The 92,554-nt window shown below is 67.1% G+C and carries 91 protein-coding genes, 2 tRNA genes, 1 other RNA gene and 1 pseudogene (1 of these 95 only partly in view); 48 read left to right on the top strand and 47 right to left on the bottom strand.

The features are described 5' to 3' along the window. Nucleotides 1–162: 162 nt before the first annotated feature. Nucleotides 163–1,227, bottom strand: a complete 1,065-nt coding sequence (locus G154_RS07485; RefSeq protein ID WP_023986411.1) for a low specificity L-threonine aldolase — start codon at nucleotides 1,225–1,227, stop codon at nucleotides 163–165. Nucleotides 1,228–1,285: 58 nt separating this feature from the next. On the opposite strand from G154_RS07485, the gene G154_RS07480 reads away from it, so the two are divergent. From G154_RS07480 to ligD, 3 genes are all read left to right on the top strand, one after another. Next, nucleotides 1,286–2,440, top strand: coding sequence for an acyl-CoA dehydrogenase family protein (locus G154_RS07480; protein WP_023986410.1), 1,155 nt, complete (start codon nucleotides 1,286–1,288; stop codon nucleotides 2,438–2,440). A 74-nt stretch (nucleotides 2,441–2,514) separates the two neighbouring features. Further along, nucleotides 2,515–3,567 (top strand): ATP-dependent DNA ligase, encoded by a 1,053-nt coding sequence (locus G154_RS07475; protein WP_023986409.1) that lies wholly within the window; start codon nucleotides 2,515–2,517, stop codon nucleotides 3,565–3,567. Beyond that, nucleotides 3,567–4,619: a non-homologous end-joining DNA ligase gene (gene ligD / locus G154_RS07470; protein ID WP_023986408.1), complete on the top strand. Its 1,053-nt coding sequence runs from the start codon at nucleotides 3,567–3,569 to the stop codon at nucleotides 4,617–4,619. Before G154_RS07475 ends, ligD begins: the two co-directional genes overlap by 1 nt. Here ligD and G154_RS07465 read toward each other — a convergent pair. From G154_RS07465 to G154_RS07450, 4 genes are all read right to left on the bottom strand, one after another. Beyond that, complete coding sequence (locus G154_RS07465; protein ID WP_131701329.1) at nucleotides 4,616–4,879, bottom strand: hypothetical protein; 264 nt, start codon at nucleotides 4,877–4,879, stop codon at nucleotides 4,616–4,618. The two genes, ligD and G154_RS07465, sit on opposite strands and share 4 nt — an antisense overlap. A gap of 689 nt (nucleotides 4,880–5,568) precedes the next feature. Continuing rightward, entirely contained in the window at nucleotides 5,569–6,591 is a 1,023-nt protein-coding gene (locus tag G154_RS07460; protein WP_023986407.1) for a S1C family serine protease, read from the bottom strand. A gap of 79 nt (nucleotides 6,592–6,670) precedes the next feature. Beyond that, on the bottom strand, nucleotides 6,671–7,423 hold the full coding sequence (locus G154_RS07455) for a hypothetical protein (RefSeq protein WP_019513645.1): 753 nt from the start codon (nucleotides 7,421–7,423) through the stop codon (nucleotides 6,671–6,673). A gap of 84 nt (nucleotides 7,424–7,507) precedes the next feature. Further along, a tRNA-Ser gene (locus G154_RS07450) sits at nucleotides 7,508–7,593 on the bottom strand. Between the two features lie 81 nt (nucleotides 7,594–7,674). On the opposite strand from G154_RS07450, the gene ffs reads away from it, so the two are divergent. The 3 genes from ffs to G154_RS07440 all read left to right on the top strand — a co-directional run bounded on the left by ffs (nucleotide 7,675) and on the right by G154_RS07440 (nucleotide 11,089). Continuing rightward, an RNA gene (ffs, locus tag G154_RS25875) (signal recognition particle sRNA small type) lies at nucleotides 7,675–7,769 on the top strand. 58 nt (nucleotides 7,770–7,827) lie between these two features. Then, a complete protein-coding gene (locus G154_RS07445; protein ID WP_019513644.1) occupies nucleotides 7,828–9,114 on the top strand; it encodes an aminotransferase class I/II-fold pyridoxal phosphate-dependent enzyme in 1,287 nt (428 codons plus the stop codon). Between the two features lie 28 nt (nucleotides 9,115–9,142). Next, nucleotides 9,143–11,089: a DNA polymerase III subunits gamma/tau gene (locus tag G154_RS07440; protein ID WP_019513643.1), complete on the top strand. Its 1,947-nt coding sequence runs from the start codon at nucleotides 9,143–9,145 to the stop codon at nucleotides 11,087–11,089. 12 nt (nucleotides 11,090–11,101) lie between these two features. On the opposite strand, the gene G154_RS07435 is transcribed toward G154_RS07440, so the two are convergent. Beyond that, nucleotides 11,102–12,409: a class I SAM-dependent methyltransferase gene (locus tag G154_RS07435; protein WP_019513642.1), complete on the bottom strand. Its 1,308-nt coding sequence runs from the start codon at nucleotides 12,407–12,409 to the stop codon at nucleotides 11,102–11,104. Next, nucleotides 12,406–13,776, bottom strand: a complete 1,371-nt coding sequence (locus G154_RS07430; RefSeq protein ID WP_023986406.1) for an FAD-binding oxidoreductase — start codon at nucleotides 13,774–13,776, stop codon at nucleotides 12,406–12,408. Before G154_RS07430 ends, G154_RS07435 begins: the two co-directional genes overlap by 4 nt. A 70-nt stretch (nucleotides 13,777–13,846) precedes the next feature. On the opposite strand from G154_RS07430, the gene G154_RS07425 reads away from it, so the two are divergent. Continuing rightward, nucleotides 13,847–14,284, top strand: a complete 438-nt coding sequence (locus G154_RS07425) for an SRPBCC family protein (RefSeq protein WP_019513640.1) — start codon at nucleotides 13,847–13,849, stop codon at nucleotides 14,282–14,284. Here G154_RS07425 and G154_RS07420 read toward each other — a convergent pair. Then, complete coding sequence (locus G154_RS07420; protein WP_019513639.1) at nucleotides 14,281–15,015, bottom strand: Rv3717 family N-acetylmuramoyl-L-alanine amidase; 735 nt, start codon at nucleotides 15,013–15,015, stop codon at nucleotides 14,281–14,283. The two genes, G154_RS07425 and G154_RS07420, sit on opposite strands and share 4 nt — an antisense overlap. A 141-nt stretch (nucleotides 15,016–15,156) precedes the next feature. Here G154_RS07420 and G154_RS07415 point away from each other — a divergent pair. Then, a pseudogene (locus G154_RS07415) lies at nucleotides 15,157–15,459 on the top strand (YbaB/EbfC family nucleoid-associated protein); the annotation flags it as partial. Nucleotides 15,460–15,503: 44 nt separating this feature from the next. Beyond that, nucleotides 15,504–16,115 (top strand): recombination mediator RecR, encoded by a 612-nt coding sequence (recR, locus tag G154_RS07410; RefSeq protein WP_019513637.1) that lies wholly within the window; start codon nucleotides 15,504–15,506, stop codon nucleotides 16,113–16,115. Between the two features lie 3 nt (nucleotides 16,116–16,118). Here the strand turns inward: recR and G154_RS07405 are convergent, their stop codons facing one another. After that, the gene (locus tag G154_RS07405; RefSeq protein ID WP_019513636.1) at nucleotides 16,119–16,823 is read right to left on the bottom strand and encodes a type 1 glutamine amidotransferase; all 705 of its coding nucleotides are present in this window, start codon (nucleotides 16,821–16,823) and stop codon (nucleotides 16,119–16,121) included. Continuing rightward, on the bottom strand, nucleotides 16,820–18,076 hold the full coding sequence (locus G154_RS07400; RefSeq protein ID WP_045546568.1) for a Mur ligase family protein: 1,257 nt from the start codon (nucleotides 18,074–18,076) through the stop codon (nucleotides 16,820–16,822). Before G154_RS07400 ends, G154_RS07405 begins: the two co-directional genes overlap by 4 nt. A 73-nt stretch (nucleotides 18,077–18,149) precedes the next feature. On the opposite strand from G154_RS07400, the gene G154_RS07395 reads away from it, so the two are divergent. Beyond that, a complete protein-coding gene (locus G154_RS07395; protein ID WP_023986403.1) occupies nucleotides 18,150–19,139 on the top strand; it encodes a DEDDh family exonuclease in 990 nt (329 codons plus the stop codon). On the opposite strand, the gene leuA is transcribed toward G154_RS07395, so the two are convergent. Continuing rightward, nucleotides 19,121–20,953: a 2-isopropylmalate synthase gene (leuA, locus tag G154_RS07390; RefSeq protein WP_019513633.1), complete on the bottom strand. Its 1,833-nt coding sequence runs from the start codon at nucleotides 20,951–20,953 to the stop codon at nucleotides 19,121–19,123. The two genes, G154_RS07395 and leuA, sit on opposite strands and share 19 nt — an antisense overlap. A gap of 234 nt (nucleotides 20,954–21,187) precedes the next feature. On the opposite strand from leuA, the gene G154_RS07385 reads away from it, so the two are divergent. The 7 genes from G154_RS07385 (at nucleotide 21,188) to G154_RS07355 (ending at nucleotide 27,400) form a co-directional block, all read left to right on the top strand. Further along, nucleotides 21,188–21,976 carry a WXG100 family type VII secretion target gene (locus G154_RS07385; RefSeq protein WP_023986402.1) on the top strand — a complete coding sequence of 263 codons (789 nt, stop codon included), beginning with the start codon at nucleotides 21,188–21,190 and terminating at the stop codon, nucleotides 21,974–21,976. Next, nucleotides 21,976–22,266: a WXG100 family type VII secretion target gene (locus G154_RS07380; protein WP_019510687.1), complete on the top strand. Its 291-nt coding sequence runs from the start codon at nucleotides 21,976–21,978 to the stop codon at nucleotides 22,264–22,266. The genes G154_RS07385 and G154_RS07380 overlap by 1 nt, the downstream gene beginning before the upstream one ends. Before the next feature lie 4 nt (nucleotides 22,267–22,270). Next, entirely contained in the window at nucleotides 22,271–25,099 is a 2,829-nt protein-coding gene (locus G154_RS25475) for a hypothetical protein (protein WP_019510688.1), read from the top strand. A gap of 11 nt (nucleotides 25,100–25,110) precedes the next feature. Next, the gene (locus G154_RS07370; RefSeq protein ID WP_234713112.1) at nucleotides 25,111–25,509 is read left to right on the top strand and encodes a hypothetical protein; all 399 of its coding nucleotides are present in this window, start codon (nucleotides 25,111–25,113) and stop codon (nucleotides 25,507–25,509) included. Beyond that, a complete protein-coding gene (locus G154_RS07365; protein ID WP_019510690.1) occupies nucleotides 25,502–26,320 on the top strand; it encodes a hypothetical protein in 819 nt (272 codons plus the stop codon). Before G154_RS07370 ends, G154_RS07365 begins: the two co-directional genes overlap by 8 nt. Nucleotides 26,321–26,362: 42 nt before the next feature. After that, nucleotides 26,363–26,782 (top strand): hypothetical protein, encoded by a 420-nt coding sequence (locus tag G154_RS07360; RefSeq protein ID WP_019510691.1) that lies wholly within the window; start codon nucleotides 26,363–26,365, stop codon nucleotides 26,780–26,782. Between the two features lie 105 nt (nucleotides 26,783–26,887). Beyond that, complete coding sequence (locus G154_RS07355) at nucleotides 26,888–27,400, top strand: hypothetical protein (RefSeq protein WP_131701327.1); 513 nt, start codon at nucleotides 26,888–26,890, stop codon at nucleotides 27,398–27,400. Nucleotides 27,401–27,485: 85 nt separating this feature from the next. Here the strand turns inward: G154_RS07355 and G154_RS07350 are convergent, their stop codons facing one another. The 7 genes from G154_RS07350 to G154_RS07320 form a co-directional block, all read right to left on the bottom strand. After that, a complete protein-coding gene (locus G154_RS07350) occupies nucleotides 27,486–28,133 on the bottom strand; it encodes an XRE family transcriptional regulator (RefSeq protein ID WP_019510693.1) in 648 nt (215 codons plus the stop codon). Nucleotides 28,134–28,150: 17 nt separating this feature from the next. Continuing rightward, complete coding sequence (locus tag G154_RS07345) at nucleotides 28,151–29,347, bottom strand: FAD-binding oxidoreductase (protein ID WP_019510694.1); 1,197 nt, start codon at nucleotides 29,345–29,347, stop codon at nucleotides 28,151–28,153. After that, nucleotides 29,344–30,639: an FMN-binding glutamate synthase family protein gene (locus tag G154_RS07340; RefSeq protein ID WP_019510695.1), complete on the bottom strand. Its 1,296-nt coding sequence runs from the start codon at nucleotides 30,637–30,639 to the stop codon at nucleotides 29,344–29,346. The genes G154_RS07345 and G154_RS07340 overlap by 4 nt, the downstream gene beginning before the upstream one ends. Continuing rightward, nucleotides 30,639–31,334 (bottom strand): protein glxC, encoded by a 696-nt coding sequence (locus G154_RS07335; protein WP_019510696.1) that lies wholly within the window; start codon nucleotides 31,332–31,334, stop codon nucleotides 30,639–30,641. Before G154_RS07335 ends, G154_RS07340 begins: the two co-directional genes overlap by 1 nt. After that, the gene (locus G154_RS07330; protein WP_023986400.1) at nucleotides 31,322–32,191 is read right to left on the bottom strand and encodes a glutamine amidotransferase; all 870 of its coding nucleotides are present in this window, start codon (nucleotides 32,189–32,191) and stop codon (nucleotides 31,322–31,324) included. Before G154_RS07330 ends, G154_RS07335 begins: the two co-directional genes overlap by 13 nt. Nucleotides 32,192–32,211: 20 nt before the next feature. After that, a complete protein-coding gene (gene glnT / locus G154_RS07325; RefSeq protein WP_019510698.1) occupies nucleotides 32,212–33,516 on the bottom strand; it encodes a type III glutamate--ammonia ligase in 1,305 nt (434 codons plus the stop codon). A gap of 128 nt (nucleotides 33,517–33,644) precedes the next feature. Beyond that, nucleotides 33,645–34,898 carry an ammonium transporter gene (locus G154_RS07320; RefSeq protein ID WP_019510699.1) on the bottom strand — a complete coding sequence of 418 codons (1,254 nt, stop codon included), beginning with the start codon at nucleotides 34,896–34,898 and terminating at the stop codon, nucleotides 33,645–33,647. 203 nt (nucleotides 34,899–35,101) lie between these two features. On the opposite strand from G154_RS07320, the gene G154_RS07315 reads away from it, so the two are divergent. The 12 genes from G154_RS07315 (at nucleotide 35,102) to egtE (ending at nucleotide 47,840) form a co-directional block, all read left to right on the top strand. Continuing rightward, nucleotides 35,102–36,367 (top strand): aspartate kinase, encoded by a 1,266-nt coding sequence (locus G154_RS07315; RefSeq protein ID WP_019510700.1) that lies wholly within the window; start codon nucleotides 35,102–35,104, stop codon nucleotides 36,365–36,367. A gap of 2 nt (nucleotides 36,368–36,369) precedes the next feature. Further along, entirely contained in the window at nucleotides 36,370–37,413 is a 1,044-nt protein-coding gene (locus G154_RS07310) for an aspartate-semialdehyde dehydrogenase (protein WP_192817329.1), read from the top strand. A gap of 23 nt (nucleotides 37,414–37,436) precedes the next feature. After that, on the top strand, nucleotides 37,437–38,504 hold the full coding sequence (locus tag G154_RS07305; RefSeq protein ID WP_234713111.1) for a DUF4185 domain-containing protein: 1,068 nt from the start codon (nucleotides 37,437–37,439) through the stop codon (nucleotides 38,502–38,504). Nucleotides 38,505–38,552: 48 nt separating this feature from the next. Next, the gene (gene treS / locus G154_RS07300; RefSeq protein ID WP_019510703.1) at nucleotides 38,553–40,793 is read left to right on the top strand and encodes a maltose alpha-D-glucosyltransferase; all 2,241 of its coding nucleotides are present in this window, start codon (nucleotides 38,553–38,555) and stop codon (nucleotides 40,791–40,793) included. 45 nt (nucleotides 40,794–40,838) lie between these two features. Continuing rightward, nucleotides 40,839–41,261 carry a hypothetical protein gene (locus G154_RS07295; protein ID WP_019510704.1) on the top strand — a complete coding sequence of 141 codons (423 nt, stop codon included), beginning with the start codon at nucleotides 40,839–40,841 and terminating at the stop codon, nucleotides 41,259–41,261. A gap of 63 nt (nucleotides 41,262–41,324) precedes the next feature. Continuing rightward, the gene (locus G154_RS07290) at nucleotides 41,325–41,849 is read left to right on the top strand and encodes a hypothetical protein (protein ID WP_031601725.1); all 525 of its coding nucleotides are present in this window, start codon (nucleotides 41,325–41,327) and stop codon (nucleotides 41,847–41,849) included. Between the two features lie 48 nt (nucleotides 41,850–41,897). After that, nucleotides 41,898–42,533 (top strand): sensor domain-containing protein, encoded by a 636-nt coding sequence (locus G154_RS07285; RefSeq protein ID WP_234713114.1) that lies wholly within the window; start codon nucleotides 41,898–41,900, stop codon nucleotides 42,531–42,533. 83 nt (nucleotides 42,534–42,616) lie between these two features. Next, nucleotides 42,617–43,867: an ergothioneine biosynthesis glutamate--cysteine ligase EgtA gene (egtA, locus tag G154_RS07280; RefSeq protein ID WP_019510707.1), complete on the top strand. Its 1,251-nt coding sequence runs from the start codon at nucleotides 42,617–42,619 to the stop codon at nucleotides 43,865–43,867. Beyond that, nucleotides 43,864–45,144, top strand: coding sequence for an ergothioneine biosynthesis protein EgtB (egtB, locus tag G154_RS07275; RefSeq protein WP_019510708.1), 1,281 nt, complete (start codon nucleotides 43,864–43,866; stop codon nucleotides 45,142–45,144). Before egtA ends, egtB begins: the two co-directional genes overlap by 4 nt. Then, complete coding sequence (gene egtC / locus G154_RS07270; protein WP_023986398.1) at nucleotides 45,137–45,826, top strand: ergothioneine biosynthesis protein EgtC; 690 nt, start codon at nucleotides 45,137–45,139, stop codon at nucleotides 45,824–45,826. The genes egtB and egtC overlap by 8 nt, the downstream gene beginning before the upstream one ends. Then, a complete protein-coding gene (gene egtD / locus G154_RS07265; RefSeq protein WP_019510710.1) occupies nucleotides 45,823–46,761 on the top strand; it encodes an L-histidine N(alpha)-methyltransferase in 939 nt (312 codons plus the stop codon). Before egtC ends, egtD begins: the two co-directional genes overlap by 4 nt. Beyond that, nucleotides 46,758–47,840 carry an ergothioneine biosynthesis PLP-dependent enzyme EgtE gene (egtE, locus tag G154_RS07260; RefSeq protein WP_019510711.1) on the top strand — a complete coding sequence of 361 codons (1,083 nt, stop codon included), beginning with the start codon at nucleotides 46,758–46,760 and terminating at the stop codon, nucleotides 47,838–47,840. Before egtD ends, egtE begins: the two co-directional genes overlap by 4 nt. Here egtE and G154_RS07255 read toward each other — a convergent pair. Further along, entirely contained in the window at nucleotides 47,830–48,459 is a 630-nt protein-coding gene (locus G154_RS07255) for a helix-turn-helix domain-containing protein (protein WP_019510712.1), read from the bottom strand. The two genes, egtE and G154_RS07255, sit on opposite strands and share 11 nt — an antisense overlap. Nucleotides 48,460–48,512: 53 nt before the next feature. On the opposite strand from G154_RS07255, the gene G154_RS07250 reads away from it, so the two are divergent. From G154_RS07250 to G154_RS07215, 8 genes are all read left to right on the top strand, one after another. Next, nucleotides 48,513–49,397 (top strand): alpha/beta fold hydrolase, encoded by an 885-nt coding sequence (locus tag G154_RS07250; protein WP_019510713.1) that lies wholly within the window; start codon nucleotides 48,513–48,515, stop codon nucleotides 49,395–49,397. Between the two features lie 157 nt (nucleotides 49,398–49,554). Then, nucleotides 49,555–50,988: an HNH endonuclease signature motif containing protein gene (locus G154_RS07245; protein ID WP_019510714.1), complete on the top strand. Its 1,434-nt coding sequence runs from the start codon at nucleotides 49,555–49,557 to the stop codon at nucleotides 50,986–50,988. A 142-nt stretch (nucleotides 50,989–51,130) separates the two neighbouring features. After that, nucleotides 51,131–52,402, top strand: a complete 1,272-nt coding sequence (gene mdo / locus G154_RS07240) for an NDMA-dependent methanol dehydrogenase (RefSeq protein WP_019510715.1) — start codon at nucleotides 51,131–51,133, stop codon at nucleotides 52,400–52,402. A gap of 123 nt (nucleotides 52,403–52,525) precedes the next feature. Next, the gene (locus G154_RS07235; protein ID WP_023986396.1) at nucleotides 52,526–53,467 is read left to right on the top strand and encodes a MoxR family ATPase; all 942 of its coding nucleotides are present in this window, start codon (nucleotides 52,526–52,528) and stop codon (nucleotides 53,465–53,467) included. Next, nucleotides 53,464–54,957 (top strand): VWA domain-containing protein, encoded by a 1,494-nt coding sequence (locus tag G154_RS07230; protein ID WP_019510717.1) that lies wholly within the window; start codon nucleotides 53,464–53,466, stop codon nucleotides 54,955–54,957. Before G154_RS07235 ends, G154_RS07230 begins: the two co-directional genes overlap by 4 nt. 153 nt (nucleotides 54,958–55,110) lie before the next feature. Continuing rightward, nucleotides 55,111–56,307, top strand: a complete 1,197-nt coding sequence (locus G154_RS07225) for an iron-containing alcohol dehydrogenase (protein ID WP_036479223.1) — start codon at nucleotides 55,111–55,113, stop codon at nucleotides 56,305–56,307. 164 nt (nucleotides 56,308–56,471) lie between these two features. Continuing rightward, nucleotides 56,472–57,623 carry a sensor histidine kinase gene (locus G154_RS07220; protein WP_155944843.1) on the top strand — a complete coding sequence of 384 codons (1,152 nt, stop codon included), beginning with the start codon at nucleotides 56,472–56,474 and terminating at the stop codon, nucleotides 57,621–57,623. Further along, entirely contained in the window at nucleotides 57,620–58,267 is a 648-nt protein-coding gene (locus tag G154_RS07215; RefSeq protein WP_031601722.1) for a response regulator transcription factor, read from the top strand. The genes G154_RS07220 and G154_RS07215 overlap by 4 nt, the downstream gene beginning before the upstream one ends. Here G154_RS07215 and mftM read toward each other — a convergent pair. The 6 genes from mftM to G154_RS07185 all read right to left on the bottom strand — a co-directional run bounded on the left by mftM (nucleotide 58,264) and on the right by G154_RS07185 (nucleotide 63,518). Continuing rightward, nucleotides 58,264–59,154 carry a mycofactocin oligosaccharide methyltransferase MftM gene (gene mftM, locus G154_RS07210; protein ID WP_023986393.1) on the bottom strand — a complete coding sequence of 297 codons (891 nt, stop codon included), beginning with the start codon at nucleotides 59,152–59,154 and terminating at the stop codon, nucleotides 58,264–58,266. The two genes, G154_RS07215 and mftM, sit on opposite strands and share 4 nt — an antisense overlap. Nucleotides 59,155–59,268: 114 nt before the next feature. Beyond that, nucleotides 59,269–60,762 (bottom strand): hypothetical protein, encoded by a 1,494-nt coding sequence (locus tag G154_RS07205; RefSeq protein WP_019510722.1) that lies wholly within the window; start codon nucleotides 60,760–60,762, stop codon nucleotides 59,269–59,271. Between the two features lie 9 nt (nucleotides 60,763–60,771). Next, nucleotides 60,772–61,518 (bottom strand): class I SAM-dependent methyltransferase, encoded by a 747-nt coding sequence (locus G154_RS07200; protein WP_031601721.1) that lies wholly within the window; start codon nucleotides 61,516–61,518, stop codon nucleotides 60,772–60,774. Next, nucleotides 61,503–62,180: a hypothetical protein gene (locus tag G154_RS07195; protein WP_019510724.1), complete on the bottom strand. Its 678-nt coding sequence runs from the start codon at nucleotides 62,178–62,180 to the stop codon at nucleotides 61,503–61,505. Before G154_RS07195 ends, G154_RS07200 begins: the two co-directional genes overlap by 16 nt. Before the next feature lie 20 nt (nucleotides 62,181–62,200). Then, nucleotides 62,201–62,917 carry a PadR family transcriptional regulator gene (locus tag G154_RS07190; protein WP_019510725.1) on the bottom strand — a complete coding sequence of 239 codons (717 nt, stop codon included), beginning with the start codon at nucleotides 62,915–62,917 and terminating at the stop codon, nucleotides 62,201–62,203. A 64-nt stretch (nucleotides 62,918–62,981) separates the two neighbouring features. Continuing rightward, nucleotides 62,982–63,518 (bottom strand): PadR family transcriptional regulator, encoded by a 537-nt coding sequence (locus tag G154_RS07185; RefSeq protein WP_023986391.1) that lies wholly within the window; start codon nucleotides 63,516–63,518, stop codon nucleotides 62,982–62,984. 65 nt (nucleotides 63,519–63,583) lie between these two features. Here G154_RS07185 and G154_RS07180 point away from each other — a divergent pair, with 65 nt between their 5' ends. After that, nucleotides 63,584–64,897, top strand: a complete 1,314-nt coding sequence (locus G154_RS07180) for a carotenoid oxygenase family protein (protein WP_023986390.1) — start codon at nucleotides 63,584–63,586, stop codon at nucleotides 64,895–64,897. A gap of 21 nt (nucleotides 64,898–64,918) precedes the next feature. Here the strand turns inward: G154_RS07180 and lfrA are convergent, their stop codons facing one another. The 3 genes from lfrA to G154_RS07165 all read right to left on the bottom strand — a co-directional run bounded on the left by lfrA (nucleotide 64,919) and on the right by G154_RS07165 (nucleotide 67,953). Then, nucleotides 64,919–66,457, bottom strand: coding sequence for an efflux MFS transporter LfrA (gene lfrA / locus G154_RS07175; RefSeq protein WP_019510728.1), 1,539 nt, complete (start codon nucleotides 66,455–66,457; stop codon nucleotides 64,919–64,921). A gap of 10 nt (nucleotides 66,458–66,467) precedes the next feature. Then, entirely contained in the window at nucleotides 66,468–67,037 is a 570-nt protein-coding gene (locus G154_RS07170; RefSeq protein WP_019510729.1) for a TetR/AcrR family transcriptional regulator, read from the bottom strand. A gap of 64 nt (nucleotides 67,038–67,101) precedes the next feature. Then, nucleotides 67,102–67,953: an RDD family protein gene (locus G154_RS07165; RefSeq protein WP_019510730.1), complete on the bottom strand. Its 852-nt coding sequence runs from the start codon at nucleotides 67,951–67,953 to the stop codon at nucleotides 67,102–67,104. A gap of 27 nt (nucleotides 67,954–67,980) precedes the next feature. Here G154_RS07165 and G154_RS07160 point away from each other — a divergent pair, with 27 nt between their 5' ends. Continuing rightward, entirely contained in the window at nucleotides 67,981–68,973 is a 993-nt protein-coding gene (locus G154_RS07160; RefSeq protein WP_019510731.1) for a stage II sporulation protein M, read from the top strand. Here the strand turns inward: G154_RS07160 and G154_RS07155 are convergent. The 10 genes from G154_RS07155 to G154_RS07110 all read right to left on the bottom strand — a co-directional run bounded on the left by G154_RS07155 (nucleotide 68,970) and on the right by G154_RS07110 (nucleotide 77,810). Next, the gene (locus tag G154_RS07155; RefSeq protein WP_019510732.1) at nucleotides 68,970–70,292 is read right to left on the bottom strand and encodes a DUF58 domain-containing protein; all 1,323 of its coding nucleotides are present in this window, start codon (nucleotides 70,290–70,292) and stop codon (nucleotides 68,970–68,972) included. The two genes, G154_RS07160 and G154_RS07155, sit on opposite strands and share 4 nt — an antisense overlap. Next, entirely contained in the window at nucleotides 70,292–71,245 is a 954-nt protein-coding gene (locus tag G154_RS07150) for a MoxR family ATPase (RefSeq protein WP_019510733.1), read from the bottom strand. Before G154_RS07150 ends, G154_RS07155 begins: the two co-directional genes overlap by 1 nt. Then, nucleotides 71,242–72,354, bottom strand: coding sequence for a DUF4350 domain-containing protein (locus tag G154_RS07145; RefSeq protein WP_019510734.1), 1,113 nt, complete (start codon nucleotides 72,352–72,354; stop codon nucleotides 71,242–71,244). Before G154_RS07145 ends, G154_RS07150 begins: the two co-directional genes overlap by 4 nt. Beyond that, nucleotides 72,351–72,950 carry a DUF4129 domain-containing protein gene (locus G154_RS07140; protein WP_019510735.1) on the bottom strand — a complete coding sequence of 200 codons (600 nt, stop codon included), beginning with the start codon at nucleotides 72,948–72,950 and terminating at the stop codon, nucleotides 72,351–72,353. Before G154_RS07140 ends, G154_RS07145 begins: the two co-directional genes overlap by 4 nt. 4 nt (nucleotides 72,951–72,954) lie before the next feature. Further along, a complete protein-coding gene (locus G154_RS07135; RefSeq protein ID WP_019510736.1) occupies nucleotides 72,955–73,995 on the bottom strand; it encodes a hypothetical protein in 1,041 nt (346 codons plus the stop codon). A 32-nt stretch (nucleotides 73,996–74,027) separates the two neighbouring features. Then, a complete protein-coding gene (locus G154_RS07130) occupies nucleotides 74,028–74,243 on the bottom strand; it encodes a three-helix bundle dimerization domain-containing protein (protein WP_019510737.1) in 216 nt (71 codons plus the stop codon). Nucleotides 74,244–74,303: 60 nt separating this feature from the next. Continuing rightward, nucleotides 74,304–75,095, bottom strand: a complete 792-nt coding sequence (locus G154_RS07125) for an acyl-CoA thioesterase II (RefSeq protein WP_019510738.1) — start codon at nucleotides 75,093–75,095, stop codon at nucleotides 74,304–74,306. 61 nt (nucleotides 75,096–75,156) lie between these two features. Continuing rightward, nucleotides 75,157–76,635 carry an amino acid permease gene (locus tag G154_RS07120; protein ID WP_019510739.1) on the bottom strand — a complete coding sequence of 493 codons (1,479 nt, stop codon included), beginning with the start codon at nucleotides 76,633–76,635 and terminating at the stop codon, nucleotides 75,157–75,159. A 111-nt stretch (nucleotides 76,636–76,746) separates the two neighbouring features. Next, nucleotides 76,747–77,631 (bottom strand): serine/threonine-protein kinase, encoded by an 885-nt coding sequence (locus G154_RS07115; protein ID WP_019510740.1) that lies wholly within the window; start codon nucleotides 77,629–77,631, stop codon nucleotides 76,747–76,749. A 105-nt stretch (nucleotides 77,632–77,736) separates the two neighbouring features. Continuing rightward, nucleotides 77,737–77,810, bottom strand: a tRNA-Pro gene (locus G154_RS07110). A gap of 199 nt (nucleotides 77,811–78,009) precedes the next feature. Here G154_RS07110 and G154_RS26345 point away from each other — a divergent pair. Then, complete coding sequence (locus G154_RS26345; RefSeq protein ID WP_036479215.1) at nucleotides 78,010–78,213, top strand: hypothetical protein; 204 nt, start codon at nucleotides 78,010–78,012, stop codon at nucleotides 78,211–78,213. Here G154_RS26345 and G154_RS07100 read toward each other — a convergent pair. From G154_RS07100 to ponA2, 3 genes are read right to left on the bottom strand one after another with little or no spacing between them, the layout of a single operon-like run. Next, nucleotides 78,117–79,193: a PLP-dependent cysteine synthase family protein gene (locus G154_RS07100; RefSeq protein WP_019510741.1), complete on the bottom strand. Its 1,077-nt coding sequence runs from the start codon at nucleotides 79,191–79,193 to the stop codon at nucleotides 78,117–78,119. The two genes, G154_RS26345 and G154_RS07100, sit on opposite strands and share 97 nt — an antisense overlap. After that, nucleotides 79,190–80,137, bottom strand: a complete 948-nt coding sequence (locus G154_RS07095; RefSeq protein WP_019510742.1) for a metallophosphoesterase — start codon at nucleotides 80,135–80,137, stop codon at nucleotides 79,190–79,192. Before G154_RS07095 ends, G154_RS07100 begins: the two co-directional genes overlap by 4 nt. Before the next feature lie 21 nt (nucleotides 80,138–80,158). Next, nucleotides 80,159–82,603 (bottom strand): transglycosylase/D,D-transpeptidase PonA2, encoded by a 2,445-nt coding sequence (gene ponA2, locus G154_RS07090; RefSeq protein ID WP_019510743.1) that lies wholly within the window; start codon nucleotides 82,601–82,603, stop codon nucleotides 80,159–80,161. A gap of 309 nt (nucleotides 82,604–82,912) precedes the next feature. Here ponA2 and G154_RS07085 point away from each other — a divergent pair, with 309 nt between their 5' ends. After that, entirely contained in the window at nucleotides 82,913–83,182 is a 270-nt protein-coding gene (locus G154_RS07085) for a WhiB family transcriptional regulator (RefSeq protein ID WP_157837291.1), read from the top strand. 24 nt (nucleotides 83,183–83,206) lie between these two features. Here G154_RS07085 and G154_RS07080 read toward each other — a convergent pair whose 3' ends face one another. Continuing rightward, nucleotides 83,207–84,328, bottom strand: coding sequence for an ArsA family ATPase (locus G154_RS07080; protein ID WP_019510745.1), 1,122 nt, complete (start codon nucleotides 84,326–84,328; stop codon nucleotides 83,207–83,209). 33 nt (nucleotides 84,329–84,361) lie between these two features. Continuing rightward, entirely contained in the window at nucleotides 84,362–85,399 is a 1,038-nt protein-coding gene (locus G154_RS07075; protein ID WP_019510746.1) for an ArsA family ATPase, read from the bottom strand. A gap of 48 nt (nucleotides 85,400–85,447) precedes the next feature. On the opposite strand from G154_RS07075, the gene G154_RS07070 reads away from it, so the two are divergent. Genes G154_RS07070 through G154_RS07060 form a run of 3 tightly spaced genes read left to right on the top strand, consistent with a single transcriptional unit; the run spans nucleotide 85,448 to nucleotide 86,904 of the window. After that, nucleotides 85,448–85,609 carry a DUF4177 domain-containing protein gene (locus tag G154_RS07070; protein WP_023986385.1) on the top strand — a complete coding sequence of 54 codons (162 nt, stop codon included), beginning with the start codon at nucleotides 85,448–85,450 and terminating at the stop codon, nucleotides 85,607–85,609. After that, entirely contained in the window at nucleotides 85,606–86,061 is a 456-nt protein-coding gene (locus tag G154_RS07065) for a RidA family protein (RefSeq protein ID WP_019510748.1), read from the top strand. Before G154_RS07070 ends, G154_RS07065 begins: the two co-directional genes overlap by 4 nt. Before the next feature lie 60 nt (nucleotides 86,062–86,121). Then, on the top strand, nucleotides 86,122–86,904 hold the full coding sequence (locus G154_RS07060; RefSeq protein WP_019510749.1) for an MBL fold metallo-hydrolase: 783 nt from the start codon (nucleotides 86,122–86,124) through the stop codon (nucleotides 86,902–86,904). A gap of 57 nt (nucleotides 86,905–86,961) precedes the next feature. On the opposite strand, the gene crp is transcribed toward G154_RS07060, so the two are convergent. Continuing rightward, on the bottom strand, nucleotides 86,962–87,636 hold the full coding sequence (gene crp / locus G154_RS07055) for a cAMP-activated global transcriptional regulator CRP (RefSeq protein WP_019510750.1): 675 nt from the start codon (nucleotides 87,634–87,636) through the stop codon (nucleotides 86,962–86,964). A gap of 104 nt (nucleotides 87,637–87,740) precedes the next feature. Next, nucleotides 87,741–87,980: a hypothetical protein gene (locus G154_RS07050; protein WP_019510751.1), complete on the bottom strand. Its 240-nt coding sequence runs from the start codon at nucleotides 87,978–87,980 to the stop codon at nucleotides 87,741–87,743. Between the two features lie 189 nt (nucleotides 87,981–88,169). Here G154_RS07050 and nth point away from each other — a divergent pair, with 189 nt between their 5' ends. From nth to marP, 4 genes are read left to right on the top strand one after another with little or no spacing between them, the layout of a single operon-like run. Continuing rightward, the gene (gene nth, locus G154_RS07045) at nucleotides 88,170–88,850 is read left to right on the top strand and encodes an endonuclease III (RefSeq protein ID WP_162269061.1); all 681 of its coding nucleotides are present in this window, start codon (nucleotides 88,170–88,172) and stop codon (nucleotides 88,848–88,850) included. Further along, entirely contained in the window at nucleotides 88,847–89,503 is a 657-nt protein-coding gene (locus tag G154_RS07040; RefSeq protein ID WP_019510753.1) for a TlpA disulfide reductase family protein, read from the top strand. Before nth ends, G154_RS07040 begins: the two co-directional genes overlap by 4 nt. After that, a complete protein-coding gene (locus G154_RS07035) occupies nucleotides 89,496–90,308 on the top strand; it encodes a CoA pyrophosphatase (protein ID WP_019510754.1) in 813 nt (270 codons plus the stop codon). The genes G154_RS07040 and G154_RS07035 overlap by 8 nt, the downstream gene beginning before the upstream one ends. Further along, nucleotides 90,305–91,495, top strand: a complete 1,191-nt coding sequence (gene marP, locus G154_RS07030) for an acid resistance serine protease MarP (RefSeq protein ID WP_019510755.1) — start codon at nucleotides 90,305–90,307, stop codon at nucleotides 91,493–91,495. The genes G154_RS07035 and marP overlap by 4 nt, the downstream gene beginning before the upstream one ends. Here marP and G154_RS07025 read toward each other — a convergent pair. Beyond that, nucleotides 91,483–92,439 (bottom strand): alpha/beta fold hydrolase, encoded by a 957-nt coding sequence (locus G154_RS07025; RefSeq protein ID WP_023986384.1) that lies wholly within the window; start codon nucleotides 92,437–92,439, stop codon nucleotides 91,483–91,485. The two genes, marP and G154_RS07025, sit on opposite strands and share 13 nt — an antisense overlap. Before the next feature lie 13 nt (nucleotides 92,440–92,452). Next, nucleotides 92,453–92,554, bottom strand: the end of a protein-coding gene (locus G154_RS07020) for a phage holin family protein (RefSeq protein ID WP_019510757.1). The gene runs 402 nt beyond the window's last position; 102 of the gene's 504 nt are visible here — the last part of the coding sequence; the start codon falls outside the window, past its right edge; its stop codon occupies nucleotides 92,453–92,455.

Genomic DNA, 92,554 nt, shown 5'->3' with positions numbered 1-92,554 from the left:
CCACCCCTGGTTCATCCCACCCCACACACCAGAAGCACCCGAGCCGGCACACCTGCGCTCCCACACCCGGCGCACCATGACCGACCTACCCGCGGCCGCATAACCCGAAGCCCCAGCGCACCTTGACAACTGAACAGAGAAGCCGCGTCCTGGCGGCGGAACCTAGCCCCGCCGCAACTCCGCACGGATGATGTCGACAAAGTTGTCGACATCATCGGTGGTGTTGTCCCAGGCGGTCATCCAGCGCACCTCGCCGCGGGCCCGGTCCCAGTCGTAGAAACGCACCCGGTCGCGAATGCGGTCGGCGGCGTCGTTCGGGATCGTGGCGAAGATCGCGTTGGCCTCGGTGGCCTGGGTGAAGGTGAGTCCGGGCGGTGGGTCGGCCTCCAGGGCGGTCCGCAGTCGGGCTGCCATCGCATTGGCGTGCCGTGCGCTGCGCAGGCCCAGATCGTCATCGAACAGGCTCAGCAGCTGTGCCGAGGCGAAGCGCATCTTGCTCGACAGCTGCATCGTCAGCTTGCGCAGGTACACCAACCCAGAGACGCGGTCGGGGGCCAGCACCACCACTGCCTCGGCGGCCAAGAGCCCGTTCTTGGTACCACCCAGGCTGACCACGTCGACGCCGGCATCGGTGGTGAACTCCCGGAAAGGGACGTCGAGGGCGGCGGCAGCATTCCACAGCCGCGCCCCGTCCGCATGCACCGACATCCCGTGGGAGTGGGCGAAATCGGCGATGGCGCGCACCTCGTCCGGGGTGTACAGCGTGCCCATCTCGGTGGACTGGGTGATGCTGACGGCCAGGGGCTGGGCCCGGTGCTCGTCGCCCCAGCCGTAAGCCTCCCGGGCTATCAGGTCGGGGGTCAACTTGCCGTCCGGGGTGGGCACCGTCAGAAGCTTGTGGCCCATCACGCGTTCCGGGGCGCCGCCCTCGTCGGTGTTGATGTGGGCGGTATGTGCTGTGATCACGGCACCCCAGCGCGGCAGCAGGCCGGTCAACGCCACCACATTGGCGCCGGTTCCGTTGAACACGGGGAAGGTCTCGGCGGCTGCACCGAAGTGGGTGCGGATGACCTCCTGCAGCCGGGCCGTGTAGGCGTCCTGGCCGTAGGCGATCTCGTGTCCGCCGTTGGCCGCGGTGATCGCTGCGATGACCTCGGGATGTACGCCCGCATAGTTGTCGCTGGCGAAACCGCGTCGACCGGGATCGTGAAGTGTGGTGATGGGCACGGGCTCCATCCTCCCAGCGGTCGCGGTCGGCCCGCCGCGCAGCCGATACATTGCTTCCATGGTGCTCTCGGCTGAAGAAGAGGCGATCGTCGACACCGTCCGAGAGTTCGTCGACAAGCAGGTCAGGCCGGTGGCTCGTGAACTGGAGCACGCCAATGCCTACCCCGAGGACCTCATCGAGACGATGAAGGAGATCGGCATCTTCGGGCTTGCCATCCCGGAGCCTTACGGGTTCGGCGCGGTGTCCATGCCCTGCTATGTGCGGGTGGCCGAGGAACTGGCGCGGGGCTGGATGAGCCTGGCCGGTGCGATGGGCGGCCACACCGTGGTGTCCAAACTGATTCTCCTGTTCGGCACCGAGGAACAGAAGCAGCTGTATCTGCCCCGGATGGCCACCGGTGAGCTGCGGGCCACGATGGCGCTCACCGAGCCCGGTGGCGGCTCGGACTTGCAAGCCATGCGCACGGTGGCCCGGCGCGACGGCGAGGACTATCTGATCAATGGATCCAAGACGTGGATCTCGAATGCGCGGCGCTCGGATCTGATCGCGCTGCTCTGCAAGACGGACCCGGATGCCGACCCGGCGCACAGGGGCGTGTCCATCCTGCTGGTGGAGAAGGTGCCAGGATTCACGATCTCCAAAGACCTACCCAAGCTCGGCTACAAGGGTGTCGAGGCGTGCGAGCTGAATTTCGCCGATGCGCGTGTGCCCGGCACCGCGCTGTTGGGCGCGGATGAAGGTGAGGGCTTCGCGCAGATGATGAAAGGCCTTGAGGTGGGCCGACTTCAGGTGGCGGCACGGGCGACCGGTGTCGCACGGGCGGCTTTCGACGATGCCCTGCGTTACGCCCAGGACCGGGAAAGCTTCGGTAAACCGATATGGGAGCATCAGGCCGTCGGCAACATGCTCGCCGAGATGGGGACCAAACTGGCCGCGGCGCGGGCGCTGTTGCTGTCGGCGGCAGAGAAATTCGACTCGGGAGAACGGGTCGATATGGAGGCCGGCATGGCGAAGCTGTTCTGCTCGGAGGCGGCCATGCAGATCGCTCTGGACGCTGTGCGAATACACGGTGGTTACGGGTACTCGACCGAATACGACGTGGAGCGCTACTTGCGGGATGCCCCGCTGATGATCGTGGGGGAGGGCACCAACGAGATCCAGAAGGGTGTCATCGCAAAGCAACTTGTCAGGCGCGGTGGACTGAGCATGTGAGCCGCATCGATCACAACGTGTTGTTCTGATCGGTGCTGCGATGAGATTGTCGGGGTACCCGGGTCTAGGTGAACATGAATGTTGTGGATCTACCGGTCATGCCGCCGCTGGAGCCGATGCTGGCGAAGGCTCAGAGCGCAGTGCCCACCGACCCGGGAACGTGGTCCTATGAGCCCAAGTGGGACGGTTTCCGATCGCTCGTTTTCCGTGACGGTGATTCCGTGGTGCTGCTGTCGCGCAGCGGCAAGGATCTGGGCCGGTACTTCCCGGAGGTCGTCGACGCCGTGCGCGCGGAGATCACCCCGCGGTGCGTGCTCGACGGTGAGATCGTGGTGCCCCGCGACATCGCAGGACTGACCCGGTTGGATTGGGAGTCGCTCAGCCAGCGCATCCATCCCGCCGAGAGCCGCATCACCAAGCTGTCGAAGGAGACCCCGGCCCATTTCATCGGCTTCGATGCGCTCGCCCTCGGCGATAGATCACTGATGAACGAATCGTTTCGGGTGCGTCGGGAAGCGCTGATCGACGCGGTCGACGAGCGGGACTGGTGCCACGTCACCCGCACCACCGAGGATGCCGGACTCGGGTCGCAGTGGTTGCGAGAGTTCGAGGGCGCCGGTTTGGATGGGGTGATCGCCAAACGACTTGAGGGGCCGTATCTGCCGGGGAAACGGGAGATGGTTAAGGTCAAGCATCATCGCGACGCTGACTGCGTGGCCATCGGATACCGCGTCCACAAGAGCGGTGAAGGAATCGGATCCATCCTGCTGGGTCTCTATCGCGGTGACGGTGACCTCCAGATGGTCGGTGGGGCCGCGTCCTTCACCGCCAAGGCGCGGTTGTCGCTGTTGGCAGACCTTGAGCCGCTGCGCATAGGTGACGACGTCCGCGACGGTGAACCGAGCCGATGGAACTCGGCGGCCGACAAGCGCTGGATCCCGGTGCGCCCGGAAAAGGTGTGCGAGGTGGCCTACGACCAGATGGAGGGCAACACCGGCGAGCGCCGATTCCGGCATGCCGTGAAGTTCGTGCGCTGGCGTCCCGACCGCGAGCCGTCCAGCTGTACCTTCGATCAGCTCGACGTCCCGATGAACTACGACCTGCGCGACGTATTGGAGACCCGATGATGGCACGTCCGGCGACAGAACTCGATGTCGATGGAGTCGCGGTTCGGCTCACCAATCCCGACAAGATCTACTTTCCCGCGCTGGGTGCCGAGGGTGCGAAGGGCAAGGTCGTCGACTACTACTTGGCGGTCGCCGAGCCGATGGTGGCCCTGCTGCGCGACCGCCCGGTGCACCTGCAACGGTTTCCCGACGGGATCGAAGGCGAGGAGATCTACCAGAAACGGGTGCCGCAGAAACACCCCGACTATCTCCAGACGTGCACGGTCACCTTTCCCTCCGGGCGAACGGCGGACGCGTTGAAGATCACCCACCCGTCGGCGATCGCGTGGGCGGCCCAGATGGGGACCATCACCCTGCACCCGTGGCAGGTGCGGTGCCCCGATACCGAGCACCCCGACGAATTGCGCATCGACCTGGACCCCCAGCCCGGTACCGGTTTCGCGCAGGCCCGCGAGATCGCCGTGGACGTGCTCAAACCGGTGCTGGATTCGCTGGGGCTGGTCGGATACCCCAAGACGTCCGGTGGTCGCGGTGTACACGTGTTCGTGCGCATCCGGCCGGACTGGGACTTCATCGCGGTGCGCCGGGCAGGCATAGCGCTGGCCCGCGAGGTCGAACGCCGCGCCCCCGACGCGGTGACCACGAGTTGGTGGAAGGAGGAACGCGGCGAGCGGTTGTTCATCGACTACAACCAGAACGCCAGGGATCGGACCTTCGCGTCGGCATACTCACTGCGCAAAACGCCGATCGCGACGGTCTCGATGCCGCTGAGTTGGGACGATCTCGCCGACGCCGATCCCGACGACTACACCATCGCGACGGTGCCCGACATCGTTGCCAGGCGCGACGATCCGTGGGCCGGTATCGACGACACCGCGCATTCGCTGGAGGGGTTGTTGGAGATGGTCTCCGCTGACGAACAGGAGCGGGGCCTCGGCGACTTGCCCTACCCGCCCAGCTACCCGAAGATGCCGGGCGAACCGCCGCGTGTGCAGCCGAGCAAGAAGGTCGCCGAGCATTGGGATGCCGACGGGAACCGCATCACCGACTAACGGAGCGGGACGACTCCGGCGCCGACGAGTTCTTGGGTCTCGGGCTTGAGGTGCGAGGCGGCGCTGGAGGCGACCGCTACCGAGCTGAACTCGGCCGCACCGAGCAGGAGCAGGGGCCACATGGTGCCCGCCACGGCGCTGAGGAGCAGCCCATGCGGAACGGGATTGGCGGGGTCGTTGAGTCGCCGGCTTGCCATGAAGATGATGGCGGTACTGATCACCCATCCGATCAAGTACGCGACGACTGCCGTTTCGACCACGGTGTCTCCCCTCTCACCGGCGAAGCGGATCGTGCCGACCACAATCCTGGCCGGCGATGTTCAGCTAAATGTAACGCCCGACTGATCTTGGCGGAAGCCCTGTGCAGTTCCTGTGTTTGCCGACATTTGCCAGGTCAAAGAGCCTAAAAGGGCTCCAGCAACCTCGCAGTTCGTTGCCAGGGCACGCCTCGTCGGCCGATGAATTCCGAGCCTCTCCCGAGTCCGCGCCGGCGATCCGCGCGGTGTCGGCGCGCGTCCGTCGATGCGTATCCGGGTGCCGGCCGTGCGAACGGACGCCGCCCGAACGCCGCCGACCGTTCCGAATCGGCCGCGGCAACGCCGTCGACGTCTATAACTGCTGTTCACATCCCTTTTTGGGTGCGGCGTTGCACGGGCCGTCGGCGGTGCGGGACGGGATCGCGTCCCCGGCGCAGGTGGCACGCGGAGGGCCGTACCTCGTGTGCCTGCCACGGCCTTGCCTCGGAACAGGGTGAGGGGCCGCGTGCACCGGACGTTTGCTGTGTGCGCCGACACCTTGTACGGCCGATGTTGCGCAACTCACCTGTCGTCGCCGGTGCGTTGCCAGCAACGGCGACGCGGTGCCCGCTCAACCGGCAGGAAAGATTGGTGGATTTCCAGATGGGACATCCGTTTGCCGCGTGTCGCGGCTCGGATCGGACCCGACGAGGTCAGACGCCTGACAGCAGGGCGGCCTTGCCGAGCCGGTGTTGGCCGGCCCGGTCGACCCAGGTGAGATCCAGGACGTCGCCCGGGTAGTGCCGGTCGAGGACACTGGTCAGATCGGCGGCTGATTCGATACGCACGCCGTCGATGGTCAGGATCACGTCCCCGTTGGCCAATCCTGCGCCCGCGGCGGGCCCGCCGGGCATCACATCATGGACGAGGACACCGGGGAACGCCTCGTGTTGTTCGGCACTGCTGACGCCGACCCCGAGCAGGGTGGGCGGACCGATGTGCACGGTGTCGGACGGTGTCCCGGACCGGATCTGATTGGCGATGCTCATCGCGTCGTTGATCGGGATGGCGTAACCCTCGCCTCCGGGGCCCATCCGGAAGTTGACCGACGCCGCGGTGGTCACGCCGACGATCTCGCCGGCGCCGTTCACCACGGGTCCGCCGGAGTCACCCGCGCGCACCGGGGCGGCGAACTCGAACAGGCCGGTCATCTCGGTCGCAGTGCCGGACAGCTCGTCCTCGGCGCTGATCGTGCGACCCAGGGCGGAGATGGAGCCGAACTCACGCGTCAGCGGATTGGCGCTGCCTTGCGCGTTGCCGATCGCCACCACGGGTTCACCGACGGCGAGACGCGCGGAATCTCCCACCGGTGCCGCCGGTAAGCCGCCGGCACCGCGCAGCTGAAGGACGGCGATATCGCGGCCGCGGTCATAGCCCAGGATGTCGGCACCATAGCTGCCGCCGCCGACCACCGCACTGATCACATCGGCGCCTTGGACTACGTGATAGTTGGTGAGAACCTGGCCGCCGGGGTCGAGGACTATGCCGGTACCGGTGCCCAGGATGTGCTGGTAGTCGACGATGGTGTCGATGCGGACCACCGAGGGTTCGACCCGGTCGGCTGCCGAAGCGACGTCAAGCGGTTCCGCGCCGGCAGGACCCGGGGCGATCAGCAGGGAAAGCGACAAGGCAACCGCCGACGCCGTGATCCAACGTGTTACGTGGACTATGCCCATATGCCGCCCATCCTGAAGGTTCTAGCTCAATACTGACTGCACCAGCGCGAACTGTCGACGTCAGTAGGCGCAGAGCCCGTCAGTCCTCGGTCGCGACGCCGCCTCGGGTGCGGGTCCGGCGGGTCTTACCGGTGGGTCGGCGGTTGCGTAGCTTGCCCGCCGGCTCATCGGTTGCACCCGGCTCGGTCGCCTCCGGTTCGGTGGTGTCGGCGTCGGTCTCGTCGGGCTTGATCTCCTCGGATCCGGCCTCGTCGGGCTCAGCGTCGGTTTCGGCGCCGTCGGTTTCGGCACTGTCGGTTTCGGCACCGTCGGCCTCGGGCCCGGCCGCCACGGTCTCCTCGACAGCGTCCGTCTTGCGGCCGCGACCACGCTTCGCGGGCTTGGGTGCCAGCGGTTTCGGCGGCGGCGGCGGGAGTTCGGCGACGAAGGCCAGGTAGAACGCGAATGCACCGAGCAATGCGAGGGCCGCCGCTGCACCGTAGATGCCGAACAACCATTGGCCGACGTTGTCCAGGTCCAGCCAGATCTCGCTGATGGCCGCGCCGAGGATCAACAGACCTGCCGCCACATGCCCGACGATCGACCACACCCGCAACTGCAGGGCCAGGGTCGGGGTGCCGAGTTCGGGTTTACGGGTCCGCTGCAGCTTCAGTAGCACCGGCAGCGCAGTGAGAATCACCAGCACGCCGCACACGATGCGCATGACGGTGCCCAGCGTCGCAGGCCACTCACCGGTCAGTTCGAACCAGCGGGGCAGAACGAAGAGAAAATAGAGAGCGCCGGCGATCACCAGCGACGACGCGTGCCACAGCGATGCGATACCGCGCCGCATATTCCTCCCTAGACGTCCCCCTGGACGATGTTTGTGGTCCCGGGGCGTGACCGCGATGTTCTCGATCACGCCCCGGACCAACGGCGGAGGATAGGGGATTTGAACCCCTGAGGGCTATTAACCCAACCCGCGTTCCAGGCGAGCGCCATAGGCCACTAGGCGAATCCTCCGTCGGCCATGGTAGCCGACCGCCGGGCGACCTCCGACCAGCCACCGGTCTTGTCGATCTGCACGGGGTACTACACTCGTCACTCGGACCCCGCGCGGCGTCCATCCTGTGAACTCCCCCAGGGCCGGAAGGCAGCAAGGGTCAATGGGCTCTGGCGGGTGCGCGGGGTCCCCTTATGTTTGACCAGCACATGTTCACGGCTTGGTTGATAGCGCCCGTTGTTGAAAGGCCCTCAGTGTCGTACGAGTCCCTCGGCCGTGACGAACTGTCTGCGCAGCACGAGCTGCAGCAGCGCAACTATGCGGAGCTCAAGGCCCAAGGCCTGAAGCTCGATCTCACGCGCGGCAAACCGTCGCCGGAGCAGCTCGACCTGGCCAACAGGCTGCTGGAGTTGCCAGGTAACGGCCGCGACGCCTACCGGGACGGCGAAGGCACCGACACCCGCAACTACGGCGGGTTGCACGGGTTGCCGGAACTGCGTGCCATCTTCGGCGAGCTGCTCGGTATCCCGGCGTCCAACCTGATCGCGGGGAACAACGCGAGCCTGGAGTTCATGCACGACGCGGTCGTGTTCTCCCTGCTGCGCGGGGGTGTGGATTCGCCCCGGCCGTGGTCTCAGGAGCCAGGCGTCAAGTTCCTCTGCCCGGCCCCGGGATATGACCGGCACTTCGCCATCACCGAGAGCTACGGCGTCGAGATGATCCCGGTTCCGCTGCGCGAGGACGGACCCGACGTCGACCTGATCGAGGAACTCGTCGCCCACGATCCCGCCGTGAAGGGCATGTGGTGCGTGCCGGTCTACTCGAACCCGACCGGCACCACCTACTCACCTGAGGTGGTGCGCCGGCTCGTGCAGATGCCGACGGCTGCCCCGGACTTCCGGCTGTTCTGGGACAACGCCTACGCCGTGCACACCATCACTAACGAGTTCGTCGAGCAGGTCGACGTGCTCGGACTGGCGGCCGAGGCCGGCAACGAGAACCGACCGCTGGTGTTCGCCTCCACGTCGAAGATGACCTTCGCCGGTGCCGGGGTGAGCTTCTTCGGTGGCTCCGATGCCACCATCACCTGGTACCTGCAGCACGCCGCGAAGAAGTCGATCGGTCCTGACAAGGTCAACCAGCTGCGCCATCTGCGCTTCTTCGGTGACGCCGACGGTGCCCGGGCGCACATGCAGAAGCACCGCGAGCTGCTGGCGCCGAAGTTCGCGCTGGTCGCCGAGATCCTCGAAGACCGGCTCGGGGAGTCGAAGATCGCGAGCTGGACCGACCCCAAGGGTGGTTATTTCGTCAGCCTCGACGTGCTCCCGGGGACCGCCAAGCGGACCATCTCGCTGGCCAAGGATGCCGGCATCGCCGTCACCGCCGCCGGCGCGGCGTTCCCGTACGGAAAAGACCCCGAGGACAAGAACATTCGTATCGCGCCGAGCTTCCCCTCGGAGTCCGACCTGCGTTCGGCGATCGACGGTCTGTCGACCTGCGCGCTGCTGTCGGCCACCGAAGCGCTGCTGGCGCGCGACTAGTCGGCCGCGCTGGGTAACCTGGGCGACCGTGGCGCTCTACCGCAAGTACCGACCCGCAAGCTTCGCCGAGGTGGTCGGCCAGGAGCATGTCACCGACCCGTTGTCGACGGCGCTCTCGGCAGGCCGGATCAATCACGCCTACCTGTTCTCCGGCCCGCGCGGCTGCGGTAAGACGTCCTCTGCCCGTATCCTGGCGCGCTCACTGAACTGTGAGCAGGGCCCGACGCCGACGCCGTGCGGGGTGTGTGATTCCTGCGTCGCGCTGGCCCCGAACGGTCCGGGCAATGTCGACGTGGTCGAGCTGGACGCCGCCAGCCACGGCGGTGTCGACGACACCCGGGAACTGCGGGACCGGGCGTTCTACGCGCCCGCCCAGTCGCGGTACCGCATCTTCATCGTCGACGAGGCGCACATGGTCACCACGGCCGGGTTCAACGCGCTGCTCAAGATCGTCGAGGAGCCACCGGATCATCTGATCTTCGTCTTCGCCACCACCGAGCCGGAAAAGGTTCTGCCGACCATCCGGTCGCGGACCCACCATTACCCGTTCCGCTTGTTGGCCCCCAAGACCATGCGCGGGCTGCTGGAACGGATCTGCGCCGACGAGGGCGTGACGGTCGATGACGCCGTCTACCCCTTGGTGATCCGCGCCGGCGGTGGTTCACCGCGCGACAGTCTCTCGGTGCTCGACCAACTGGTCGCCGGGGCTGAGGGAAACCGGGTGGTGTACCAGCGGGCGTTGTCCCTGCTGGGCGCAACCGACGTCGCCCTGATCGACGAGGCGGTGGACGCGTTGGCCGCAGGCGATGCCGCTGCGCTGTTCGGCGCCGTCGAATCGGTGATCGACGCCGGTCATGATCCGCGCCGTTTCGCCACCGACCTGCTGGAGCGGTTCCGCGACCTCATTGTGATGCAAGCGGTTCCGGATGCCGCCGACCGTGGTGTGGTGGACGCACCGGATGGTGTCCTTGAGCGGATGCGCGATCAGGCCACCCGGTTGGGTGCGGCGACCCTCGCCCGTTATGCGGAGGTCGTGCACGCGGGACTGGGTGAGATGCGCGGCGCCACCGCGCCCCGGCTGCTGTTGGAGGTGGTCTGCGCACGGTTGCTGCTCCCGTCGGCCCATGACACCGAATCGGCTCTGCTGCAACGTATCGAGCGCATCGAGACACGGCTCGACATGGCCATACCTGGTGCGCTGCCGAATGCCGGACCCGCCGAAACACCACCCGCGCCGGCGCGCCAGTTCGTGCGTGCCAGCCGCGCCCAGGCGCAGGCCGAGGCCGAGTCCAAGTCTGATGCGCAGGCAGAGCAGGTCTCCGTCCCGCCACCGCGACCCGCGCCCATCCCGGAACCGGCACCTGTGCCCGTTCCCGAGCCGGCCCCCATGCCTGTTCCCGAACCCGAACCGCGACCGGAGCCGGTGCCCGCACCGACACCGCCGCCCGCCCCGACCCCGCCGAGGCCGCAGCCGGCCCCGGTTCCCGAACCGACCCCGCAACCGCCTGCCCCGGTGCCGACACCGGCCGCTGCCGCGGTCGGAGAACCCGATGCCGCTGCTGTTCGAGCGTTGTGGGATACGGTGCGCGAGAAGGTCAATGCCCGCAGCAAGCCGGTCAACGCGATGCTCGCCGACGCGATCGTCCGCGCGGTCGACGGCGACACCCTGGTGTTGAGCCATCGGGCCCCGCCGCTGGCCAAACGGCTCAACGAGCAGCGCAACGTCGAGGTCATCCGCGAGGCCCTCAAGGATGCGCTGGGAGTCAACTGGCAGATCCGGTGTGTGCCCGACACCGGCGAGCCGGTGCCCTCCGACACCGAACCCGCCGCGCGGCCGGACCCGGCCGCCGAGGAGGAGCGGATGCTTGCCGAGGCGAGCGCCGACACCTCCGAGGTCGTTCGGCGTGACCCCGAGGAAGTGGCCATCGAGCTGCTGCAGAACGAACTCGGGGCGCGTCGGATCGAGAAGGGCTAGACCGGGTACGGGTCAGGCCGTCCACCACGGGCGTAGCGGCAGACCGCCGTCGTCGCCGTGATCGTCGGTCTTGACGGCCAGAACCTGATGTAGCTGAACGACATTGGATTCGAAACCCAGACGAGATCCCGCCATGTAGAGCCCCCACACCCGCGCGGTGGGCAGGCCGACCTCCGCGACCGCCTCATCCCAGTGCTCGACCAGGTTGCGGCACCAATCCCGCAGCGTCATCGCGTAGTGGTGGCGCAGATTCTCCTCGTGGATGACCTCCAGCCCGACATTCTGTGCCTCGGTGATGATGCGGCCGGAACCCGTCAGCTCCCCGTCGGGAAAGACATAACGGTCGATGAAGAAGCCGGCCGAGGCGCCGGCCCGATTGTCGGGCCGGGTGATGCAATGGTTGAGCAACAAGCCGCCGCTGCGCAGCCGGGCCTGCAGGAAGGCGAAGTATGCCGGATAGTTCGCCACCCCGATGTGCTCGGTCAGCCCGATGGAAGACACCGCGTCGAAACCTGATTCGGTGATATCGCGATAATCCTGGTGGCGCACCTCGGCGAGGTCGGAGAGCCCCTCGGCGGTGATGGCGCGCTGGGCCCATTCGGCCTGCTGGGCCGACAGTGTCACGCCGAGAGCGCGCACACCGTGCCGCGCGGCATATCGGACCATGCCGCCCCAACCGCAACCCACGTCGAGCAGGCGATCGCCGGGGCGCAGCCGAAGCTTCTCGAACACCAACCGATACTTGTTGTCCTGGGCCTGCTCCAGCGTCGCCGACTCGTCGGGGTAACACGCACAGGTGTAGGTCATCGACGGGCCGAGCACGTACTCGTAGAACGCATTGGACACGTCATAGTGGTGATGGATCGCGTCCGCATCACGAGACCTGCTGTGCCGTAACCCTTCCGCGATGCGGCGCCAACGGGGCAACGCCTCCTGGGGCGGTGGCGCCACCGGCAGAAGGTGTTCCACCCCGATCGAGGCGATGATGTTGGCCAGCACCCGCGCGGGTGGGCGCTTGAACGCCGACGCGGCGGCCAGAGCGCGCAACAGCTCGTACGGATCGCCGGGGTGCACGCCAACCGGCTCGATATCGCCGGCGACATAGGCGCGGGCCAGACCGAGCTCACCGGGGGCGGTGGCCAGGTATGTCGTACCGCGCGGTCGTCGCAGGTCCAGTCCGACGGCGGCGTCATCGGGGCCGGTGGAGCTGCCGTCGTAGGCGGTGAATTTCAACGGCAACGGTCCCGCCGCGAAGATCTCCAGGATCTCGGCCAGGCTGAGCCGGCTCTGATCGGGGGCATGGTCCTTGTAGGTGGTCATCGTCGTTGCACCGCTTTCGCGTACAGGTCGAGCAATCGGGACTGCGGGTCGTAGGTCTTCTTCACGGTCCGATACGCCTCTCCACCGTAGAGTTGGTCGAATTCCTCTGGGCTGAAGAACGATTCCGAGTACAGCGATTTGTGTCCGTAGAGTTCGGCGACCTTCTCCTCGATGCGCCGGTTGGTGAATCCCGGTATTGGTCCGGCCGGTACGGACGACCAGAACCCGATGTTGACGTAGGTGTGCTGCGGACGCAGCGGGTACAGCGGCCAATGCTCGTCGGCGCGTAGTTGCAGCGGGCACAACCAGATCGGTTCGATCGGCACGTTGTCGAGGAACCAGTCCAGGAACGGCACGCACTGTTCGACGGGTACCTCGACGTCCTGCACCACCCGCTCCCGGGGCGGGCGGCCGTGATGTTTCTCGATGCGGTCGGCGATGTGGAAGCGCTGGTCGTATCCGATCAGCTTCCAGTAGAAGCTGCTGCGCCGGTAGCGCCGCGGCCACAGCCTTCTGATCAACGGATGCTGGGCACCGAAAGCCCGTGAGCACCAGAACCAGTCGGTATCCCAACGCCACAGGTAATCGGCGATGGTCAGCCGGTCGTGATCGATGTTCTGAATGGACCGGTAGTAGATGTCGCGACCGGTGTAATCGCTGACCGGGCCGGGCATGCGGGTCCGCGTCCCCAGACACAGATAGCTTTCTGCCGCGCTGAACACCACCCCGTCCAGGTAGTCCACGGCGGTGCCGTCGTAATCGCGGGTGTCGATGATGCGTTCCATCGTCGAGACCAGCTCGGTCAGCGAGTCGAAACGCAGGTGACGTAACGAGACGAACGGGTGCACAGGCTCCAGTTCGATCTTCAGCCTCACCGAGTAACCCAGCGTGCCATAGGAGTTGGGGAAAGCATGGAACAGATCGGGGTGCTGGTCGCGGCGTGCGGTCACGATCTCCCCTGCACCGGTGAGGATGTCGAGCTCGAGGACGGACTCATGCGGCAACCCGTTGCGGAAGGATGCCGACTCGATACCCAGTCCCGTGACCGCGCCACCGAGGGTGATGGTCTTGAGCTGGGGGACCACCAGCGGGGACAAGCCGTGGGGCAGTGTCGCCGCGACCACTTCCTCGTAGGTGCACATGCCCGACACATCGGCGGTGCGCGCCTGTGGGTCCACGGCGATGACACCGGTGAGGCCGGAGACGTCCAGTCCTGGGGCAGTCGAGGTCTCCCGCGTCCGGAACAAGTTGGACGTGGGTTTGCTCAGCCGCACAGTCGCTGTCGCGGGGATGGCGTGGTAACTCGCCAGAAGTCGCCGGACGCCCGCCTCGTGCACAGCTTGTGCGTCCTCCGCACCGACAGACACACATATACGCTAGTCCTCGGTCGCGGACCTTGCGACCGGACAGCTACGTGATGACGGGAGTTTTGCACTCATGGGACAGGTCAGCGCCTCCAGCACTGTGTTGATCAACGCCGAGCCGGACGCTGTGCTCGCCGCGGTTGCCGATTACCAGACGGTGCGGCCGAAGATTCTCTCCTCGCACTACAGCAATTACGCGGTGCTGCAGGGCGGTCAGGGCGCGGGCACGGTGGTGACCTGGAAGCTGCAGGCCACCGAGTCGCGTTCGCGCGATGTGAAGGCCAGCATCGATGTGGCAGGCAAGACCGTCATCGAGAAGGACGCCAACTCGTCGTTGATCACCAATTGGACGGTAGCGCCGGCGGGCACCGGGTCGACGGTCACCGTCAAGACCTCGTGGAACGGGGCCGGGGGCATCAAGGGATTCTTCGAGAAGACCTTCGCCCCGCTGGGTCTGCGCAAGATCCAGGCCGAGGTGCTGGAGAACCTGAAGAAGGAGCTCGAGGCCTAACTGGGCTTGTTGGCCAGCCAGGTCGCGATCCCGCGGGCCACGGCTTCGGCGAGCTTCTGGCGGCCGGCCTCGGACTCCATCAGCGCCGAGTCCGCGGGATTCTTCATGTTGCCGAGCTCGACCAGGATCGATGGGAACTGGGCCAGGTTCAGCCCGGCGATATCCGACCTCGGGTTCAGTCCGCCGGAACCGATGTAGTTCGACGGCGGGATGCCGGAACCCTGCAGTTGGTCACGCATGATCGTCGCGAATTGGACCGACGGGCCCGCCTGCACGGTGTTCAGCGGCGGTGAGGAGTAGAGCACGTGGAATCCGCGTCCGGTCGCGGGTCCGCCGTCGGCGTGCACGCTGACCACCGCGTCGGGGCGCAGGGCGTTGGCCATCGCGGCGCGCTCGTCGATGCACGGACCGAGGGCGTCGTCATTGCCGCGGGACATCGCGGTGCGCACGCCGTTGGCGTTCAGGATCGCCCGGACGCGCAGGGTCACGTCCCAGTTGAAGGTGTGCTCGGGATAACCAGAGTCGCTGGTCGTGCCGCTGGCCTGGCAGTCCTTGGTCCCACCGCGTCCGTTGGGGACCTGCCGACTGATCGAGGCGTCGTTGGCGCCGTTGTGGCCGGGGTCGAGGAAGACGATCTTGCCGGCGATGCTGTTCGGGGCGGCCACGGCGGTCGGGGCAGCGCCGGACGCGACGGCGAAGACGAGCGTGGCTGCCAGGGCACCGACACGCATGCTCTTGGGGACGTGCACGCCGCCACGGTAGTCGCGGTGGCGGCTAGTGTTGAGGGGCAAATCGCCTTGGGCTCGTAGCGCAACGAAGTCGAGACCGAGCCGCAATCAACCCGCAGTGCCAGCTTCGAGAAGGGATCCCCGATGCAACCCGGTGGTGGTCAGCCCGATATGTCGGCACTGCTCGCACAGGCTCAGCAGGTGCAGCAGCAGTTGATGGAGGCGCAGGAGGCGCTGGCCAATGCCGAGGTGCACGGCCAGGGCGGCGGCGGCCTGGTGCAGGTCACGATGAAGGGCAGCGGCGAGGTGATCGGCGTCGCGATCGACCCGAAGGTCATCGACCCCGCCGATCCGGAGACGCTTCAGGATCTCATCGTCGGTGCGCTCGCCGATGCGTCCAAGCAGGTCACGATCCTGGCCCAGACCCGGCTCGGTCCGCTCGCCGGCGGGCTGGGCGGCTTCGGGATCCCCGGAACGTAACTTGTACCGCCATGTTTGAGGGACCTGTTCAGGACCTGATCGACGAGCTCGGCAAGCTGCCGGGAATCGGTCCCAAGAGTGCGCAGCGCATCGCATTCCATCTGCTGTCGGTCGAACCACCCGATATCGACCGGCTGACCGCGGTGCTCGGCCGTATCCGTGACGGTGTGACCTTCTGCGCGGTGTGCGGCAACGTCTCCGATGCCGAGCGCTGCCGCATCTGTAACGACCCGCGCCGCGACGCGTCGCTGGTGTGCGTGGTCGAGGAGCCCAAGGACATCCAGGCCGTCGAGCGCACCCGCGAGTTCCGCGGCCGCTATCACGTGCTGGGTGGCGCATTGGATCCGCTGTCAGGAGTCGGGCCGGACCAGCTGCGCATCCGAGAACTGCTCAACCGCATCGGTGAGCGGGTCGACGGAGTCGATGTCGCCGAGGTGATCATCGCCACGGATCCCAACACCGAGGGGGAGGCCACGGCCACCTATCTCATGCGCATGCTGCGCGATATCCCCGGCCTGACGGTCAGCCGGATCGCCTCGGGTCTGCCGATGGGTGGGGATCTGGAGTTTGCCGACGAGCTGACGCTGGGTCGTGCGCTCGCCGGTCGCCGCGCGATGGTCTGACGCTCAGACGCGGCGCGGGGCGGCCAGCCGTTCCTTGCGCAGCAGATCGACCTCCGGCAGCTGCAGCGGTGGCAGCTCGCCGACCACCTGGGACAGCAGATGATCAGCCAGTTCCGGATTGCGCGCAAGGCACGGTCCGTGCAGGTAGGTCGCGACGACACTGCCCTGCACGGCACCGTCGTACCCGTCACCGGCGCGGTTTCCCGCCCCCTTGGTCACCGCGGCCAGCGGCTCGGCATCGGTGCCGAGAACCGTTCCGCCGCGGTGGTTTTCGAAACCGGTCAGCGGTTGGTTCAGTCCCGGTATCAGCGGTGTCGACGAGACCTCGCCGATGGTGCGGGCCTCCTGTGGCGAGGTCGTCACGTCGAGCAGGCCGACACCGTCGACACGTTCGCCCGCCGAGGTCTCATACCAGTGCCCGAGCACCTGGATGGCCGCGCAGATCGCCAGTACCGGCGCGCCCCGCACGGCGGCGCGCTGCAGTCCCGGATAGCGGATCAGGTGCTTGGTGGCCAGCCGCTGGGCATAGTCCTCGGCGCCGCCGAGGGTGTAGATGTCCAGCGAGTCGGGCACCGGGTCGGCCAGCGTGATCTCGATGATCTCGGCGTCGATGCCGCGCATCGCCAGGCGCCGACGCAGCACCACGGCGTTACCGCTGTCGCCGTAGGTACCCATCACATCCGGGAGTACCAGGCCGATCCGGATCATGACACCCGCCGGTTCAGCTGCAGGAAAGCGGTGTAGTTCGCGATCACCTCGACATGTCCGGGGGGACAGGATTCGATGGCCGCCACCGTATCGTGCACCAGCGTGTGCTCGACGCCGGCGTACCCGAGTCGCACCGCCAGATCCGTGCCGCGTTCGCCGGCCGCCACCACCTGCGTCTGCTCGAAATGCTCGAATCGCACATCCCACAACCAGGAAAGGTCCTCACCGTCGGGTACCTGTCCGTTGACCGAAATGACAACTCCCGCAGCATCTTTGTCGATCATGGACAGTGCCTCCTGCCAGCCGGCTGGGTTCTTGGCCAGCAGCAGCCGCGCGGTGTGGTTGCCGATCCGCACGGTGCGGTAGCGTCCGGCGACCTCGTCCACCGCGGCGACGGCGGTGACGGCGGCGGCCGGGTCGGCGCCCAGTGCGACCGCCGCCGCGACGGCCTGGGTGGCGTTGCCGCGGTTGGCGGCGCCGGGAAGGGCCAAGGCCATCGGCGCGGTGAAGCCTTGGGGGCCATGGATTTCGGCGTCATCGAAGAACCATTGCGGCGTGGGCCGCGTGAAATCCGTTCCGGTGGAATACCAGTGGTTGCCGTCGCGGACGATGATCTCGCCGCTGCGCGGGCAACTCACCGAATCGCCGGCCCATGATCCGCCGGCGGCAACCCACACCACATGGGGACAGTCGTAGGCGGCCGAGGTCATCAGCACGTCGTCGCAATTGGCGATGACGACCGCATCGGGATGCCGGGCCAGCCCGGATCTCAGTGTTCGCTCGATGTGATTGATTTCACCGACCCGATCCAGCTGGTCCCGCGACAGGTTCAGCAGGACGATCACCGCGGGGTGCACCGCATCACTCACGTGCGGGACGTGCATCTCGTCGACTTCCAAGGCGGCCAGTTCCGCCTTGCGGGTACCGGCCAGCGCGGCGACGAGTCCGGCGTCCATGTTGGCGCCCTCGGCGTTGGTGGCCACCGGGCCCATGGTGGCCAGTGCCGCGGCGGTCATCCTGGTGGTGGTGGACTTGCCGTTCGTGCCGGTCACGACGACGGTCCGGCGTCCTGCGCCGAGTTGGCCGAGGATGGACTTGTCGATCGACATGGCGACCAGGCCGCCGATCATGGCGCCCGCGCCGCGGCCGGTCACCCGCGATGCCCAGCGGGCGGCCGCACCGGCGCCCAGCGCCAACCGACCCCTGGGGCTGATTGCCCGGTGGCTGCGCTCCTGCTCGCCGGTCGAGACCATGAAGCGGATTTTAGGTGCCCGACACGCGGCAGTGCGATCCGGTGTTGTCGGACCACCGTGCAACCCTGGGGTCATGAGCCAGTGCTGGGGCCGGCCGGCGGCCGACGCGGGCGCCGGATGGGCCGTCGTGGATGTCGAGACGACGGGTTTCCGGCCGGGCCAGGCTCGGGTGGTCAGCGTCGCCGCGCTGGCAGTCGGTGACGACGGCAGCGTCGAGCACAGCATGTCCTCGCTGCTCAATCCCGGGGTCGATCCCGGCCCCACCCATGTGCACGGTCTGACCTCCGACATGTTGGCGGGGCAACCGACCTTCGCCGATATCGTCCCGCAGCTGATGGAGGTCCTGCACGGACGCACGATGGTCGCGCACAACGTGGCCTTCGACTACGCCTTCCTGGCTGCCGAGGCCGAATTGGTCGGGGCGCAGCTGCCCACCGACACGGTGATGTGCACCGTCGAATTGGCCCGCAGGCTGAATCTTGGCACCGAGAATCTGCGGTTGGAAACGTTGGCGAGGCATTGGGGTGCCACCCAGTTGCGCCCGCACGACGCCCTCGATGACGCCCTGGTCCTCGCCCAGATCCTCAAACCGGCGCTGGTGCAGGCGCGCGAACGACGCTCATGGCTGCCGATCCGCCCCGTGAGCCGACGGATCTGGCCCAACGGCCGGGTCACCCACGATGAGCTGCGCCCGCTGAAGGTGCTTGCCGCCAGGCTGCCCTGCGCCTTCCAGAATCCGGGCCCCTATGTCGCCGGCCGTCCGCTGGTGCAGGGCATGCGCGTGGCGTTGTCCGCCGAGATGACCCGCACCCACGAAGAAGTCATCGAGCGGATCCTCGATGCGGGGCTGGCGTACGCCGAGAACGTCGATCAGCAGACGTCGCTGGTGGTCTGCAACGCCACGGAGCCGGAGCAGGGTAAGGGCTTCCAGGCGGCCGATCTGGGCATTCCGTTGGTCGGCGATGCCGAGTTCATGGCGATGATCGACCGTGTCGCCGGCGGCACCGATGTCGAGCCGTTCGTCGATGCCACCGCCGACGGCGATCAGTTCGCGTTGTTCTGACGCGCTGCCCGGTTCACCGCTGAGACCACCGCCCGCAGCGACGCGGTCGTGATCGAGGTGGCGATACCGACACCCCATACCGTGCGGCCGTCGATGGATGCCTCGACATAGGCGGCGGCTTGGGCCTCCTCGCCGGAGGACATCGCATGCTCGGAGTAATCCAACACGTTGACGTTGAACCCGATGGCGCCCACGGCGTCCACGAACGCCGCCAGCGGTCCGTTGCCGGCACCGACGATCTCGCGTTCCTCACCGTTGACCTTCACGACCGCGGTGATGGTGTCGGTGCCGCCGTCGACCTCGGCGGCGTCCACCTTCTGTCGGATGCGTTCCAGCGGAACGATCGGCTGCAGGTACTCCTGTGAGAACGCGTCCCAGATCTCCTTGGGCGAGACCTCGCCGCCTTCGCCGTCGGTGATCTGCTGGATGGCCTGGCTGAATTCGATCTGCAGTCGTCGCGGCAGCGCCAGCCCGTGGTCGGCCTTCATGATGTAGGCGACGCCGCCCTTGCCGGACTGTGAGTTGACCCGGATCACGGCCTCGTAGGTGCGCCCGACGTCCTTGGGGTCGATCGGCAGGTACGGAACCTGCCACAGGATATCGTCGACATCCGAATCCTGTTCGTCGGCAGACACTTTCATCGCGTCCAGGCCCTTGTTGATGGCGTCCTGGTGGCTGCCGGAGAACGCTGTGTACACCAGATCGCCACCGTAGGGGTGACGCTCGTGCACCGGCAGCTGGTTGCAGTACTCGACCGTGCGGCGGATCTCGTCGATGTTGGAGAAGTCGATCTGCGGATCCACGCCGCGGCTGAACATGTTCAGGCCCAGCGTCACCAGGCAGACGTTGCCGGTGCGCTCGCCGTTGCCGAACAGGCACCCCTCGATCCGGTCCGCCCCGGCCTGGTAACCCAATTCGGCTGCCGCAACGGCGGTTCCGCGGTCATTGTGTGGGTGCAGGCTCAGGATGATGGAGTCGCGCGGGGTCAGGTGCCGGTTCATCCACTCGATCGAATCGGCGTACACGTTGGGGGTCGCCATCTCGACGGTGGCGGGCAGGTTGATGATCAGCGGTACATCGGGTGTGGGCTTGACGATCTCGGCAACGGCATTGCAGACGTCGACGGCGTACTCCAGCTCGGTGCCGGTGTAGGACTCCGGCGAATACTCGAAGCGCCACTGGGTGTCCGAGTACTTCTTGGCCTCCTCGACGCACATCCGCGCGCCGTCGGTGGCGATCGCCTTGACCGCGTCACGGTCGGCGCGGAACACCACGCGGCGCTGCAGGATCGAGGTCGAGTTGTAGAAGTGCACGATCACCTTCGGCGCGCCGGAGCACGCCTCGAAGGTACGGGTGATCAGTTCCGGCCGGCACTGTGTCAGCACCTGGATGGTGACATCTTCGGGAATGGCACCCTGCTCGATGATCTCGCGCACGAAGTCGAAATCGGTCTGACTGGCCGACGGGAAACCGACCTCGATCTCCTTGTAACCCATGCGCACCAGCAGGTCGAACATCCGGCGTTTGCGGGCCGGGCTCATCGGATCGATCAGTGCCTGGTTTCCGTCACGCAGATCCACCGCACACCAGGACGGAGCGGTGTCGATGACCTTGTCCGGCCAGGTCCGGTCGGTCAGGCGGATCGGCTCGACCTCTTCGGCGAAGGATCGGTACCGGTTCACCGGCATGGACGAGCCGCGCTGGGTGTTCCAGGCCGGCTGGCCGGGGTTGGGGGCGCCCGCGGGGGTGTTGATGGTGCGCACCGACGAGAAGGCGTCGGGGGAATCTACTGAGGACTTGCTGAAGCTGGTCATTGTGGTGGCTCCGGGGTCTTGTGGTTGCTATCAGACCGGCGCATCGCGAAAACCCGCGACGGGAAGCCAGTCTGGATCAGACCCCGTCGCGGCGTCCGAGAAGGAGCACACGCTGCACGTCGGCAACTGTACTCCGGGTGGCGCGTCAGCCAAAACGGCGCCCGCGAATTGGTGCGACCCAGGGTTGTGAACCCGGCTTAGGGTGCTAAGGGAGGCGAACCAGTTGGGGGTGAGATGAGCGGGTCGGTCGAGGTGATCACCTCGGAACTGCACGTCGCGGCTGGTCGATTGCGCGCATCCGCTCAGCGCCTCCAGGACGGTCTGTCGTCGGTCGACCTGGAGACCGGCAACCTGCTGTCATCAGGTTGGAAGGGCGAGGCCGCCACCGCGTTCGAGAAGTACTGGGATCAGTGGCATAACGGGGCGGGGCAGGTGGTCCGCGCGCTGCAGACCATGTCGGATGCTCTGGACGAGGCGGGCCGGGTTTACGCGGCCCAGGACGAAGAGGCCGGTCGGGCGCTGGACTCGTCCATGCAGGGCGGAGGTGGTGGCGGTACCGGCAGCGGAGGCGGCGGTGGCAGTCCGGCGGGTGGCGCTGCGCCGGCTGCTGCTGCGTCCTCGGCCGGCGCGGGGAGTGGGCAGGCCGGCGGTGCTGGTGCGAGTGCCCCAAGCCTGGCCGACTCGATGAATCTCGGCCAGGTGGTGCAGCCGTTGTCGCAGCTGGGAGCGATTCCCGCGCAGATGGCGGGCCAGTTGACCGCGGGCCTGGTCCAAGCCGGACAGATTGCGGCCGGGGCGGCCCAGCAGGCGGTGCAGGCGGGTATCGAGATGGCCCAGCAAGCCGATGCGGCGGCCGCCGAGAAGGCGCAGGAAGAAGCCCAGGACGGGGAAGAAAAGCCCGAGGCGCAGACGCCCGAGGGAGCGTCGGCCGGTGCCGAGCCGGGTTCGGCCGCGCCGGTGAAGCCCGAGCGCGCGGATCCCGGCACGTCGGGTCCCGAGTCCGCGTCCGGTAGGAGGTTGTGATGACGAAGCTGGTGGTGGACTTTCCACAGTTGCAGGGCGCCATCGACCATATGGCGGAATTCGGCCGCGAGGTGGCCGAGGTGCTCGAAGAGATCGACCAGGCGGTCGCTGCGCTGCGCGCCAACTGGGAGGGGCAGGCGTCGGACACCCAGGCGCAGACCCAGCAGCAGTGGGAGGACGGGGCCGAGCAGATGAAGACATCGCTGGAGTCACTGCGCCAGGTCGCCGACAATGCGCGCAAGAACTACGCCGACGCTGTCGACAAGAACGGGAAGATGTGGGCGGGCTGATTCGGTGCGGATCGAGGTAGACCCACAGACCCTGATCGATGCCGGCAAGAACGTCGGTGCGCTGGGGACACAACTCGGGGCGCTCTCGGATGCGATGAGTCAGGTGCTCTCCAGCGGTATCGCATCCGGGACCGACCCCGCCGGACTGAACTTCGGCATTGGGTACGGCCGGCAGGCGGATCAGTTCGGTAAGTATCTGGCCGACCTCGCCAATGCCTTCAAAAGTGTCGGGTTGATGCTGGAAGCCACCGGCATGAACTATCAGCATGCCGACCAGGCGTCGGTGGCGGGCGGGGCGGGTCCCACTGGTTCGGTCAGCGGTGAGCAGGCCGAGACCAAGGCCGGAGATGCCCCATACGCATCGGTGACGGGTATGGTGCCACCGCCGCCCAAGTGGTGGCTCATACAGCCGTTGCTGAACATGGTTCCGCTGTTCGGGATGGCGCTGACCTGGCCGACCGGTAATTCGGCAATGATGAATCTGACTGCGGCGCAGTGGTCCAACATCGGTCGCGGACTGAAAGTGTTCGAGCCCGCTCTGCAGTCGGCGGCCACCCTGGCGGGCGCGCAGGATATTCCAGAGGTTGGCGACATCAAGAAGGCCCTGCAGGACCTGGGTGATGGCGCGACCAAGTTAGCCGGCATTGCCGACCAACTCTCCACGACCATCACCGATTTCGCTCGCGGAGTTCAGGAGACCCAGGACGCCATCCGGCGACTGCTGGACCGGATCTCGCTGGAAGGCCTATGGGACACGGTCACCGGATTCTTCACCGGTGAGGGCGAGGACACGCTCCGACAGATCGCCAAGGATGTCGGCACCGTACTGGAGAACTTCCAGAATCAACTGCAGGGCGTGCTGGGCCTTCTCGAGGAGCTGGGAAACCTGCTCGGCGAGGCGGCCGACTCGTTCCAGAAGTGGATTCGACCGATCCTGGTGGGCACCTTCGGCGAAGAAGCCGGCAATCTGATGGCCGATGGCCTGAAGATCTACACCGGTTTGCAGGTGGGTGTGGGCGTTGCGGCTATCGGGCTGGTCTCCGGGACGCTGGCCCTGGCCGATCCTGACACCTGGAAGGGGATGGCGGACACGGCGATCATGATCGCCAAGGATCCGTGGAAGGTCGACGATGTCGTCAAGGAATCCCTTGGCCAGTTCCTCGCGGTCGACAAGATCACGGGAGAGAACCCCGAACGTGGCTTCGGGGAGGCCGCCGGCAACATCGCGTCGTTGTTCCTGCCCGGGGGGATCTTCGCCAAGGGCGGTGCCGTAGCCAAGGGGCTTTCCGCGACGCGCCGTCTGTTCGAGAAGGGTGAACTCGGTCCACTCGAGCGGCTGCCGGGCCTTGACGGGACTCGGAGGACTGAGCTTCCCGATCTGCCGGATAACCCTGGAGCACCTCATCTTCCGGAGTTCACCCCGCCGCCTGGAGTGCCGCCGTCGGTGGTGAATCCGCCGGGGGGAAGTCCGGGAAGCCCGAGCGGTGGCCCGTCGGTGCGACCGCAGACCGGTGAACCGGGTGGGCCGTCCTCGAGGGGCTCCGGTCCTGGGGCGGAAAATGTGCCGTCGCCCAATGGTTCTGCTCCACATCATGATGGCGCAGGCCCGGGCTCTCCGTCATCCGGTGGGCCGGCGCCCACCGGTGGCAGTCCGACCCACGGTGGCGGTGAGGGGTCCGGCGGTTCAGCATCGGGTGGCCCTGTACCGACAGGCGGGTCGCCAACCCATGGTGGCGGTGATGGGCCGTCGAATGGCACGCACCCGTCGCCGCCGGTCAGCTCCCCGGCTGACTCGCCGGGTTCGGACGGTCCGAGCAAGCCGGGTAATGACGACAGGCCCGATCCGGCGACTGGTGGCGGCGGGTCGAACTCGGGCAGCGGCGACGGGCCGGGCGGTGGCTCGTCGGGTGGCGGTGACAGGTCGGGGGATTCGTCGGGTGGGTCGGAGCCCGGTGGCGATTCATCGAACGGGGTGGGATCGGGTCCGAACGGCGATGGGTCGAGTGCTGATCCGGGCATGTCGCAGAGTCCAGGCAGCGCGGATGGGCAGCCGCCCACCCACGGTGAGCATGGTCCGTCCGGTCCGGGTGACGACGGACGCACCTATACGATGTCCGACGGGAGCTCCCACCAAACATCTTTCGCTCCAGAACAACTCGGAGACAACCAACGCGTGAGTGACGCTCTGGAGCGCAACGGCGTCAGTCGGGACGACTTCATCGATCTCGTCAACCGGCCCATCGACTCGCTGTCACCCGAAGAGCGGGATCTCATCACCGCGGTGCGCGATGATCTGCCCGCGCCGGGAATCGACACTGTGATGCAGAAAGTGATACCACCAGGTGAATTCGATGCCGACGGCATCTTCAAGCCAGGGGGAGCCGACAACTACCTCGGAGGTGCGTACGCTCCAGACGGTATGCGTGGCGCAGTCACGATTGCGGACGACACCGCGCACTTGGGCACTCCGGGCATGATTCACGACGGTCTGCGCCTTGATTACGACAAATCGGCGTTCACGCCGAATGACGCCAACGCCCACGTCATTCGATTCCAGACAGACCCCGCCTCTTCCGGTTCGTACGACGTGCCAAGGCACTCCAGCATGGGCGGCAGCGGAGATTATGACGGATGGGGTGACCCGTTCACCGGCAACGGGTTCACCAAAGCCGGTGATGACGTAGTACCGGAGTACGGTGCGAACGACATCAGAATGCGAGAAGGTGCAGAAATGTGGGAGATTCTCGATGACGGAACTCAGCGCCTCGTAGCCGTGCTGCAGCGGGACGCGGACGGTAACGCGAGTTGGTTACGATTCGCTGAACCCAAATGATGAGTATGCCTGTGACCGGTGCCGTAGCTGAGTACCGTGGCTCGCGGTACCGCGTGCTGTTCGGAAACTCCGAGTGGTACGCGCTGCGCGTCGATTGCGATGTCGAGATACCGGACGCGATTGCACGTGGTGAGCGACGTTTGCCGCCGGCGGGCACCGAGCAGTGGGCGAAGGTCCCCATCAGTGCGATTGACGGAGTCGTGGATATCCGCGTCAAGGGCATCGTCCGGGGCGAGAAAGTCTCGCTACAGAGTCAGCTGTCTGATGGGCGCATTCAAGTGGGTTTCGTCGGCTCGCCGGCGGCGGCAGAGAAGCTCGGCTTGGAGGGTGACCAACATATGGGCTGGATCGGGTTTTTCGATCCTGATGAATTCAGTGACATCCAGGTGGAAGAAACGCGCCGTGGCTGAATCATTGGTTCTGCAAAAGCTCCTCAACACCACTCAGGCCACATCCATCGTCCAGGCCGGGGCAGACCAGGTCGGCGGATACGTGAGCGCAGCGTCGGCGGTGGCCGGTTTGCGGACCCCGGCTGACCTCTTGGCGGCTCACGGTATCGACGCCTCTCCGGAGTTCGTTGATGTGGTGCGATTCGAGCAACCGCGCCTGACGAACTTCACCGTGCCGCCAGTGGGGGAAAGACCGTGGCCGACCTTTCCGACCGGATTTCTGCGCGGAGACTCGTTCGCCCCGGTGTGGCTCATGAGTCGGACGCGTTATTCGTACGGCGCTGAGTACTGGAGGATTCGCCACGACGGGGAGCAGAAGGTCCTTTCTCGCTACGAAGGTGCGGCGCGCGGGTGGATAGGCGCCCAGCGATGGCGGCCGCCGAGTCCCATCGTGGGAACTCTTGCCAAATGGCAGAACGCCGAGTTCTTCGCCGACGTTGTCGCGGATTCGGTTCTATTGACGAGTCTCGGCCAGGAAGCCCCCGCTGGTTTCGACCTTGTTCACCCCGGAGTTTGGTCAGCGACGGTTCCGCTAGCCGACTGTGAGGTTTTCGAGCGAGTGATTACAGCGGAACTCGACGGTGTGCCTGTTCGGTTGCTTCAAAACACCGGAGGCCGTGCCGATGTGCTGCTTCTCACCGACGAACCGGACGTGGCCGAAAGTGTGGGGGCCGGACTGGTCGAGTCAGCGGTTTATGAACTGGAGGTCAGCGCTGACCGCTTGGTGAATCTGCGGGGCGTCGACAATCTGCTTGTGCTTGACAATGGCTGACGAGACCTTCCGAAGCCACTGGCAGTCGCAGGAATACGAAAAATGATGACGGGCTTTGTGGATGAGATCGAGGCAACAATCGGCCGGATACTGTCCGATCGAGGACTCGTGCTTATCGAAACCTTCGATGGATCTGATAGTGGCGGACGCAAGTTGAACGTCGCGTACTTTGCGAATTCTGAGTGCAAGATTCAGATCTACTACTGGGCGCGCGAGGCTGAAACCAATTGCATGATTGGCCTGCCTGACGCGCCGAATGAGTTCGGCCTCCTGAGCAAGTCCAAGAAGTGGCAGTTCTTGACGAGATTCGTAAAGAAGCCTGACCTTCCGCTGGCTGAGATTGCCGAACAGGCGCGGTTGGAGCTCGTGAGCTTTGCGAACCCGCTCGAGTGGGTCGGAGATCGAATCGACCGCTTTTACGACGTGGCGCTGGCAGGCATGAAGAAGAGGTATGGCGGTTAGCGACCTTGATACCGTCCTGATCCGCTGACTGCAGTGGGGAACACCGCCACCGCCAGTCATCGAAATGCGAGGGTTCGCTGCGGTTTCAGACCAATATGCGTGGGCTTGAACGCTCAGACCGGCGAAAGAGCCAGCAATCTGGCCGATTGGAGAAAGATCGTGGCCTACTTCACTCTCACAAGCATCGACTACGACCAGTCCGGTGGCGGGCTGGGATACGCAATTCCTGAGTTCCAGAGCCAACTCCCGCTGAAGGTCAGAGCAACACGACAGATGGCCGGGTCGGACCGCGATGACTACTTCTTCGGTATCACCGAGCGCGAGCTGAGGTTCCATCCACAGCCCGGATTCGACTGGACGCGGGCGCAGCGTGAGTACATCGGGGTGGACGAAGCCGGCCATTTTCTCGTCGTCCGCGGGCTCATCATCTGCAGCCTGTTCGCCGGAACACAGGTGCACTCGGGGATGCGCGACTTTGCCGTCAGGGTGGCTGTGGTCGTGGACAACACCCTTTACGGCGATGAGCGATTGTCATTCGACAAGTGCGAGTATGTGGGTCAAGGCACCATCGACGACCTGCCGGAGCCACCGCAGAACGGCGGGGCCGAAGCTCATTAGCCACGCAATGTTCCTCTGACAGCGGCGTCGCGCCTATATATCCACGACGGTGCTGTCAGCGGAACATTGCGAGCGGCAACCGCTCCTAAACCTGCGAATCCGGGAACGCGATCACCGACAGGAAGCGGATCGGCAACTCCACCAGGTCCACCGGGCCGTGTGCGCCCTCGCCGTCGATCTGCAGCGAATCGCCGGGGTGCAGCGTGTACACCGAGCGGCTGTGGCTGTAGTCCATGACACCCTCGAGCATGTAGATGAACTCGGTGCCGGGATGCTGGAACAGCGGATAGGTCTGACTCTTCTCGGTCAGCGTGACATGCAGGCATTCCAGTCGCTTGTGCTCGCCGCGTAGTGAGCTCAGCAGTTGGTACTCGTGGCCCTGCTTGGTGCCGTTGCGCACGATCGCCGCTCCGGTCCCGGCTTTGACGAACGCCGCGGGCCGCTCCACGTCGGCCCCGCGGAACAGGCTGGTCACCGGCACGTCCAGGCCGCGGGCCAACAGGGCCAGCGTGGACAGGCTGCACGAGGTCTGCGCGTTTTCGATCTTGGACATCATGGCCTTGGAGATCCCCACCCGCGCCGCCATCTCGGCGACGGTCAGACCGTGCTGCTGACGCAGTTGGCGCACGTTGCGACCGATCGCGGCCTCGAATTCCAGCTCCTCGACCGGCTCCTGCGGGTCCCGTTCGCGGGCGGTCCCGGACTGGTTGCGAAGGAGCGGAACGTCGCTCACGGTGGGCCCCCTGTGCTCTAGCGCATCTCCCCGGCTCCGACGTATGGATACGGGCTCCTGAGCAGTGTGCCATCGGCGAACCGGGACAGTGCAAAGTCGGTCTCCGGAATGCGCGGGTCGGAGCTGGCACCCTCGGTCACCAGGTCGGCCACCAGCCGCCCCACCGCGGGGGCAATCTTGAACCCGTGCCCGCTGAACCCGGCCGCGACGATCAGGCCGCCCAACCCCCCGGCGGAGATCACCGGGTTCCAGTCCGGTGTGACGTCATAACAGCCCGCGTAGCTCCCCGAGATCGACGCATCGACCAGGCCGGGAAAACGGTCACCGACCTTCTGCACGGTCATCTCGACGAAGCTGTCGGTGGCCCGGTTCAGGTAATCGTCGGGATCGGCATCCTCACAGTGTGCGAGATCGCTGTTGCCGAAGAGGATCTCCCCGCCGAGCTCGGGCCGCACATACTGCAGGGAGACCAGATCCGAGAACACCGGCACCGGCCCCAGGTCCAGCCCCGGGGAGATCGTGACGATCTGTTCCCGCACCACGCGGATGGGCACCTCGACACCGACTTGGGCCAGGAACGGTCGCGTCCACGCGCCGGCGGCGACCACGACGGTACCTGCGGACACCTGCGTCCCGTCGGCCAGCCGGATGCCGGTGACCCGGTCGCCGTCGAGCAGTAGCTCGGTCACATTGGCGCCCTGCCTGATTCGCACACCGGCGGCACGGGCGGACACGGCGAAGGCCTGCGCGGTCTGGTAGGCGTCACCGTATCCGCCGCGGGCCTCCCACCCGAACGCCGCGAACGGCTCGAGGTTCGCCGACGGCCACATCGCGGCCACCTCGGCGGCGTCGATCTCCTCGGTCTGCACACCGACCGCGCGCTGCGCGGCCAGGCTGCTGCGCAGCGCCTGCACATTGGGTTCACCGACCCCGACGACGTATCCGGTCTGCCGGAAGCCGATATCGGTCGCGTGCTCACCGAGGAACTGTTCGGGCTTCTCGAAGACGTCGAGACTCGAGGTCGCCATCGCCGCCAACGAGCTGACCCCGTAGTGGCAGCGCACGATCCCGCTGGACTTGCCGGTCATACCCGAGCCGACGGTGTTGCGCTCGGCCACGAACACATCGGTGACCCCACGCTGGCTCAGCGCCCATGCCGTCGCGGCACCCTCCAACCCGCCGCCGACGATGACGACGTCTGCGGTGTCACTCACTGGCCCGGTATCCAGTTCGTTCCGGCCAACGGCACCCGGGCCATGGCGGCGGCCTCGATGGTGATGGCCACCAGGTCCTCGGGTTCCAGATGGGTGACGTGGGCCTTACCGCACGCCCGGGCGATGGTCTGCGCCTCCATGGTGAGCACCCGCAGGTAGTTGGCCAGCCGGCGGCCGCCCTCGATCGGGTCGAACCGGGCGGCCAGTTCGGGATCCTGGGTCGTGATCCCTGCGGGGTCGCGCCCGTCCTGGAAGTCGTCGTAGAAACCGGCCGCGCTACCCAGCTTGCGGTACTCCTCCTCGTACCGGGGGTGGTTGTCGCCCAGGGCGATCAGCGCCGCGGTGCCGATGGCGACGGCATCGGCACCGAGTGCCAGCGCTTTGGCGACGTCCGCGCCGGTGCGGATGCCGCCCGAGACGATCAATTGCACACCGTGCCGATGCACGTCGAGTTCCTGCAGAGCCTGCACGGCCTGGGGGACAGCGGCCAAGGTCGGGATGCCGACGTGCTCGATGAACACATCCTGGGTCGCGGCGGTACCGCCCTGCATGCCGTCGACCACGACCACATCGGCTCCGGCGTGGACGGCCAGCTTCACGTCGTAATAGGTGCGGGTGGCACCGACCTTGACGTAGATGGGCTTCTCCCAGTCGGTGATCTCCCTCAGCTCGTTGATCTTGATGGTCAGATCATCAGGGCCGGTCCAGTCGGGATGCCGGCACGCGCTGCGCTGGTCGATTCCTTCGGGGAGAGTCCGCATACCCGCGACCCGCTCGGAGATCTTCTGCCCCAGCAGCATTCCGCCGCCCCCGGGCTTGGCGCCCTGCCCCAGCACGATCTCGATGGCATCGGCCTTGCGCAGATCGTCGGGATTCATCCCGTAGCGCGACGGCAGATACTGATAGACAAGGTTCTTGCTCTGACCGCGCTCCTCGGGCGTCATCCCGCCGTCACCGGTGGTCGTCGAGGTGCCGGCCTCACTGGCTCCGCGGCCGAGCGCCTCCTTGGCCGGTCCGGACAGTGCGCCGAAGCTCATTCCGGCGATGGTGACCGGGATATCGAGGTGCAGAGGGTGTTTGGCGTGTCGGGAACCGAGCACCACATCGGTGCCGCAGCGTTCCCGGTAGCCCTCCAGGGGGTACCGCGACATCGACGCACCCAGGAACAGCAGGTCGTCGAAATGTGGTAACGGGCGTTTGGCACCCCAGCCGCGGATATCGTAGATGCCGGTCTCGGCGGCGCGCTGGATATCGGCGATGGTGTTGCGATCGAAAGTGGCGGATTCACGCATCAGTAGGCACTCGCATTGTCGACGTGGAAGTGATACAGATTTCGGGCCGAGCCGTACCGGCTGTATTCGGACGTGTCATCGGAAAACCCGGCTGCAGTGAGCAATTCGGCAAGCTCGGAGTGGTGCTCGGGACGCATGTCCTTCTTGATGCAGTCCGCACCGAGCGAAGCGACCGCGCCTCGGACGTAGATGTGCGCCTCGTAGATCGAGTCGCCGAGCGCCTCACCGGCATCGCCGCGGACCACGAGCCTGCCGGCCTGGGCCATGAATGCGCTCATGTGACCGATGCTGCCGCCCACCACGATATCGACGCCCTTCATCGAGATGCCGCAGCGGGCGGCGGCATCACCCTCGATGACGAGCAGACCGCCGTGCGCGGTGGCGCCGGCCGATTGTGAGGCGTTGCCGGTCACCCGGACCTGACCGCTCATCATGTTCTCGGCCACACCGGTGCCCGCGTTGCCGTTGATGAGGATCTCGGCGTGCTGGTTCATCCCGGCCGCGTAGTAACCGACGTGTCCGTTGACGGTCACCTGCACCGGGGCGTCCAGACCGACGGCCACATTGTGCGCGCCGTCGGGATTGTCGATGACGTAGGCGCTACCTGCCCCTGCGTCGTGCAGTGCCTTGTTGACCTCGCGCAACGGTGTCGTGCGCAGGTCGTAATGCACTGACTGGGTTGTCATCTCGTCCATGCGTAGACCACCTCCGGCTCCGGTTCCCAGATCTTGGCCGCCCCGACTCCGGGCAGCCCGGACAGCGCTCGGTACTCGCTGGCCATGGCCACCCAGTCGGGCGTCTCGGCGATCACCGCCGGCTTACAGGCGATGGCGTCGCGCACCACGGCGAACGAATCGTGGTTGGACACCAGCAACGTGTAGAAGCCGTCGAAGGTGGCGCACAGTTCCTTCAGCGCGGTCTCGACATCCCGGCCGGCGGCCAGTTGCTGTGCGACGAACCGGGCACCCACCTCGGTGTCGTTCTCGCTGTCGAAGACCACCCCCGCGCGTCGGAGATCGCGCCGGATCGTGGCGTGATTGGCGAAGGACCCGTTGTGCACCAGGCATTGTTGAGGTCCGACGGTGTAGGGGTGGCAACCCGAGGGGGTCACCGCCGATTCCGTGGCCATCCGGGTATGCCCGACTCCCTGCCACCCTTGCGCCGCGGACAGTCCCCAGGCCTTGGTGAGTTCGCGCGGATGGCCGACGCCCTTGAGGACCGCCAGATCCGCTCCGAAGCCGGCGATCAGCGCCGTCGGGTATGCCGCGCGCACCCGTTCCAGCAGATCCTCCGACGGCGTGTCCGCCGCGAGCAGGTAGGTCGAATCGACCTGGACGACCTCGACATCGGGACCGAGGTCGGGCACATGGTCCAGGTCGGTCACCGACACACATCCGCGCCCCGGCGGCGACCACGACGGATCGCCGTAGACCGCCACTCCGGCGGAATCGGCTCCCCGATCGGCCATTTCGCCCAGCATCTCCGCGAGCAGTTCCCCCAACCGTGGGTAGAGCTGCGGAGTGCGCAGGTGCAATCCGACTATCCCGCACATACGTTGTCTTCCTTGTCTTCTCAGAATGCCGTGAGGTACGAGTCGATCTCCCACGGCGTGACGGTGCCGTGGTAGGTGAAGAACTCCTCGCGCTTGATGTTTGCGAAGTAGCCGGACACGCCCTCGCCTGCGGCGTCGAGCACCCCGGCGACCACCGGGTCGGCGTCGAGTTCGTCGATGGCGTGCAGCAGCGTGGGCGGCAGGTTTGCCGGCCCCTGTGCGCCCACGGTGCCCGGATCGAGGCTGCGCTTGATGCCGTCGAGTCCGGCACCCAGCGCGGCGGCGATCGCCAGATAGGGGTTGGCCGAACCGTCTCCGCCGCGCAGTTCGATGCGCTGGTTGTCCGGTACCCGGATGTAGTGGGTGCGGTCGTTACCGCCGTAGCTGGGTTTGCGCGGTGCCCAGGAGGCGCCCGAGGTGGTGCTGGTGGCCCCGGTCCGCTTGTAGGAGTTGACCGTCGGTGCGATGACCGACTGCAACGCGCAGGCGTGATCCAGGATGCCCGCGATGAAACCGTAGGCAGTCGCCGACAGGCCCAAGCCCTTATCGTCGGTGTCACAAGGGAACACCGGTGTGCCCCCACTGGTGAGCGACAGGTGGAAGTGCAAGCCCGATCCGGTGCGATCGCCGAACGGCTTGGGCATGAAGGTGGCGATCATGTCGCGTTCGGCGGCGATCATCGACAACAGATAGCGCAGCGTGACGACGCGGTCAGCGGTCACCATGGCCTCGGCGAAGGCGAAGTTCTGCTCGAACTGCCCGTTACCGTCCTCGTGGTCGTTGGCGTAGTTGGACCATCCCAGGCTGTTCATCGCCGTCGAGATGTCGGTCAGGTGCTCATACATCCGGGTGACACCGCGCGCGTCGTAACAGGGTTGTGCGGCCGTGTCATCGGCGTCGGCGGTGACAAGACCGCCCTCGGGAGTGCGGCGCAGCAGGAAGTACTCGACCTCGGCGCCCACCCACGGTTCGAAGCCGGCGTCGGCGGCCTGGGCCACCAGGTTCTTCAGGATGACCCGCGGCGCGTACGGCCATGGCGCGCCGTTGACATGGGGGTCGCAGTGCACCAGGGCCAGCCCTTCTTTGATGAAGGGGATCGGCGTGAACGACGACGGGTCCGGGATGGCGATCAGGTCGGGATCCTTGGGTTCCTGGCCCATGGCGCCGACGGCGTAGCCCGCGAAGCCGACGCCCTCGGTCGCCAGCTGGTCAACGGCTTCGACGGGAACCAGTTTGGCGCAGGGCTTTCCGCGCAGGTCGACGAACAGCGCGAGGATGAATCGGGTGCCGTGTTCTTCGGCGAGGGTGGCGAGATCGGTGGTCATGGTTACCAGAACTTTCGTCATCTTGTTATGACTCGTCTCTTTGTAAGAAACAGAGTATCACTGTGTGAAACACGTGCAAGCCGAGGAAACCCCGACGACCCGAGGTCGCCGGGGAATCATCGGGAACCTCAGGCCAATTCGAACTCGTAGGCCGAATCGCGGTGGAACGTGGCGTCGATACCCTTCTCCTCCTCGTCGGGGGAGATGCGGATGCCCATGGTCTTCTTGATGGCGAAGGCGATGACGAAGGCGATGCCGAACGAGTAGGCCATCACCGCGCCCGCCGCCACGGCCTGCTTCCAGAGCAGATCGATACCGCCGCCGTAGAACAGCCCGTTGACGCCGTTGGGCATCCCCTCGCTGGCGAACAGGCCGATCAGCAGTGTGCCGATGACACCGCCGACCAGGTGCACGCCCACCACGTCCAGGGAATCGTCGTAGCCGAACTTCTCCTTGAGCCCGACCGCGTAGACGCAGATGGCTCCGGCGATACCGCCGACGAAGATGGCGCCGATGGGCGTGACCGCACCACACGCCGGGGTGATGGCGACGAGACCGGTGATGGCGCCCGACGCCGCGCCGACGCCGGTGACATGCCCGGTCTTGATCTTCTCGACCGCCAGCCAGGCCAGCACGGCCGCACAGGTCGCCACGAACGTCGTGACCATGACGATCGCCGCCGAATTACCCGCCGCCAGTGCCGAGCCGCCGTTGAACGCGTACCACCCGGCCCACAGCATCCCGGCCCCCAGCAGGGTCAGCGGGACGTTGTGCGGCTTGCGCAGCTGGCCGAACATGGCGGACTTGCCGAGCACGATGGCCAGCGCCAGGGCCGCGGCGCCCGCGTTGATGTGCACCGCGGTGCCGCCGGCGAAGTCGACCGCGCCGAGGGTGTTGGCGATCCAGCCACCCACCGAGTTCTCGGTGACGACACCGTCGAATGCGAAGACCCAATGCGCGACCGGGAAGTAGACCAGCACCGCCCAGACCGCCGCGAAGATCATCCAGGCGCCGAACTTCATCCGGTCGGCCACCGCGCCGGAGATGAGGGCGACCGTGATGGCCGCGAAGAGCGCCTGAAACAGCGCGAACAAACTGATCGGCAGCCCGGACAACGTGGTCATGGGCTCCAGCAGGTTCGTCATCCCTGCGAATTCGGTGATGTTGCCGACGAAGCCCCCGACGGACGTGCCGAACACCATCGAGAATCCGAACAGCACCCAGAGCAAGCCGACCACCGCGACGGCGCCGAACGTCATCATCATCATGTTGGTCGAGCTCTTGACCGAGACCATGCCGCCATAGAACAACGCGAGGCCGGGGATCATCAGCGTCAGACCGATGATGCAACACAGAATGAAAGCCGTGGTTCCTGTATCCATCTACATCTCCTGGAATGCGCGGCCCGAGCGGGCCGACCACTGGCAGTAACCTCCGTTTCTGTTACGTCAACAGCATCGCCGCGTTGCGCGCCGGTAAACGGTTCCACCGCACCGGTGCTGCGCCCGGGACGGTGGAGGTGAAAAAGGGGTGCGCCGACCCCTTATCCTTGTCAGGACATCCCCGGCTGGTCGAGAGGTACACAGTGGCGCTCGTCGTGCAGAAATACGGCGGATCATCGGTTGCAGATGCCGACCGGATCCGGCGCGTCGCCGAGCGCATCGTCGAGACCAAGAAGGCCGGCAACGACGTCGTGGTGGTCTGTTCGGCGATGGGCGACACCACCGATGACCTGCTGGATCTGGCCCGCCAGGTATCCCCGGCACCGCCCGCCCGCGAGATGGACATGCTGCTCACCGCCGGTGAGCGCATCTCCAATGCGCTCGTCGCGATGGCCATCGAGTCGATGGGCGCCCAGGCGCGGTCCTTCACCGGAAGCCAGGCCGGCATCGTCACCACCGGCACCCACGGCAACGCCAAGATCATCGATGTCACCCCGGGCCGGCTGCGCGATGCGCTGGACGACGGCGTCATCGTGCTGGTCGCCGGATTCCAGGGCGTCAGCCAGGACAGCAAGGATGTCACCACCATGGGCCGCGGCGGCTCGGATACCACCGCCGTCGCGCTGGCCGCTGCGCTGAACGCCGACGTCTGCGAGATCTACACCGACGTCGACGGCATCTTCACCGCCGACCCCCGCATCGTGCCCAACGCCCGCCACCTGGACCACGTCTCCTTTGAGGAGATGTTGGAGATGGCCGCCTGCGGGGCCAAGGTGCTGATGCTGCGCTGCGTGGAATACGCGCGCCGTTACAACGTTCCGATACACGTCCGCTCGTCGTATTCGGATAAGCCCGGAACCATCGTCAACGGATCGATCGAGGACATCCCCATGGAAGACGCCATCCTGACCGGAGTCGCCCACGACCGCAGCGAGGCCAAGGTCACCGTCGTCGGCCTGCCCGATGTGCCCGGATACGCCGCCAAGGTGTTCCGTGCGGTCGCCGACGCCGACGTCAACATCGATATGGTGCTGCAGAACATCAGCAAGATCGAGGACGGCAAGACCGACATCACCTTCACCTGCTCGCGCGAGAACGGCCCGTCGGCGGTGCAGAAGCTCGCCTCGCTGCAGAGTGAGATCGGCTTCACCCAGGTGCTCTATGACGATCACATCGGCAAGGTGTCCCTGGTCGGTGCGGGGATGCGCACCCACCCGGGCGTCACCGCCACGTTCTGCGAGACCCTGGCCGAGGCCGGCATCAATATCGAGCTGATCTCCACCTCCGAGATCCGGATCTCGGTGCTGGTCCGTGACACCGACCTGGACAAGGCCGTGGCCGTGCTGCACGAGGCCTTCGGCCTCGGTGGTGACGAGGAAGCGATCGTCTACGCAGGATCGGGGATCTAGTAATCATGGTCAACATCGGGGTGGTCGGCGCCACCGGCCAGGTCGGCCAGGTGATGCGCAAGCTGCTGGAGGACCGCAACTTCCCGGCGAGCTCGGTGCGGTTCTTCGCCTCGCCGCGCTCAGAGGGCAAGAAGCTGACCTTCCGCGGCCAGGAGATCGAGGTCGAGAACGCCGAGACCGCCGACCCGTCCGGCCTGGACATCGCGCTGTTCTCCGCCGGTGCGACCATGTCGCGGGTGCAGGCGCCGCGGTTCGCCGCCGCCGGTGCCGTCGTGGTGGACAATTCCTCGGCCTGGCGCAAGGACGCGGATGTCCCGCTCGTGGTCAGCGAGGTCAACTTCGACCGGGACGTGCGCGGTGTCCAGCTGAAGAAGGGCATCATCGCCAACCCGAACTGCACCACCATGGCCGCCATGCCGGTGCTCAAGCCGCTGCACGACGAGGCCGGGCTGACCCGGCTGATCGTGTCGAGCTATCAGGCGGTCTCGGGTACCGGACTGGCCGGCGTCGAGGAGTTGGCAACCCAGGCTCGCGCCGTCATCGACGGCGTCGAGGGCCTGGTGCACGACGGTCGTGCCGTGGACTTCCCCGCGCCGGTCAAATACGTTGCGCCCATTGCCTTCAACGTGGTTCCGCTGGCCGGGTCACTGGTCGACGACGGCTCAGGTGAGACCGACGAGGACCAGAAGCTGCGCAACGAGAGCCGCAAGATCCTCGGGATCCCCGAGCTCGCCGTCAGCGGCACCTGCGTGCGGGTTCCGGTGTTCACCGGACACTCGCTGTCGATCAACGCCGAGTTCGCCGAGCCGCTGTCGGTGGCCCGCGCCCGAGAACTGCTGGCCGGCGCCCCCGGCGTGTCACTGGTCGACGTGCCGACGCCGCTGGCCGCGGCCGGTGCCGACGACTCGCTGGTCGGTCGGATCCGCCAGGACCACGGGGTGCCCGACGGACGTGGTCTGGCCTTGTTCGTCTCCGGCGACAACCTGCGAAAAGGTGCCGCGCTGAACACCATCCAGATCGCCGAGCTGCTGGCCGATCAGTTGTGATCCGTGGCACGGCGGCGGTCCTCGTGGCTGCCGTGGTGCTCGCCTCCCCGGCGCACGCGGATCTGCGGCTGCAGTCCGGCCAGGTGCTGATGCTCGGCCCGGTGGCCGGAACCGGCACCGCCACCGGGGATTACGGTATCGGTGCCACCGATCTGTGTGAGTTCATGGAATTCCCCAGTCGGCTGCTGCAGGTCTGTGGTGACAGCTTCGCCGGACAGGGTGTCGGCTACGGCGGGTGGTACTCGCCGGTGGCGTTGCATGTCGACCCCGATTCGATCACCGGCGTCCTGCGTGTCACCGGCGTGTCTGGCGTCGACACGCCGCTGCTGGCGGACCCGACCCCGCCCGGCGCCTCCCAGCTGCCCGCCGGCGTGGTGGCGATCAACCGGGAGAACTATCTTCTGGTGACCACCACCGAAGGGCTGCGGCCCGCATCGTCACGTCTGGTGAAAGCCGATGCTGCACAAGGAAACTGGGCCACCGTCGCGGGTTCGCAGCGCCCGGCCGGGTACGCCGGTGGTGGTCAGTCGCAGATCAGCGGCTACTACGATCCGGTGCCGACACCGGAATCCGAACGTGGCTGGGTGTACATCGTCGCCGACAACTTCGACAGGACCGCGCCGGTCACCTTGTATCGCGTTCCGCCGCAGCATTTCCCGGATCGTGCCGCATGGCAGGGTTGGTCGACCGAGCACGGATGGGGCGGCGACCCCACCCCGCTGTGGGGCGACCGGATCGGTGAGATGAGCATCCGGCAGATCGACGGGAGGACGGTGCTGTCCTACTTCAACGCCGGCACCGGCAACATGGAGGTCCGGGTCGCCAACGATCCGACCCAATTGGGATCCGCGCCGGTGACCACCGTCGTGTTCGCGGCGCCGTGGCCGCAGCGGCCCGAAGATCTGCCCGCCCCGGACGACAACCGGTTGGCCCAGCCGTACGGTGGATATATCTCGCCGGCATCGACGCTCGACGAGCTCCGGGTATTCGTCAGCCAGTGGAACACCGCACCGCGCGGCGGAACTCCGTACCGGGTGCTCCAGTATGCGGTCAATCCGCTTCGACCTGCAGAACGTTTCGGCGCCGGGTAGGTATGGCAATACTGGGGCAGTGGCGTATGGGCGCCCGGGAGGAGACAGATGTCATCGCAGGCAGCCGAGCCGACAGATTCTGCAACCGAGGGACAGGCCAACGAGCCAGCCGATATCACCTTCGACGAGCACCTGCATCCGGCCCGCCCTCGAACCCTGCGGTCCCGGCCGCGGGTCCGCAGCCCCTTCGTGCGCCGGTCGTTGGCCCAGGACGGTTCGCCGACCGGTGACAACCCGGCCTACGTGTCCTGGTTGCTTTCGCAGTCGATGCTCTCGGACGCCAACGAGATCAGCCAGCAGTTCTCCGGACAGGGTTCGATGTGGCAGAACCCGTTCGCCAGGCCCAACCCGCGCGGTGCTGTCGACACCGCCTCGGTGTGGTTCACCGCTTACCCGCTGTCGCTGATCACCCGGCCGGACGAATCCTTCCTTCACGCCATGGCCGACGAGGAGATGTGGAAGGCCTTCGCGGAGATCGGGATTCAGGCCGTGCACACCGGCCCGGTCAAGCGAGCCGGTGGCATCTCGGGCTGGCAGCAGACCCCGAGCGTGGACGGGCACTTCGACCGGATCAGCACCCAGATCGACCCGGCCTTCGGTACCGAGGACGAGTTCCGACAGATGTGTGGCACCGCCAACTGGTACGGCGGCACCATCATCGACGACATCGTGCCCGGCCATACCGGCAAGGGCGCAGACTTCCGGCTCGCCGAGATGAAGTACGCCGACTATCCCGGCATCTACCACATGGTCGAGATCGACGAACAGGACTGGGAGCACCTGCCCGCCGTGCCTGCCGGGGCGGACTCGGTGAACGTCGACTCCGTCACCGAGGACTGGCTGGACAAGGCCGGGTACATCATCGGCAAGCTGCAGCGCGTCATCTTCTACGCCGAGGGCATCAAGGAGACCAACTGGAGCGTCACCCGCCCGATCGTCGGCGTCGACGGTATCGAGCGGCGCTGGGTGTACCTGCACTACTTCAAGGACGGGCAGCCCTCGATCAACTGGCTGGACCCCAGTTTCGCCGGCATGCGGTTGGTGATCGGTGATGCGCTGCACTCGCTCAGTGATCTGGGTTCGGGCGGTCTGCGGTTGGACGCCAACGGTTTTCTGGGTGCGGAGAAATCGGCAGAGGATGACGTCGGCTGGTCGGAGGGCCACCCGCTGTCGCAGGCTGCCAACCAGTTCATCGGCAGCATGGTGCGCAAGCTCGGCGGGTTCACCTTTCAGGAGCTCAATCTCACCATCGATGACATCCGCGACAACAGCCTCGCCGGCTCGGATCTGTCCTACGACTTCATCAACCGTCCCGCCTATCACCATGCGCTGGCGACCGCGGACACCGAGTTCCTGCGGCTGACGCTGCGGACCACACTGGACACCGACGTCGACCCGGCGTCACTGGTGCACGCACTGCAGAACCATGACGAGCTGACCTACGAGTTGGTGCACTGGTCGGCGGGCCACCGCGATGACCACTACACCTACAAAGGTCAGGATGTCACCGGTGAGCAACTGGGACAGGCGATCCGTGACGACCTCACCCATACCCTCACCGGACCGGACGCCCCGTACAACCTGGTGTTCACCACCAACGGCATCGCCTGCACGACCGCGACGGTGATCGCCGCGACGCTGGGCTACTCGGATCTGGCCGATATCGCAGATATCGACCGGATCAGGCGGGCGCATCTGCTGTTGGCGATGTTCAACGCCCTGCAGCCGGGTGTCTTCGCACTGTCGGGATGGGATCTCTGCGGCATGTTGACGCTGCCGGCCGACCAGGTCAGCGAGCTGCTGCGCGGTGGTGACACCCGCTGGATCCACCGTGCCGCGCACGATCTGATGGGTGTCAATCCGGACGCGACGCACTCCAGCGAGGGCATGCCGCGCGGCACCAGTCTGTACGGGTCGATACCCGAGCAGCTGGCCGACGAGACCAGCTTCCTACGCCAGCTGCAGGCGATCCTGCGGGTGCGGACGCACTTCGGCATCGCGACCAGCCGCCAGATCGACATTCCCGAGGTGTCCCACCGCGGAATGCTGGTGATGGTGCATCAGCTCGACGACCCGAACCAGCTACAGCTGACGGTGCTCAACTTCGCCAACGAGGAGATAGCCGGCACCGTGCGGTCGGAGTTCCTGCCGCCACAGGCAGTGGTGACCGACATGTTCAGCGGTAAGACGGTCGCGCACGTCGACGATCTGCACAGCTTCCCGGTCGAGATGCCGCCGCACCACGGAATGAGCCTGCTCGTGGAGCTACCGCTCACAGCGGATTCATAAGCGGCAACCAGCCTGGGCATCGGGTGGTCTCGGCATCATGGATCCATGACCGAAAGTGAGCACGCCGAGAACCCGACCGCGCCGACCGCGGTGCCGGCATCTCCGCCGCCGCCACCCCCGCCCGTGCAGCCTCCGCCGCCGGTGCATCCGGATCGGGCGCGTCCCAACCGGCTGATCCAGGTGGCTGCCTGGGTGGGCATCGTCGCGGGGACGGTGTTCGTGGTCGCCGTCATCTTCTTCTCCGGTTTCATCCTCGGCAAGAGCTCCGACGGCGACCGGCACCACGGGCCGCCGCGCGACGATATCGAGATGTTCCACCGGGGCGGTCCGCCACCGATGGGACCGCCCCACGTGCTGTTCCCCGGCGGTCCCCGCTTCCAGGGCGGCCCGGACTTCGAGATCGGACCTCCGCCGGGGGCGGGTCAAGGCCAGGGCCCGATGCCCGGACCGACGACCGTGCCGCGCTGAAAACCTTAAGAATCATCTGTAACTCTTGGCACTTGCGGCTCAGTCGTGAGAGTGTCGCTAACCATGACACGCCGAACTTCGCGCCTTGCCGTGCTGGTCGGAGTTTTCGTGGTAGCGGCGACGCTGGTGGCGTGTGGTGGTCGCGAACCCGATATCGCGGCCGCCACCGTCTTCGCCGTGGGTGACTGCGTCCAGATCGACGCGGGCCAGGCGCCTGCCCCCGACCCCGCCCGCGCCACCGAGGCGTCGTGCACGGCAGATCCCAGCTACACCGTCGGCGCCACCACCGATGCCGCCGGTGAGTGCCCGACCGCCGAGTATCAGCACCTGCCCACCGGTTACGCCGACCCGTCGACCGCACGGTTGTGCCTGGTGCCCAACCTGGTGGCCAATCAGTGCTATCTGATGGAGATGCCGATCGGGCTGGTCGAGAAGGCCGACTGCCGCGACCGTGGCCAAGGTGTGCTGGTGCAGGTCACGCAGCGGTTGGACGTCCGTGACCAGTCGGCATGCCCGGCGGCCGCGGGCACGTATGCCTGGCCCTACCCGCAGCCGGCCCGCACGTACTGCACGCAGACGCTGTTCTGATCCGCTGGCATGATCGGTGCCATGCGCCTGAGGTACGCCGTCGCGGTCATGGCAGCGGTCATGTCCGGAGCCATGCTGACCAGCCTCACCGCGGTGCCCGCGGCCTGGGCCAGGCCGTCCGATCCAGGGGTGGTCGGCTATGCCGTGCTCCCGAAGGGCTCGGTGAGCAATATCGTCGGAGCCCCGCTGTCTTGGGGGGCCGAGTTCACCGCGCCTGGTCAGGCCTTCTACGTCGACAACCCGGCCTGCAACAACTGGGCCGATATCGGGTTGCCCGATGTGTACGCCGACCCGGACCTGGCCTCGTTCAAGAGTGCGCTCGCCCAGACATCGGCGACGGACACCACCCGTCTGGTCAAGCAGGCCGTCGGGGTCTTCGCGACCTCTGATGCCGCGACACGGGCCTACCAGCGCGTCACGGATCGGACGGCCGGCTGCGCGGGGCAGACGACGGCCATGCACCTGGAGAATTTCGTGACGCAGGTCTGGACGTTCTCGGCGGGGACGACCACGCCGACCGATGCGGTTTGGGTCAAACAGGAGGCGGGTATTGACCGTCGGTGCTTCACCCAGACCCGGTTACGGGAGAACGTTCTGCTGCAGGCGAAAGTCTGCCAACCCGGAAACGGCGGACCGGCGGTGAACGTGCTGGCCGGAGCAATGCAGAACACCCTGGGTCAATAGCGTCGATCAAATCCCTGGGAATATGTCAGACCCCTCTGGAAGATTGAGTGAGACAGGGTCCTGATCGGGGAGGGGTGGTTCCGATGTCGGCCACCACTGCGTGGGACGTGGATTGTCCGTCCGGACAGACCGCGGCCGCGATCGCCGCATCGTGTCTGCACGACGGCCCGGTCGGCACGGTCGGCTTGGAGGTCGAGGCGCACTGCTTCGACCTGACGGATCCGATGCGCAGGCCCGGCTGGGAGGAACTGAGCGCCCTCATCGCCGCGGCGCCTGCGCTACCCGGGGGCAGCGTCATCACCGTCGAGCCCGGCGGGGCCGTCGAACTCTCCGGCCCGCCGCGTGCCGACGTGGTCACCGCGAGCAGTGCCATGATGGCCGATCGCCGCGTGTTGAGCACCTACTTCGCCGAGCATGGACTGGGATTGGTGCTAATGGGCACCGACCCGTTGCGGCCGACGCAGCGGGTGAACCCCGGTGCCCGCTACCGGGCGATGGAGCAGTTCTTCACCGCGACGGGTACCGGTGCGGCCGGCGCGGCGATGATGACCTCGACGGCCTCGATGCAACTCAATGTCGAGGCGGGCCCGCGTGAAGGGTGGGCGGACCGGGTACGGCTGGCGCACGCGCTGGGACCCACCATGATCGCGCTGTCGGCCAATTCGCCGCTGCTGAACGGCGAGTTCACCGGCTGGCGCAGCACCCGGCAGCGTGTCTGGGGACAGCTCGACTCGGCACGTTGCGGGCCGGTCCTGGGCGACCGCGGTGACGATCCGGCGGCCGACTGGGCGAACTATGCGCTGCGGGCGCCGGTGATGCTCGTCCGTACCCCCGAGGCGGTGCCGATGACGGAATTCGTCTCCTTCGCCGACTGGGCCGACGGGCGCGTCGCGGTGGGCGGGCGGTCGCCGACGGCCGAGGATCTCGCCTATCACCTGACCACACTGTTCCCGCCGGTGCGCCCGCGCCGCTGGCTGGAGATCCGCTATCTGGACAGCGTTCCCGACACGGTCTGGCCTGCGGTGGCCTTCACCCTGGCGACCCTGCTGGATAATCCCGAAGCGGCCGAGATCGCCAGGGCGGCAACCCAACCGGTGGCCTCGGCCTGGGACCGGGCGGCACGGTTCGGACTCGCCGACCCCCAGTTGCACACCGCCGCCCGCCGTTGCGTGGGTGCGGCGGCCGAACATGCGCCCGCCGAACTGGCCGCGGCGATGAACCGGCTACTGACCAATGTGCACGAGGGTAGGAGCCCCGCCGACGACTTCACCGAACGGGTACACCACCTGGGTCTTGCGTCCGCGATCACCGAACGTGTGGAAGGCGATGAGTGAGCACACCTGACCTATTGGCCGCCGAGCTCACCAGGGCGCGTGATCGCACCCTGGCACTTGTCGACTTCGACGACGCCGAACTGGTGCGCCAGTACGACCCGCTGATGAGTCCGTTGGTATGGGACCTGGCCCATATCGGTCAGCAGGAGGAGTTCTGGCTGTTGCGTGGCGGGAACTCCGCCGCTCCCGGCATGCTCACGCCGGCCGTGGAGAAGCTCTACGACGCCTTCGAGCATTCCCGGGCCAGCCGGGTCGGTCTGCCGTTGTTGCCGCCCACCGACGCCAGGACCTATTGCCGCGATGTGCGCAACCGCGTCCTCGAGACCCTGGAACACAGCACCGAGCTGTTCCCGTTCGGCCTGGTCATCTCCCATGAGAACCAACACGACGAGACCATGTTGCAGGCACTGAATCTGCGCTCCGGGCCGCCGATCCTGCCCCCGGGATCACCGCTACCGGTCGGCAGGTCCGGCGTGGCGGGCACATCGGTGCTGATCCCCGGCGGCCCGTTCATCCTGGGGGTCGACGCCGCCGAGGAGCCGTACTCGTTGGACAACGAGCGCCCCGCGCACACCGTCGAGGTCGACGCATTCCGGATCGGCCGGGTTCCGGTCACCAATGCCGAATGGCGTGCGTTCATGGCCGACGGGGGTTACCGCACGCGGCGGTGGTGGTCGGATGCCGGTTGGGCGCACCGGGAGCGGGCCGACCTGATGGCGCCGGGGTTCTGGAACAGTGATGGCAGCCGCACCCGCTTCGGCTATCGCGAGGACATCCCGGGCGACGAGCCGGTGCAGCACATCACCTACTTCGAGGCCGAGGCGTACGCCGCGTGGGCCGGTGCACGGCTGCCCACCGAGATCGAATGGGAGAAGGCATGTGCCTGGGATCCCGTTGCCGGGATGCGGCGTCGATACCCCTGGGGTGCAGTGGAACCCGATGCCGAGCGGGCCAACCTGGGCGGGCGGTCGCTGCGGCCGGCCCCGGTCGGGGCCTACCCCGGCGGCGCGTCCGCCTACGGGGTGGAGCAGATGCTCGGTGACGTGTGGGAATGGACCTCCTCGCCGCTGCGGCCGTGGCCGGGATTCACCCCGATGATCTATGACCGCTACAGCGTGCCCTTCTTCGACAGCGATGCGTCGACAGGGGATTATCGCGTGCTGCGTGGCGGCGCGTGGGCGGTGGCCGGCGACATCCTGCGGCCCAGCTTTCGCAACTGGGACCACCCGATCCGGCGGCAGATCTTCTCGGGCCTGCGGTTGGCCTGGGATGTGTAGACATCTGGGCTGGCTCGGAGAGCCGGTGTCGGTGGCATCGGTGGTATTCGATCCGCCCAGCGGACTATTGGTGCAGTCCTATGCGCCACGGCGGCAGAAGCACGGCACCGTCAATGCCGACGGATGGGGTGTCGGGTTCTTCGACGAGGGCCCGCGGCGGTGGCGCAGTGACAAACCGCTGTGGGGGGACGCGTCGTTCGCATCGGTGGCCCCGACGTTGCGCAGCGGATGCATCGTGGCGGCGGTGCGTTCGGCCACGGTGGGCATGCCGATCGAATCATCGGCCTCGGCACCGTTCACCGACGGCAGCTGGCTGCTGTCGCACAACGGAGTCGTCGACCGCGCGGTGCTCCCGGTCACCCGGGACGCGGAATCGACCGTCGACAGTGCGGTCTTGGCGGCGCACATCTTCGACCGCGGCCTCGGGTCACTCGGGGAGACCATCGCCGAGATCGGTGCCCGCGATCCCGGCGCGCGGCTGAACATCCTGGCCGGTGACGGTTCCCGGTTACTCGCCACGACGTGGGGCGACACCCTGTTCGCACTGGACCGGGCCGATGGCGTGGTGTTGGCCAGCGAACCCTACGACGACGACCCGGCCTGGCTCGACATCCCCGACCGGCACCTCGTCGAGGTGGCGGCGACAGGCCTGAAGCTCACCCCTCTGAAAGGATCTCGATGACCACCCGCCTGGAAAACTCGCTGCGCCGCGATGTGTCCGAAGGTCTGCGTCGGAGCCCGAAGTCGCTGCCGCCCAAGTGGTTCTACGACAGTGTCGGAAGTGATCTGTTCGATCAGATCACCAGACTTCCGGAGTACTACCCGACGCGCACCGAGGCGAAGATCCTCGGTGAGCACGCCGCGGACATCGCCGAGGTATCCGGTGCGGACACCCTCGTCGAACTGGGCAGCGGTACCTCGGAGAAGACGCGGTTGCTGCTGGACGCATTCCGCGCGCGCGGTGCGCTGCGCCGGTTCATCCCCTTCGATGTCGACCCGTCGGTGCTCGGCGCGGCCGCGGCCGCCCTGCACGCCGAGTATCCCGATCTCGACATCGACACCGTATGCGGCGATTTCGAGGAGGACCTGCCGACCATCCCGAAGGTCGGCAGGCGGATGGTGGTGTTCCTCGGCTCGACCATCGGCAACCTGACCGCGGGACCGCGTGCCGATTTCCTTGCCGCCGTGGCCGATACGATGCAGCCGGGTGACTCGCTGCTGCTGGGAACCGATCTGGTCAAGGATGTCGATCGGCTGGTGCGCGCCTACGATGATGCGGCCGGGGTGACCGCGGCGTTCAACCGCAATGTGCTCGCCGTGGTGAACCGTGAACTCGGTGCCGACTTCGACCCGTCGACGTTCGCCCATGTGGCCAAGTGGAACGACACCGAAGAGCGCATCGAGATGTGGTTGAGATCGACCCTGGCGCAACGGGTTCACGTCCGCGACCTGGATCTGACGGTGGACTTTGAGGCCGGCGAGGAAATGCTGACCGAGGTCTCGTGCAAGTTCCGGGCCGCCGGTATCGCCGACGAGCTGGCGGCGGCCGGTCTGACCCGCACCCATTGGTGGACGGATCCGGCCGGCGATTTCGGTGTGTCCCTGGCAGTCAAATGAGCCTGTCCGAGCAATGGCGTGCCGCCCGGGTGCCGGTGGCCGGTGTGCATCTGGACAGTGCGGCGTGTTCGCGGCAGAGCAACGCCGTGATCGAGGTGGCCGCGGCACATGCCCGACACGAGGCCGAGGTCGGCGGTTACGTCGCCGGCGAGGCCGCAGCTCCTGCCCTCGACGCGGGACGGGCCGCGGTCCGGGCGCTGGCCGGTATGGCCGAGGCCGAGGTCGTTTTCACCACCGGCTCGAACCATGCACTCGACCTGCTGCTGAGCAGCTGGCAGGGGCCCCGGACGCTGGCCTGCCTGCACGGTGAGTACGGCCCGAACCTCACGATCATGGCAGCCAACGGGTTCGAGGCGCGGCTGCTGCCGGTCGACGAGTCGGGCCGATTGCGCGTCGACGCTGCGGCCGCGGTGCTGCGTGCCGACCCGCCTGCGCTGGTGCATCTGACGGTGCTCGGCAGCCACCGCGGGATCGTCCAGCCGCTGGCCGAGCTCGCGCAGGTATGCCGCGATCTCGGATTGCCGTTGGTGGTGGATGCCGCGCAGGGGCTGGGACACGTCGACTGTGCGGTGGGTCCCGACGTCCTCTACACGTCGTCGCGTAAATGGCTGGCCGGGCCCCGGGGTGTCGGTGCGCTGGCGGTGCGGCCCGAACTGTATGCGCAGTTGGTGCCGCGGTGGGCCCCGATGGAACTGCACGAGGCCAATATCGGTTCCCGGCTTGGCTTTTCGCTGGCCTTGGGAGAGCATCTGGCCGACGGGCCGGCGAACACCCAGGCCAGGCTGGCCGAGATCGGCGCGCTGACCCGCGGTGTGCTGGCCGATATCGCGGGCTGGCAGGTCGTCGAGCCGGCCGCCGAGCCCAGTGCGATCACCACGCTGCGTCCGCTCGACGGGGCCGAACCGGCGGTGGTGCGGGCGCGGCTGATCGCCGAGCACGGGATCATCACCACCGCGTGCGAGGTGGGTCGGGCGCCCCACGAGATGGACGGGCCGGTGCTGCGGGTGTCCCCGCATGTCGACGGCTCGGCAGCGGATCTGGAGCAATTCGCCGCGGCGTTGGTGGCCGTCAGCTCGTAGCGCCTAGGATCGATCGGACGGCAGCCTCGTCACCGTCGATCTCGATCAACCCGAGGGCGCGGGCATCGTCGATGGTCAGGGCCCCTGCGGCCAGACCGAGGATGTATTCGGGTGCGGCGTGCAGCGTGCCGGCCAGTTCGCGACCGTCGGGAGTCCCCACCGTGAAACCCGTACGGGAAGCGTTGAGCTGCAGGGCCATATCCTCACCGGCGAGACCGATCGACACGGTGGCACGGACCTTCGCGCGGGCGGACAGCAGGGCCGGGATCGCGAGGGTCAGCCACTCGTGACGGAACGTGTCGCCCTCGGGTCCGCGCACCATCAGCGGGGTGGACCAGCGGATCAAACCCTCGATGGGCTCGCGTAGTTCGGCGCCCCAGGGGGTGAGGGCGTACTCGACTGTGCTGCCGTCGCCGAGCCGGCGTTCGACGACGCCCGCCGATTCCAGTTCGCGCAAGCGGTCGGCGAGCAGGTTGGTGGCGATCCCCGGCAGCCCGGCGACCAGATCACGGTAGCGGGCCGGCGCGATCAGCAGCTGGCGGACGATGAGCAGATTCCATCGATCGCCCACGATCTCCAGTGAGCGGGCCAGCCCGCAGTATTGGCCGTAACGGCGCATCACACATTCTCCAATCGCTTGAGAATATAAAGTGTATATGAGAACGTCAAGTGATGACCGATACTGCGAAGCGCGTCCGGCCGGATTGGGTCGATGACGAACTGTTCCCCTTCGAGAGTCGATTCGTCGATATCGACGGGCATTGCGTGCACTACATCGACGAGGGTTCCGGCCCCATCTTGCTGCTGCTGCACGGCAATCCGACCTGGTCGTTCCTGTGGCGTGACGTCGTGCGGGAGCTGCGGCGCGACTACCGCTGCATAGCGCTGGACTACCCGGGCTTCGGGCTGTCGACGGCCCGGTCCGGCTACCGGTTCACACCTCGGGAACACGCGGAGGTGGTGACCTCTTTCGTCGACGAGCTCGATCTGGGCGATGTGACGCTGGTCGGGCAGGACTGGGGTGGGCTGATCGGGCTGGCCGTTGCGCAGCGCCGCCCGGAGGTTTTCCGGCGTCTGGTCCTGGCCAACACGTGGGCATGGCCGGTCAACGGCATCCTGCACTTCGAGGCGTTCGGGCACATCATGGGCGGACCGCTGACCCGTCTGCTGGTCCGCCAGTTCAACCTTCTCGTCAGCGCCTTCATCCCGGTGGGGCACAAGCGCCGCAAGCCCTCCGATTCCGAGATGGAGCACTACCGGCGGGCGCTGGACACCCCGGCCCGCCGGCAGGCGAGCGCGGTGCTCCCCGGCGCGGTGCTGTCCGGCCGCGCGTTCTTCGCAGCGGTCGAGGCCGGGTTGCCTGCCATCGCGCATCTGCCCACGCTGATCATCTGGGGTGACGCCGATATCGCCTTCCGGCCGCAGGAGCGCGAACGGCTGGAACGCGAGTTCCCCGATCACCAGACCGTGATCGTCAAGGACGCCGGACTCTATGTGGAGTCGGACGCGCCGGAGGAGTTCGTCGCCGCGTTCCGCGGGTGGTCCTCGGGCCCCTAGGGTCCACTGGGTCCCCGTCGATTAGCGTGGCTAGACACCGGGGATCGAGAGTCCTTGAAACTGGGCTCTCTGTAAGGGTTTCGCTAGTCCGCCTAATCGGTGGGGACATCTTCTGTCGAGCCGCAACGTGTCGGACCATCGAACTAGTGTTCTATTCATGAAGAACGCCATGGCGGCCTTCGAGGCCGAGGAGCGGGCGGCCTGGCAAGCGGTGGACAACATCGGTGCCGAGGCCCGTGAGGAGAATGCGTGCGGTGCACGCCGGTTGTTCGCCATCGGCCAGCTCTACGACGTGCGCGCTCCCGATGATGACACCGAGAAACTGTGCTGGGCCATCGACGGGCACAGCAGCCTGGTCGCCGAGGTTGCTGCGGCATTGGCGTTGAGCCGGTGCCGGGCCGCTGCGCAGGTTCGGATGGCGATCGCGTTGTACACCCGGCTGCCCCGGGAGCTCGCGACCGCCAAAAGTGGATTGGTGGACTACCGGATGTTGGCGGCGATCGTGTCGCGCACCGAACTCATCCAGGACCCCGAGATCTTGGCTCGTGTCGATGAGCGTCTGGCGGAGAAAGCCGTCAGCTGGGTGCGGCTGTCCGAGCCGAAGATCGAGGCCCGCATCAACGCCGTCATCGCAGCCCAGGACCCCGAGGCGGTGCGGATCCGGGACCAGATCCGCCGCGACCGTGAGATCGGGGGTTGTCCCAACGGCGACGGCACCGCCGAGATTTGGGGCCGCATCGACCTCGCTGCGCTCGCCGCGATGAACGCCGTCCTCGATGCGATGGCCGACTCGGTGTGTCCCACCGATCCGCGTACCAGGGATCAACGCCGCTCGGACGCCTTCTTCGCGGTGTTCATCGGTAAGCCCCTGACGTGTCGGTGCGGTCAATCCGGTTGCCCGGCAGAGCCGCTGACGGTGTCCAGTGGCGTGCCGTGCGCCAGTCTGATCGTGCACCTGGTCGCCGATTCGGTCGGCGGTCTGGGCATCGTTCCCGGCTACGGACACATCGGCCTGCCTGCCGTCGACGAGGCCCGACGCAACGCGAGGGTCCGCACGGTCGAGCCGGCCGCCATCACCGTCGAGGCCGGCCGCTTCCCGTCTACGACACTGGGCGAGTTCATCCGCTGCCGGGACCTGACGTGCCGCTTCCCGGGCTGCGATGTGCCGGCCTGGAACACCGATATCGACCACACCGTCCCATACCCGGCCGGGCCCACCCACCCCTCGAACCTGAAATGCCTGTGCCGGGCGCACCATCTGTTGAAAACGTTCCACGACTGGCGCGACACACAACTGGCCAACGGCACCGTCGTATGGACCTCGCCGACCGGGCACGTCTACACCACCGAACCCGAGGGCGGACACTGGTTCACCGGCCTGGGCGACCCCACCGGCGAGCCTTCGCTGCAACCCAGCCTGCCCGTCAACGCGAAGCGCTGCCTGAAAATGCCCACCCGCGACCGCTCCCGCGCCGAAGACCGCACCCGCCGCATCACCGCCGAACGCGCGGCGAACCGGTGTCGAGTCGACGAGCGGGAACAACAGGAACAAGCCCGCATCGCCGCCCACTACGAACCCCCGCCCTTCTGACGGCCGGCCGACCTACCCGATCGGGCAGTTTCGGTGCGCCGGACGGCGGGTCCTGAGCCGAAGCCATTGTGATGCGCGCCACGCCGGGCAACGGTATCTCTACCGGGTGCACCACCCGTCCGATACCGCGAGGAGTCGTCCAATGGCCATTGAGCTGAACCAGATTTGGGATTTTCCGATCAAGGAGTTCCATCCGTTCCCGCGCGCCCTGCTCGGTGTGGGCGCCCACGACATCATCGGTGTCGAGGCCAAGAACCTCGGTTTCAAGCGCACCCTGCTGATGACCACCGGCCTGCGCGGTTCGGGCATCATCGAGGAACTGACCGGCAAGATCGAATACCAGGGCGTCGAGGTCGTGCTCTACGACAAGGTGGAGTCCAACCCCAAGGACTACAACGTCATGGAGGCCGCGGCGCTCTACCAGCAGGAAAAGTGCGACAGCATCATCTCCATCGGCGGTGGCTCCAGCCATGACGCCGCCAAGGGCGCCCGTGTCGTCATCGCGCACGACGGCCGCAACATCAACGAGTTCGAGGGCTTCGCCAAGTCCACCAACAAGGAGAACCCGCCGCATATCGCGGTATCCACCACGGCGGGAACGGGTTCGGAGACCTCCTGGGCTTACGTCATCACCGACACCTCCGATATGGAGCACCCGCACAAGTGGGTCGGCTTCGACGAGGCCACCATCGTCACCCTGGCCATCGACGACCCGCTGCTGTACTACACCTGCCCGCAGCACTTCACCGCCTACTGCGGGTTCGACGTCCTTGCCCACGGCAGTGAGCCCTTCGTGTCCCGGCTGGACTTCGCACCGTCGCTCGGAAACGCCCTGTACTCGGTGGAACTCGTCGCCAAACACCTGCGCGAGGCCGTCTTCGAGCCGCGTAACCTCAAGGCGCGCGAAGGCATGATGAACGCGCAGTACATCGCCGGGCAGGCATTCAACTCCGGTGGCCTCGGCATCGTGCACTCGATCAGCCACGCCGTCAGCGCGTTCTTCGACAGCCACCACGGCCTCAACAACGCCATCGCGCTGCCCCGGGTGTGGGAGTACAACCTGCCCTCGCGCTACGAGCGCTACGCGCAGCTGGCCACGGCGATGGGCGTCGACACCCGGAACATGACCACGGTGCAGGCCGCCGATGCCGCCGTGGAGGCGGCGATCCGGCTCTCCCAGGATGTCGGCATCCCGGACAACTTCTCCGCCGTCCGCACCGACTCTTATGACAAGAACCGGATGAACACCGGTAAGTACGCGGGTCGTGGCGAGGTCATCAAGGGCGACGACAAGACCGTGCTGGCCATCTCCGAGCACATCCAGGACGACTGGTGCACGCCGGGCAATCCGCGCGAGGTCACCGTCGAGTCGATGGTTCCTGTTGTCGGACACGCCATCAACTCGTCCTACTGACCCGGTGCCACGGCAGGGGCCGATCCGTCCACCTCGGTCCGCCCCTGCCGTGCACCTCCACCGGAGGTTGCCGTGACCACCGCATCCCTGTCCCGATCCGAAGAACCCGTGCGCGACGACGCGATGACATTCACCGGTGCAGCCGAACTGGCCGAGGCGCTGCGTCGCCAGGATTACGTCATCGACGACGACCTGGCCACCGTGGTGCACCTGGCCACCGCACTGGACCGGCCGTTGCTGTTGGAGGGTCCCGCGGGGGTCGGCAAGACCGAACTCGCCAAGGCGCTTGCCACCGCCGGCGGCAGGCGGTTGATCCGTCTGCAGTGTTACGAGGGTCTCGACGACAACCGCGTGCTCTACGAATGGGATTACGCCAAACAGCTGCTGCACGTGCAGATGGGCAACGGTGGGGACGTCTACACCGAGGGCTTCCTGTTACGACGGCCGCTGCTGGAGGCGGTGCTCTCCGAACAACCGGTGGTGCTGTTGATCGACGAGGTCGACCGCACCGAGGAGGCGATGGAGGCGCTGCTGCTGGAGGTGCTCGCCGAACGCCAGGTCACCATCCCCGAGATCGGTACCTTCACCGCGCGGTCGGTGCCCTGGGTGGTGCTCACGTCCAACGACACCCGCGAACTGTCGGCGGCGCTGAAGCGCCGGTGCCTGCACTACCATCTGGGTTTCCCTACGCCGCAACGGGAACGGGAGATCGTCGGGGTGCGGGCCCCGCAGGTCGAATCCGAGGTCGTCGCCGATGTCGTCGAACTCGCAAGGACCCTTCGGGAGCTTCCGTTGCGCAAGAGTCCGTCGATCTCCGAGGTGATCGACGGTGCCAGGGCAGCGGCCCTGCTCGGCTCCGACGTAGACCGCACGGTGCTGCTCTCGGCGCTGGTCAAGTTCACCAGCGACCGCGATATCGCGTTGCGGCACTTCGCCAGTGAACCAGCACCGACCTCATCGCCGACCTCGACGCCAACAGCATCGCCGGGCGAGCGGGTGACCGTGGCAGGCAGACCCGCCAACACCACCACCTCGGCGTTCCGGGGCAGGGGTGGGCGACGGTGACACCGGCGCAGATCCTGGACTGGGTCGCCGCGGCGTTCGGGCAACTGCTGCGCCGAGCCGGGGTCGCGACCTCCCCGGCCGAGGTGATCGAGGTGCGCAGGGTGCTGGCGCTGCTCGGTGCCGCGGACACGACCGCCCTGCGCGCCGGACTGCGGGCAACATGCGCCAAATACGATCGGGAACAACACGGATTCGAGCGCGCCTTCGCGGCGATGTTCGACACCCACCCGGTCGAACCCCACGATGCGGTGGCCGGCCCGAGCCGTGCACACACCGGAGCGGGCCTGCCCGACCAGTTGGAGATCGACGACGACAGCTCGATCGGCAGATACGCCGAATACAACGAACGCGCCGCCGAGGTCGGTGAGCACTTCGATACCCCCGAGGCCACCAAGGGATTCAATCCGCATAAGGACGACGACGACTTCAGTGTGACCGGCGCCGACGATCGGCTGACCGTGTCCGCCGAATCCGACGGGGGCCGGCGCGGGATGCGCTACACCGTAGAGGTCGACCGGGCCGCTGCGGCGATGGCGGGTGATCTGGCCGACTCGGTGGCGCCCATCGTCGCGGGCACCCTGAGTTTCGACGATCCCGACGCGATCCTGGCGTGGCTGGATGCCTACGACCCCGCCGCCACCTACGGCGGTGACGCCGGCGAACCGCTGACCGCCGAACAGTTGCAGCAACTGACCAAAGCCGTCGAAGGGTTTGTCGAGGCATTGGCGCAGCGGGCCGGGCTGGTCGCCGAGCCGACCGAGCCCGATCACGGGGCCGAGGTCGGCCTTGCCGCCGATATCGACCTCGCCTGCCACGAGGTGCTGCGCCGCATGCGCGGGGCGCCACGGCCTCGTCCGCGCGAACGCGGTCGCGGACGCCTGGACATGCGCCGCACCGTGCGGGCCAGCATGCGCACCGGCGGCGTTCCGTTCCGCCTGATGACCAAGACGCCCTTACCGGATCGGATCAGGCTGGTGGTGATCGCCGACGTATCACTCTCGGTGCGCCCGGTCACCGCATTCACCCTGCGACTGGCCCAGGCCATGCACCGGCGCGCGCACCGGTGCCGGGTGATGGCGTTCGTCGACCGACCCGTCGATGTCACCGACATCCTGTTGCGGGCCGGTGGGGACGATGCGCTGGCGGCCGTGTTGGCCGACGGTCGGCTGGACCTGCAGGCCAGCAGCGACTACGGGCAGGTCTTCGACGAGATGCTGGCAGGCCAGGCCGACTCACTCGATTCCCGGACCGCGGTGTTGATCGTCGGCGACGGCCGCAGCGGGGGCCTGGCCCCGGGCGTGGACCGGCTGCGGGCGCTGCGCCGGCGGGTGCACCGGCTGGCCTGGGTCACGCCGGAACCACAGCGCTACTGGCGCCAGGCGACCTGCGCGATGCCCGACTACGCGCAGGTGTGCGACCAGGTCGTGGTGGCCAGCGACGCCGACCAGCTGATCGCCAAGGCCGCTGAACTCGCCCACGCCCTGTCGTGACCGCTCGCCTCGGGTGTTGATCCCGTCGCTTCGCTCGCCCCGGGTCTTGATCCCGTCGCTTCGCTCGCCCCGGTACCTACCCGATCGGGTAGGTCGGTACCTGTCCACCTGCACATTGGTTGTGCCGCAACGGCGACGTACGCTGGTCCTGTTATGTGGATCACACAACAGGCCAGTGCGACGGTGGCGGACCGGGTGCCCACCCGGCTGCTCAAGTTCCACGCCCCCGAGATCGTCTTCGGGATCGACTCGATGGCCGAGGCCGCGCACTCCGCGCTGCGCCTCGGCGGCATGCGGCCGCTGTTGGTGACCGATCCGGGTCTGATCGAGGCGGGTTGGGTCGACGAACTCGTCGCGCAGCTGCGCGCGCAGGGAGTGCAGCCCCAGGTGTGGAGTGCGCTGACCCCCAATCCCAAGGACCATGAGATCACCGCGGGCCACGAGTTCTACCGATCCCAGGGCTGCGATGTGCTGATCGCCCTCGGCGGCGGGTCGGTCATCGATGCCGCCAAGGGCATCGCGATCCTGTCGGCCAACGGCGGAGACATCCTGGACTATGCGGGTGTCGACAAGGCCACGATGCCGATCCCGCCGTTGGTAGTGCTGCCCTCGACCTCGGGAACCGGCGCCGACGTGTCGCAGTTCTGCATCGTCACCGACACCACCCGCAACACCAAGATCACCATCCTGGGCCGGGCGCTGGTGCCCGATGTCACTGTCATCGATCCCCGGCTGCTGACCACGATGCCCGAATGGCTCAATGCAGCAACGGGTCTGGACGCACTGACGCACGGTATCGAGGCCTTCGTCTCGCTGGGGCACAACCAACTGACCGACCACCACGCGCTGCGCTCGGTGGTGATGGTGACCGAGAACCTGGTCACCACCATCGACAAACCCGACGATATGAGCGCCCGCGTGCTGATGGCCCAGGCGTCCCTGGAAGCCGGATTGGCGTTCACCAACGCGATTCTGGGTGCGGCGCACGCGATGAGCCACCAGGTCGGCGGGCTGCTCGACCTGCCGCACGGAGTCATCAACGGCGTGCTGCTCCCGCATGTGGTGCGGTTCAACGCCGAGGCCGACCCGGCACCGTTCGCCACCATCGCCGGTTGTCTCGGGATTGCCGACACCAGGGCGCCGGCACTGGAATCAGCACTGGCACTTGCTGATCGCCTGCAGGAGTTGGCCCGCCAGGTCGGCGTTCCGCGGGGTCTGTCCGACCTCGGCGTGCGCGAGGAGGATGTGGCGGTGCTCGCCCGCAACGCCATGGCCGACGCGTGCATCACCACCAATCCGCGCGCGGCCGACGAGGATCAGCTGCGGGCGTTGTTCCGGGCCGCACTGTGAGGGCACGCGCCCCGGACCTGGAACGGCTCACCGGGGTACGGTCGGGGAAACCCACCTTCTACCCGGAGTTCCGGGTCGCCGCCCAACGCACCGAACGGGTCATCGCCGCCCTCGACACCATCTCGCGGGCGCTGGTGCAGACCGTCAACGGGCCGGAGAAGCTCGTGCGGGCCGCCGCCGACGCCGCCCGCGTGCACCTGGGCGCGGAATGGGTGCTGCTCGCCCTGGCCGACGGTGCACTTCCCGAGGCCCGGCCACGACATCTCATCCTGGACGGGGACGGAAACGCCTATTCGTTCGAAGGTCTGTCCGGGGCCAAGCATCCCGTGCCGCACCTGCCGGACGCGGTGCTCAACCGGCTCAACGATATTCTGCGCGGCCAGTTGGCCCAGTTCCGGTTGCCGGTCATCGAGTTACATCACGCGCACGTACCGATAGAGCTCGACGGCGGCGCCTTCGCGGCATGGACACCGACCAGCCGCACCCTGGACGGCACCGACGAAACCGTCATGCGCATCCTGTCCAGCCAGACCGCGGTGGCGCTGCACAACTGTGAGTTGTTCCAGCGATCCCAGGCGTTGTTGGCCCAGTCGGAGGCGCGCAACGCCGAACTGCTGGCGACCCAGCGCGAACTCGGTGCCGTACAACGACATCAGGTGCTGGACAACGAACGCCACCGCATCGCGCGCGAACTGCACGACAGCGTGACCCAGACGGTGTTGTCGGCCGGTATGCAGATCGAGGTCTGCCGCAGTGAGATCGGCACGCGCGGGGGCGACGGTGATCTGGTCGAGCGGCTCGATATCGCCAAGACGCTCACCCGCTCTGCCACCGAGCAACTGCGATCGGCGATCTATGCGCTCAATCACCCCGAGGATGCCGGCCGATCCACGCTGCCGGAGATGTTGGAGCAGTTGGCGACGGTGCACATGCCCGAAGACCTTCGGGTGACCCTCAAGGTCGAAGGCGCGGTCGCCGAATTGCCCAGTGGCATAGAGCACGCGCTGCTGCGGGTGGCGGGTGAGGCGCTGTTCAACACCGCCATGCACGGTGCGGCCACCAGGGCCATCGTGCGGTTGCGGTACCGAACGGATTCGGTGCAGCTGTCGATCTCCGACGACGGCACCGGTGATCCGGACAAGCTGCGGCTGATGTTGCGACTCGCCGATGCCGCCGATGTCGACGGACATCACCGCGGACTGGCCAATATGCTGGCCCGCTGCCGGGAACACGGAGGCTCGTTCGCGGTGCAACGGTCGCGCATCGGTGGTGTCCGCGTGGTCGCCACCATCCCTAGGGAAGGACATCCCCGATGACGCTCACGCGCGTGATCAGACTGGCGCTGGTCGACGACCACGCCATCCTGCGCCAGGGCCTGCGCTCGCTGCTGGAACGCGAGGACGATCTGGTGGTGGTGGGTGAGGCATCCTCGGAACCCGAGGCCGCCGCCATGGTGGACGCGGTCCATCCCGACGTGGTGCTGCTGGATCTCAAGTTGAGCGCCGGTTCCGACTTCGAGGGACTGTCGTTGTGCGCCAAGTTATCCGCCACCCACCCCGACCTCGGCCTGCTGGTGCTCACCACCTTCCTCGACGAGGACCTGGTGGTGCGTGCGGTGCACGCCGGTGCGCGCGGATACGTCGTCAAAGATGTCGACACCACCGAGCTGGTGCGCGCCATCAGGGCCATATCCGCGGGTGAGAGTGCCTTCGATGCGCGCAGCGCCGCAGCGGTGGTGCGCTCACTCAACGGCCGGGCCGAGGCGCGGGAACACCTGACCGACCGCGAGGTGGAGGTGCTCAGGCTGCTCGCCGCGGGACTGTCCAACGCGAAGATCGGTGAGCAGCTGTTCATTTCGGCCACGACGGCCAAGTTCCACGTCAGCAACATCATGCGCAAGCTCGGTGTCAGCCGCCGGGCCGAGGCGGTCTATGCCGCCAGCAAGCGCGGATTGATCTAGCGTCGGTATCCGGGTGCACGGTCGAGCACCAACCATCCGCCGTGGTGCTCGGATACCGTGGCGTACAGACCCCGGTGGCGGGCGGCCAGCGCGTGTAGCACGGCCATGTCGAAGCGCCGGACATGGCCGTAGCAGGCCTGCGGCTCGTCCTCGAAGGGCACGGCGATCACGACCCGCCGGCGGGCCAGCCGCAACGCCTCGTCGAGCACGTGCGCACCGGCATCCGCATCGAGGTGTTCGAGCAGATGCAGAACGGTCACGGTATCGGCGGTGCTGTCGGGCAGCGGAACTCGTGCCGCATTGCACACCAGCGTCTGCACTGGGCGTTCCAGCGCGGTGGCGACGCTGTCCAGCAGGCCCATGGTCGGTGCGCTCAGATCGGTGGCCACCACCTGATGACCGGACCGGCGCATCCGCAGTGGAAAGAAGCCGAAGCACGAGCCGAGATCGAGCAATCGCTCGCCGACGACCAGCTCTGCGGCGCGCGCATGGATCGGGGAGAAGGTGGCGGCACCGGATTCCAGCGCGTACAGCGAGTTGCGGTAGAAGCGGACCCACGCCGCCAGACCACCGGGCACGGTCGACCGGATGATTCCGGTGAACACCGCCTCGAAATCGGCTTGCGAGTGCAGTATTCCGCTGGGGCCGAGTTCCTCGGTCAGCCAGAGCGCAAGCTCATCGGACAACTGCGCCGGGGTCAGGTCGTGCTCGACGGTGAGCAGATCCCCGATGCGGTATGCGCAGAACCGTGGCGTGCACAGTGTCGGATCGTCGCCCCGGTGTGGCCGCCGGCCACGGACCACGCGTACTCCGTTCGCGCTCCACGAACCGGCCGGAGTGGGGGCCAGTGGATCGACCCGCGCCGGTCCGAGCAGCGTAACTGTCATGGTGGACAACGCTATTGACAACGGCGTGCTCGCACACGCCCCGAGTGGGCGGACTTTCCTGTCCGATCGGCCAGGTGCCTGCGCCGGCGGCCGAGGTGCGCGTCGTGTTCGAACCTAGGGTGCCGGTATCTCCCACGTGTGGACCGGGGTGTTGGAGTGCATGGATTCGCAGTACAGCCGCAACATTTCCGCCAGCGCAGCGGGGCGCGCCAGACCGCGCTCCTGCAGCGCGTGCACGGTGCTCGTCTGCCAGGTCGCACCGTTGCGTCCGCTCTTGGCCCGACCCTCGATGACCCCGAGGTAGCGGTCGCGCACCTCGGCCGACACGCCCCACCGGCGCAATCCCTCGTGGGCCAGGGGGAGCAGCTCACGCAGGACGAGCTCGTCCGGTGTCACCTCGCCCAGGCCCGGCCAGTACAGTCGGGCGTCCATGCCGTGTCGCGCGGCAGCGGTGAAGTTGTGTTCGGCGGCAGCGAAACTCATCTTGGTCCACAGTGGGCGTTCGTCATCGGTGAGTGCGCGCAACGTGCCGTAGTAGAAGGCCGAGTTGGCCAGCATGTCGATGACCGTCGGGCCCGCGGGCAGGACCCGATTCTCGACCCGCAGGTGGGGTTTGGCATCGGCACCGTCGCCGACGATGTCGTACACCGGCCGGTTCCACCGGTAGATGGTCCCGTTGTGCAAGCGCAGCTCGGCAAGTTGCGGGGTGCGGCCCGCGGCCAGGGTGGCCACCGGGTCCTCATCGGAGAGCTCGGGCAGCAGCGACGGGAAGTACCGCACGTTCTCCTCGAAGAGGTCGAAGATCGAGGTGATCCAGCGTTCGCCGAACCACACCCTGGGACGTACACCCTGGGTCTTGAGCTCGTCGGGACGGGTGTCGGTGGCCTGACCGAACAATTCGACGCGGGTCTCGGCCCACAGCTCGTGGCCGAAGAAGTACGGGGAATTGGCGCCGAGCGCAAGCTGTGGCCCGGCGAGGACCTGTGCGGCATTCCAGTTCTTGGCGAAATCGGCCGGCGACACCTGCAAATGCAATTGCATGCTCGTACAGGCGGATTCGGGTGCGATATCGGCCGATTGCAGGCACAGCCGCTCGGGGCCGGCGATATCGATGTCGATATCCTCGCCGCGGGCGGTGAAGATCGAGTCGTTGAGCGCCTGATACCGCGTGGAGTCACTCATCCAACCGGATTGCAGATGCTCCGACAGCAGCGTCGGCAGGATGCCGATCATCACGATGTGTGCGCCATGGGCGTTTGCCTTGGCTTCGGCGGCGTTCAGGCTGGCGCGCACCTCGGTCTCCAGCTCGAGCGCGGACTGACCGGGTAACGGCCGAGGCGGCACGTTGAATTCGATGTTGTAGGCGCCGAGTTCGGTTTGGTAGGCGGGGTCGGCGATCGCCGCGAGCACCTCACGGTTGCGCAGCGTGGGTTGGTACTCGTCGTCGACCAGGTTGCACTCGATCTCCATGCCGGTGAGCGGGCGGTCGAACTCGAAACTGGATTGCGACAGCATCGTTTCGAAGACGTCCAGGCACAGTTGCACCTTGCGCCGGTACTCCCGGCGTTGTTCGCGGCTGAACTCCGTGCCTGAGATCTCCTCGCCCACAGGTCGAGACTAGCGCCGGGTGGCCACCGCGATCTGTGGTCCGAACAGACTGTTGCGCAACTCGATGTCGACACCCGCGTGATCGGCCAGTGCGCGCAATGCCGACGGGCTGTAGCTGCGCAGCGAACTGATGACACCGTCGTGCACGAACGGGATGAACGGGGCCAGCGGCAGCATGGTCGCCAACCGCAACACATGCACCGGGGCGGGCGGCCGTGGCAGGTCGATGATCAGCAGTTTGTCGGCAACTCGGGTGCCCTCGGCCAGCACGGCCGCGGCAGCGGCCGGGGGCAGATGGTGGAAGGACAACGCGAAGACCGCGAGCGCGAACTGCCGATCCGGGGCGTCGATCGACGTCGCGTCCACTACCCGCACCGTCGCCCGCGGATGCTCGCCGAGTGGACCGGCGGCCATGGCCGCCACGGCGTCCTCCGCGACATCGGTGACGGTGACATGGGCGCTCGGATGGAATTCGAGCAGCTTCGTCGCGAGTGCACCGTGCCCGGCGCCGAGTTCCAGGACGCTCGGGTCGGGGACCTCGGCGATCTCTTCGAGCGCGATGGCCGCAAACTGCTCATGGCTGCCGAAGACGCGACCGGTCCAGTTCAACGCATCGACGACGCTGCGCTTCACACCGGGATCGACGTCGCTGCGGTCCAGGTATTCGGATCGGTCGGTCCACAGCAGGCGGTCCAGACACGATGCGTCGGGTCCCCCTCGCGGCATCTCGTCGATCCCGGTCACTGGGGCTTGCATTCCTTCAGCAGGGTCCCCAGCACGTCGAAGTACTCGGTGCTGATCAAGGCCTGGCGGGCCCAGTCGCCGTCGGACGCCGCGGCGGCGATCTCGTCGGCGATACCGGCCAGCCGTTGGGCCCGGTCGCGGATGCCGTTCGCGGTGACCTTGTCGGCGTCGGCGTGGATCCGTTTGGCCCAGTCGGCGACCTCGCCAGAGGTCGGGCCCCGTCCCGGGATCCCGGGCTGCGCGTAACCCGACTCCACCCACGCCGTCGTCATCAGCGGCTCGGCCTGCCGGCAACCCTTGCCCGCCACGTAGGTCAGCGCCACCGAGGCGACGATGACGGCGACGGCCAGACCGATCGCGATCCTGGCCAGCCGCACGGTACGGGGTTCGGCGTCGGGAACGACACGCCGCCAGAGGAAATGGGTCCCGATCGCCGCGGCGCAGGCTGAGACTGTCAGCCCTGCCGCGGCGACCGGCTTACCGACACCGGCGGCCGAGTCCATGGCGGCCATGGTCACGATGCCGGTGGCGACCACCAACATGAACAACCACATGGCGCGCCGGCGCTCGTAGGCGTCGGCGTCGCGGAAGCTGACGCCGAGGACACCGCCGGCTGCGGTGAGGATCGCCGCCGCGACGGGCACCAAGTAGTTGACGAGAGTGTCGGTGTTCATCGTGACCCGATGCTAGCGAGTCACTCCTCGCCGAGGATCTGGTAGACCTCGCGACGGGCGTTGTTGACGATATCGAGGATGCGCTGCTGTTGGTCGTCGCTGGCGGCATGGGCCGCCTGTGCGACGGCGCCGAAGAGCTGACCGAGGGCCGCTCGCAGATTCATCTCGTTCGGATCGGCATCGCCGGCGATCTCTTCCCACGGCGGAGTTTCGATCTTCTCGGCCGCGGCCCGGCCTTCCTCGGTCAGTTCGAAGGTCTTCTTGCTGCCCGCACTCTCGGTGGGGACGATCAGACCCTCGTCGACGAGCAGTTGCAGGGTCGGGTAGACCGAGCCCGGGCTGGGCTTCCACAGATCGTTGCTGCGGGCGGCGATCTCCTGCGTCATCTCGTAACCGTGCATCGGCCGGTCGGTGAGCAGGGCGAGGATCGCCGCGCGGACGTCACCGCGCCTGCCGCGTCCGCGACCACCGCGTCCGCGGTGTCCGCCACGCGGACCGGGGCCGAACCCGAAGCCCGGACCGAACGAGGGGCCGAAGCCGAAGCCTGGACCGAATGGTCCCTGCGGGCCGCCGGCCTGGGCGCGGACCTGCTCGCGGAGTTCGCGGCGGGCATGTCGACGGTCGAAGCCGAAGCGACCGGGGGCGGCGCCGAAGGGGGCGGCACCGAAGGAGGCGTTGTCAAAGGCGGCGTTCTCAAAGGGAGTGGCGCCAGGGTGGGAGCTGAAAGGCGTATTCATGTGGGTTTCCGTTTCGGTAGGGAAGCACTCGATGTACTTCGATACGTTGACGATATATCGGAAACTATCGAGATGCAACGTTTGATTCGACGATGGCTGATTCCAGCCAGCGTGCCCACTCGGCCTGCATCGCCTGGAAGCGCAGGCCGTACTGCAAGGCCGCGAATCCGTAGAAGTCCGTGCCGGGCATGTCGGCACAGTCCGGGCTGTCGCGCAGCGCGGTCAGCCTGGCCAGTTCGGACTCGGCATGATCGGCGAGGCCGCGGACATGCTCGGCGGCCTCGGCGCGGGGCAGTTCACCCAGCAGGAAGATGCGCAGGAGTTCGGGGCTGCGATAGGGCGGATCGTCCTGAGGGCTGGCGATCCAGCGCAGTAGCTCGGATCGCCCGGCCGTCGTGACGCGATAAAGCTTGCGGCCGCGCGGGCCGATCTCGGCCACCTCGATCAGATCGTGATCGGCCAGTCGTTTCAGCTCTGCGTAGAGCTGGCTCTGGGTGGCGGGCCAGACATTGGCCATCGACATCTCGAACCTTTTCAGCAGGTCGTATCCGCTTCCGGGTTGTTGTGCCAGCATGCCGAGGGCGGCCATTCGCAAACTCATGGGAGGAGCTTAGCTTCCAACATTCCACTATTGACATGTCATTAGTGGAATGTGATGGTGTGTTCATGTCCTCAGGCTCCGCCCTACCCGAGACCGGCGACTTCTTCCGGCGTGGCAACTACGCACCCGTAGCCGACGAGCTGACCGCCTACGACCTACCGACCCGTGGGGCGATCCCGCCGGAGCTGAACGGCTGGTACCTGCGCAACGGACCGAATCCGCGGGAAGCCGCGGGGCACTGGTTCACCGGTGAAGGCATGATCCACGGCGTGCGCATCGAGGACGGCGCGGCGAAGTGGTACCGCAACCGCTGGGTTCGCACCGACAGCTTCGACGCCGATATCCCGGTCTACAACCCTGACGGCACGCGGAATCTCCGATCGGCCGTCGCCAACACCCACGTGGTCAACCATGCCGGCCGCACCCTCGCCCTGGTGGAGTCGTCATTCCCCTATGAGATCGGCAGGGAGTTGGAGACGTTGGGCGCCTACGATTTCGGCGGAAAGCTCACCGATTCGATGACCGCTCATCCCAAGATCTGTCCGACGACGGGGGAGATGCATTTCTTCGGGTACGGCAGTCTCGTCGCCCCGTATGTCACCTACCACCGGGTTGCCGCGGACGGCGAGCTGATCATCGACCGTCCCGTCGAGGTCGGTGCGCTCACCATGATGCACGACTTCGCGATGACCGCCGAGCACGTCATCTTCATGGATCTGCCGGTGGTATTCGATATCGACATCGCCACCAAGGGTGAGGGTCAGATGCCCTACCGCTGGAGTGACGAGTACGGGGCGCGCCTCGGTGTGCTGCGCCGCGACGACCCGTTCGGTGAGATCCGTTGGTTCGAGATCGACCCGTGTTACGTATTCCATGTCGCCAATGCCTTCGACAGCACGAACAGCGTTGTGCTGCAGGCGGTCCGGTATCCCGAGCTGTGGCGCAACGACGGCGGTTTCGCCGAGCAGGCGGTGATGTGGGAGTGGCGCATCGACCTGGATCGGGCGGTCGTCGCGGAGCGCCAGATCGACGACCGCGCCGTCGAATTCCCGCGGATCGACGACCGGCTGGCCGGGCTGCCTGCCCGCTACGCCGTGTCGGTGGGGCAGGCCGAGTTGGTGCGCCACGACCTCGGCACGGGTTCGGCCGTGACGCATTCCTTCGGATCGTCGGTGTCCGGTGAGGCCGTTTTCGTCCCCGGTCCCGGGCCCGCCGACGAGAGCAACGGCTGGTACATCAGCTACGTGTACGACCCGACCCGAGACGGCAGTGAGCTGGTGATCCTGGACGCCTCCGACTTCGCCGGTGATCCGGTCGCAACCGTCATGCTGCCGCAACGGGTGCCCTTCGGATTCCACGGGAACTGGATCGAGGCCTGACGGCGGTTACCGGTCCGCCGGCTACGGCGCTTCCGGTGTGCGCCGGAACGCGACGATGACGACGGCCGCGGCGGTCAGGGCCAACACGGCGGCGATGGACGCCGTCGGTGCGATACCCGAGTCGAACGCCGTGTGCGCCGAGTTCAGCAGCTGCTGAGCGGTTTCGGGCGGCAGGTCGCGTGCCACCGAGGTGGCCCCGCCGATGCTCTCGGCGGCATCGCCGGTCTGGGCCGGTGTCAGCCCCGCGGGCACCTCGACGTTGGCGCGGTAGAACGCGGTGAAGATGGTGCCCAGGGTGGCCGCACCGACCACCGCGCCCAGCTCGTAGGCGGTCTCCGAGACCGCCGATGCCGCACCGGCTTTCGCTGCGGGCACCGACGCCACGATGGTGTCGTTGGAGATGGTCTGCGACACGCCGACGCCCAGCTCCAGGACCAGGAACGACACGATCACCGCCGTCACCGAAAGGTCGTGGCGGAACAGCAGGATCATGATGAAGCCCGCGGCGACGAACACCAGACCGAACACGATCAGTGCCTGCGGTGAGAAGTGCTTGGCGGCCTTGACCACCGAGATACCGGCGACCATCGACAGCACCGCACCCGGCAAGGTCACCAGACCGGCCATCAGCGGGCTCAGCCCGAGCACCAGCTGCAGGTGCTGGGACACGAAGAAGATGAACCCGATCAGTCCGACGATGGACAGGAAGTTCGCCAGGATCGACGAGGTGAACGGGCCGGAGCGGAACAGCGCCATGTCGAGCATCGGTGTGGCGCTGCGGGTCTGGCGTCGCACGAACAACACGCCTGCGCCGATGCCGAGCGCGAAGGCTGCCACCACGACCGGTGAGGGCCCGTCATGGGCAGCGGTCTTGATGGCCCAGACGAAGGGCAGCATCGCGACGAACGACAGCACGACGCTGATCGGGTCCAGTGGGCCCGGATTGGGGTCCTTGGACTCAGGAACGAGCTTGGGCGCCAGGATCAGCAGCGGCAACAGGATCGGCACCGCGATCAGGAACACTGCGCCCCAATGGAAATGCTCCAACAGCGCGCCGCCGACGATCGGGCCCAGGGTGGACCCGGCGGTGAAGCACGAGGCCCAGATGGCGATCGCGAGCCGGCGCGCCGAGGCCTCGGTGAAGATGTTGCGGATCAGCGAGAGTGTGGAGGGCATCAACATGGCGCCGAAGAAGCCGAGCACGGCGCGGGCAAGCACCAGCATCTCGGCGGTGGGTGCGAAAGCGGCCGCGGCCGACACGACGGCGAACCCGGCACCACCGATCAGCAGCAGGCGGCGCCGGCCGATCCGGTCGCCGATGCTGCCCATGGCGACCAGCAGGGCGGCCAACACCAGGGAGTACACGTCGACAATCCACAGCTGGGTCGCAGCCGGTGGGCGGAAATCCTCGGCGATGGCGGGCAGCGCGAAGGCCAGCACGGTGTTGTCGATGGCGATCAGCATCACCGGGAGGGTGAGAACTGCCAGCGCCAGCCAGGCGCGCCGGGGAGTGGCCGCCGGTGGTGTCACCGATGCGGTCGCATCGGAATGGGTGGTCATGGGGTGGTCCTTATGGAGAAGTGATGGTGCCCTGGGTGAGGCTGTTCATGATGGCGTCGACGACCTGTTGGCGGGGGATGCCGTCGTCGCGGACGGCGGAGTAGCCGGTCAGAAGCAGTGACCAGAAGACCCGCCGCGACCACCCTGGGGGATATGCGGGCCCTTCCGCCGTTGCGCGCGAGAGAATTTCGCTGATGACCTCGTCACCGGTGTCCAGGAAGGCCGCCAGCTCGCGGTCGGACTGGATCAACGGTTCGGTGTAGACGTACTGCATGATCGGGCCGAGATCGAGCTGACTTTCCACGACCCTGCGCAGTGCCGGGATCATCGGACCGCACTCCGGGTCGGCCGCTTCGATGGCTGCATTGCTGGCGGCGTGTACCTGCAGGGCGACCGCACGCAGCAGATCCATGCGTTCGGGGAAATACCGGTGCAGCGTGCTGCGCCCGACGCCCGCGGCATCTGCGATCTCGGACAGCGGCGCGGTCGGGTTGTCGGTCATGACACCGATGGCTGCCTCGACGATGGCGCGCCGGGTGCGATTGCGCGCCCCGGTTTCACCAATGTCGTGGACACTCATGACGCTAAAGCTAGCACAAACATCCCATAATGAGACATCTGTGTCCCACTTTGGGGATGTGCTTTCAGGTGGGTGCCGAGAACCCGGCGGTCGGTGGCGGTGGCGGTGGTGCCGACGATGGTGTCGGGGGAAGGCCCGGCCCCGGCGGCATGCCCGGTGACGGCGGCACCTGCAGACGGACCAGCTCGCGGCGGTGGCGCTCGGCCAGGACCGCCGCCAGCACCTCCTCGGCGGAGGCGCCGGGCGGCGGCGGGGGAGAGATCCTCGCGACAAACTGTCCGGCGATGCGCTGCCCCATCTCGGCGCGCACCTGCGGCTGCAGCTGCGCCGACCGGGTGAGGAATTGGCGCGCCATGTTCGCCTGCTCGGCGCCCAGCCCGGACAGCTGCAATGTCGCGGCCCACCACGCCAGCCCCGGCGGCATCGGCGGCGGCGGGTTCAGCTTGGGTGCGCGCTCGCTGATTACGATGGTGCCCGCGAAGACGTCACCGATGCGTTTGCCCTTCGGGGAGAGCATGCTGCAGATCACGGCGGGACCGCCGGTCAGCATCCATATCTCGATTACACTGGACAACGCTCGAAAAACCGCCTGCCGCAGCCGTTCCGGACCGCCGTCTTCAGAGACGACCCGTAAACCCAGTGCCATCTTGCCCAGCGAGCGCCCGCCGGAGGCCATCTCGAACGTCACCGGATAGCCGACCAGCACCAGCACAAGGAAGATGATCAGCACCGCCGCCGAGAGCGCCGGATCGAAATCGGCCAGGGTCAGCGCCCACAACATCGACAGGATCAGATATCCGAAGCCCATCACCATGACGTCGATCAACGCCGCGGCCGCACGCACCGGTAGCTGGGCGATCGACACCTCGAGTTGCACCGCGTCACCGGTCACCACGGGTTCTGGCTGCATGACCATGCCCCGAACGCTACTAGGATCGCCAGCGTGGATGTCGATGCGTTCGTGCTCGCCCACACCCCGGCATGGAACCGGCTGGAGCAGCTGCTGAAGCGGCGGCGCAACCTGACCGGGGCCGAGATCGACGAGCTGATCGATCTGTATCAGCGGGCGTCCACCCACCTTTCGGTGGTCCGCAGTTCCGCCGGGGATGCGGTGTTGGTCGCGAAGTTGTCCGGGCTGGTGGCGCGTGCCCGATCGGCCGTCACCGGGGCAAGGGCGCCGCTGTGGCGCGAATTCATCCGGTTCTGGACGGTCTCGTTCCCGCTGGTGGCCTATGACTGTCGACGGTGGTGGCTCGGGTCCGCGCTGGGCTTCCTCGTGGTCGCGATCGTCATCGGATTCTGGGTGGCCGGCAATCCCGAGGTGCGCGCGACATTGGGCACACCCGCGGAACTACAACAGTTGATCAACCACGACTTCGAGGCGTATTACAGCGAGAACCCGGCCGGTTCGTTCGGGCTGCGGGTCTGGGTCAACAACGCCTGGGTCGCCGCCCAGTGCATCGCATTCGCGGTCCTGCTCGGTCTGCCCATACCGTGGGTGCTGTTCCAGAACGCCGCCAACGTCGGCGTGTCCGGGGGTCTGATGTTCGGCGCCGGGAAGGGGGACCTGTTCCTCGGGTTGATCACACCGCACGGCCTGCTCGAACTGACCGCGGTGTTCTTGGCGGCCGCCGCAGGGATGCGGCTGGGCTGGTCGGTCGTCTCACCCGGTGACCGGCCGCGGTCACAGCTGCTCGCCGAGCGCGGCCGCGCGGTGGTCGCAGTGGCGGGTGGGCTGGTGGTGGTGCTGCTGATCTCCGGGTTGATCGAGGCGCTGGTCACCCCGTCACCGCTGCCGACCTGGGCGCGCGTCACCATCGGGGTGGCCGCCGAGATCGCGTTCCTCGGCTATGTCGTGCACTTCGGGAGAGCCGCCCGTCGAGCGGGCCTGACCGGCGATGTCGAGGATGCGCCGGATGTCGTCCCGACAGGCTAGAGCCGGCCGGTGGCCTTCATCGCCAGATAGCGGTCGGCCAGTGCGGGTGCCAGATCCTGCGGTGCGGCGTCGATGACGTCGACACCGTGGCCCCGCAATCGGTCCGCGATATCGCGGCGATCGTTGCGGGCCCGCTCGGCGGCCGCCGCGTCGTAGATCTGTGCGGCATCGGAGCGGCCCGAGGCCAACGCGTCGACCCGCGGATCGGTCACGGCGGCCACCATCACCTGGTGGCGCGCCGACAGCTGCGGCAATACCGGCAACAGGCCCTCGTCCAGAGCCGAGGCGTTCAGATCGGTCAGCAGCACCACCAGGGCGCGCCGGCGAACGCGCCGCTGCACGGCGGCCACCATGGCCGTCGCATCGGATTCGAGCAGAGCCGGCTCCAGGGGCGCCATCGCCGAGACCAATTGCGCCAACAGTTCCCGTCGCGAGGCGCCGAACACACCGGCCCGGCTGATCCGGTCGTGTGCCAGGAAGTCGACGTGGTCACCGGCCCGCGAGGCCAGCGCGGCCAACAACAGCGCGGCATCCATCGACCAATCCAGCCGAGGCCACCCCGCCGGGTCGGACGACAGCGGGTCCACTCCGATCCGGCCCGCCGAGGTCCGGCCGGTGTCCAGCACGATGACCACCCGCCGGTCCCGCTCCGGGCGCCAGGTCCGCACCATGACATCACCCCGCCGCGCGGTGGCGCGCCAGTCGATGGACCGCACGTCGTCGCCGTCGACGTATTCGCGAAGTGTGTCGAATTCGGTGCCCTGCCCGCGGATCAAGACCGGGACCATCCCGTCGAGCTCGCGCAGTTTGGCCAGCCGTGACGGAAGATGCTTACGGGACAGGAACGGCGGTAGGACGCGTATCTGCCAGTCGGCGTGCGTCGTGCGCTGCCGCCCGGCCAACCCCAGCGGGCCTATCGCCCGCACGGTGACATGCGCGGCGTGCTGATCGCCACGGCGCACCGGCGCGAGCTCGGTGGCGATCCTGGCCCGCCCGCCGGCGGGGATATCGAGCCGCTGGACCCGGGGCCGTGCCCGCGCGCTGGGTGCCCAGGCATCGCGGATCTGCCCGCGCAGCCTCCGCTTTCCGCCATGACGTACCTCGAGCTCGATGCGCACCGGTTGGCCCAGACGGGCGGTGCTGTCCCCGGTGCGCCGCAGCTCCAGCCGGTCGAGGCCGGCGGCCAGCAGCGCATCGGCGATCAGCAGCGCGCCGATCATCACGGCCACGACCACGAACATCGTTGCCGGCCATGGCGAGACGACCACCGGCAGCACGCCAAGCGCCGCCAGCAGTCCGGCCCGCCCGGTGAGAACCATTACCGCGGCACCGGCACCGACGCCAGGATTCCGTCCAGCACACCGTCGGCATCGGCGCCCTCCAGTTCGGCCTCCGGACGCAGGGCGATCCGGTGCCGCAACGTCGGCCGTGCCATCGCCTTGACATCGTCGGGGGTCACGAAGTTGCGACCCGACAGCCATGCCCAGGATCGTGCGGTGGCCAGCAGCGCGGTCGCACCGCGCGGTGACACCCCGAGCTGAAGAGCCGGTGACGTCCTGGTGGCGCCGGCGATGTCGACGATGTATCCGAGGATTTCCGGGGCGGCCATCACCTGGCGCACGGCCGCACGGCCGGCGGCAAGATCCTCCGGCCCGGCCACCGCGGTCAGCGCGGAGAGATTGCGAGGATCGAAACCCGTTGCGTGCCGGTGCAATATCGCGATCTCCTGATCACGTGGTGGCAACGGCACGTTGAGCTTCAGCAGGAATCGGTCAAGTTGGGCCTCCGGCAGCTGATAGGTGCCCTCGTACTCGATCGGATTCTGGGTGGCCGCGACGATGAACGGGTCGGGCAGCGCGCGCGCCGCGCCATCGACGGTGACCTGCCGTTCCTCCATGGCCTCCAACAGCGCTGCCTGGGTCTTGGGCGGAGTGCGGTTGATCTCGTCCGCCAGTAGCAGGTTGGTGAACACCGGGCCGGCGCGGAAGGCGAACTCGGCGGTACGGGCGTCGTAGATCAGCGAACCGGTCACATCGCCGGGCATCAGGTCCGGGGTGAATTGCACGCGCGTGAAGTCCAGCCGCAGGGTCGCGGCGAGGCTGCGCACCAGCAGTGTCTTGGCCACCCCGGGTACGCCCTCGAGCAGGACGTGTCCGCGGCAGAGCAGGGCGATCACCAGCCCGCTGACCACGGCGTCCTGTCCGACGACGGCCTTGGAGATTTCTGCGCGCAGGGCGAGTAGCGCCTCCCGTGCGGCCTCGGGTTGTGTCACGACTGTGCGACCTGCCTTTCGATATCGTCGAGATGTCGTGCCAGCCCGAGGAGTTGCTCGTCGGTGCTGGGCGGGGGTCCGAACAGGGTGTGCGACAGCGCCCGCGCGTCCGCTCCGGTGCGAGCCGCCACCGCATGAACGATCGCGTCCGGCGACGAGCGCAGGCCCAGACCCAGCCGCGGACGTAGTCGGGACAGCGCCGCAGTGCGTAGTGCCGCGGCGGCGCGGTCGCGGGCCCGCCGGGAGCGATACAACCGTGCCCTGCCCTCGACGGTCTCCGACGCCCGCACCACCACGGGCAGTCGCTCGGCGACCAGCGGCCCGAGCCGGCGCGCGCGCCACCAGGCGACCAGCAGCACGGCGAGACCGATCTGGACCACGGCCCAGACGACCTGGGCCGGTATCAGATCGACCAGCGATGTCGAACCGGTCGTCTCACCTTCGATCCGTTGCGGGGCATACCAGATGACGCGTTGGTGGGTGCCGGACAGATTCATCGCCAGCGCGGCGCTGCCCTGTCCGAGAAGCCCGGCGTTGGTCATGAAGGCGCCACTCCCGACGAGGGTCACGGTGCGCCCGCCGTCCTGGTAGCGCAACAAGGCTCCGCCGTAACAGCGGGTGGCCGCGCCGTCGTCTGCCCTGGCGAAGGTGTCGCTGAACCCGAGTTGGACATCACCGGCGGTGACCGCCTCGCGGAGATCACAGGCCGGCCGTCCGCCGAACTGCGCGGTACCGTCCACGTCGATTCCCGGTGCCAGGTGTTCGCGGGTGACACCGGACGGCGCGATGAGCAGCCGATCGCCGGGAAGGGCGGCCAACCGGTCCAGGACGTCGCCGTCGAGCAGGAAGAACGTCTGGGCGACGGCGATCAACGTGTCGGGGCCGGCGGCCGCGGCGACCTCGTCGACATCATCGGCCACCACGACATCGATACCCTGATCGCGCAGCAGCGTCAGCAGTGCGTGCGCGCCGTCGGGAGCGGTCGAGTCGGCCGCCAGCAGTCCGCCCCCACGCGGCGCGGTCAGGTAGGCGCCGAACGCGGACACCGCCACGATCAACACGATTGCCAGCCCGATGATCCGCGCCGTGCGCCAACGTCGCCTGGTCATCGGGTCCTGGCTTCGCGCAGGTGCTCGTCGAGTTCGACGATCTGGCGGTACTGTTCGGCGCTGCCCGGCCGGTCGCCGTAACTGACTCCGTTGAATGTCTCGGCCGCCGAGGAGAATTCGGTCCGAAGTTCGGGACGTACGGCGCCGGCGGCGACGGCCAGTTCGGTGGCGGTGCGGCCAGGAACGGGGTCCAGGGTGCCGCTCTCTTCGAGCTCACGTGCCACCGCACGCAGTCGGTCGCGGATCGCCGATGTCCAGTCACCTTGCGCGGCAGCGGCCTCGGCGGCCCGGCGATGGTGCGCGGCGCTGCGGGCGCGGTCGGTGAGCACGGCGTCGTGGCCGTCCCTTGTCGACCGCATGGTCCGCCGGGCCACCCGGACGATGACGATGATGGCGACGATGGACAGGATCACGAACAGTGCCAGGGTGATCCAGCCGCCGGGCAACCAGTCGCTGCTGGTGAAGGCCTTGTAGAGCAGCTCGTCGATCCAGCCCGTCAGGCGGTCGGTCAGCGATGGTCGGGGATAGATCGGTTTGGTGAGCTCGCGCTGTGCGGCGTCATGCGCGGCATCGCCGTCGATGTTCAGGCCGGTCACGGTGTCAGGGGTGGCGGGTCAGCCAGAGGTGGTCGGTCGAGTTGTCCGGGGCGGCAGGGGCGTAACCGGCCCCGGTCTGCAACACCAGGTCGAAGGCCTCGGCGCGGATGCGCCGGTCGGTGTACTGCAACACCACCACACCGGCGGTGAAGGGCGCGGTGAGGATCTGCCCGATCGCGGCGCCGACCGTCGTCAGCACCAGTCCGATGAAGATGGCCCCGGAACCGTCGGGTCCGGCCATGCCGATGAGGACCTGACCGCCGATGGTGAACGGGACGGACACCGCGCCGGCGATCATCCCGGCCACCAGCATGGCCAGCAGGCGGATGCCGAAGACCCGCCAGAAGTCGTGGCGTACCAGGGCGAATGACCGCTCGATCGCCGTGATGACAGGTAGTCGCTCGAGCACCACCAGCGTGGGCGTGAAGCTGAGTTTGGTGAACACGAAGGCCAGCGCGACGATCATGCCGAGGACCAACGGGATGCCGACGAACAACGCGATCCAGCCGTTGAGGGCGATCGCGACGACGGCGATGACGCCGGCGACCGCCGCGACCAGCAGTCCGACACCGAGGGTCTCCAGCGCCGTGACACCGAGGAGCGGAAGCAGTCGGGGGCGCAGTCGTTGCCAGGCCTCGCCCGCGGTGATACCCGCACCGAAGACCGCTCTACCGATGATCACGGTGAGCATTCCGCTGAGCAGGATGGCGGCGATCCAGGTCGCCAACGCGCCGGCGAGGCTGCCGATGACGGACCCGGCCAGCAGCGCGGCATCGTCGTACTGACCGGTGATGCCGGCGGGGTCGAGAGCGCCACCGGACGCCAGCGGCCACACCTGCAGTGCGAAGGACAACAGCTGGGATGCCAGCACCACGATGGTGGTGAGGCCGAGTGTGGTTTTCGGGTTCGCCCGGATGTAGCCGAACGCACCGTTGAAGATGTCCGAGAGGTTCAGCGGTCGCAGCGGGATGATGCCGGGCTGGAAGGCATGGAACTGAGGTGGCGCAGGGTAGTACGGCTGGTATCCGCCCGCGGTGCCGGTCATGGGAACCATCCTGCCTGGGCGGGCCGGCGGTGTCAGGAAGCGGGTGCGGCGGACTTCAGTGCGGCGAAGGCGCGCCGCTCGACGAGCAGGGCGATGTAGTCGCGGACAGCGCTCTGGATGAAGTGCTGATGTGCTGCGGCAACCGTGGTGCGGACGGTCTCGGCGGGGACATCCGTGAACTGTTTGACCAGGCGATCCTCTACCGCTGCGATCTGTTCACTCTCCGGCAACTTCAGCACGACGATCATCTTTCTCGACGGTCGACGGCACGGTCAAGGTGTCGGACTCGGCACGTGCCGAGGCGTTGCTCACAACCGCCACAAGGCCTGTTGGCTGGTGTTGGCGATGAGGGCACCCGCGGTGTCGTAGAACCCGCCGACCACCAATCCACGTGAGTGACTGTTGCCCAGTGAATCGATCTCGTAGCGGTGCCATCGGTCGGGGTCGAACGGCCGGTGGAACCACACGGAGTGGTCGAGGCTGGTCGCGAAGCCGGTGCCCTCGCCCGGCGTGAACGGCGTCCCCGGTGGTCGGGCGGCCGGGACCGGGCCGATATCGGATACGAAGGTCAGGGTGCATGCCCTGATCAGCGGATCGTCCTCGATGGGGCTGCGGCTGCGAATCCAGAAGGGCGGCAGGACGAATCGCGTGGTATCGGCGGGGTCGCAGCGCAATTCCAGCCAGTTGGTGAAGTCCAGGTCCAGGGTTTTCGCAATCGCGGATTCCAGTGGCACGCTCGGCGGCCTGGCCGGGTGCCAGTCGGCGCCGTCCTCGGGAATCTGGAAGGACGCGATCATCTCAAGGATGACCTTGCCGTGCTGGCGTGCGGTGACCCGGCGGGTATCGAAGGACCGGCCGTCGCGGGTTCGTTCGACCTCCAGTTCGACATCGACTCCGAACTCCCCGCCGCGGACGAAATACGCGTGCAGCGACTGAGGATGTTTGCCCGGATCGACGGTCGCCCCGGCCGCGCCGAGCGCCTGGGCGGCGATGAGACCACCGAACAGTCGCATACCGGGCACCCCCAGCTGCGGGGCCAGGAAGCGGTCACCGGCACGGTCGAAATCGAGGAGGGCCGCCATCCAACTCGGTTCGGTCATCATCGAACTGTACCAACCGCTTGGTTGGGAGTCGGAGGGAGTGCGTCAGGCCACCACGTGACTAGTGGCCCCCATGCCCGCGTTCGGGTATCGGGGGTTGCGGGACGACCGGGTAGTCACCGGTGTACCCGAGACGCTGCTGGGCCATGGTCATCACCTTGCTGCGCACCGCGTACCAGCCCGCCACCAGCATCGGTCCGATCACCAGGATGGCGATCAGATTCCAGATGTTCTCGTAACACATCAGCGCGGTCACCGCGGCGAGGAAGACCAGCGTCGCGTAACTGGTGTACGGCGTGCCCGGGAGTCGGAACTTCGGTCGGGTCAGAATGCCCTTGCGCTCCCAGCGCCACAGTTGGATCTGGCAGGCCATGATCATCGCCCACGTCGAAATGATGCCCAAGGCGGACAGATCGAGGGCGATGTTGAAGGCCTCCGCGGGGACGAACAGGTTGAGCACCACGCCGAGCAGGGTGAGCGCGCCGGTCAATGCGATACCACCGAATGGCACACCGTTTCGATTCATGACGCCGGTGAACGACGGCGCGGAGCCATTCATGGCCATCGAGCGCAGGATGCGCCCGGTGGAGTACAGGCCGGCATTGAGGCTGGACATCGCCGCTGTCAGCACGACGAGGTTCATGATGCCGCCGGCGGCAGGCACCCCGATCTTGGAGAAAAAGGTGACAAACGGACTTTCCCCGGCCCGATAGGTGGTGTACGGCAACAGCAAGGCCAGCAGGATCAGCGAACCGACGTAGAACACGGCGATACGCAGGATCACCGAGTTGATGGCGCGTGGCATCACCTTGGCCGGCTCCTCGGTTTCGCCGGCCGCGATGCCGACCAATTCGACTGCGGCATAGGCGAAGATGACGCCGGAGGTGACGATCACCAGGGAGAACATCCCAGTGGGCAGTAATCCGCCGTTATCGCTGATCACACTGAAACCCGTTGCTGATCCCTCGATTTCGAAACGGCCGGCCAGGAACACTATCCCGACGACCAGGAACGTCACCAGCGCCGCCACCTTGATGATCGACGCCCAGAACTCCATCTCGCCGAACAGTTTCACCGAGATGATGTTCATGGTGAGCACGATGCCCAACGCGATCAGGGCGATGAGCCACTGCGGTATCGCCTCGAACATGCCCCAGAAGTGCACGTAGAGCGCGACCGCTGTCACGTCGACGATGGCGGTCGCGGCCCAGTTGAAGAAGTACAACCAGCCGGTCACATACGCCGTCTTCTCCCCGAAGAACTCGCGTGCGTAGGAGACGAAGGATCCCGACGAGGGGCGATGCAGTACCAGCTCGCCGAGGGCCCTCATGATGAAGAAGACGAAAACGCCGCAGAACGCGTACACCAGGAACAGTCCTGGTCCGGCGTCATGTAATCGGCTACCGGCCCCCATGAACAGACCGGTGCCGATGGCCCCACCGATGGCGATCATCTGGATCTGGCGTGGCTTGAGGGATTTGTGATACCCCTCCTCCTCATGTGCCAGTGCCGAATTGTCATACGTGGCATCGGTCGACATATCGCTCCCTGGATGTATCGGTCTCGACGCTCACCGTTGGGCGCGGGGTGTACTGGCCAGAGCGTATGCCCGGTCAACAGGCGCCGAAACTTTCGGCGTGTAAACATTGTGCTAACTGCCACCACCGGTCGGGATGTCGCGCAACGTGTGGACGACGATCCCGGCGAACTCGGCGCACGAGTCATAGCGGGCTGCAGGACTTTTCGCCAACGCCTTGGCGAACACCGAATCGAGGCTGCGGGGCAGCCATCGGCGCCGGCCACTCAACCGGGGTGGTGAATCATTCAGGTGCGCATAGGTTATGGCGAAAGCCGTGGGTCGGGGGTACGGCGGCAACCCGGTGAGCCATTCGAGCACCGTGGCGGCGAACGCGTACAAGTCTGTTGCGGGCGAGAGATGTTCGCCGGTGAGCAGCTCGGGCGCGGCGTAGGATATCGATCCGCTGATGCGGCCGTTGCGGGGTAGGGCAGACACCTCGTCGATGATCTGCGCGATGCCGAAATCGCTGAGATAGGCGTCGAGGCGGTCGGTGGTGAGCAGGACATTCGTGGGTTTGACATCGCGGTGCAACACGTCCATCGAGTGGGCGTAGTCCAGCGCTTCGGCGATCTGGTTGCAGGTGCGCAACACGGCGGTGGTGTCCGGGTCGGTGGTGCTCGCGGGGACCAGCACCGAGGAGTCCGGTCCGTCGATGTATTGCATCGCCATCCACGGCGTCGAGGGCTCCGTGGGCAGCTTGCCCATCTCGTACACAGCGACGATATGCGGGTGGGTGAGCGTGGCGGCCAGCGTGAACTCTCTGGCAAAACGTTCCTGGGCGCGGTCGGCGGCGGCAGGGTCGGCGCGCAGCACCTTCAGTGCGACAGGTCCGGACGGGCCGAGCGCGCGATAGACATCGGCGCTGGAGCCCCGGCCGAGCAGCGTGTCGATGGTGTAGCGCCGACACACCCCGTCCGCGCGCTCGGCGCCGGCGATGATGTCACCGGTGCGGAACACAGACGAAGGGTATGCGCGTGCGGATGCCTTTGCAGGGTGGCATGAAAGCGGGGTGGCATGAAAAAGGCCCTGACCGATTTCCCGGTCAGGGCCCACCTCAGCGAGTCGGGGTGGCGGGATTCGAACCCACGACCTCTTCGTCCCGAACGAAGCACGCTACCAAGCTGCGCCACACCCCGCGTGAAGCCACGACAGCGTATCGCACCGGACAGCCGGAAAGCCAAACGGCCTCCCCTGGCCGCGAGCGGGGTTTCGGATGCGTGCCGAACGGGGCACTCACAGGCCGAAGCCGGCACCGGGAAGCAAGCGAGGCCCCGCCGGCGTTGTACCACCCGAAGGACACCATCGGGGGCGTCCGAACACAGAAACGAGGCCGTTATGACCGACCTGGGAGCGTTCGTCTACATCACGTTCTTCGGCGTCGCGGCGTTGTGGCTGTACCTGTCCGGCCGTGGACCGGTCCGCGGCGCCGACGAGGCCGAGGATCAGTTCCAGCGCCCCGAGGACTCGAACTCGGCCAGCTTCGCCGCCGATGTCGAGGAGTCCAACCCCTGGCTGCTCAGCCACTCCGCGTCGAAGTAGGTATCGCGGTACCGGTCGCCGCTGTCGGCGAGCAGTGTCACCACCGAACCGCTGCGCCCGGCCGCCATCATCTCGGCCAGCAGCGCGAACGCGCCCCACACGTTGGTGCCGGTCGACGGCCCCACCCGGCGGCCCAGCACCGCGCTGACGTGATGGGCGGCGGCCACCGATCCGCAGTCGGGGACGGTCATCATCCGATCCACCACACCCGGCATGAACGACGGCTCCACCCGGGGCCGGCCGATTCCCTCGATCCGCGATGACACCCCGGTCTCGACATCGAGGCGGCCCTGCTCGTAGGCCGGGAAGAAGGCCGAGTTCTCCGGGTCGACGACACACAGCGCAGTGCGGTGCCGCCGGTACCGCAGATAGCGCCCGATGGTGGCGCTGGTGCCCCCGGTGCCCGCCCCGACGACGATCCAGTCCGGTACGGGATGGGTCTCCCTGGCCATCTGCTCGAAGATCGATTCGGCGATGTTGTTGTTCCCGCGCCAGTCGGTGGCCCGCTCGGCATTGGTGAACTGGTCGAGATAGTGGCCGCCGGTCTCGCGGGCCAGCCGCTCGGCCTCCTCGTAGACCTGGGCCGAGCGCTCCACGAAATGGCAACGACCGCCCTGTGATTCGATCAACGCAACCTTGGCGGCACTCGTCGAACTCGGCATGACCGCGATGAAGGGCAGCCCCAGCATCGCCGCGAAGTACGCCTCGGAGACCGCCGTGGATCCCGAGGAGGCCTCGATCACGGTGGTGCCGGGACCGATCCAGCCATTGCACAGCGCGTACAGGAACAGCGAACGTGCGAGCCGGTGTTTGAGGCTGCCGGTGATGTGGGTCGTCTCGTCCTTGAGATACAACGACACATCGAAGCGGTCCGCCCACGCCGATGGCAGGGGATAGCGCAACAGGTGGGTGTCCGCGCTGCGATGGGCATCGGCCTCGATCAGCCGGACCGCATTGTCGACCCAGTCGCGGGCGCTCACCGTACCGATGCGGTCGGATGTGCCTGTCCGGCACGGCTTCCGATGACCGGTCCCTTGGCCGGCGCGGCGACCAAGGTGAGCAGGGTCGCCTCCGGGCGGCAGCAGAACCGCACCGGCGCGTACGGCGATGTGCCGAGCCCGGCCGAGACGTGCAGCTTCATGTCCGCACCCCACTGCGACGCGCCCTTGGCCCGTGAGCGGTCCAGATCGCAGTTGGTGGCCACCGCCCCGTAGAACGGCAGGCACAGCTGCCCGCCGTGGGTGTGTCCGGCGAGCACCAGCTGATACCCGTCGGCGGCGAAACGGTCCAACACCCACGGTTCGGGCGAGTGCGTGACCCCCAGCGTGAGGTTGGCCTTCGCGCTGGCAGGTCCGGCGATGGTGTCGTAGCGATCTCGCTTGAGATGGGGATCGTCGACGCCCGCGGCGGCGATCTGCAGGCCGGCCACCTCGAACTCGCGGCGGACATGGGTCATGTCCAGCCAGCCGCGCTCGGTGAAGGCCGCGCGCAGATCCTGCCACGGCAGCGGATCCCCGTGGATGCGTCGCTTCTTGTTGAACAGGTAGTTGGTCGGATTCTTCGGCTTCGGCGCGAAGTAGTCGTTGCTGCCGAAGACGAAGACACCCGGCACCGACAGCAGGTCCCCGAGGGCCTGAACCACGGCCGGTACGGCCTTCTGGTGGGACAGGTTGTCGCCGGTGTTGACCACCAGGTCCGGCTGCAAGGACACCAGCTCACGCAGCCACTCCTGCTTGCGCCGCTGACGCGGCAGCATGTGCAGATCCGACAGGTGCAGCACCCGCAGCGGAGTCGACCCGGGGGTGAGCACCGGCATGGTCAGTTCCCGAAGAGCGAACGCGTTGCGCTCGATCAACGACGCGTAACCGATGCCGGCGACCAGGCTGCCTGCGGCGATAGCGGCGGTGTTCTTCAGGTGCGACATGGCAGCAGTTTACTCACCAGATCACGGTGGCGGCGGTGGTGCCGGTGGCGGGGGCGGTCCGAGCACCGGCACGGTGATCGGTGGCAGACCCGGAATCTGAACCACCGTGGACCCCACCATCGGCGGCAGTCCCGGGATGCCTGCCGGTGGTGGCGGGGGTGCCGGCGGGATGCCGTTACTGGTCAGAATGGTGATGATCGATCCCGGAATGGTCTGCCCGGTCGGCGAGGTGCCGACCACGGCGCCGCGCGGAGATCCGGAATTCACCTCGGTCGGCTGATCGGCGACCTGGAAACCGGCGGCGCGCAGCCGGTCCCGCGCCATGCTCACATCCATCCCGGCGACGCTGGGCACCCGCGATCCCGGACCACCGTCGACATAACGCGGATCCGTCGGCGGCAGCACCACGGTGTCCGGTGTCAGCGGTTTCATCGCGGTGAACCAGGTGCGGGCGGGCTCGTTACCGCCGAAGAGGTTGCCGGAACCACACTGCCGCAACGGGAACGAGCACAACTCGCTGGGCTGGGTCGAATCGTCGTAGATGTAGTTGGCGGCGGCGAACTCGCTGGTGAACCCCAGGAAGGCCGAGGAGCGGTTGGACTCGGTGGTGCCGGTCTTGCCCGACATCGGCAGGTTCCACCCCGCCGAGCCGGCGGCTCCGGCCGCGGTACCCGAGCCCCTGTCGTCCTCGCTCATCGCATTGGCCAGGGTGTTGGCCAACCCCTCGGGCACGACCTGCTCACAGGTCTCGGTGGTCACCGCGACCTCGTTGCCGTGCCGGTCGAAGACCTGGGCGATCGGGTTCGGCGGGCACCACACCCCGCCCGAGGCGAGCGTCGCGGCGACGTTGGACAGCTCGAGGCCGTTGACCTCGATCGGGCCGAGGGTGAACGATCCGATGTTCTGCCGCTTCACGAAATCGGCGAGGCTCTCGTTGCTCTCCGGGTCATAGTCGCGGGCGGTACCCGGCAGCGCATACGAGCGCAGGCCCAACCGGACCGCCATGTCGACGGCCCGCTGCACGCCGATCTGGGAGATCAGCTTGGCGAAGGCGGTGTTCGGCGAGGTGGCCAGCGCGTCGGTGACGCTCATCGAGTCGCGGTAGCCACCGGCGTTGCGGACGCACCAGGTGGCCGGCGGGCATCCCGGCGAGCTGCTGCTACCCAGGCCCTTGGCCTGGAACGCCGCGGGCACGGGCAACTGGCTGTTGATGCCCATGCCCATCTCCATGGCGGCGGCGACGGTGAAGATCTTGAACACCGACCCGGCGCCGTTGCCGGCCAGCGAGAAGGGTTGCGGCTGCATGGTTTCGCCGGCCTCGGTGTTGAGTCCGTAGGTGCGGTTGCTGGCCATCGCGAGCACCGGGTGCGCTTCCTTGCCCGGCCGGATCACGCTCATGACGCTGGCCACCCCGGCGGTGTCGGCGGGAGCGAATTGGTTGACCGCGTTCTTGACCGTGGCCTGCACGTTGGGGTCCAGGGTGGTCTTGATCAGATATCCGCCCTTGGCGACCTGATCCTTGCTCAACCCGGCGCGCGCCAGGTAGTCCAGCGCGTAGTCGCAGAAGAACGCGCGGTCCCCGGCGGCGATGCAGCCACGGGGCAGCTCCTTGGGCTGCGGGAGCACTCCGAGGGGCTGCTCACGGGCCGCGCGTAGCGCCTCGGCCTCCTGCGGGACATTCTCGATCATGGTGTCCAGCACGACATTGCGGCGAGCCAGTGCGCCCTCGGGATTGGTGTACGGGTTGAGCACGCTGGTGGACTGCACCATGCCGGCCAGCAGTGCGGCCTGCTGCCAGTTCAGCTCGCTTGCGTTGACGCCGAAATAGGTCTGGGCGGCGTCCTGCACGCCGAAGGCGCCGTTACCGAAGGAGACCAGGTTCAGATACCTGGTGAGGATCTCCGGTTTGGTCAGCGTCTTGTCCAGGGTCAGGGCCATCCGGATCTCGCGCAGCTTGCGGGCCGGCGTGGTCTCGATGGCCGCGCGCTTCTCGGCATCGGTCTGGGCGACCACCAGCAGCTGGTAGTTCTTCACGTACTGCTGCTCGATGGTCGAACCACCTCGGGTGTCCAGGTTGCCGGACAGGTAACCCGACAGGCCCGTCAGGGTGCCCTGCCAGTCCACGCCGTTGTGCTCGGCGAACCGCTTGTCCTCGATGGACACGATGGCCAGCTTCATGGTGTTGGCGATCTGCTCGCTGGGCACCTCGAACCGGCGCTGGGTGTAGAGCCAGGCGATCGGGTTGCCCTGCGAGTCGGTCATCGTCGACACCGCGGGGATATCACCCTCGACCAGTTGGGCCGAGCCGTTGGCAACCACATCGGAGGCGCGGTTGGACATCAAACCGATACCGCCGACGACAGGAAACATCAACCCGGCGGCGATCACGGCGGCCAGCAGGCAGCACCACATCAGCTTGATGACCGTCACCGGTACCGGTGGTCGGCGCTGGGGCTGGTCGGACATGGGTTACAGCGTAGCCAGCGGGTCCAATCGGGCCCCTCGGGCTGCCATTTCCGGCGTTCTGAGCGGCGGACTGCACGGTCGTCCCAAAAAAGTGTGATCTGACTGTTGCGTAAAAGCCCCTCTACCACCTAGCTTGAACACACAATGCGATTCAGGTAACACTCCTGACGCAATGTGGCGCAGATTACACACGCTTAACAGGGGTCGGAGTAAAGGGGAATGCAGGTGTCGGTTACATCGTCTGCCACGTATAGGAGTGCAGCAACGCACGCCCCGACGGCCACTCCGGGAGCCGAGGCCGAGGCCCGCATCGCGTGGGTCTCGCAGGCCCGTTGCCGCCAGGCCGATCCCGACGAACTGTTCGTCCGGGGCGCCGCTCAGCGAAAAGCGGCGGTCATCTGCCGGCACTGCCCGGTCATCGCGGAATGCGGCGCCGATGCGCTGGACAACCGCGTCGAGTTCGGTGTCTGGGGCGGCATGACCGAGCGTCAGCGCCGCGCGCTGCTCAAGCAGCACCCCGAGGTCGTCTCGTGGGCCGACTTCTTCGCCGCTCAGCGCAAGCACCGCAGCGCGGTCTGAGCGGTTCGCCCGCCGTCGGATCGATCAGCTGCCCGTCAGCTGATCACCGATGGCGCGCAGTGCCTCCAGGTCGGACACATCGAACGGCAGCGACGGCACGCCGACGATCGCTACGTGTGGGTTGGCCCCGGTGAACCGCGACAGCAGTCGCACCTCCCGTTTGGCCGTCGCCGCCCGCGCCGCGTGAACCCGCAGCACCGCCGAACTCACGTTGCCCTCACCCTTGGTCGTGTCGATCGCCGCGGCGGCCTCGGTGGCCTTGTCGGCAGCCAGATTGCACAGCGTCGGATGGGTGCGGTTGAGGATCAAACCCGCCAGCGGCATGTTCTCGCTGGAGAGTCGGTCGACGAAGAACGACGCCTCGCGAAGAGCATCCGGCTCGGCGGCCGATACGACGACGAACTGGGTACCGCGTCGCTTCAACAAGTCGTAGGTGCGGTCGGCCTTCTCCCGGAACCCACCGAACGTCGCATCCAGTGACTGCACGAATCCTGCGGCGTCGGAAAGCATCTGGGAGCCCAGCACCGTCGACATGCCCTTCATGGCCAGGCCCACCGCGCCGGTGACGATGCGCCCGATGCCGCGGCCCGGCGCCAGCAGCATCCGCCAGAGCCGGCTGTCCATGAAGCTGCCCAGCCGTTTCGGGGCGTCCAGGAAGTCCAGCGCGTTGCGTGACGGCGGCGTGTCCACCACCACCAGGTCCCATTTGTCCTCGGCCAACAGCTGGCCGAGTTTCTCCATGGCCATGTACTCCTGCGTGCCGGCCAGAGACGTTGCGACCGTTTGGTAGAACTGGTTCTCCAGAATCGAATCGGCGACCCCGGGGCCCGAGTACTGCACCACCATCTCGTCGAAGGTGCGGCGCATGTCGAGCATCATCGCGTGCAACTCACCGGTCACCTCGGGGGCCAGCGGAACCCGCTGCGGATTGTTGCCGAGGCTCTCGATGCCCAGCGCCTGGGCCAGTCGCTTTGCCGGGTCGATGGTGAGCACGACGACCGTGCGCCCCATCTCGGCGGCGCGCAGCGCCATCGCGGCGGCCGTGGTGGTCTTGCCGACACCACCGGCACCGCAGCACACGATGACCCGGTTGCTGGTATCGCCGAGGACGGCGCCCAGATCGAGGGCAGCAGGAGAAGTGCTCATATCAGCTGTTCCTTCGGCTCTTCGAGCGAGCGCTCATCGCACTCCTTGGGCGGCAAGTGCTTCGGCCAGTTCATAGAGGCTGCCCAGATCGACACCGTCGGCGATGGCCGGCAGCTGCAGTCGGGCCACGTCGAGCTCTTCGAGCAACTCGGCACTCTCGGCGCGGGCGGCGATCCGGGTGGCGTGCTGGATGGACTCGGTCAGCAGGCCCGCGAAATCGTCGTCGGCCAAGGTGATTCCGGCAGAGCCCAGATCCGCACGGATGGTCTCGGCGTCGAGATCTCCCTCGGCCGCCCTGGTGAGGTCGTCCTGGGACAGATACGACGGGATGTTGCGGTTGACGATGACGCTGCCGATCGGCAGCTCGAGCTCCCGCAGTTCGGCGATCGCCTCGATGGTCTCCTGGACCGGCAGCGCCTCCAGCAGGGTCACCAGATGGATCGCGGTCAGATCGGAATGCAGGATCTTCACCACGCCTTCCGCCTGGGAGTGCACCGGTCCGCCCTTGGCCAGTTCGGACACCGCCTTGGTGACATCGAGGAATCGGGAGATGCGACCGGTCGGGGGCGCGTCGACCACGATCGCGTCGTAGGCGCTCTGGCCGGATTTGGCCGTCTTGGCCGGATTGTCGGAGCGGACGACGAGCTCCTTGATCTTTCCGGTCAGCAGCACATCACGCAGGCCAGGGGCGATCGTCGTGGCGAACTCGACGGCCCCGATACGGCGCATCGCGCGTCCGGCGATGCCCAGGTTGTAGAACATGTCGAGGTACTCGAGGAACGCGGCCTCGGTGTCGATGGCCAGGGCGTTGACCTGGCCGCCGCCCTCGGCGGTCGCGATCTTGACCTCCTCATAGGGCAGCGGCGGCACGTCGAAGAGTTGGGCGATGCCCTGGCGTCCCTCGACCTCCACCAACAACACCTTGCGGCCTCCGGCGGCCAGCGAGAGCGCCAGCGCCGCGGCGATGGTCGACTTGCCGGTACCACCTTTACCGGTGACGAAGTGCAGACGGGCCTTCGTCAGGCGGGACGGCCAGCCGACCGGCCTGCGGTCGTCGGATGCATGTTCCACGCCTGCATGCTATCCATCGCGGGAGCGTCGGCGGATAAGCTCTGCGTCATGACTGAAGTGAGCCGTTGGGAGTACGCCACCGTGCCGTTGCTGACGCACGCCACCAAACAGATTCTCGACCAGTGGGGCTCGGATGGCTGGGAGCTGGTGTCGGTGCTTCCCGGTCCCACCGGTGAGCAGCACGTCGCGTACCTCAAGCGGCCGAAGTGAGCCACTCGCAGCGGCTCGCCGAGCTCGGTATCGAGCTGCCCGAGGTCGTGGCACCGCTGGCGGCCTACGTGCCCGCGGTGCGGACCGGCAATCTGGTCTACACCTCGGGGCAGCTGCCGATCCGTGACGGCGCCCTGCAGGCCACCGGCAAGGTCGGCGCCGAGGTCAGCGCCGAGGACGCCAAGGAACTGGCCCGGCTCTGCGGATTGAACGCGCTGGCCGCGGTGCACGCGCTGGTGGGCATCGACGCGGTGGTGCGGGTGGTCAAGGTGGTCGGATTCGTCGCGTCGGCCAAGGATTTCGACGGACAGCCCGGTGTCATCAACGGCGCCTCCGAACTGTTCGGCGAGGTGTTCGGCGACAGTGGCGCGCATGCCCGCTCCGCTGTCGGGGTCTCGGAACTGCCGCGGAACTCACCGGTCGAGGTCGAGATCATCGTCGAGGTCGCGTAAGCGGCCGAGCATGAGTGAGGGTCGCGTAAGCGGCCGAGCATGAGTGGAGAGGTCGTGTAGTTGCAGCATCCCGCGTACGGCGAGCTGAGGCCGGTCTGGCAGACCGATACCGTGTCGGCCTCGGTACTGCTGTGCAACAACCCCGGGATGATGACGCTGGAGGGCACCAACACCTGGGTGTTGAGCGGGCCGGGCAGCGACGAGCTGGTGATCGTCGACCCGGGGCCCGATGACGACGAGCACATCGACCGGATCGCCGCGCTCGGCACGATCTCGCTGGTGCTCATCAGTCACAAGCACGGTGACCACACCGACGGCATCGACAAGCTGGTCGACCGCACCGGCGCGGTGGTGCGCGCCATCGGTAGTGGGTTCCTGCGGGGACTCGGCGGACCGCTGACCGACGGTGAGGTCATCGACGCCGCGGGGACGCGCATCACCGTGCTGGCGACACCGGGACACACCAGCGATTCGCTGTCATTCCTCGTCGAGGGTGCGGTGCTGACCGCCGACACCGTGCTGGGCCGCGGCACCACCGTCATCGACGACGAGGACGGCAGCCTTGGCGCGTATCTGGATTCCCTGCGTCGGCTGCAGGGACTGGGTCAGCTGCGGGTGCTGCCCGGGCACGGCCCCGATCTGGCGAACCTGGCCGAGGTGTCGGCGCAGTATCTGGCGCACCGGCACGACCGACTCGACCAGGTCCGGGCGGCCTTGCGCGAGCTGGGGGAGGACGCCACGGCCAAGCAGATCGTCGCGCATGTCTACACCGATGTGGACGAGAAGCTGTGGCCCGCCGCGGAGAAGTCGACCCAGGCGCAGCTGGACTACCTCAGAAACTGATTTCGGCGCGGAAACGTCCGCTGAGCGAACGAAACCGCGCCGAAATCTGGTGAAGAACTAACGTGCGCGACGAGCCAACCGCTCCGAATCGCTGATCAGCACGCTCTTACCCTCCAACCGGATCCACCCGCGGTGGGCGAAATCGGCGAGGGCCTTGTTCACGGTCTCCCGGGAGGCGCCGACCAACTGGGCGATCTCCTCCTGGGTGAGGTCGTGGGTGACGCGCAATGCGCCACCTTCCTGGGTGCCGAAGCGCTGGGCCAGCTGCAGCAGCTGCTTGGCCACCCGGCCGGGCACGTCGGTGAAGATCAGGTCGGCGAGGTTGTTGTTGGTGCGCCGCAGGCGACGGGCCAGCACGCGCAACAGCTGCTCGGCGATCTCGGGACGGTCGGCGATCCAGGCGCGCAGCGCCTCACGGTCCATCGACACCGCACGCACCTCGGTGATGGTGGTGGCGCTGGAGGTCCGGGGGCCCGGGTCGAAGATCGACAGCTCACCGAACATGTCCGACGGGCCCATGATCGTCAGCAGGTTCTCCCGGCCATCGGGGGAACGTCGGCCGATCTTCACCTTGCCGGAGGTGATGATGTAAAGCCGGTCACCGGGCTCGCCCTCGGCGAACACCGTATGTCCGCGCGGAAAGTCGACGGGCTGCAGCTGTTTGGTCAGCGCAGCGACCGCGGTGGGTTCTACCCCTTGGAAGATTCCGGCCCTGGCCAGGATCTCGTCCACGTTGCCCCTCTTAAGCTCATCCAGTGATATGACATGCACACGCCAACCGACTAGCTGGTTAGCGCATTCAGTCTAGTGGTTGGCATGTCGGCGACGAGCCAACGCTACACACGATTGGCCTGGCGGGTCGCCGGAAACTGCGGATTGGCCCGCCGCGCAGGTGCGGGGCGAGTCGGCAATCCGGCGTATTCCAGCGGCGCCTGCCGGATCGGTTGGGTGCGCTCGCGAACGTCGGTGCGGCGAACTGCCGCCGTATCGCGCTCGAGGCCCGACTCCAGGCGCTCGAGCCCGAAGGTCGCCAGCATGAGCAACCCCGGGATGAAGCACACCAGCAACCACGACACATCGAAGAGTAAACACGCTGAACATCTCGGTGGGATCACGTTTTGTCACCGGTCGGCACCGGCCCGTCAGGGCTCGTCAGAGGCACCGTCAGTACCCTTGTCCGGGTGACCGCCAGCACCGCCCGGAGCAAATCGCAGGCCGCCTGGGATCGAGAGACCCACCTCGGCCTGGTGCGCCGCGCGCGCCGGATGAACCGAACGCTGGCGGTGGCCTTCCCGTACGTCTACTGCGAGCTGGACTTCACCAACCCGTTGGAACTCACGGTCGCCACCATCCTGTCCGCGCAGTGCACCGACAAGCGGGTCAACCTGACCACCCCGGCGTTGTTCGCGCGGTACCGCAGCGCGCTGGACTACGCGCAGGCCGACCGCGCCGAGCTCGAAGAACTGATCCGGCCGACCGGGTTCTACCGGAACAAGGCCACCTCGCTGATCAATCTGGGCACCGAACTGGAGGCGCGTTTCGACGGTGAGGTGCCGCGCACGCTGGAGGAATTGGTCACGCTGCCGGGTATCGGGCGCAAGACCGCCAATGTGGTGCTCGGCAACGCGTTCGACATCCCCGGAATCACGGTCGACACCCATTTCGGGCGGTTGGTGCGGCGCTGGCGCTGGACCGCTGAGGAAGATCCGGTGAAGGTCGAGCACGCCGTCGGCGAGCTGATCGAACGGCGCGAGTGGACCCTGCTCAGCCACCGGGTGATCTTTCACGGTCGCCGCGTCTGCCACGCGAGACGACCCGCGTGCGGGGTGTGCGTGCTGGCCAAGGACTGTCCTTCCTATGGCGCGGGCCCGACCGACAAGGCGACCGCGGCGGCCCTGGTGAAGGGACCGGAGACCGACCATCTGCTGGCACTGGCCGGGTTGTGAGCCGTTCGGCGCGGTGGACCGTAGCGGTCCTGATCGTCTTCGTCGCCCTCGGCTACGCGCTGTGGCGGGAGCTGGGCGTCACCGAACCCGGTCCCACCGGATCCGTTGCATCCCAGGCCCCCGCCGCGCGTGATCACCGGGCCGCCGACACCCCGGAGGCGCTGGCCGGGCCGAGGCAGCGGGCGGATCTGCCGCCCTGCCCCGCAGGTACCGGGGACGGACCCGAGCCGCTGCGCGGGATCACCCTCGAATGCGCGGGAGACGGCACGTCCGTCGATGTCGCGGCGGCGTTGGCAGGCGGGCCGGTGGTGCTCAACCTGTGGGCCTACTGGTGCGGCCCGTGCGCCGACGAACTGCCCGCATTGCAGGAGTATCAACGCCGGATGGGTGAGCGGGTGATGGTGGTGACGGTGCATCAGGACGAGAACGAATCCGCCGGTCTGCTGCGGTTGGCCGAGCTCGGGGTGCGGTTGCCGACGCTGCAGGACGGCCGCCGGTTGGTCGCCGCGGCGCTCAAGGTTCCCAACGTGATGCCTGCCACCGTGGTGCTGCGCGCGGACGGTAGCGTGGCCGAAATTCTGCCGCGACCGTTCGCCGACGCCGACGAGATTGCCGCGGCGGTGAATCCGTTGATAGGGGTGCCCGTTGGTTGAGCTCTCCCCGGACGCCGCGCCGGGCTGGCTGCGTCCGTTGCTCGACAACGTCGCCGCCGTGCCCTCCGCCTACCGAAACCGCACACCCGCCGACGTGCTGGCCGCGATCAACTCCGCCAATGCCGCGGCGACGCGGGCCGGGACCAAACGCGACGCCGCCGTGCTGGTGCTGTTCTCCGGACCCGCCGACGCGCCGAGCGGTTATCCGCCGCGTGGCGATTTCGGCGGCCCGCCGCGTGGCGATTTCGGCGGCCCGCCGCCGGAAACCGACCTGTTGGTCACCGTCCGCGCATCCTCGCTGCGTAACCATTCCGGGCAGGCCGCTTTCCCCGGCGGCGTGTCCGACCCCGAGGACGACGGTCCGGTGGCGACCGCGCTGCGCGAGGCCCGTGAGGAGACCGGGGTGGACACCACCCGCCTGACGCCGCTGGCCGTCCTGGATCGGATGTTCATCCCCCCGACGGGCTTTCATGTGGTGCCGGTGCTGGCGTACTCGCCTGATCCCGGCCCGGTCCGCGTTGTCGATCCGGCCGAGGCCGCCATCGTGGCGCGGGTTCCGCTGCGGGCGTTCATCAATCCGGAGAACCGGTTGATGGTGTACCGCCAGGCCAATACCAGCCGTTTCGCCGGGCCGGCCTTCCTGCTCAACCAGATGCTGGTGTGGGGCTTCACCGGCCAGGTGATCTCGGCACTGCTGGACGTCGCGGGGTGGGCACAACCGTGGAATACCGACGACGTGCGCGAACTGGAGGAGGCAATGGCCTTGGTGTCGTCGCCAAGCCAGTACGGTGAAGCCCAACGATGACTCCCGCACAGTGGCTTGACCTCGCAATCCTTGCCGTCGCCTTCGTGGCCGCGGTGTCCGGCTGGCGCTCCGGCGCACTCGGATCGCTGTTGTCCTTCATCGGCGTCGTCCTGGGTGCGGTCGCCGGTGTGTTGTTGGCACCTCATCTGGTCGGCAACATCGACGGGCCCCGCACCAAGCTGTTCGCCACCCTCTTCCTGATCCTGGCGCTGGTCGTGATCGGCGAGATCGCCGGTGTGGTGCTCGGCAGGGCCGTGCGTGGTGCGTTACGCAATCCGGTGCTGCGCTTCGTCGACTCGATCATCGGGTCGGCGTTGCAGTTGGTGACGGTGCTGATCGCGGCGTGGTTGCTGGCCTCGCCGCTGACCAGCCAGCCCACCCTGGCCGGCGCGGTGCGCGGCTCCAAGGTGCTCACCGAGGTCAACAATCTGGCGCCGGAATGGCTGCAGAAGGTGCCTGCCCGGTTGGCCGGATTACTGGACACCTCGGGTCTTCCCGCGGTGCTGGAACCGTTCAGCCGCACGCCGGTCGTGGCGGTCGACGCACCCGATGCGGCGTTGGCGACCTCGCCGGTGGTGCAGTCCGTCCGCGGCAGTGTGGTCAAGATCCGCGGTGTCGCGCCCAGCTGCCAGAAGGTGTTGGAGGGCAGCGGATTCGTCATCGCGCCCAACCGGGTGATGTCCAATGCCCACGTGGTCGCCGGCGCGGAGACGGTCACCGTCGAGGTCAACGGTGAGACCTACGACGCCACCGTGGTCTCCTACGACCCGAACCAGGACATCTCGATCCTTGCGGTGCCGGAGCTGCCGTCGGTGCCGTTGGTCTTCGACGATTCCGAGGCCGCGCCGAGCACCGATGCCATCGTCATGGGGTATCCCGGCGGCGGCGATTTCACGGCAACCCCGGCGCGGGTGCGCGAGACGATCGAACTCAACGGTCCCGACATCTACAACTCGACGACGGTGAACCGGACGGTGTACACCATCCGCGGCACGGTCAAGCAGGGTAATTCGGGTGGCCCGATGGTCGACAAGGACGGCAAGGTCCTCGGCGTCGTCTTCGGTGCCGCCGTCGATGACGCCGACACCGGTTTCGTGCTGACCGCCGAGCAGGTGCTGCCGCAGCGCATGCAGGTGGGTAACACCGCGCCGGTGCCGACCGGCGTCTGCATCGGTCAGGCCGGGTAGACCGCGCCCAGGAACTCGGCGAGCGCGGTGTTGACCACCCGCGGGTTCTCCTCGTGTGCGAAATGCCCTGCGCCGTCGACGTGTTCGAATCGGCCATCGGGTGCATACGGCCGCGACCGGCGCACCGGATCGGCCAGGACGTAGGGGTCGGCCGCGCCGCGCAGATGCAGCAGCGGGATATCTATCGGCTGGGCCATCGAGCGCATGAACCTGCGGCCCTCGCCGCGGATCTGGCTGCGCATCGCCCAGCGTTGATACTCCAGGGTCGAATGGACCGCTCCCGGGATCTGGATCGCCTGCCGCAGATGGCGCATGGTCACGGCGAAGTCTTCGGTGGCGACCCAGCCGTGGCCGGCGCGGTCTCGGACGATCCGTTCCAGTTCGGCGGCGTTGTGTCGGGTCAGCTTGTGTTCGGGCCAGCGCGGCAGCTGGTAGCGCAGCAGCCAGGGCAGCAGCGCGCGGCGCTGGGCGGAGTCGGCCACCACCGACGAGCGCAGCGCGACGGGGTGCGGTGAGCTGATCAGGGCGACGGCGTCGACCATCCGCGGGTGCAACTGGGCCGTCGCCCAACAGACCAGACCGCCGTCGGCGTGTCCGACCAGGGTGGCCGAGTTGTGGCCGAGTGCGCGGACCAGACCCGCGGTGTCCCCGGCCAATGTCCAGCCGTCGTAACCGCGCGGCGGTTTGTCGCTGTCGCCGTAACCGCGCAGATCGACCGCGACGACCCGATGGTCGGACCGACCGTGCAGCTGGTGGCGCCACGACCACCAGAACGAGCCGAAACCGTGCAACAGGATGACAAGTGGGCGATCGGCCCGCCCGCGGCCCTCGGTCTCGGGGGATTCCTCGGCCTCCACGACGTGGAAGCGAATACCGTTGGCGTGGACCTGAAAATGGCGCCAGGGCCCATCGATGCGGACCACCGACGGGTCCGGCCGCGCCATCATGGCGAAGCGGCTACCAGCCGGAGGGGTCGGTGGTGATGGCCGGCTTGGCGGCCTCGGCGGGCTTGTCCGCGCCCGGGGTCAGCGCCTCCTTGGTCTCCTTGACCGAGGCGAT

The sequence above is a fragment of the Mycobacterium sp. VKM Ac-1816D genome, assembly GCF_000416385.1.
GTDB classification, from domain to species: Bacteria; Actinomycetota; Actinomycetes; order Mycobacteriales; family Mycobacteriaceae; genus Mycobacterium; species Mycobacterium neoaurum_A.
Note: the sequence above shows the minus strand (reverse complement) of the source record. Positions and strands in the feature narration are given on the sequence as shown.

What these genes read in the sequence shown, in the direction of transcription:
- G154_RS07480 (WP_023986410.1), top strand. Translation starts at nt 1,286, where the DNA reads ATGGTGCTCTCGGCTGAAGAAGAGGCGATCGTCGACACCGTCCGAGAG.
- G154_RS07475 (WP_023986409.1), top strand. Translation starts at nt 2,515, where the DNA reads ATGAATGTTGTGGATCTACCGGTCATGCCGCCGCTGGAGCCGATGCTG.
- ligD (WP_023986408.1), top strand. Translation starts at nt 3,567, where the DNA reads ATGGCACGTCCGGCGACAGAACTCGATGTCGATGGAGTCGCGGTTCGG.
- G154_RS07460 (WP_023986407.1), bottom strand. Translation starts at nt 6,591, where the DNA reads ATGGGCATAGTCCACGTAACACGTTGGATCACGGCGTCGGCGGTTGCC.
- G154_RS07455 (WP_019513645.1), bottom strand. Translation starts at nt 7,423, where the DNA reads ATGCGGCGCGGTATCGCATCGCTGTGGCACGCGTCGTCGCTGGTGATC.
- G154_RS07435 (WP_019513642.1), bottom strand. Translation starts at nt 12,409, where the DNA reads ATGACCACCTACAAGGACCATGCCCCCGATCAGAGCCGGCTCAGCCTG.
- G154_RS07425 (WP_019513640.1), top strand. Translation starts at nt 13,847, where the DNA reads ATGGGACAGGTCAGCGCCTCCAGCACTGTGTTGATCAACGCCGAGCCG.
- G154_RS07420 (WP_019513639.1), bottom strand. Translation starts at nt 15,015, where the DNA reads ATGCGTGTCGGTGCCCTGGCAGCCACGCTCGTCTTCGCCGTCGCGTCC.
- recR (WP_019513637.1), top strand. Translation starts at nt 15,504, where the DNA reads ATGTTTGAGGGACCTGTTCAGGACCTGATCGACGAGCTCGGCAAGCTG.
- G154_RS07405 (WP_019513636.1), bottom strand. Translation starts at nt 16,823, where the DNA reads ATGATCCGGATCGGCCTGGTACTCCCGGATGTGATGGGTACCTACGGC.
- G154_RS07400 (WP_045546568.1), bottom strand. Translation starts at nt 18,076, where the DNA reads ATGGTCTCGACCGGCGAGCAGGAGCGCAGCCACCGGGCAATCAGCCCC.
- G154_RS07395 (WP_023986403.1), top strand. Translation starts at nt 18,150, where the DNA reads ATGAGCCAGTGCTGGGGCCGGCCGGCGGCCGACGCGGGCGCCGGATGG.
- leuA (WP_019513633.1), bottom strand. Translation starts at nt 20,953, where the DNA reads ATGACCAGCTTCAGCAAGTCCTCAGTAGATTCCCCCGACGCCTTCTCG.
- G154_RS07385 (WP_023986402.1), top strand. Translation starts at nt 21,188, where the DNA reads ATGAGCGGGTCGGTCGAGGTGATCACCTCGGAACTGCACGTCGCGGCT.
- G154_RS07380 (WP_019510687.1), top strand. Translation starts at nt 21,976, where the DNA reads ATGACGAAGCTGGTGGTGGACTTTCCACAGTTGCAGGGCGCCATCGAC.
- G154_RS07360 (WP_019510691.1), top strand. Translation starts at nt 26,363, where the DNA reads ATGATGACGGGCTTTGTGGATGAGATCGAGGCAACAATCGGCCGGATA.
- G154_RS07340 (WP_019510695.1), bottom strand. Translation starts at nt 30,639, where the DNA reads ATGCGTGAATCCGCCACTTTCGATCGCAACACCATCGCCGATATCCAG.
- G154_RS07335 (WP_019510696.1), bottom strand. Translation starts at nt 31,334, where the DNA reads ATGGACGAGATGACAACCCAGTCAGTGCATTACGACCTGCGCACGACA.
- G154_RS07330 (WP_023986400.1), bottom strand. Translation starts at nt 32,191, where the DNA reads ATGTGCGGGATAGTCGGATTGCACCTGCGCACTCCGCAGCTCTACCCA.
- glnT (WP_019510698.1), bottom strand. Translation starts at nt 33,516, where the DNA reads ATGACCACCGATCTCGCCACCCTCGCCGAAGAACACGGCACCCGATTC.
- G154_RS07320 (WP_019510699.1), bottom strand. Translation starts at nt 34,898, where the DNA reads ATGGATACAGGAACCACGGCTTTCATTCTGTGTTGCATCATCGGTCTG.
- treS (WP_019510703.1), top strand. Translation starts at nt 38,553, where the DNA reads ATGTCATCGCAGGCAGCCGAGCCGACAGATTCTGCAACCGAGGGACAG.
- G154_RS07295 (WP_019510704.1), top strand. Translation starts at nt 40,839, where the DNA reads ATGACCGAAAGTGAGCACGCCGAGAACCCGACCGCGCCGACCGCGGTG.
- G154_RS07290 (WP_031601725.1), top strand. Translation starts at nt 41,325, where the DNA reads ATGACACGCCGAACTTCGCGCCTTGCCGTGCTGGTCGGAGTTTTCGTG.
- G154_RS07285 (WP_234713114.1), top strand. Translation starts at nt 41,898, where the DNA reads ATGGCAGCGGTCATGTCCGGAGCCATGCTGACCAGCCTCACCGCGGTG.
- egtA (WP_019510707.1), top strand. Translation starts at nt 42,617, where the DNA reads ATGTCGGCCACCACTGCGTGGGACGTGGATTGTCCGTCCGGACAGACC.
- egtC (WP_023986398.1), top strand. Translation starts at nt 45,137, where the DNA reads ATGTGTAGACATCTGGGCTGGCTCGGAGAGCCGGTGTCGGTGGCATCG.
- egtD (WP_019510710.1), top strand. Translation starts at nt 45,823, where the DNA reads ATGACCACCCGCCTGGAAAACTCGCTGCGCCGCGATGTGTCCGAAGGT.
- egtE (WP_019510711.1), top strand. Translation starts at nt 46,758, where the DNA reads ATGAGCCTGTCCGAGCAATGGCGTGCCGCCCGGGTGCCGGTGGCCGGT.
- G154_RS07255 (WP_019510712.1), bottom strand. Translation starts at nt 48,459, where the DNA reads ATGCGCCGTTACGGCCAATACTGCGGGCTGGCCCGCTCACTGGAGATC.
- G154_RS07250 (WP_019510713.1), top strand. Translation starts at nt 48,513, where the DNA reads ATGACCGATACTGCGAAGCGCGTCCGGCCGGATTGGGTCGATGACGAA.
- G154_RS07245 (WP_019510714.1), top strand. Translation starts at nt 49,555, where the DNA reads ATGAAGAACGCCATGGCGGCCTTCGAGGCCGAGGAGCGGGCGGCCTGG.
- mdo (WP_019510715.1), top strand. Translation starts at nt 51,131, where the DNA reads ATGGCCATTGAGCTGAACCAGATTTGGGATTTTCCGATCAAGGAGTTC.
- G154_RS07235 (WP_023986396.1), top strand. Translation starts at nt 52,526, where the DNA reads ATGACATTCACCGGTGCAGCCGAACTGGCCGAGGCGCTGCGTCGCCAG.
- G154_RS07225 (WP_036479223.1), top strand. Translation starts at nt 55,111, where the DNA reads ATGTGGATCACACAACAGGCCAGTGCGACGGTGGCGGACCGGGTGCCC.
- G154_RS07215 (WP_031601722.1), top strand. Translation starts at nt 57,620, where the DNA reads ATGACGCTCACGCGCGTGATCAGACTGGCGCTGGTCGACGACCACGCC.
- mftM (WP_023986393.1), bottom strand. Translation starts at nt 59,154, where the DNA reads ATGACAGTTACGCTGCTCGGACCGGCGCGGGTCGATCCACTGGCCCCC.
- G154_RS07200 (WP_031601721.1), bottom strand. Translation starts at nt 61,518, where the DNA reads ATGCAAGCCCCAGTGACCGGGATCGACGAGATGCCGCGAGGGGGACCC.
- G154_RS07195 (WP_019510724.1), bottom strand. Translation starts at nt 62,180, where the DNA reads ATGAACACCGACACTCTCGTCAACTACTTGGTGCCCGTCGCGGCGGCG.
- G154_RS07190 (WP_019510725.1), bottom strand. Translation starts at nt 62,917, where the DNA reads ATGAATACGCCTTTCAGCTCCCACCCTGGCGCCACTCCCTTTGAGAAC.
- G154_RS07185 (WP_023986391.1), bottom strand. Translation starts at nt 63,518, where the DNA reads ATGAGTTTGCGAATGGCCGCCCTCGGCATGCTGGCACAACAACCCGGA.
- G154_RS07180 (WP_023986390.1), top strand. Translation starts at nt 63,584, where the DNA reads ATGTCCTCAGGCTCCGCCCTACCCGAGACCGGCGACTTCTTCCGGCGT.
- lfrA (WP_019510728.1), bottom strand. Translation starts at nt 66,457, where the DNA reads ATGACCACCCATTCCGATGCGACCGCATCGGTGACACCACCGGCGGCC.
- G154_RS07170 (WP_019510729.1), bottom strand. Translation starts at nt 67,037, where the DNA reads ATGAGTGTCCACGACATTGGTGAAACCGGGGCGCGCAATCGCACCCGG.
- G154_RS07165 (WP_019510730.1), bottom strand. Translation starts at nt 67,953, where the DNA reads ATGGTCATGCAGCCAGAACCCGTGGTGACCGGTGACGCGGTGCAACTC.
- G154_RS07155 (WP_019510732.1), bottom strand. Translation starts at nt 70,292, where the DNA reads ATGGTTCTCACCGGGCGGGCCGGACTGCTGGCGGCGCTTGGCGTGCTG.
- G154_RS07145 (WP_019510734.1), bottom strand. Translation starts at nt 72,354, where the DNA reads ATGACCAGGCGACGTTGGCGCACGGCGCGGATCATCGGGCTGGCAATC.
- G154_RS07135 (WP_019510736.1), bottom strand. Translation starts at nt 73,995, where the DNA reads ATGACCGGCACCGCGGGCGGATACCAGCCGTACTACCCTGCGCCACCT.
- G154_RS07130 (WP_019510737.1), bottom strand. Translation starts at nt 74,243, where the DNA reads ATGATCGTCGTGCTGAAGTTGCCGGAGAGTGAACAGATCGCAGCGGTA.
- G154_RS07125 (WP_019510738.1), bottom strand. Translation starts at nt 75,095, where the DNA reads ATGACCGAACCGAGTTGGATGGCGGCCCTCCTCGATTTCGACCGTGCC.
- G154_RS07120 (WP_019510739.1), bottom strand. Translation starts at nt 76,635, where the DNA reads ATGTCGACCGATGCCACGTATGACAATTCGGCACTGGCACATGAGGAG.
- G154_RS26345 (WP_036479215.1), top strand. Translation starts at nt 78,010, where the DNA reads ATGACCGACCTGGGAGCGTTCGTCTACATCACGTTCTTCGGCGTCGCG.
- G154_RS07095 (WP_019510742.1), bottom strand. Translation starts at nt 80,137, where the DNA reads ATGTCGCACCTGAAGAACACCGCCGCTATCGCCGCAGGCAGCCTGGTC.
- ponA2 (WP_019510743.1), bottom strand. Translation starts at nt 82,603, where the DNA reads ATGTCCGACCAGCCCCAGCGCCGACCACCGGTACCGGTGACGGTCATC.
- G154_RS07080 (WP_019510745.1), bottom strand. Translation starts at nt 84,328, where the DNA reads ATGAGCACTTCTCCTGCTGCCCTCGATCTGGGCGCCGTCCTCGGCGAT.
- G154_RS07070 (WP_023986385.1), top strand. Translation starts at nt 85,448, where the DNA reads ATGACTGAAGTGAGCCGTTGGGAGTACGCCACCGTGCCGTTGCTGACG.
- nth (WP_162269061.1), top strand. Translation starts at nt 88,170, where the DNA reads ATGAACCGAACGCTGGCGGTGGCCTTCCCGTACGTCTACTGCGAGCTG.
- marP (WP_019510755.1), top strand. Translation starts at nt 90,305, where the DNA reads ATGACTCCCGCACAGTGGCTTGACCTCGCAATCCTTGCCGTCGCCTTC.
- G154_RS07025 (WP_023986384.1), bottom strand. Translation starts at nt 92,439, where the DNA reads ATGGCGCGGCCGGACCCGTCGGTGGTCCGCATCGATGGGCCCTGGCGC.